The organism is Gracilibacillus suaedae (assembly GCF_017599345.1).
Classification (GTDB): domain Bacteria; phylum Bacillota; class Bacilli; order Bacillales; family Amphibacillaceae; genus Gracilibacillus; species Gracilibacillus suaedae.
In genome coordinates this window covers 1-93,505 of sequence record NZ_JAGFVL010000045.1, presented here as the reverse complement: position 1 = coordinate 93,505, position 93,505 = coordinate 1, and the positions used below count along the sequence as shown (strand labels likewise).

At 36.5% G+C, this 93,505-nt stretch carries 89 protein-coding genes, 1 tRNA gene, 1 pseudogene and 1 riboswitch; of the genes and pseudogenes, 37 read left to right on the top strand and 54 right to left on the bottom strand.

Going from position 1 to position 93,505, the window contains the following annotated elements:
* Together J5J03_RS13795 and J5J03_RS13790 are read left to right on the top strand one after the other, a co-directional pair.
* The coding region (locus J5J03_RS13795; protein WP_208586293.1) for a transposase at window positions 1-320 on the top strand (320 nt) is incomplete at its 5' end.
* Complete coding sequence (locus J5J03_RS13790; RefSeq protein WP_208585884.1) at window positions 317-1,192, top strand: IS3 family transposase; 876 nt, start codon at window positions 317-319, stop codon at window positions 1,190-1,192. The genes J5J03_RS13795 and J5J03_RS13790, both read left to right, overlap by 4 nt.
* A gap of 323 nt (window positions 1,193-1,515) precedes the next feature.
* Here the strand turns inward: J5J03_RS13790 and J5J03_RS13785 are convergent, their stop codons facing one another.
* From J5J03_RS13785 to J5J03_RS13775, 3 genes are read right to left on the bottom strand one after another with little or no spacing between them, the layout of a single operon-like run.
* Window positions 1,516-3,174, bottom strand: coding sequence for a response regulator transcription factor (locus tag J5J03_RS13785; RefSeq protein WP_208590283.1), 1,659 nt, complete (start codon window positions 3,172-3,174; stop codon window positions 1,516-1,518).
* A 1-nt stretch (window position 3,175) separates the two neighbouring features.
* On the bottom strand, window positions 3,176-4,963 hold the full coding sequence (locus J5J03_RS13780; RefSeq protein WP_208590281.1) for a cache domain-containing sensor histidine kinase: 1,788 nt from the start codon (window positions 4,961-4,963) through the stop codon (window positions 3,176-3,178).
* Window positions 4,953-5,999, bottom strand: a complete 1,047-nt coding sequence (locus J5J03_RS13775; protein ID WP_231710751.1) for an autoinducer 2 ABC transporter substrate-binding protein — start codon at window positions 5,997-5,999, stop codon at window positions 4,953-4,955. Before J5J03_RS13775 ends, J5J03_RS13780 begins: the two co-directional genes overlap by 11 nt.
* Before the next feature lie 198 nt (window positions 6,000-6,197).
* Here J5J03_RS13775 and guaC point away from each other — a divergent pair, with 198 nt between their 5' ends.
* Window positions 6,198-7,172 (top strand): GMP reductase, encoded by a 975-nt coding sequence (gene guaC, locus J5J03_RS13770; RefSeq protein ID WP_208590280.1) that lies wholly within the window; start codon window positions 6,198-6,200, stop codon window positions 7,170-7,172.
* An 80-nt stretch (window positions 7,173-7,252) separates the two neighbouring features.
* On the opposite strand, the gene J5J03_RS13765 is transcribed toward guaC, so the two are convergent.
* The 3 genes from J5J03_RS13765 to J5J03_RS13755 are packed head-to-tail and all read right to left on the bottom strand — an operon-like array spanning window position 7,253 to window position 9,492.
* Complete coding sequence (locus tag J5J03_RS13765; protein ID WP_208590279.1) at window positions 7,253-7,930, bottom strand: DUF2306 domain-containing protein; 678 nt, start codon at window positions 7,928-7,930, stop codon at window positions 7,253-7,255.
* 4 nt (window positions 7,931-7,934) lie between these two features.
* Complete coding sequence (locus J5J03_RS13760) at window positions 7,935-8,873, bottom strand: SDR family NAD(P)-dependent oxidoreductase (protein ID WP_208590278.1); 939 nt, start codon at window positions 8,871-8,873, stop codon at window positions 7,935-7,937.
* Window positions 8,874-8,916: 43 nt separating this feature from the next.
* Complete coding sequence (locus tag J5J03_RS13755) at window positions 8,917-9,492, bottom strand: TetR/AcrR family transcriptional regulator (RefSeq protein ID WP_208590277.1); 576 nt, start codon at window positions 9,490-9,492, stop codon at window positions 8,917-8,919.
* 268 nt (window positions 9,493-9,760) lie between these two features.
* On the opposite strand from J5J03_RS13755, the gene J5J03_RS13750 reads away from it, so the two are divergent.
* Entirely contained in the window at window positions 9,761-10,303 is a 543-nt protein-coding gene (locus J5J03_RS13750) for a PilZ domain-containing protein (protein WP_208590276.1), read from the top strand.
* Between the two features lie 95 nt (window positions 10,304-10,398).
* Here the strand turns inward: J5J03_RS13750 and copZ are convergent, their stop codons facing one another.
* From copZ to J5J03_RS13730, 4 genes are all read right to left on the bottom strand, one after another.
* Window positions 10,399-10,605 carry a copper chaperone CopZ gene (gene copZ, locus J5J03_RS13745; RefSeq protein WP_208590275.1) on the bottom strand — a complete coding sequence of 69 codons (207 nt, stop codon included), beginning with the start codon at window positions 10,603-10,605 and terminating at the stop codon, window positions 10,399-10,401.
* Between the two features lie 20 nt (window positions 10,606-10,625).
* Window positions 10,626-12,995, bottom strand: coding sequence for a heavy metal translocating P-type ATPase (locus tag J5J03_RS13740; RefSeq protein WP_208590273.1), 2,370 nt, complete (start codon window positions 12,993-12,995; stop codon window positions 10,626-10,628).
* Between the two features lie 18 nt (window positions 12,996-13,013).
* Window positions 13,014-13,316 (bottom strand): metal-sensing transcriptional repressor, encoded by a 303-nt coding sequence (locus J5J03_RS13735; protein ID WP_208590271.1) that lies wholly within the window; start codon window positions 13,314-13,316, stop codon window positions 13,014-13,016.
* 105 nt (window positions 13,317-13,421) lie between these two features.
* On the bottom strand, window positions 13,422-14,078 hold the full coding sequence (locus J5J03_RS13730) for an SOS response-associated peptidase (RefSeq protein ID WP_208590268.1): 657 nt from the start codon (window positions 14,076-14,078) through the stop codon (window positions 13,422-13,424).
* Window positions 14,079-14,304: 226 nt separating this feature from the next.
* On the opposite strand from J5J03_RS13730, the gene J5J03_RS13725 reads away from it, so the two are divergent.
* Window positions 14,305-15,111, top strand: a complete 807-nt coding sequence (locus tag J5J03_RS13725) for a VLRF1 family aeRF1-type release factor (protein WP_208590266.1) — start codon at window positions 14,305-14,307, stop codon at window positions 15,109-15,111.
* Window positions 15,112-15,259: 148 nt separating this feature from the next.
* Here the strand turns inward: J5J03_RS13725 and J5J03_RS13720 are convergent, their stop codons facing one another.
* Both J5J03_RS13720 and J5J03_RS13715 read right to left on the bottom strand, forming a co-directional pair.
* Window positions 15,260-16,444, bottom strand: a complete 1,185-nt coding sequence (locus J5J03_RS13720; protein ID WP_208590265.1) for a hypothetical protein — start codon at window positions 16,442-16,444, stop codon at window positions 15,260-15,262.
* A gap of 104 nt (window positions 16,445-16,548) precedes the next feature.
* The gene (locus tag J5J03_RS13715) at window positions 16,549-17,721 is read right to left on the bottom strand and encodes an HD-GYP domain-containing protein (protein ID WP_208590263.1); all 1,173 of its coding nucleotides are present in this window, start codon (window positions 17,719-17,721) and stop codon (window positions 16,549-16,551) included.
* Window positions 17,722-18,164: 443 nt separating this feature from the next.
* On the opposite strand from J5J03_RS13715, the gene J5J03_RS13710 reads away from it, so the two are divergent.
* Entirely contained in the window at window positions 18,165-18,632 is a 468-nt protein-coding gene (locus tag J5J03_RS13710) for a nucleoside deaminase (protein ID WP_208590262.1), read from the top strand.
* 224 nt (window positions 18,633-18,856) lie between these two features.
* Here J5J03_RS13710 and J5J03_RS13705 read toward each other — a convergent pair whose 3' ends face one another.
* The gene (locus J5J03_RS13705; protein WP_208590290.1) at window positions 18,857-20,077 is read right to left on the bottom strand and encodes a Bcr/CflA family efflux MFS transporter; all 1,221 of its coding nucleotides are present in this window, start codon (window positions 20,075-20,077) and stop codon (window positions 18,857-18,859) included.
* 220 nt (window positions 20,078-20,297) lie between these two features.
* On the opposite strand from J5J03_RS13705, the gene J5J03_RS13700 reads away from it, so the two are divergent.
* Window positions 20,298-20,579 (top strand): hypothetical protein, encoded by a 282-nt coding sequence (locus J5J03_RS13700; RefSeq protein WP_208590261.1) that lies wholly within the window; start codon window positions 20,298-20,300, stop codon window positions 20,577-20,579.
* A gap of 52 nt (window positions 20,580-20,631) precedes the next feature.
* Here the strand turns inward: J5J03_RS13700 and J5J03_RS13695 are convergent, their stop codons facing one another.
* Complete coding sequence (locus J5J03_RS13695) at window positions 20,632-21,546, bottom strand: phosphatidate cytidylyltransferase (protein WP_208590260.1); 915 nt, start codon at window positions 21,544-21,546, stop codon at window positions 20,632-20,634.
* Between the two features lie 91 nt (window positions 21,547-21,637).
* Here J5J03_RS13695 and J5J03_RS13690 point away from each other — a divergent pair, with 91 nt between their 5' ends.
* The gene (locus J5J03_RS13690; protein WP_208590259.1) at window positions 21,638-22,198 is read left to right on the top strand and encodes a hypothetical protein; all 561 of its coding nucleotides are present in this window, start codon (window positions 21,638-21,640) and stop codon (window positions 22,196-22,198) included.
* An 82-nt stretch (window positions 22,199-22,280) separates the two neighbouring features.
* On the top strand, window positions 22,281-23,183 hold the full coding sequence (locus tag J5J03_RS13685; protein ID WP_208590258.1) for a 3-hydroxyacyl-CoA dehydrogenase: 903 nt from the start codon (window positions 22,281-22,283) through the stop codon (window positions 23,181-23,183).
* A gap of 185 nt (window positions 23,184-23,368) precedes the next feature.
* Here the strand turns inward: J5J03_RS13685 and J5J03_RS13680 are convergent, their stop codons facing one another.
* From J5J03_RS13680 to J5J03_RS13670, 3 genes are all read right to left on the bottom strand, one after another.
* Window positions 23,369-24,361, bottom strand: a complete 993-nt coding sequence (locus J5J03_RS13680) for an LLM class flavin-dependent oxidoreductase (protein WP_208590256.1) — start codon at window positions 24,359-24,361, stop codon at window positions 23,369-23,371.
* A gap of 346 nt (window positions 24,362-24,707) precedes the next feature.
* The gene (locus J5J03_RS13675; RefSeq protein ID WP_208590255.1) at window positions 24,708-26,474 is read right to left on the bottom strand and encodes a YhgE/Pip domain-containing protein; all 1,767 of its coding nucleotides are present in this window, start codon (window positions 26,472-26,474) and stop codon (window positions 24,708-24,710) included.
* A 2-nt stretch (window positions 26,475-26,476) separates the two neighbouring features.
* A complete protein-coding gene (locus tag J5J03_RS13670) occupies window positions 26,477-28,423 on the bottom strand; it encodes an efflux RND transporter permease subunit (RefSeq protein WP_231710756.1) in 1,947 nt (648 codons plus the stop codon).
* A 275-nt stretch (window positions 28,424-28,698) separates the two neighbouring features.
* Between J5J03_RS13670 and J5J03_RS13665 the strand changes: the two genes are divergently transcribed.
* Entirely contained in the window at window positions 28,699-29,274 is a 576-nt protein-coding gene (locus J5J03_RS13665) for a TetR/AcrR family transcriptional regulator (protein ID WP_208590254.1), read from the top strand.
* 24 nt (window positions 29,275-29,298) lie between these two features.
* On the opposite strand, the gene J5J03_RS13660 is transcribed toward J5J03_RS13665, so the two are convergent.
* Both J5J03_RS13660 and J5J03_RS13655 read right to left on the bottom strand, forming a co-directional pair.
* Window positions 29,299-32,397: a rhamnogalacturonan lyase gene (locus J5J03_RS13660; RefSeq protein ID WP_208590253.1), complete on the bottom strand. Its 3,099-nt coding sequence runs from the start codon at window positions 32,395-32,397 to the stop codon at window positions 29,299-29,301.
* A gap of 390 nt (window positions 32,398-32,787) precedes the next feature.
* Entirely contained in the window at window positions 32,788-33,003 is a 216-nt protein-coding gene (locus J5J03_RS13655) for a DUF3949 domain-containing protein (protein ID WP_208590252.1), read from the bottom strand.
* A gap of 94 nt (window positions 33,004-33,097) precedes the next feature.
* Between J5J03_RS13655 and J5J03_RS13650 the strand changes: the two genes are divergently transcribed.
* Window positions 33,098-35,485 (top strand): transglycosylase domain-containing protein, encoded by a 2,388-nt coding sequence (locus J5J03_RS13650; RefSeq protein ID WP_208590251.1) that lies wholly within the window; start codon window positions 33,098-33,100, stop codon window positions 35,483-35,485.
* Between the two features lie 398 nt (window positions 35,486-35,883).
* Here the strand turns inward: J5J03_RS13650 and J5J03_RS13645 are convergent, their stop codons facing one another.
* Window positions 35,884-36,693 (bottom strand): hypothetical protein, encoded by an 810-nt coding sequence (locus J5J03_RS13645; RefSeq protein ID WP_208590250.1) that lies wholly within the window; start codon window positions 36,691-36,693, stop codon window positions 35,884-35,886.
* Between the two features lie 198 nt (window positions 36,694-36,891).
* Window positions 36,892-37,998 (bottom strand): annotated as a pseudogene (locus J5J03_RS13640) (PQQ-dependent sugar dehydrogenase).
* A gap of 153 nt (window positions 37,999-38,151) precedes the next feature.
* Between J5J03_RS13640 and J5J03_RS13635 the strand changes: the two are divergent.
* Window positions 38,152-38,964: an ATP-grasp domain-containing protein gene (locus J5J03_RS13635; RefSeq protein ID WP_208590249.1), complete on the top strand. Its 813-nt coding sequence runs from the start codon at window positions 38,152-38,154 to the stop codon at window positions 38,962-38,964.
* Between the two features lie 327 nt (window positions 38,965-39,291).
* Here J5J03_RS13635 and J5J03_RS13630 read toward each other — a convergent pair whose 3' ends face one another.
* From J5J03_RS13630 to J5J03_RS13590, 9 genes are all read right to left on the bottom strand, one after another.
* Entirely contained in the window at window positions 39,292-40,593 is a 1,302-nt protein-coding gene (locus J5J03_RS13630; protein ID WP_208590247.1) for a nucleobase:cation symporter-2 family protein, read from the bottom strand.
* Window positions 40,590-41,180, bottom strand: a complete 591-nt coding sequence (locus J5J03_RS13625) for a xanthine phosphoribosyltransferase (protein ID WP_208590245.1) — start codon at window positions 41,178-41,180, stop codon at window positions 40,590-40,592. The genes J5J03_RS13630 and J5J03_RS13625 overlap by 4 nt, the downstream gene beginning before the upstream one ends.
* A 118-nt stretch (window positions 41,181-41,298) precedes the next feature.
* Window positions 41,299-41,400, bottom strand: a riboswitch (purine riboswitch).
* Between the two features lie 105 nt (window positions 41,401-41,505).
* Window positions 41,506-42,060 carry a dihydrofolate reductase family protein gene (locus J5J03_RS13620; protein WP_208590243.1) on the bottom strand — a complete coding sequence of 185 codons (555 nt, stop codon included), beginning with the start codon at window positions 42,058-42,060 and terminating at the stop codon, window positions 41,506-41,508.
* A 1-nt stretch (window position 42,061) separates the two neighbouring features.
* Window positions 42,062-42,619, bottom strand: coding sequence for a dihydrofolate reductase family protein (locus tag J5J03_RS13615; protein WP_208590241.1), 558 nt, complete (start codon window positions 42,617-42,619; stop codon window positions 42,062-42,064).
* 108 nt (window positions 42,620-42,727) lie between these two features.
* Window positions 42,728-43,312, bottom strand: a complete 585-nt coding sequence (locus tag J5J03_RS13610) for a winged helix-turn-helix transcriptional regulator (protein ID WP_208590239.1) — start codon at window positions 43,310-43,312, stop codon at window positions 42,728-42,730.
* Window positions 43,313-43,672: a VOC family protein gene (locus J5J03_RS13605; protein ID WP_208590237.1), complete on the bottom strand. Its 360-nt coding sequence runs from the start codon at window positions 43,670-43,672 to the stop codon at window positions 43,313-43,315. It lies immediately after the preceding gene.
* 504 nt (window positions 43,673-44,176) lie between these two features.
* On the bottom strand, window positions 44,177-44,332 hold the full coding sequence (locus tag J5J03_RS13600; RefSeq protein ID WP_208590235.1) for a hypothetical protein: 156 nt from the start codon (window positions 44,330-44,332) through the stop codon (window positions 44,177-44,179).
* 30 nt (window positions 44,333-44,362) lie between these two features.
* Window positions 44,363-44,725 carry a permease gene (locus tag J5J03_RS13595; protein ID WP_331460496.1) on the bottom strand — a complete coding sequence of 121 codons (363 nt, stop codon included), beginning with the start codon at window positions 44,723-44,725 and terminating at the stop codon, window positions 44,363-44,365.
* 75 nt (window positions 44,726-44,800) lie between these two features.
* Entirely contained in the window at window positions 44,801-45,271 is a 471-nt protein-coding gene (locus J5J03_RS13590) for a MarR family winged helix-turn-helix transcriptional regulator (protein ID WP_208590234.1), read from the bottom strand.
* Between the two features lie 171 nt (window positions 45,272-45,442).
* Between J5J03_RS13590 and J5J03_RS13585 the strand changes: the two genes are divergently transcribed.
* The 7 genes from J5J03_RS13585 (at window position 45,443) to J5J03_RS13555 (ending at window position 52,651) form a co-directional block, all read left to right on the top strand.
* Window positions 45,443-45,949 carry a hypothetical protein gene (locus J5J03_RS13585; RefSeq protein ID WP_208590233.1) on the top strand — a complete coding sequence of 169 codons (507 nt, stop codon included), beginning with the start codon at window positions 45,443-45,445 and terminating at the stop codon, window positions 45,947-45,949.
* Window positions 45,942-46,163, top strand: coding sequence for a helix-turn-helix transcriptional regulator (locus J5J03_RS13580; protein WP_153834066.1), 222 nt, complete (start codon window positions 45,942-45,944; stop codon window positions 46,161-46,163). The genes J5J03_RS13585 and J5J03_RS13580 overlap by 8 nt, the downstream gene beginning before the upstream one ends.
* Window positions 46,164-46,191: 28 nt before the next feature.
* Complete coding sequence (locus J5J03_RS13575; protein WP_208590232.1) at window positions 46,192-46,881, top strand: DUF4386 domain-containing protein; 690 nt, start codon at window positions 46,192-46,194, stop codon at window positions 46,879-46,881.
* A gap of 60 nt (window positions 46,882-46,941) precedes the next feature.
* Window positions 46,942-47,661: a DUF4386 domain-containing protein gene (locus tag J5J03_RS13570; RefSeq protein WP_208590231.1), complete on the top strand. Its 720-nt coding sequence runs from the start codon at window positions 46,942-46,944 to the stop codon at window positions 47,659-47,661.
* Window positions 47,662-47,665: 4 nt separating this feature from the next.
* On the top strand, window positions 47,666-48,286 hold the full coding sequence (locus J5J03_RS13565; protein WP_208590230.1) for a class I SAM-dependent methyltransferase: 621 nt from the start codon (window positions 47,666-47,668) through the stop codon (window positions 48,284-48,286).
* Window positions 48,287-48,872: 586 nt separating this feature from the next.
* Window positions 48,873-50,612: an ABC transporter ATP-binding protein gene (locus tag J5J03_RS13560; RefSeq protein WP_208590228.1), complete on the top strand. Its 1,740-nt coding sequence runs from the start codon at window positions 48,873-48,875 to the stop codon at window positions 50,610-50,612.
* Between the two features lie 2 nt (window positions 50,613-50,614).
* The gene (locus tag J5J03_RS13555; RefSeq protein WP_208590226.1) at window positions 50,615-52,651 is read left to right on the top strand and encodes an ABC transporter ATP-binding protein; all 2,037 of its coding nucleotides are present in this window, start codon (window positions 50,615-50,617) and stop codon (window positions 52,649-52,651) included.
* A 59-nt stretch (window positions 52,652-52,710) separates the two neighbouring features.
* Here the strand turns inward: J5J03_RS13555 and thpD are convergent, their stop codons facing one another.
* On the bottom strand, window positions 52,711-53,643 hold the full coding sequence (gene thpD, locus J5J03_RS13550) for an ectoine hydroxylase (protein ID WP_208590224.1): 933 nt from the start codon (window positions 53,641-53,643) through the stop codon (window positions 52,711-52,713).
* Between the two features lie 238 nt (window positions 53,644-53,881).
* On the opposite strand from thpD, the gene J5J03_RS13545 reads away from it, so the two are divergent.
* The gene (locus J5J03_RS13545) at window positions 53,882-54,175 is read left to right on the top strand and encodes a hypothetical protein (protein WP_208590221.1); all 294 of its coding nucleotides are present in this window, start codon (window positions 53,882-53,884) and stop codon (window positions 54,173-54,175) included.
* A gap of 301 nt (window positions 54,176-54,476) precedes the next feature.
* Here J5J03_RS13545 and J5J03_RS13540 read toward each other — a convergent pair whose 3' ends face one another.
* Window positions 54,477-55,937 (bottom strand): aldehyde dehydrogenase family protein, encoded by a 1,461-nt coding sequence (locus J5J03_RS13540; protein WP_208590219.1) that lies wholly within the window; start codon window positions 55,935-55,937, stop codon window positions 54,477-54,479.
* 11 nt (window positions 55,938-55,948) lie between these two features.
* Window positions 55,949-56,806, bottom strand: a complete 858-nt coding sequence (locus J5J03_RS13535; protein ID WP_208590217.1) for a methyl-accepting chemotaxis protein — start codon at window positions 56,804-56,806, stop codon at window positions 55,949-55,951.
* Window positions 56,807-56,955: 149 nt separating this feature from the next.
* Between J5J03_RS13535 and J5J03_RS13530 the strand changes: the two genes are divergently transcribed.
* Both J5J03_RS13530 and J5J03_RS13525 read left to right on the top strand, forming a co-directional pair.
* On the top strand, window positions 56,956-57,645 hold the full coding sequence (locus tag J5J03_RS13530) for an NAD(P)H-dependent oxidoreductase (protein WP_208590215.1): 690 nt from the start codon (window positions 56,956-56,958) through the stop codon (window positions 57,643-57,645).
* Window positions 57,646-57,655: 10 nt separating this feature from the next.
* A complete protein-coding gene (locus J5J03_RS13525) occupies window positions 57,656-57,841 on the top strand; it encodes a hypothetical protein (protein ID WP_208590213.1) in 186 nt (61 codons plus the stop codon).
* Between the two features lie 117 nt (window positions 57,842-57,958).
* On the opposite strand, the gene J5J03_RS13520 is transcribed toward J5J03_RS13525, so the two are convergent.
* From J5J03_RS13520 to J5J03_RS13510, 3 genes are all read right to left on the bottom strand, one after another.
* Complete coding sequence (locus tag J5J03_RS13520; protein WP_208590288.1) at window positions 57,959-58,435, bottom strand: DinB family protein; 477 nt, start codon at window positions 58,433-58,435, stop codon at window positions 57,959-57,961.
* 168 nt (window positions 58,436-58,603) lie between these two features.
* Window positions 58,604-59,341, bottom strand: a complete 738-nt coding sequence (locus J5J03_RS13515) for a YqcI/YcgG family protein (RefSeq protein ID WP_407927834.1) — start codon at window positions 59,339-59,341, stop codon at window positions 58,604-58,606.
* A gap of 246 nt (window positions 59,342-59,587) precedes the next feature.
* Complete coding sequence (locus J5J03_RS13510; RefSeq protein WP_208590211.1) at window positions 59,588-59,827, bottom strand: Parvovirus coat protein VP1-like protein; 240 nt, start codon at window positions 59,825-59,827, stop codon at window positions 59,588-59,590.
* 669 nt (window positions 59,828-60,496) lie between these two features.
* Here J5J03_RS13510 and J5J03_RS13505 point away from each other — a divergent pair.
* Together J5J03_RS13505 and J5J03_RS13500 are read left to right on the top strand one after the other, a co-directional pair.
* On the top strand, window positions 60,497-61,912 hold the full coding sequence (locus J5J03_RS13505) for a glycosyltransferase family protein (RefSeq protein WP_208590210.1): 1,416 nt from the start codon (window positions 60,497-60,499) through the stop codon (window positions 61,910-61,912).
* 165 nt (window positions 61,913-62,077) lie between these two features.
* Window positions 62,078-63,142 carry an LCP family protein gene (locus J5J03_RS13500; protein WP_208590209.1) on the top strand — a complete coding sequence of 355 codons (1,065 nt, stop codon included), beginning with the start codon at window positions 62,078-62,080 and terminating at the stop codon, window positions 63,140-63,142.
* 207 nt (window positions 63,143-63,349) lie between these two features.
* Here J5J03_RS13500 and J5J03_RS13495 read toward each other — a convergent pair.
* Window positions 63,350-63,421: transfer RNA gene (locus J5J03_RS13495), tRNA-Val, on the bottom strand.
* Between the two features lie 354 nt (window positions 63,422-63,775).
* Here J5J03_RS13495 and J5J03_RS13490 point away from each other — a divergent pair.
* Window positions 63,776-64,330 carry a cell wall hydrolase gene (locus tag J5J03_RS13490; RefSeq protein ID WP_231710753.1) on the top strand — a complete coding sequence of 185 codons (555 nt, stop codon included), beginning with the start codon at window positions 63,776-63,778 and terminating at the stop codon, window positions 64,328-64,330.
* A 98-nt stretch (window positions 64,331-64,428) separates the two neighbouring features.
* On the opposite strand, the gene J5J03_RS13485 is transcribed toward J5J03_RS13490, so the two are convergent.
* Window positions 64,429-65,097 carry a DUF3298 and DUF4163 domain-containing protein gene (locus J5J03_RS13485; RefSeq protein WP_208590207.1) on the bottom strand — a complete coding sequence of 223 codons (669 nt, stop codon included), beginning with the start codon at window positions 65,095-65,097 and terminating at the stop codon, window positions 64,429-64,431.
* A gap of 107 nt (window positions 65,098-65,204) precedes the next feature.
* Here J5J03_RS13485 and J5J03_RS13480 point away from each other — a divergent pair, with 107 nt between their 5' ends.
* The 4 genes from J5J03_RS13480 to J5J03_RS13465 all read left to right on the top strand — a co-directional run bounded on the left by J5J03_RS13480 (window position 65,205) and on the right by J5J03_RS13465 (window position 68,380).
* Complete coding sequence (locus tag J5J03_RS13480; protein ID WP_208590205.1) at window positions 65,205-66,374, top strand: cation:proton antiporter; 1,170 nt, start codon at window positions 65,205-65,207, stop codon at window positions 66,372-66,374.
* A 52-nt stretch (window positions 66,375-66,426) separates the two neighbouring features.
* Complete coding sequence (locus J5J03_RS13475; RefSeq protein ID WP_208590204.1) at window positions 66,427-67,143, top strand: alpha/beta hydrolase; 717 nt, start codon at window positions 66,427-66,429, stop codon at window positions 67,141-67,143.
* 11 nt (window positions 67,144-67,154) lie between these two features.
* Window positions 67,155-67,577 (top strand): GNAT family N-acetyltransferase, encoded by a 423-nt coding sequence (locus J5J03_RS13470; RefSeq protein ID WP_208590203.1) that lies wholly within the window; start codon window positions 67,155-67,157, stop codon window positions 67,575-67,577.
* A 128-nt stretch (window positions 67,578-67,705) separates the two neighbouring features.
* The gene (locus J5J03_RS13465) at window positions 67,706-68,380 is read left to right on the top strand and encodes a DUF421 domain-containing protein (protein WP_208590202.1); all 675 of its coding nucleotides are present in this window, start codon (window positions 67,706-67,708) and stop codon (window positions 68,378-68,380) included.
* A gap of 82 nt (window positions 68,381-68,462) precedes the next feature.
* Here the strand turns inward: J5J03_RS13465 and J5J03_RS13460 are convergent, their stop codons facing one another.
* The 3 genes from J5J03_RS13460 to J5J03_RS13450 all read right to left on the bottom strand — a co-directional run bounded on the left by J5J03_RS13460 (window position 68,463) and on the right by J5J03_RS13450 (window position 69,670).
* The gene (locus tag J5J03_RS13460; RefSeq protein ID WP_208590201.1) at window positions 68,463-68,741 is read right to left on the bottom strand and encodes a hypothetical protein; all 279 of its coding nucleotides are present in this window, start codon (window positions 68,739-68,741) and stop codon (window positions 68,463-68,465) included.
* 205 nt (window positions 68,742-68,946) lie between these two features.
* Window positions 68,947-69,171, bottom strand: a complete 225-nt coding sequence (locus tag J5J03_RS13455) for a hypothetical protein (protein WP_208590292.1) — start codon at window positions 69,169-69,171, stop codon at window positions 68,947-68,949.
* Between the two features lie 100 nt (window positions 69,172-69,271).
* The gene (locus tag J5J03_RS13450) at window positions 69,272-69,670 is read right to left on the bottom strand and encodes a CotO family spore coat protein (protein ID WP_208590200.1); all 399 of its coding nucleotides are present in this window, start codon (window positions 69,668-69,670) and stop codon (window positions 69,272-69,274) included.
* Window positions 69,671-69,845: 175 nt separating this feature from the next.
* Between J5J03_RS13450 and J5J03_RS13445 the strand changes: the two genes are divergently transcribed.
* On the top strand, window positions 69,846-70,340 hold the full coding sequence (locus tag J5J03_RS13445; protein ID WP_208590198.1) for a CotY/CotZ family spore coat protein: 495 nt from the start codon (window positions 69,846-69,848) through the stop codon (window positions 70,338-70,340).
* A gap of 188 nt (window positions 70,341-70,528) precedes the next feature.
* Window positions 70,529-72,067 carry a glycine betaine uptake BCCT transporter gene (locus tag J5J03_RS13440; protein ID WP_208590196.1) on the top strand — a complete coding sequence of 513 codons (1,539 nt, stop codon included), beginning with the start codon at window positions 70,529-70,531 and terminating at the stop codon, window positions 72,065-72,067.
* A 254-nt stretch (window positions 72,068-72,321) separates the two neighbouring features.
* Here the strand turns inward: J5J03_RS13440 and J5J03_RS13435 are convergent, their stop codons facing one another.
* The 3 genes from J5J03_RS13435 to mgtE form a co-directional block, all read right to left on the bottom strand.
* Window positions 72,322-72,717, bottom strand: a complete 396-nt coding sequence (locus J5J03_RS13435; protein WP_208590194.1) for a thiol-disulfide oxidoreductase DCC family protein — start codon at window positions 72,715-72,717, stop codon at window positions 72,322-72,324.
* A 396-nt stretch (window positions 72,718-73,113) separates the two neighbouring features.
* Window positions 73,114-74,967: a monovalent cation:proton antiporter family protein gene (locus J5J03_RS13430; RefSeq protein WP_208590193.1), complete on the bottom strand. Its 1,854-nt coding sequence runs from the start codon at window positions 74,965-74,967 to the stop codon at window positions 73,114-73,116.
* Window positions 74,968-74,989: 22 nt separating this feature from the next.
* On the bottom strand, window positions 74,990-76,354 hold the full coding sequence (gene mgtE, locus J5J03_RS13425) for a magnesium transporter (RefSeq protein WP_208590192.1): 1,365 nt from the start codon (window positions 76,352-76,354) through the stop codon (window positions 74,990-74,992).
* 365 nt (window positions 76,355-76,719) lie between these two features.
* On the opposite strand from mgtE, the gene J5J03_RS13420 reads away from it, so the two are divergent.
* Entirely contained in the window at window positions 76,720-77,910 is a 1,191-nt protein-coding gene (locus J5J03_RS13420; protein WP_208590191.1) for an FtsW/RodA/SpoVE family cell cycle protein, read from the top strand.
* A 92-nt stretch (window positions 77,911-78,002) separates the two neighbouring features.
* Window positions 78,003-78,737 carry a bis(5'-nucleosyl)-tetraphosphatase PrpE gene (gene prpE, locus J5J03_RS13415; RefSeq protein ID WP_208590190.1) on the top strand — a complete coding sequence of 245 codons (735 nt, stop codon included), beginning with the start codon at window positions 78,003-78,005 and terminating at the stop codon, window positions 78,735-78,737.
* A 60-nt stretch (window positions 78,738-78,797) separates the two neighbouring features.
* Here the strand turns inward: prpE and rpiA are convergent, their stop codons facing one another.
* The 4 genes from rpiA to J5J03_RS13395 all read right to left on the bottom strand — a co-directional run bounded on the left by rpiA (window position 78,798) and on the right by J5J03_RS13395 (window position 82,083).
* Entirely contained in the window at window positions 78,798-79,466 is a 669-nt protein-coding gene (gene rpiA / locus J5J03_RS13410; RefSeq protein ID WP_208590189.1) for a ribose-5-phosphate isomerase RpiA, read from the bottom strand.
* 253 nt (window positions 79,467-79,719) lie between these two features.
* A complete protein-coding gene (locus J5J03_RS13405; RefSeq protein ID WP_331460495.1) occupies window positions 79,720-80,625 on the bottom strand; it encodes an RluA family pseudouridine synthase in 906 nt (301 codons plus the stop codon).
* A 10-nt stretch (window positions 80,626-80,635) separates the two neighbouring features.
* The gene (locus tag J5J03_RS13400; protein WP_208590187.1) at window positions 80,636-81,442 is read right to left on the bottom strand and encodes an NAD kinase; all 807 of its coding nucleotides are present in this window, start codon (window positions 81,440-81,442) and stop codon (window positions 80,636-80,638) included.
* A gap of 14 nt (window positions 81,443-81,456) precedes the next feature.
* Entirely contained in the window at window positions 81,457-82,083 is a 627-nt protein-coding gene (locus J5J03_RS13395; protein ID WP_208590186.1) for a GTP pyrophosphokinase, read from the bottom strand.
* 141 nt (window positions 82,084-82,224) lie between these two features.
* Between J5J03_RS13395 and J5J03_RS13390 the strand changes: the two genes are divergently transcribed.
* The 3 genes from J5J03_RS13390 (at window position 82,225) to J5J03_RS13380 (ending at window position 84,281) form a co-directional block, all read left to right on the top strand.
* A complete protein-coding gene (locus tag J5J03_RS13390; RefSeq protein WP_208590185.1) occupies window positions 82,225-82,806 on the top strand; it encodes a CYTH domain-containing protein in 582 nt (193 codons plus the stop codon).
* Between the two features lie 183 nt (window positions 82,807-82,989).
* Entirely contained in the window at window positions 82,990-83,391 is a 402-nt protein-coding gene (locus J5J03_RS13385; RefSeq protein ID WP_208590184.1) for a globin domain-containing protein, read from the top strand.
* Complete coding sequence (locus J5J03_RS13380; protein WP_331460494.1) at window positions 83,388-84,281, top strand: ClpXP adapter SpxH family protein; 894 nt, start codon at window positions 83,388-83,390, stop codon at window positions 84,279-84,281. Before J5J03_RS13385 ends, J5J03_RS13380 begins: the two co-directional genes overlap by 4 nt.
* Before the next feature lie 251 nt (window positions 84,282-84,532).
* Here J5J03_RS13380 and J5J03_RS13375 read toward each other — a convergent pair whose 3' ends face one another.
* The gene (locus tag J5J03_RS13375; protein WP_208590182.1) at window positions 84,533-85,516 is read right to left on the bottom strand and encodes a nuclease-related domain-containing protein; all 984 of its coding nucleotides are present in this window, start codon (window positions 85,514-85,516) and stop codon (window positions 84,533-84,535) included.
* A gap of 29 nt (window positions 85,517-85,545) precedes the next feature.
* Between J5J03_RS13375 and J5J03_RS13370 the strand changes: the two genes are divergently transcribed.
* Window positions 85,546-85,722, top strand: coding sequence for a hypothetical protein (locus tag J5J03_RS13370; protein ID WP_208590181.1), 177 nt, complete (start codon window positions 85,546-85,548; stop codon window positions 85,720-85,722).
* A 15-nt stretch (window positions 85,723-85,737) separates the two neighbouring features.
* Here the strand turns inward: J5J03_RS13370 and pepF are convergent, their stop codons facing one another.
* The 5 genes from pepF to ltrA form a co-directional block, all read right to left on the bottom strand.
* On the bottom strand, window positions 85,738-87,555 hold the full coding sequence (pepF, locus tag J5J03_RS13365) for an oligoendopeptidase F (RefSeq protein WP_208590180.1): 1,818 nt from the start codon (window positions 87,553-87,555) through the stop codon (window positions 85,738-85,740).
* 55 nt (window positions 87,556-87,610) lie between these two features.
* A complete protein-coding gene (locus J5J03_RS13360) occupies window positions 87,611-88,696 on the bottom strand; it encodes a competence protein CoiA (RefSeq protein WP_208590179.1) in 1,086 nt (361 codons plus the stop codon).
* Window positions 88,697-88,752: 56 nt separating this feature from the next.
* Entirely contained in the window at window positions 88,753-90,147 is a 1,395-nt protein-coding gene (locus tag J5J03_RS13355) for an MDR family MFS transporter (protein ID WP_208590178.1), read from the bottom strand.
* Between the two features lie 230 nt (window positions 90,148-90,377).
* A complete protein-coding gene (gene mecA / locus J5J03_RS13350) occupies window positions 90,378-91,061 on the bottom strand; it encodes an adaptor protein MecA (protein ID WP_153833966.1) in 684 nt (227 codons plus the stop codon).
* Window positions 91,062-91,695: 634 nt separating this feature from the next.
* Window positions 91,696-92,955 carry a group II intron reverse transcriptase/maturase gene (ltrA, locus tag J5J03_RS13345; protein ID WP_208585947.1) on the bottom strand — a complete coding sequence of 420 codons (1,260 nt, stop codon included), beginning with the start codon at window positions 92,953-92,955 and terminating at the stop codon, window positions 91,696-91,698.
* Window positions 92,956-93,505 lie beyond the last annotated feature (550 nt).

Sequence of the window (93,505 nt, the reverse complement as noted above, 5' to 3'; positions counted from 1 at the left end):
GAGAACATCGGCAAAGATACAGTGAAGAGTTTAAAAGAGAAACGGTAAAGTTTGCGCAAGAGCAAAAGCAAAAGAAAACCATGACAGAGATTGCGGAAGATATCAAGGTTCCACTAAGTTGTCTGCATGAATGGATGAGTAAATATCGCGAATTTGAAAACGAACCGGTGGTGGTGGAAGAACGTTTAAAGAAACTGGAGCGAGAACTAAAGGAAAAAGAACGGGAACTAAAGGCAAAAGACAAGAAAATAGCGGAGACCGAGGAAGAATTGGCTATCGTAAAAAAGGCGGTGCACATCTTCAGCAGACCAAAAAAATGAAGTTTCTATTCATTGAAGACAATCGCTCGGTGTTTTCAGTGGAGAAGATGTGTAAAGTATTAGAGGTGTCTACGAGCGGTTATTTCAAATGGAGAAAGCATAAGCCGAGTCCACAAGAAATACGTAGGGAAGCCATAAAGAAACGAATTAAATACCATTATTACGATGCTGACAGTATATATGGTAGTCCCAAAATCACAAAGCTATTAGTCCAAGAAGGATATCAAGTAACAGAAAGAACCGTTAGTGTGTACATGAAAGAACTAAACTTACGATCTTGTGTATCTAAGCCATATAAAGTATCTACAACGCATTCAAATCATGATGATCCTGTAGCACCTAATAGGTTAAATCAACACTTTACAGCACCAGAACCAAACAAGATATGGGTAGCTGATATCACCTATATCCCTTGTCGACAAGGGCGCTTATATTTAGCTGCGATTCTGGACTTATATACTCGTGAAATAGTTGGTTGGCGCTTAGATGGACATATGGAAACGTCATTAGTTCTTCAAGCACTAGAAGATGCTTATACGTTAAGAAACCCAGAAAAAGGCTTGCTTCACCACTCCGACCGTGGTACACAATACGCTTCTACGGAGTACCGGGACAAACTGAAAGAATTTGGTATGGAGGCAAGCATGAGTCGTACAGGAAATTGTTATGATAATGCTTGTGCAGAATCGTTCTTCAGCCTAATCAAAAAAGAATTAATGAGAGGTCAACGATTTCAAACGAAGGAGCAAGCTTACGCGGAGATTTATCGTTATATAGAGCTTTTCTATAATCGAAAAAGAATACATGGATCCATTGGTTTTATATCTCCGGTAGCGTTCAAGCAAAAATACGATAGGCAGCATGCGGCATAAAAGAAAGAGCACTTATCGAAGCAGTAAGTTGCCTTTTCATCACTTAGCGACTAGCCAGATGATTCCGTGGAGGGGTCAAGTGGTTTGGGCTTGATGCCTCCGCGGTATCATCTATCATTTGAAAAGTGAAGAAAAGGCTACGGTAATCTGACATGTATTCGTTATTTAGGTGTCCACTTTCTTGACAGAAGTCCAAAATGTCTGCTCCCATCCCTGGATTTTCCAGAGTATACTCTATGGCTACGTTATAATACAAAAAACTTTATTACTCTTTGCTTGCACCAAAAAACATGGAGTTTTAGCTCCATGTTTTTTGGTGGAACCTAACTTTTTGTTTCATCAGTGACCCCTACTGCTGAAAGTCTCACTTTATATTTTGACGGAGTTTCACCGTAGTGTTGTTTAAATAGCTTACTGAAATATTTGGTATCACTGTAACCGACCTTTCTAGCAATTTCTCCAATTTTATAAGCATCTTCGATTACTAGTTTTCTAGCTTGTTTCATTCTTTCTTTTGTTACAAAATCATGAACGGTCACTCCTGTTTCATTTTTGAACTGTTGACAAAAATAAGTTGGATTCATAAATACTTGTTGGGCAATTCGGTTGATTGTGATTTGTTTATCTAAATGATCTAAAATCCACTCTTTCGCAGTCGCGATTTGATCCTGCTCATCCTGTAATTCTATCATTGTTGTCTTTTCCAATAATTGATCAATCCAATTCCATACTTCAATCTTTAATTCCGTTATACTAGTAGTCCTTTCCGTAATGGTAAAGATATATTGAAATTGCTTACTGCTCAGACTAAACGTGTGACCACTTAACTCATTCCATATTTTAACACCTAAAAGTTGCAATACTTTTTCTAATTCTACCGGAGAATTTAAATTGCTCAACATATCTAAAAAAATGGTCAGTTCCTTCTTCAGGTGTACATCATCAGTATGGTGAATTGCCCATACTATTTTCTCGATTTGAAGAATAATAGCTTTATCCTCCACGGTGTTCTCTTTTAGATTAATACGACTTCGCTCATCTGTTGTAATAATTTGATTGGTTCCTTTTATTAAACGTAATTTAATAGCTGTTTTTAAATCCTTTTTTCTAGCAGTAAGCAGGCTTAATTGATCAAACGGGTCACTCATGGCAATGGAACAGCATAATGCAGTGTACTGCTTAATATTTTCTAATAAATCTTTAGCAAATTGTTTTGATTTTTCTGCGGTATGATCTGATGGGATGGATTGAAGCAGGATCCACCATTCGTTATGCTTTTCCGTCCATTTCCATGCAGCCGCTCGTTTTTCACTATTCCAATCAGTAATCATTTCCTCCATAATATTGCTTATTGCAAATAGCCAATTACTCCATTCCTCATCATCAAGCTTCTTTTTCTTACTTTTTAATTGATCTGCACTGATATATAGTACAACATATTCGCCACTTGGAAATTGCTTTGTCCACTCTAATAAAGAAACATCCATCTCTTCCTCACGCATCATTTCCTGTAGCAATTGAAGCTGTTGCAAATAGGCTGTTTTTTTTGCTTCTTTTGCTATTTCTCTATGTCTTCTTTCTTCTATTTCCTGTGATTGTATCTCTTTACTGATTCGCAATAACTGTAATCGGAATTCCTCTCGATCAATCGGTTTCACTAAATAATCACTTGCTCCCTCACGAATCGCTCTTTGTAAATATTGAAAATCATCAAATCCACTAATAACAATGGAATGAAAATTCTGCTGTTGCTTCAATTGCTGAATAAGCGTTAATCCGTCTATTTCCGGCATTTTCACATCTGTAATAACAAGATCAACCTTTATTTGTTCTCGGTGAATAGCTGTTAAACATTCTTCACCGTCGCAATAATTACCGATAATCTCAAATTGATCACCAGCTTGTAATACTTGTCGTTCTATTCCTCTGCGCAATCTCGGTTCATCATCTACAATTACTGTGTTTACCTTCCTGATAGACAAATTAAGACACCCCTTTTCTTTCTATATTATTCTCTAACGGTAACAATAAATAGACTACTGTTCCGCTTCCTGCTTTACTTTCAATGTCAAGACCATATCGTTCTCCATACATCATCTTTATTCGTGCATGTACATTTAATAATCCATATTGTGAATCCCGTAACATCGGGTTCTGATGTAATGATAGTTGAATTTTCTTTAAGATTGCTTCTTCCATTCCAGGTCCATCATCTGCTATTTCAATTAGTAGATTTTTATCGTTATTCACCTTCATACGGACTTCAATATTAATGTTCCTACATCGATCCAATCCATATTTGATCGCATTTTCAATGACAGGCTGCAAAATAAATTTCGGTATCACATAATTCTTTTGATCGACGTTTATCGATAGCGAAAAATGAATACGCTCTTCAAACCGAAACTGCTGAATCGTTAAGTAGTCTTCTGTATGACTTACTTCTAATGATATCGGGACGAGCTTTTCTTTGTTATTTAAGGAATAACGAAGCATTCTTCCTAATAACGTAACCATCTTAATAACTTCTTCTTTATCATCTTCCTCCACTGCATAGCAAATTGTTTCCAGCGTATTGTACATAAAATGTGGATTGATTTGAGATTGAAGAGCGTACAATTCTGCATCCTTTTGTTTTAATTCTATCTGATAATTTTCCCTGATAAGATATTCTATTTCTTGAATCATCGAATTAAAACTTTTGGCAAGCATTCCTACTTCATCTTTCTTTTCCATTGGTAGGTCTACTTTAAAATTTCCTTTCTCCACTCGTTTCATAAGAAAAGTTAACTTTTTGATTGGACTGGAAACATTCCATGCCAATAAAACGGATATGACACTGCTTAGGATAACGATAATAATAAAGGCAATAATCGTGCCGTTTCTTACCACATTCGTATCTTTCATTAACTCATTTAATGGAATTCTGTGAAATGAGTACCAATTCACGGAAGGGAACTTATACGAACTAACCAGATCATTATTGATCCAATCCGTCGTTCGAAAGCTGCCGTTAATTTTTGGATAGTGTGGAAACTGTGCATCTACTTTTCCGATCATACTTGGATCACTATGATAAATAAAACGACCATCTTGGTCAGTAAGCCATATGGTTGGATCACGGTCTTGTGTCAATCCTTGCATGGCTTGCTCGATAAAATTTAAACGGATGGCAATAAACATCGTCCCCAGATTCTCCTGATTTTCATAATCTCGTAATTCTCGCATCATAAAAAGATAAGGTGGATCACCCTCAAATGCCAAACCTACTTGATTAGGCAAAATAAACTCCGTCCCACCTTTTAAGTCAATCTCTTCCCCTAAAAAGGAAGGAAATTCTTCGATGTTAACATTAATCTCTGGGTGTTTTGTACTTTGAAACAAACGGTTCTTACTCAAAATAAAAACACCTAATATATCTGAATTACCGCTAGTCATATACATTCTAGATAAAATGCCATTGACCAAAAATTCATCTCGAAAAAGGGCAGAATTATTTTGATAGGCGTCTTTTCTTAATACTTCAATTATCTGCGAAGAATTATATAATGCGTCCGGTAGTGCTTTGTAATCATTTAACTGATTATTAATATTGGTATTTGCTTGCTCCAATAATTTTGGAATATATTGTCCTACTTGATTTTCAATGGACATAGTATACTGCTTATATGCAATGTATCCTAATACGGACACAGGGATAACCGTGACTAAAATATAAGTGATCATTAACTTTGTCATTAGTTTTCGATTACGAAAGTAGTTAAAAATCATATTGATCCACATTCTCCTTCGTAAAGTCAATCGGCTCCCCCATAATAACTGTGTCATTCATTACGCTTATTTTTCCAACTCCACTGATTTCCTGATTATCATAAGGAAGATCTCCTTGTGCTAATTGCTTACTCAACGCAACCGTTAGATAGCCTAGCTTTTTCGGACTCCATAATGTTACGACCTGCACAACATCTTTTTTTAAATATTCATTCATCGGATTAGGGGAAGATAAACCTACGATAGCTACTTCTCCAACCTTTTCCTCCTCCAAAACGGCTTGTGCGGCTGCTGGAGGTGCAACAGAGGAATTACCGATAATACCATCCAAATCAGGATATTTTGCTAATAATTCTTTCGCTTTTGTATAAGCCTGTTGTGGATCATCATTAGCCGCCACTGTCTCCACTAACTGCATGTCAGGGTAAAACTCCTGGTGTTGCTGGTTGATCCAATAAAGCCATTCATTTAAATTAGCTGCTGTATCTGCACCTGTCATAATGGCAAATTTTCCTTTTTCATCAATATTCCAAGCTAACGTATCCATCAAATGCCTGCCTAACGCTTCATCTTGAACCATATTAATGAAAAATGACCTTCCTTCAGGTGCAGTATCAGCATCCCATGTAATGACTTTGACCCCCATTTGCTCTGCTTTCTTCAAAGAAGGTAATAATTGCTCTGGGTCATTAGCTGATACTGCTAGAACATCAATATTCTCATTTTTGACTAATTGATTAATTACTTCTATTTGCTGCCGGGCATTTGCTACAGATGGACCTTGATAAATTACTTCTACTTGCAAATCATCGCCCGCTTCCATCACCCCTTGCTCAACCGCATTAAAATATGGAATGTTCATTACCTTTGGAACAATAGCAATTTTATATGTACTACGATTTTGATATTCTGTCTGTTCTGTTATTTCTTCCGATGAATAGACAACATGGTATGGCTCTTTACTTGTCCCTTTCATATTGCAACCGCTTACAATTAATGCTAATAAGACACCTATTAGTAGATACTTTCTCTGCAAAGCTATCCCCCCTAGTCCTTCAAGAATCAACGAGACCACTCTGTTCTTACCTACATAGATTTTATCACTACTTTTATTTGATTACTAGCAGGTAAAAACGCATTAGCATTGACAAAATTCTTTATCTATATTATATTACCTAAGGCGAATGATTATGAACAAACCGTTAAAAAATGTTCGTCTTTAGGAGTGAGATAAATGGAAAATGTATTTGATTATGAAGATATTCAATTAATTCCTGCAAAATGTATCGTGAAAAGCCGGAGTGAATGTGATACGTCGATTCAATTTGGAAAGCATAGATTCCGCCTGCCTGTTGTCCCTGCTAATATGCAGACAATTATTGATGAAAAAATTGCTACTTTTTTAGCAGAGCGTAACTATTTTTATGTGATGCACCGTTTTGAGCCTGAAACGAGAAAAGATTTTATTAAATCTATGAGGGTGAAGAACTTAATCGCTTCCATTAGTGTCGGAGTGAAAGGTGAAGAATATAGCTTTATTGAAGAACTTGCCGATCAAGCGCTTGTTCCGGATTACATTACTATAGACATTGCACACGGCCACTCTGATGCTGTAATTGAAATGATTCAACACATTAAAAAGCATTTACCTGACAGCTTTGTGATTGCAGGTAATGTTGGTACGCCAGAAGCTGTTCGTGAATTAGAAAACGCTGGTGCGGATGCAACTAAAGTAGGTATTGGCCCTGGTAAAGTGTGTATAACAAAGGTAAAAACAGGTTTTGGTACTGGTGGATGGCAGCTTGCTGCTTTAAGATGGTGTGCAAAAGCTGCAACGAAACCAATCATTGCTGATGGTGGTATACGTACACATGGAGATATCGCCAAGTCAATTCGTTTTGGAGCATCTATGGTAATGATCGGCTCTCTTTTTGCCGGCCATGAGGAATCACCAGGTACAACGGTAGAACATGATGGTAAACTGTACAAAGAATACTTCGGTTCTGCCTCTGAATACCAAAAAGGTGAGAAGAAAAATGTAGAAGGTAAAAAAATGTATGTGGAGCATAAAGGAGCTTTACAAGATACATTAACTGAAATGGAACAAGACCTGCAATCTTCTATCTCATACGCAGGCGGAAAAACATTAAATGCGATTCGCACAGTCGATTATGTCGTAGTGAAGAATTCTATTTTTAATGGAGATTAATACGAAAGCACACCTATTAACTTAGGTGTGCTTTTTTGTTGAAATTGTGTCAGCAATCAAACCAGTAGGTAACGATTCTTTTATATAACTTTTTGATTGAACTTCCTTCCGTAATATAAACTGAACCCTATGATCACTGGTGTAATGACAATGGTTGGTGCAAACCATAAGAAAATATTAACCGATTCAATATTCAATAATCTCGGTGCTCCGAAAACCATAAATGCAGTAATTGTCGAAATGGAACAGGCTAACATACCAATTAAATGTTCAATATACCAATGTCCCTTTTTGCTAGGCTTATGAAGCCAATAATACAGCTGGCTTCCACCTACAAACAAGCCAACAGCAGGGAAATAACTTAATAATGGCATATCAATATAAAACCCATAGACACTGATCAAAGCTGAACTTGTAAGCAAAGTGAAGGAAAATGCCAGATCTGCTACATGCCGATGAGGCGTTTTTCTTTTTTTAAATTGTAATACCCGTATACCGTACCAGGCTGTTGCGGCACTTAGTATCGCAATATAGACAAGAAACCAGGAAAAAGTTTGGTCCCCTGAAGGGTCATAAAAAATCCGGTAAAAACCCATATAACATGCTGAAATAGCCACAACCGCCATGGAATAGGTATACACCCAACCAATTTTACGATGGACCTTTCCACCTTTACGTACAACGATTGGAATCCAAAAAATAAATAATGCCAGAAAACCTGCAATAATATGAGAAATGCGAAACAATTCAAAAAGCATATTTTTATTCTTCCCCCTTATAATAGGATAACGTTTGTTTGATTCCTTCTCTGTATGGGGTACGCGGTAAAGTACCGATATGCTTTTCATATTTATCTCCACTCAAGACAACAGGGTCTTCTGTTAAATAAAGCATTTCCACCACTTCTTTCATATCTTTATCAAACAATCCCAAAAAGGAGATAAGTCCTTTTTTTACTGTAAACACCTTTTTCGTAAATCGTTCAACTTCCCTTACTAGTGCGATGATTTCTTTTCCTGATATAACGTCGGTAGCTGGGATATTCCAATGCTGCCCGTACGCATCAGGATGTTGTGCTAACGTAATAATTGCCTTGGCACCATCTGGTGTATAAATATACTCACGTTTCACTGTTTGATTTCCTATAAACATCGCTGTTTTATCCTGTCTCACCGACGCGAAAAAATAATGGAGCATCGATTTCTCAGCACCTGGACCATAGAAATCAGGAAAATGAGCAAATAGTGCAGAAACTCCAGAATTTTTGACTATTTTCTCGAGTCGTAGTCGTATCTTGCCTTTTTTGGTATGGGGCTGTTTTGGATAGTCTTCTCTAATTTCCTTTCCATTCCCTTCCCCATAAGCATAGACATTATCCACAATCGCTAGTTTGATATTCTTTTCTTTAGCCAATTCAACGACATTATTCATGATCTTTTCAAGCTTTTGCTCCCACTGAGAATATGGAACATTTAATGCATGAAAAATAACATCGATGTCAGGTAATCCTTTCTTCAATTCGTCTTTATTCTGAGCATCACCTGGGTAAATAGCTACTCGATCGTCATGGCCAAAAAGTGTTTGTAATTTTGCTTCATTACGCGCAAATGCTACTACTTCTATCTTTCTATTTACTAATTCCCTTACAATTGCTTGACCCATCCCACCACTTGCTCCTAAAACCATTGCTTTTTTCATCATATCCTCCTTTTATTAACCATCGTTCAATTAAATCATAAAAAAATTAATCCATGTATATCATCCCTAAAATCATATCAACATGTGACATTGCCAGTTCCTCTACCTCCTGAAAAGAATGACCGATTCTACAATAGTGAGCAACAAATCCATGTAACATTAAAAAGACAGACCAAATTTTTTTAATTTCTATTTGCTGGTTTGTTAAAGCCGCAACTGCCTGGGCAAATTGTTGATAACTTTGTTCAGGTGCATTGGTCGCATAATGCTGCAATTCCTTATCATTCATAATAAACATCACTTCATAATGATTAGGGTACGTCAGGCCAAAACGAATATAACCTAGTAGTAGTTCTTTTAACTTCTCTTCTTGTGAAAGCTCTAATTTGTCTAACCGTTTTAATTCTTTATTAATCATTGCAAAATCTTGCTCAATCATCGCATAAAATAAATCAGCTTTGTTTTTAAAATGATAGTAAATAGCTCCATGACTATAACCTAATTCCCTTGCAATCATCCTCATCGAAACGGCCTGAAATCCTTGATCCACAAAGAGCTGGTGCGCTACATCGATAATTGCTTCTCTTGAAAGTTCCTGATCCACTGCTTTTCGCGGTGCCATATATATAACCCCTTTTTTTAACCACTGTTCAATTAAATCATATAAAAAATGGAATTGGTTGTCAATCCCTTTTTAAAATATCCTGCATATGGGATTGCGACATTGAAACAATATTAAACCAAAAAAACATACATAGTTTTATTTTCCTATAAATTTTAGAAGGAAATCACTATATGCATGACGAAATATACATATGTAATATAGGTAATATGTAATAAAAAACTTCAATAATATATTTATCATAGTAACTAATGTTAATGGAAATGGGGTGTTTCATATTGAACTGATTGTCCTGACTCAAATCGTCATATCTGTAATTGCTCTTATCATCACTTTTACATTCTGTTATAAGCATAAAAAATCAAAAGACCATCAAAAAAAGTCTCGTACTCCAGCTAATCCTGAACTGACTGAAGCAAACATACGAAATAATTTTCGTATTACTTTACATCATCACCCATGTTTAATTACACTAATCCACTTAGAAAACGCTCAACTATCGCGATTAAAGGACAAACAATTTTATGGCTACGTAGATAATATCAGTACTAGTGGCTTAATGTTTTTATGCAATTTTAATTTTCCCGTTAAAGAACGCGTGATAGTCAAATTAAATATTTCGATTAAATCGTACCAATTTACTTTAAATGGGGAGGTTATCCGAAAAGAAGAGCATAAGAAAAAGAAACAAATAGCGTATGGTGTACAATTTCATAAAATGTCAGAAAAAGAAAGAATTCGTCTCACTAAAGTATTAAATGAAGTAATGGTCGAAAAGAAGAAAAAGTCAAATATGGTCGGCGTACGTTAAAGAGGGAATACCAATTTGATTTGGTATCCCCCCCTTTATCCAAACCAGCAACGAGATTCATCGCTTATCATTTGGTGACTTTTTGGAACAATCTTTTATAAGACATCGTAACCTTGTTCCTCTACTACTTCATGCATTGTTTCAATCTTCACTTCTGCTTCATCATAGGATACATTTACAGTACCCTCTTCTAGATTCACTTCTGCTTTGGATACACCTGCTATTTCTTGTAATGCTCCCTCTACAGAAGCTTTACAATGACCACATGTCATACCTTGTACTTTTAGTGTTGTTTGAACCATTTGAATCTCTCCTTTTATTTTTATATTTTTACTCTCTTCAATCGCAGAGAATTTGTTACTACACTTACAGAACTAAACGCCATTGCTGCACCGGCAATCCATGGTGCTAACAAACCAGCTGCCGCAATCGGTATCCCTGCACTATTATAGGCAAATGCCCAGAAGAGGTTTTGCCGAATATTTCGTATGGTTGCATGACTGTGTTTAATAGCTTTTGGAATTAGCAATAATTCGCCGCCTAATATCGTAACATCTGCAGCTTCAATTGCCACTTCTGTACCAGTTCCTATCGCAATTCCGATATCAGCAATAGCTAATGCAGGTGCATCATTTATACCATCACCTACCATTGCGACTGTTTTTCCTTGTAACTGGACTTCTTTTACTTTGTCTGCTTTTTGTTCTGGCAATACTTCTGCAAACACTTGATCAATGCCAACTTGTTTTGCGATAGCTTGTGCAGTAGTTTCATTATCGCCAGTTAGCATGATCACTTGCAGTTCTTGTGCTTGTAACTGCTGGATGGCTTCAACGGCAGAAGGTTTTATTGTATCTGCTACAGCAATCACACCGCTAAGCTTGCCGTCAACAGCAATTAGCATTGCCGTTTTCCCTTGTTGTTCATAACTTTTTAATACATCTTCTTTATCATTCGTTTGAATACCGTTATCTTGGAGTAACTTTCGATTACCTACTACAAGGCTTTTCGCATTTACTTTCGCTTTAATACCATGCCCGGGTATTGCTTCGAATGATTCTGTTTTATTTAATTGTAATTGTTTTTCTTCTGCATATGCTACAATAGCTTCTGCTAAAGGATGCTCGGATCCCTTTTCTGCACTGGCAAGCAATTGTAATGTTTCCTCATCACCATTGAAATCGGTCACTTCCGGCTTTCCTTTTGTCAGTGTACCGGTTTTATCAAAGATAATCGCATCTAACTTATGCGTTTTTTCCAGGTGTTCTCCACCTTTAAACAAGATACCTGATTCGGCTGCTTTTCCTGTTCCAACCATAATCGATGTTGGTGTAGCAAGTCCTAATGCACATGGACAGGCGATTACTAGTACCGCTATAGTCGCGACTAATGATGCTTCGATATTACCAGGCGATACCCATGTAATCCAGGTTAGAAAAGTGATAATCGCAATACCTACCACTATTTGGACGAAGTAACCTGAAATCACATCTGCGAGACGTTGAATTGGTGCTTTTGACCCTTGAGCATCTTCAACGACTTTAATAATCGAAGCCAATGCGGTATCTTTCCCCACCTTGGTTGCTTTCATTGTTATCGAACCATTTTTATTCATCGTTGAACCAATGATCTTATCATCGATCGTTTTCTCAATTGGAATAGACTCACCGGTTAGCATCGATTCATCTACTGCAGTCTGACCATCAATAACAATACCGTCTACAGGTATTTTTTCACCAGGTTTTACGATTAAATGATCACCCACTTCGACCTGTTCGATGGGAATCAGCACTTCTTTGTTGTCACGAATCACTCTTGCTTCCTTAGCTTGTAAATGAAGTAATTTCGAAATCGCCATCGTTGTTTTACTTTTCGCAGCAACTTCTAAATATTTACCAAAAAGAATGAGTGTTATAATGACAGCACTTGTCTCAAAATATAAATGAGGCATGCTGCTCGTCAACATTTCATATACACTGTAAAAGTAAGCAGCACTCGTACCTAGCGCAACTAGCACATCCATGTTCGCCGTTTTGTTCCTTAGGTTCTTATACGCACCTCGGTAGAACTGCCAACCTATAATGAATTGAACAGGTGAAGCCAAAGCAAATTGGAACCATGGATTCATGAATATATTAGGTATGCTTATATGAAATAAATGCACGAGCATTGTTGCAAAAAGTGGTAAAGTCAATATTACCGAAATAATTAGCTTTTGCTTCATTTTTTGAAGTTGTTTTTCTTTTTGAGAGTTTTGTTCTTGATTATCTGCCTTTCTTTTGGCATCATACCCTAGTTTCTGAATTCGACCGATCATGTCTGTTTCCTCAATGAGGGAAGGATTGTATTCAACAGACGCACTTTCCGTCGCCAGATTAACGGTTGCTTTTTGAATACCTGGTTGTTTGTTTAAAACTTTTTCTATACGATTGGAGCAAGCGGCACATGTCATACCGTATACTTCAAAATCGATCCGTTCTGTCTGAACTCCATAACCAAGCTTTTCAATTTTTGCTTGGATGTCCTCCACTTGAACATTCTCAGGATCATAAGAAACACTTGCTTTTTCTGTTGTTAAGTTTACCTGTGCGTCCACTCCGTTCATTTTGTTTAATACTTTTTCTATACGATTGGAACAGGCAGCACATGTCATGCCAGTAATCCCTAGTGTTACTTTTTTGTTGTCACTCATGTTTAAGCTCGCCCTCCTTTATTTGGAGAATTGTTTCATGACTTCCATCAGCTCTTCAATCGTTTCATCACCATTTCCTGATAAAATAGCGTCACTGACACAGTGTTTGATATGTCTTTCCGTAATGGAATAGCCTACTTTTTTTAGTGCAGCATTAATCGCACTTAATTGGACAAGAACATCTACACAATAACGATCTTCTTCAATCATTTTTTGTATGCCCCGAACCTGACCTTCTATTCGTTTTAAGCGATTAACGGTAGCTTGAATTTCATCTTTAGATCGCGGTTTACTTGGATGTTGGTGCAGGGATTCATTCACAATTTTCACATCCTTTCCATATCCTTATTTATACTATACCCCCCTATAGTATAAACGTCAATAGTTTTGTTTTTCAAAAAAAGAATGTACATTATTTTGTACATTCTAAACAGGTTCAATTAATGATTGATCATTATTTGCTGGATTATTTACTTTTTTGGAAACCGGATAGGCTTTCATCAAAGAAGCATCCAACGGCAATAGAAGACTTTTCAAGAAAGTTTTATCATCGATTGTTAGATCGACCCAATTATCTAGGTCTTTATCTTGTAAAATAACAGGCATTCGATCATGTATCGATTGCATGAACTTATTTGGCGTCGTAGTTAAAATCGTACATGAGACAATCTCTTGATCTCCACTGCTCCAACGATCCCATAATCCCGCAAATGTGAATAGTTGACCATCGTTAACAGTAATTCGATATGGTTGCTTATCTTTTTCTTTTCTTTTCCATTCATAAAAACTATCTGCCACAATTAAACACCGTCTTCGGGATAATAATCGTTTAAAAGAAGGCTTTTCATCAACTGTTTCACTTCTAGCGTTAATCATTTTACTTCCTATTTTAGGATCTTTTGCCCAGCCTGGAACTAATCCCCATTGAAGATACCCTGCTTTTCTCCCTTCATTGGTTCCTACAATGGACAGTACTTGTTGCGTAGGTGCTATATTATAACTTGGTTGAAATTCCGTAAGAAAGATACCTAGTTCACTTTCCAGAACTTCAATCGATGTGTCTAAGGTAAACCTTCCACACATTTTTACCACCTCTTTTTAATGTTATATGGGGTTCTCTCCACTAGACCTAAGGTATTTCCCAGGAAATACGATTAAAGCTAGTATGCTATTTGGGCTCGTTCTTTATTAGCTATTTACATTCTGTTAGGTATTAATACTTAAATAATATTATTGATGTTTAAACATATTCACAACGGTTAGAGAATAACTAGAAACGATCATACTAAAAAGGAGCGTGTAACACTTTATGGATATCAATAAAGAAATCAAAAAGTTGGAAAATGTTTATTTAGAAAAACCACAACGTGTATTTAGTATGTATTTAAATACTGATCCAGCCGATCCCGAACAACAAGGTGGCAAATGGAAGTTACATTTAAAAAATGGATTAAATAGCTTTGAAAACTACTTACAAATGGACGGAGATAGTGATGAAAAAAGGAATTATTGGGCCGTTAAAGAAATGGTTGAAAAGTATATCCATGAAAATGAACAAAGCTTAGCAAAAAGTGTGGTAATATTTGCAACAGGTGATCAATCGATTTGGTTTGCTGAGAAATTTCAAATGCCCGTTGAAACTGAGTTTAGTTGGGAAGAAACACCAAAATTAGATCAGATCAAAGAAATGCTTGACCAGTTCCCTAAAACTGGTATTATTCTGACACAGAAAGAATCGATCAAAATATTGGACACTGAACTCGGTAACTTAAAAGATACTAGATTGTATCAATTAGATCTTGATACCGAAGATTGGCGTGAACATACAGGACCACATCGAGCCCAGCCATCTATGGGATCTGGTGGAAAAAACACAAAACAAGAACAATTCGAAGCACGTTTTGAAGCTAATCGCTATCGATGGTATAAAAGTATCGCAACACACCTCGACAAACTAGCAAAAGATAAAGAATGGAAGAAGATTATACTAGTTGGAAACAAAGAGGAAGCGGAAGATTTGTCTAGTAATATGAATAAAGAGATAACTAAACTTATTCCTAAAAATATGCTAGAGCAAGAAAAAATGAAAGTAATCAATGAGGCTGTCTTCAGCTAAAGAAAACGTGGCAATTGATGAAGAACAGAACTGTAGTTGCCCTCCATATACGTAAAATGCGTCTATCCTGCTTCTTCGCTAACGATTAATGCCTTTCAAACAAGGTAAAAAATCGAGCTATTGCAGCTCGATTTTTTAATTACATAACTTAAGCTGAAGCTGATTTTCTCTTTTTTCTAATCGAATAAATCAATAAACTTATCATTAGAATGAATTGTGCAACGATTACCAGTGCATCCCAAAAGTAGGGGTTACCGATCGGATTCATTAAGTGTGGTAGTGTATTTACCATTAAGTAAATCGTTTGGGGAATGAAATATATAATGAATAAACTCATCGTTAATATGACTCCTATGAAGGAAAATAGACCATATAATTTTACTATTTTTTCTTCCCCTTCGAATGTAGTACTTGTTTTATCTACTTTAATAAATGGGATCCATTTTGCCATATAATTCTTACCGTTCTCCATTAAATTATAACAACCTGTCATGTTCTCTACTAAATAGTATAAGTCCGTCTTCATATAGAAACAGAACTGATAAATTGTTCTAATAAATATGTCAAGTACTACTACCGATAAGATTCCATTAATAAGATAATGATCAATAGCTACTGTCAATTTGACTAATAATACAGTAAACAGAATCAGTTGGTCAATGAACATTCCACCCAAAAACAGTATATTCCTTTTTTTCGATGGTAGTTTCCAACCAGCAGTTAAGTCAGTTTCGACAACGACCAAAAACAATCTGTGTCCTACATTAACACTAGCAGGCAAATCGAATGACCTAATGGCTAAAATATGCCCAAACTCATGAGATATGATTAGGATAAGGGATAGTAGCAAGTATATTAACAAATTTGCTACCATAGAATCGAATATAAATATGTCCATAAAAGTTGGAGTATAATGTGGAAATGAAATAAACATACAAACATTTATCGTTAAAATAATGAGAAATAGGGGTAAAGTCCACTTATTAAACATTGCCTTCGCAATCCTTGGAGATATCCATTTAAAACCTGTTGCTGAAGAATTGATACTATTGAAAGCTATTTCTTCGTTATCAATCGCTTTTATTAGTCCTAAATCAAGAAGTTGTTTAATAAACTCTATAATATCAATATCTTCTTCTGGATAGTTTTTTTCTAAATATAGTTCAATATCCTTTAGATTTTGACTTTTATTTATTTTGTCTATTGCTTCTATAGCAGGTTTTGGCATTTGATAAAATTCACCTGTAGAGCTGTTCTCAACTATGAAAAAGTTACTTTCTTTTTTAATAATTAGATCATGTAGCAAGATAGTTGAATTCAATGATAGATTCATAGAATCCCCTCCTAAAAAAAAAGATGCTAAAATAGCATCCAATTACCACCATACATGTGCACACCACCAACAAGTTGCTTTAACGCTTTTTAGTTTACGGATCTTCATTTGTTATCTCTCCCTTCTTCATAATATTGTTTATGATATTCAATCCATAGCGGAAAAATTTCTTTGAATTTTTCCACAAGGATTGGATCAAACTGGGAGCCACTAGCATTAATAACCTGTTCATACGCTTTTTCTAAAGTCATTGCTTCACGATATGAGCGAGAAGATGTCATTGCGTCAAAAGCATCAGCAATCGCTGTTATGCGAGCAAAAACATTTATTTCTTCGGCTTTTTTACCAGTAGGATAACCTTTCCCATCCCAACGTTCATGGTGATCTCTAATTACTGTTATGTATTCTTTAATTCCTTCAACATCTTGAACAGCTTCTGCCCCTACTACGGGATGAGATTTGATAAGTTCAAATTCTTCTGTTGTTAACTTTCCTGGTTTTGACAAGATTACATCTGAAATATGAATTTTACCTACATCATGTAATAAACAAGCATAATAAAATAGTTTTAGATCTTGTTTTTTGAATTCTTCTAAAGAGTTTGCAAGAATCATAGCATAATTAGCAACTCTTTCACTGTGCCCTCTAGTGTATGGGTCTTTTAACTCTAAGGTCGCAATAACACCTTTTACGATCCCTTCCAACTGATTATCATAAGAAGTTTTCAGAGAATTTACGTACCCTAGGAACCTGTATAAGACTATACATGCAACTATTGCAAATACTACTAATAATAATAGAGGAATCATTACCACGAACTGGTTTAAAACTATACCAATAAAAATATACTTAGAAATTTGTATTAGTGATACAAAGTAAAAGAATCTTTTATTAACAAAAATAGGGGAAAATAAAACAAATACCATTTCCACAATATTTCCAGCACTATAAGTTTCATTATTTGATGAAAAATATATTAATTCTATGATGACATTTGCTACGGTAAAAACAATAAAGTAAATGTATTTTACAGAAGATGGTCTATTTTGTTTTAATAAATATAATGCTATGGGTAGTAACGCCAAAATAATGACGTATAAATAGAGATCTAATATAGTTTTTACTCCACTAGCAACTATATTCCAAGGCATTTGAGGTAAGATATAATAGTATATTATTTCATATCCAAAATAAATAATATAAAACAACCACAAAAACCATACTGTAGTTCTTTTTTCTTCATTTAATAGATTGGTATATCTATGTACATTTTCCATATCCAATTCCCTTCTTAACAAGAATTATACTATATAAAGAACAAAATTTCTACATATTTCCTGAAATTAGTTTGAATTTTTCATGTTAAATATAAACCACTTGTCGAGACTTGTAAACAAAACTGGAATATTTATTGATTTAGACCTACCTGTGTTACTATTTACTTTTAACTACTTTCTTGTATCAACTAAAATAAAATTTATACCTATGTAGCAGACAATGCAATCCAAAGAGCAGATCCCTTTTTGTTTTTAAAAGTAAATTTGACCAACTTACTAAATTTGTAAATTAACCCTTCGTCCAATGAAGTCCTTTTTCATAATACTATAGTAACAAACGAAAACATTTTCAATTATTTCAATGTTAAAGAAGATTACAAACGATTCATATTTTTGAGGTTTCTACTATAAAATATTTTATAGATTGTAAGGAGGTAGCTAATATGAAGCTAGAATTTATGAATTATGCTTTAAAGATAGCATATGACAATGTAGAAAATAATAATGGTGGTCCATTTGGTGCTGTGGTTGTAAAGGACAATAAAATTGTAGGAAAAGGGGCAAATGTTGTCACAACGACTAATGATCCATCTGCACACGCTGAAATCAGTGCAATACGTGACGCATGTAAGCACCTTAATGATTACCAATTAACAGGTTGTGAAATTTATACAAGCTGTGAACCTTGTCCGATGTGCTTAGGCGCGATTTATTGGGCACGTCCTAAAGCTGTTTATTATTTTAATACAAGAGAAGAAGCAGCAAAGGTTGGATTCGATGATCAATATATTTATGACCAAATCGCTATGAATATCGAAGAAAGAAATTTATTAATGAAGAAACTAGATTTAAATAGTGATAAATTACCTTTTCAATTATGGGAGCAAGCTACGGATAAAGTAAAATACTGAAAAAAGAGGTTGAGACAAATGAGTAATTAGATAGGAAAAATCCGAACATGAAAGTCTGAGTACACATACCGCTTCGGCAAAATACTTCGCTTTCCATGGGCGGTCTTGAGCTAACTGTGTGAAGAAAAACACTTCACACAGTGGATCTTCGGCTCGGGCTCTTCCCACAGGGGTCTGCGTATTTTGCCTACGCTTAGTTCAGATTGTTCGGATTCTCGTTCTACTTATTTAGTTTTGCCCTGCCTTTTTTGTCTAGTAAATGTAAAAAATATAATAGCCCCGATAAGAGAATTCGTAAATAGTACTGCTCCCATTGGAACTGCCGTTGTTTCATCTAATCCTACAATAGGGGCAACTATTGCGCCCATTACTAAAGGCAACATACCAAGTAATGCACTTGCTGTCCCTGCCCGTTCTTTTTGATTCTCCATTGCAAGTGAAAAACTACTGGTTAAGATAATTCCAACTGAGTTTAAATGGATAAATAACGAGATAACAAGCATATACAACGGCCAATGAAACAGAGTCGCTATTAATAATATCGTGTTTGCTGTTAGTGACATGATAACACCGGTTCTCAATAAACTTCTTTCTGAAAAATGGCTGCTTAATCGACCGACGAGAAAACTACCAAAAATTATTGCTAATCCATTTATACCGAATAGGACACTAAATACTTGTGGTGATACATGATATAAGTCCTGATAAACGAACGGTGTCCCCGCAACATATGCAAATGTTCCACCTTGAACAAAACAAACTACAATCGCATAGCCGATAAAGGACGGGTCTTTTAATAAATACCCCATTGTTTTTAATGAACTGGCAATCGAAGTTGGTCGACGATTTTCTTCTGGTAAAGTTTCCGGCAATTTAAAGGCACTTATCATCACCATCACAATACCTAATAGAAATAAAAAGATAAAAATAGTATGCCATGTTGCAAAGGGTAGTAATAATACAGCCCCACCTGAGATCGGAGCAATCATTGGTGCTGTAGCATTGATTACCATTAACAAAGCAAAAAATTTGGTTAATGCTTTTCCATCAAATACATCTCGCACAACTGCTCGCGATAACACTACACCTGCTGAAGCAGTGAACCCTTGTAAAAACCTAGCTAAAATTAAAACAATAATATTTGGTGCCACGGCACAAACCAATGAAAAGATTGCAAATAACGAAATGAAAAATAGTATAGGTTTTCTTCTTCCTATTGCATCACTGATCGGTCCAATTACTAATTGGCCAAAAGCTAGACCTAATAAACAAGCAGTTAAGCTTAATTGAACAAGCGAAGCTCGTGCCCCCAAATCATCTGCTATTTGTGGGAAACTTGGTAAATACATATCAATATTGAACGGCCCTAACATTGCTAGCATTGCAAGCAAGAATGCTAAGCCGATTCGTTGTTTTCCTGTTGGATTATGTAATTTCTGTTCGATGTTAACCCCTCCCTTCCAATTATTATATAAGAATTAGCTGAGGAGTTATAGTAATTGGCCTTTAGACAAAGTAAGTCTACCATCAGTGGAGGGTTTCGATCTCCCATAGTGCTTAAGGTTACGCTTTTGTAATATTTGTCATTAATTTTTAATACAAGTGACCGTTTCGTCGATTGGTAAACGGGTTATAGATAAGTAGTTTGTATGAAGAGGGTGCAACATGAAGGAGTTTTTATCTAAAAATATGGAGTTGAATGAAAGATTATCCATTAACCAGCTCTTAGCATTACATACCTATCAGAAAAATTATAAAGGTCATATTTACCTTCTTTTCCATCATGATATGATCACACTTGAAAGTTTACCAAGTCTCGTGTCATTATCGTTAACTATGAACCCAAAATGTGAGATTCAATTAATTGTCGAAGGAGAAAATCCGCAACAAACATTACATGATCTAACAAAATGTATCCATTTAAAGGAATATCAGATAGCTCGATAAATGATACTTAAAAAATCCATGGTCGCCCCATGGATTTTTCTCGTTTGAATAGTTACATAAAATCAAAAAAGTAACGGATCACATGAAAGAAGACCGGTGCCGTATATGTTAAACTATCGATTCGATTAAGATAACGATCCTTTAACCGCTCCAGTGCTTCTTTGTTTCCTATTAGAAGGTCCCGCTTTAACACGGATATCGTCAAACTTCCAAAGTATCCCGAAACACTGATTAAAATGCCTGAAATAATACCAAATGTTAGATCTAACGGTGTTAATAACGGATATACACAATAGGATATGACAGTTGTAGCAATAAGCGCCCCAATAAACCCCTCCCACGTAATATAAGGGTTTGCCGTTGGTGCAACTTTTCTTTTGCCGAGATAAAGGGATACTAGATACTGAGTGACATCATTGACTTGTGTCAAAATAATTAAATACAAGACAAGGTTCGCACCGAATTCTGGAGTAGCAATCGGAAAATAAGCTAAATGACTTAAACCAAATACCATCAAAATTAACCCCCACTGGGTAAAACTAACCGATCGCAGAAAACCTACGGTACCTTTGCCAATAATTCGTGGAAGTGGTAAAAATAAAAAAACATAGACAGGAATAAACACGATGAACATGCCATACCAGCCAATATAGATCCAGTAAAATTGTAGTGGAATCATTAAATAAGACCATAAGAAAATTCGTCTATCTGACTTCCTTGTTTTCATCATAGAAAAATATTCTTTCAATGCAAAAAAACATAATATCATAATAGCGATCAAAGAAACTGTTGTATTGAATAATGTTGCGAAACAAAAAATGGTGAACATTCCCCACCATGTTTTGACACGGAGTTGAATCGTGGCAAAATCCTTCTCTGGTTGTAATCTAGATATAATCTTAAAAACTATCGATACGACCAACAAAATAAAAAAGATAATAGATAAAGTCCAAATCGTTTCCCTCAAGAATCTCACCCAATCTTTTTAAAAACTGCATTCATTTTACAGTAAATGCGTTATAATGAAAAGAGTAGAATGATAATAGTTGGTGATGTACATGAGTGAAGAAAAATATGTTTATATTATGTTATCTGATACAGGCACTTTATTTACAAATGTTATCAAAACATATACGAAAGCACCATATAACCATGCTTCTCTTGCTTTTGACCCTGAATTGAAAGAGATGTACAGCTTTGGCAGAAAGAATCCAAAGAACCCTCTAAATGGTGGATTTGTAAAAGAAGATATCTTGACTGGAACATTCAGTAAATATCGTAATACCCATTGTGTTATCTATCGTCTACAAGTATCCAAACGTGAAATGGATAAAATGAAACGAATATTGGAAGTGTTTATTAAAAATAATGATAAATTTCTCTACAATATATTGGGTGTGATTGGCGTCTCCTTAAAAGAGCCTGTTGAATTCAGTAATTCCTATTTTTGTTCGCAATTTGTCGCAGATATTCTTTATCGAGCAGGTATTAAATTTTCGGATAAACTTCCCGCCATGGTAACACCAGATGATTTCAGAAAGAATAATCGCATGGAATTAATTTACGAAGGAAAATTGTTCGACTATGCACCAATCAGGCATAACGAATCTAAGTCATAATACCTAATTATTGAATGATCATCTATCCTTATGTCATAATATAGTAGTGTTTTACTAGACAATAAAAGGGGATGGGATAGGTATGGCATCATATCAAAAAGTTACCGTTGCTGGTGGTGGGGTTTTAGGAAGCCAGATTGCTTACCAAACTGCCTTCAAGGGTTTTGAAGTGGTGGTTTATGATATTAATGATGATGCGTTAAACCAGGCAAAAGAACGTATTACCAAACTAAAAGATCGCTATAAAGTAGACCTAAATGCAACACAAGTACAAGTCGATGCGGCCATTGACCGTATGGACTTTCAGTCAGATTTAAAACAGGCAGTATCAAAAGCAGATCTGGTCATTGAAGCGATTCCAGAAGTAGTGGATATTAAGAATACATTTTACCAAAAGCTTGGACAAGTTGCTCCTGAAGACACTATATTTGCTACAAATACTTCGACACTGTTACCTAGTCAATTTGCAGAAGTAACAGGTAGACCTGAAAAATTTCTGGCACTTCATTTTGCCAACGAAATATGGCTAAATAATACAGCTGAAGTGATGAAACATGAACAAACCGATGAGCAAGTGTTTGAGGATGTTCTTGCATTTGCTAAACAAATTGGCATGATTGCTCTACCGCTACATAAAGAACAACCCGGGTATATCCTTAATTCCTTATTAGTCCCATTACTTGATGCCGCTCAAGGTTTATTTATTAAAGGAGTAGCAGATCCAGAGACAATTGATAAAACCTGGATGACTGCGACCGGGTCACCAAAGGGACCTTTTGCGATCCTAGATATAATAGGAATTAATACTGCCTACAATATTGTGAAACAAAAAGCAGCTAAAACCGGTGACCAAGGTGCTGCAAAATTAGCAGAACTATTAAAGACAGAATATATTGACCAGAACAAATTAGGAACGGCTACCGGTGAAGGATTTTATAAATATCCTAACCCAAGCTATCAAGATCCTGATTTTCTTAAAGCATAAAGAGGAGACAGTGGTTCTTTGTACCACTGTCTCTTTTGCTTTATTGGGTAAGAAAGTATAAACGAAGATGTCTACGAAAGCGCCCTACGATAAGTCATCATCGGTTCGCATGCTCACCGTGATTCCTTTATCTCAGTTGCTTCGGTCCAGTCACTATGTTTTTACGCAGGCGCTTTGCGCTTTTCTTATAGTATCGCTTCTGCTATCAGTTGATAGGATTTCTTTTTTGCTTCAAAGTCGTGAATATTCGTGATCAGCATAAATTCATCTGTTTGATAGACCTTTTGCAGGCGAGTAAGCTCTTGTTTGACTTTGGAAGGTGTTCCGATTATACAACGCTCTCTGTTTTTCTTCATGATATCCAGTTCTTCTTGCGTAAATGATTTCTTTCGGACTTCTTCTATCGAAGGTACTTTCGTATCTGCCCCTTTTCCTACACTAAGCAGCCATTTGTCTTGTGTTAATGCTAATTCTTCTGCCTCCTCTTCTGTCTCAGCACAGATAACAAAAATACAAACCATCATTTTAGGCTGATTCATGGAAACAGAAGGTTGAAATTTCTCACGATATGTCTGCATTACTTTTTCACCATTAGTCGGATTAATAAAATGACCGAACACAAACCCGACGCCAAGCTCTGCCGCGTTCGTTGCTCCACGCTCCGACAATCCTAATACCCATATAGGTGGGGACTTCTCCACACGAGGACCAGCTTTCACCATACGAAATTCATGCTCTCTTGGTAATGAATTATGTAAAAATCCCTGTAAATCCGTGAGTTGACGCGGAAATTCGCTTAATCTTTTGTTTTGATTATCCGTAAGTGCTGACCGAGTTAGTTGTGAACCACCAGGCGAACGGCCGACACCTAAATCAATCCGTTCAGGGAAAAATCCTTCTAACGTTTTAAAATCTTCAGCTATTTTGTAAGAACTGTACTGTGGTAATAAAACACCACCTGATCCAACGCGGATGGTATTGGTTACAGCAGCAATTCTTGTCATAATTATCTGCGGTGATGAGCTTGCCAATCCATTGGTATTATGATGCTCCGCCACCCAATAACGATGATAACCTAATTGCTCTGTCCACTGCGCAAGATCTAACGTATTTGCCAATGTTTGTTCAGGTGTATCTCCCCTGGAAATGGGTGCTTGATCTAATACACTTAATTTCATCATTCTTCGCTCCTTTTCTTAAGTGTAATTTTTTTGCGGGAATTTGAAAAACAATTAAGCTTATCTTTTTTCACGGACATCTATTCCGCTATTCATAACAAAAATGCCATTTGGGGGATGCCCGCGGACATCTATTCCGCTATTCAGCCATTTCATTAGAAAAATAGCATGATTTACAGTAAATAAAGGAACAGATGTCCGCGAATATCTAAAAATCACTACTTTTAGCTAAAATAACGGAATAGATGTCCGTCAAATCGACTCAACAGTGGTCTTCTCACAAAAAAGAAAGCATACCCAACTAACAGGTATGCCATCGACATCTATTCACAATCCCTACTGATCATCATCTAAATAAATCTAATAAGCGATCCCAGAAGCTCTTCTCTTCTTCTGTCTCTTCTTCCTCGTCCTCTTCTTCATCTTGGGTAATGCTCTCTGTTTTTATTACGAATTGAACGGATTGCACATTTTCATTTTTGTCGGAAACAAATGATTCTGCATCAAAATCTGACTTATCGTAATCATTGATCATCTCATCTATTTCATCTTGCATTTGGTCAGGTAAGTCGCTTGTTGAATCAGCCAATTCTGTTGTTCCATCATGTAACTCACTTGCACCATCTTCCAGTGCAGTAGTTCCGTCTTCTAATTCTACAATTCCGGTATGGAGGTCCTGATAGGCATTGGACAATTCATCAACACCATTTGTATATTCCTCAAGACCTGCATGAAATTCTCGATAATTACCGGATAGTGTCGCTAACCCTTCTTGTAATTCTTTTAAGCCTTCTTGAATATCCATTCCTTCACTTGCTGCTGCGATTTGATCAGCCATTGTTTCCAGTGAGGACGCCATTTTATTTTGCGAACTACTTACTTCGTCAAGAGTTGGGGTGACTGCTTCAAATGCTTTGCTGACTTTTTCATAGGTACCTTTTGCTGTACGAGCAGCCTCATATGTGCTAACTAATTTGTCTACTACTTTTTGATCTGCTTCACTTAAATCCAATTCTTGAATCTCTTCCTCTGAAACATTTGTCGGAATAGCATTTATCGATTTATCCAACTCTTGATAGGCTTTCGTATAATTTTGCTGCAATGTCTCTAATCCAGTGCTTGCTTCTCTTAAGCCATCCGCGATTTGTACGAGACCATCCTGTAATGCGCTGATATCTCCTGTTTCCACATTTTGATCGATGGAATTTTTCATCGTGCTTAATGCTTGATCGATAGACTTACTACCACTGATCAGATCAGCTGATCCATTACTAATTTTGGTAATACCATCTTGATAATCGCTGGAACCACTTTTCAAGCTTGACACACCACTATTCAATTCTGAAATACCACCCGCTAATTCGCCTACTCCGTCATCAATTTCTGCGGTGGCATCTGATAAAGTTTCAAAATCCTCTGTTACCTCATCAGTATCTGGGGAATCAATCGACATGGAGGAAGGTACTGCCGAGATCTCGATTCCTTCCAATTCAAAGTCTGTTACATCTGCTTCTAATAGAAAATTTTCCTCTTTCTCCGGCATTACCGTAAATGTCACTTGTTTATTCTTACCGGCATTTGCGATCGTTCCTTGTTCTGCCTCAATATTTTGATACAACTCACCATCTAGCGAAAGCGAAATCTGTAATAAGTAATTTTTAAAGAAGATCGGATTAACATCCTCGTTTGCAGAAGTCTCAATCTCCAACTGTAAATGACCATCCTGACCTAATATTTCCTCTGGATTCACCTCTTCCCCATCAAGCTGATAGTGGATAGCAAAATCCCAAGGTAACGGTTTATTTTCTAGATCACCTTGATAGTAAAAGGTATCCTCAGATGCAGTAAAGGAAATTTCATCCCCCTCTTTCGTTATTTCGGATAGGTCAGTCAAGTTTTTCACATTCGTATAATCACCATAATCGACTAACTCTTCCTGTTCTTCCACTTCAAAACTGTTTACGACATACATATTGAACTCTTCACCATTTGGTTGCAATGTGGCATATATCACCTCATCCTTAGGAGCTACAGTACTAGCTGTAACTCCATTAAAAGGAGAGAGTGCAACTATACACACGATCACTAACAATAAAAATCGTTTTATTCTCATCATCAACCCTTCTTCTTATAAAAGTTTGCTTTCCATGTTGTTTTTTCAATCACTTTGTCAAACACTAATAGCATGGCTGGCAAGAAAAACACAACTAAAATAAACGCAAGTAATGCCCCTCTACCAAGTAACAAGCCAATCGATCCGACAATTGGATTGGTGGACGTCATCCATAAGATAAATCCAACACTTGATAAAATCGAAGCGGAAATCAAAATCGAAAAGATTTTCTCATCGATTGTTTTCTTAATAGCCTGGAGAGCAGGCATTTCTTTTCTGTTTACATGGTACGCTTCTGATAACAATATCGCGTAATCGACTGTCGCGGCCAGTTGCACTGTACTTATGATCAGATACCCTACATATACAAGTGACGAATCCATAAAGTATGGTACAGATAAATTAATCCATACCGCCGCTTGTATGGTTAGTAATAACACAATTGGCATGGAAATGGAACGGAAAGTAAGCAGTAACACTACCGCAATCGCAATGATCGTTAGTACGTTAACTACGACATTATCCTTCTCCACCGTATTTTTAATATCATACAGTGTCACACTTTCCCCTAAGGCATGAATGTCATCTCCGTAATAATTTTCAGCCTTTTCTTCTACCTCATCAATTAAAGCAAAAGCAGCATCACCTTCTGCATCAGTATTGCTGTGCAAAATAATACGCGCATAATTTTCGGAGTAAAATTGCTCTGTGATGGATTCGTCCAAATACTCAGGCGGAATTGCTGCACTGACTGAATTGACATAAGACAAGACACTGGACACATGATCAAGTTGCTCTAAATCCTGTACCAGCTCTTCTTCTTTAGCAATATCCCCTTTTGGTATCAGCAAAACCATCGGTGTATATTTACCAAATGAATCTTCAATCGTTTGTTCATCCACACCGATTCGAGTAGAGTCTGGATGCTCTCCTACACCATAAATAAAGTTTGTATTACTTTGCGCCAAGAAAGCAGGCACAATGATGAACAAGACAAGAATTAAACTTGGAATTTTAAATTTCAGCACACGTCTGCCGAGATTTTTAAAATTCGGTACAATCTGTTTATGTTGAGTCTTATCAATCCACTTGTAAAAAGTGAGTGTTAATGCTGGTAAGAATACCATCACACTAATAAAGCTAAGTAATATACCTTTAACAAGATTAACACCTAAATCAGCACCAATTTCGAAGTTCATAAACGTAAGAGCCATAAATCCGAAAAAGGTTGTCGATGCACTCGCTGCGATAGCTGGAAATGATCGCTTCATCGCTAAACGCATAGCATTGACCGGTTCCTCTCCTTTGTTACGAAAATCGGAAAAGCTATGTAACAAAAAGATCGCATAATCGAGTGATACGGCTAACTGAAGGATTGGTGCAACCGACTGAGTGACAAATGATACTTCTCCCAAAAATATATTGGTTCCAAGGTTAATCAGCACCGATACTCCAATCGCCGTAAGGAAGAAAACTGGCTCCATCCAAGAATTCGTTGAGACGATCAAAATGATGATAATGATTGGAACTAATAATAACGCAGCGTATGCTGATTCTGACCCTGCCATTTTCTGTGATGTTGCTGTGTCTACTGCTTCACCTGATAGGGCATTATCTTCACCAATTAACTGATAGATTTGATCAGTAACTTCTACCTCATCCCCGTCACGAATGTGAAAGGAAAATAAGGCATTGTTATCTTTATAGTAAGATTCCACTGTTTCTTCGTCAGCAATTTCAATCGGTGTCTTGATGTCAATGGCATCATCTAACCAAGTTACATCACTAACACCATCAATAGCTGCAAGCTGTTCTTTATATTCTAATGCTTCCTGTACGGTTACATCATGCATTAATACCCGAGCATTTGCCACAGACACTTCAAACTCTTCTTCCATTGTATCCATCGCATTTGTTGACGGCGCATCGTCTGGCAAATAATCTACCATATTATAATTAACAGATACGGCAAATTGCGTAATCACACTAATCAGAGCTATCACGATAAAAGTAATAACAATTGTTTTTTTATGTTGAATTATTTTTGTTGAAAGGTCAATCGTTGTTCATCCTCTCTTGCAAATTCCCTCAATCCACTTTAATATTATATAGACACCGTGTTGGATATTCAACAAACAGTTTTGAATATTGCGTTTATTTTCCAACATATCATACTTTTTTGTTGGAAATTAACAAAAATTTCACAAAGTAAGGAGTGTTTTTATTGCCTGACAAATTAGATCGTCGCAAAAAATATACGCGAATGGTCTTGAAAGACAGCCTGATCCAATTAATGAATGAGAAAACTTTTTCATCGATAACTGTCAAAGAAGTATGTGCTCTTGCTGATATTAATCGCTCTACCTTTTACACACATTTCACCGATGTTCACGATTTACTTTATTCCATCGAAGAAGAAATTATTGAGGAAATGAATAAATACTTGCATGCATTTAATTTTGTTGTGGAAGAAGAGTCGATTCAGATGACGGAGAAGTTGTTAGTATATATCAAAGAACGAAAAGAAATCTTCGAAGCATTATTGGAGAATAATACAGGGACAAGCTTTGAAAAAAGAGTGATGGATATTGCAAGACTTTTCTTAATGAACAAAACAGATACAGCTAACATAGACACTGCTTCTTACTTAAGCACCTTTATCGTATCAGGGGCCATCCATGTTATTAAAGATTGGCTACTGAATGATCAAACACAATCACCGAAACAAATGGCTGAACTTATAAGTCAATTTTGCAATAAAGGACTAGGGACAATGGAAAATGACAAGCCCAGAGAATAGTTTTCCCTGGGCTTTGCTATGAAATTACCAGTTTTTCATCACTGTTTCAGTATCATTCACTAGTCTTGCTTTAACATCATCTCTTAAATCACTTCGATTTAAATGTTTCAAGAAATCATTAAGCTGTTTTTCGGCTTGTTTGGTTCGTCCTTTTTCCAAATGGTGGTCTACCTGCTTTAATTTATTGACTAACACTTTTTCATTTGCTTTTGTTACTGCCAGATTTACTTGGTGTTTTAGACTTGCTAAAGATGGTGTGTAATCAACTGATGGGAAATGTAATTCTCCTGCTAACACTTGATCACGAACATCTTCACCTAAATAATAACTTATATGTGGCGGTTGATTATAGGTAGTGTTTTGCCAGGCGATCCCCATCCGATACACAGAATCATGCATTAACGTTGGTAAGCGATATTCAGTAGGTATCGTTGTACTAAATATTCTTAATTCAGTGCTATCTTCGGTAGGGAAAATCACTTCTTCTCGCCAATCTCCTAGAATATCTGCTTGTAAACTTGGATTTGCTTTCGTTCCATTATTACTTACTACCTGTTCAAATTCTTCAATAACATTTGCTTCACCTGCGGATTCATCATATTTGGTAATCGAAGTATGATCAAGTAATTCATGTAACAGGTCACCATCCCAATAGGTGACGAAATTGACTGGCAGGCCAATATTGCGGAAACTATCCTCGATTACATCACCTTGGACATTATAAACGCCACCACCGGCTTCAACAGTTGCTCCGCCAGCTCCCCAATATTCATATCCTGGTTTAGATGTAATATTTGCAGCTACTCCACGTCCCGCATCTTTATAGGCATAGAACGCTTGTAATGTTTCACCTGTTGCTCCGTCATGATACTCTAATGAAGCTACTTCTGAATCTTCACGTACACCAAAAACATGAAGACCCTCGCGATCTGGATCAAAAGCGCCAACATGCAGGGCATCTCCATGGGAGCCTTTCACCCTTCCCATTTCGCCATCCATTGCGTATAAAATCGAACCATCATGATCCAAAGTTAAGGATCCAGCGATAATTTCATCAAAGCCATCATTGTCTAGATCACCAGTAGCTAAACTATGGTTACCTAAACCTTCACCACGACCTGCTTCATCTGTATCAAATGTCCAATCTTCTACAAGCGCACCATTTTGGAGACTATAGGATACAAATGTAGTTCTTTGATAATAGCCACGACCATAAATCGCACTCGGCGTTGTTCCATTTACATAAGCTAATCCAGACAAGAATCGGTCAGAACGGTTATAGAAAGTATCTCCCCATGAAGCCCCCTGATCTCCTTCTTCTTTTTCAACCGGAAACGCAAAATCGATCGTATCAATAGCTTCACCTGTTTCACCGTCAAAAACCGATACATACTCAGGACCTGTTACAACATGTCCTCCTTCGTTAATCCATCTACCATCATCCTCTGGGTTTCCGATTACACTAATTACTTTATCTTCATCAAACACACCGTCTGTTACACCATAGACCGTTGTAGCATCCGCAGTTTTAATCAAAAATTCTGACTTGCCGTTGCCATTCATGTCACCCACAACAAATTGATGATATTGTGGTCCTGATGTTAAATTCATTCCCATATTCATTCTCCATAATGGAGTACCATCAAGTTTGTAAGCATCGAAAATAGTAGGACCAGTAATCACATCTTCAAGTGCTGTCATGGCATTGGACGGACGCCATTTAAGTAAAATTTCATATTCTCCATCACCATCTAGATCACCAACACTAGCATCATTGGCAGAGTATGTGTAATCTCCTGTTGCAGTCGTTCCACCTTCAGGTTTTTGAAGTGGGATTGATAAATAATTTTCGTCTAAACTATCGACTTCATTTGTTTCCGTTACATTACCATGTACCATCGTTTCAACTTGATACGTATCTCCTTTTTCTCCATCTTCATCGATAAAGTTCGTCACTTCTAGTGGTTGGTCATTTATTTGTTCTCCATTACGTAATACATTAAAGGTAACATCTTGATCGTATTCATCAGCCAATAATCGCCATGATGCGAAAATGCCATCCTCTGATGGTAATGCAATAAGCCCTCGATCTAACCATTCCGTATCACGGTTTGTGTCAGGTGGTGTTAATCGATTATAAACATGAATGGTTGCTGTTCGCTCAAATGGATTTTCTACTGCTTCCGATTCTGCCAATATCCCTTCAAACGTATAGACAGCAGATTCATCCGGGTTCCAAGCTTGTCCCACCTCTCGCCAGCTTTCCACTCCAACTTCAACAGTAGAATTATCTGCTAATGTTACAGGAACTGTTTCCGGCAAACCAATTGAGTCAATATTGGATGTGGTCTCTCCAACATAAACTCTTTTATATGGAAGCCTTTCAACTGTTGTAATCACATTTTCTTCAATCGGAATGTGACTCAACTCAATATTATCCACATAAGTTGTCCAAGTATGATTATTTCCTGATGTACGTACACCGACTAATTTCAGCTTGTCAATGGAACCATCAAATTGAACATCATTCAAAGACACCGTATAACTTTCATTTCCTATAGAAAATAGAATTTCATTGTCAATAATGTTAAAGATGATTTCTACCTGATACCAAGCTTCAGGATTTGTAATGTCGGTTTCAATTGGCTCCTGATCACCAGCAAAAAAAGTTAAAGGTGCATTATTGGTATTATTAACGGTAAATACTGTATTCCCTGCTTCATCTTCAATGCGAAGCTCTCCACCATTTTCGTGAGGGTGAACACCTTTATCATTATTTTTACCAGGATACCAATCTAATTTCACTTTCATTTCAGCACCCTTAACCGCATTGTCAAAGTCCTTTGTGGCGACACGTCCACCTGACTGATCAACTACACTAAAATCTAGCTTTTTGGTATCGTTGCCTGCAATTTCTTCTTCATTAATGGACAATGTGGCGGCAAAGGTAGAGAATCCCCAATTTTCTACTTCTAACGGCTCAGCATCACCAAAATCCGTTACATAAACTGTTTGATAATCTTCGTTTGCAAAGGCTGTAGGTACAATAGAAAAAGAAGATAAAATCAAGATTCCAATCGTCAGCAATATCCATTGTTTTTTCATTCGACTTTTAACATGCACTATGCACTTCAGCTCCTTTTAAAAGTAATCGCAATAGGAGATTACTTGCACACCGCCCTTCTCTCCTCCTTTCCGCCCACAAAAAAGTAAGCGCATACATTATTGTAGTGTGAAATATAATCTCTCCATCAAGCCTAGCAACCTTTGATATTCCTGGCTATATCATTTTTTTGCAAAGCACGGAACCCATTGACTTTACTTACATTTCAAACAAACGTAATACTTTTTTGTCATTACTATTTAAAGAAAGGCAAAAAATTGCTAGTACTTCTTTTCTACTCTATAAAGAGAGTGTACGATCAAAAAGTACTAGACTTAACTTCTACATATATCAATGTCCTTTTTTATTCCATTATTTCCTTCAGTTCTTTATTTGGTATATTGCATAGGCTATGACGTTAGCAAGTCCGAACAATAATTTCCTTGCGTATTGGCATGTAGAATTTGCTCAGAAGCACTTTTGCTTTCATAATAGGCTGTTTGCTTTTGTACGTTTCTCTTCAGTTCTTCTTCTAATCCAGTTAAATAGCGATACTGAAAAGGGACAAGAATTAAACTAAGTTTCTCTTTAACATATGTACGAATTAACCTTGTTAATGGTTTCATTTTCCAATAATTATCATATACATGTATAGAAATTACATATAGTTTACAGATTGAAAAAACGATCAGAATTCAACCAGAAGGAAGGTCAGAGAGCTTGAGTAAAGTAACCATGAAAAGATCCACTCGAAGAAAACAAAAAAGATTCATCAAATTCATCGTCACAACATTTCTCATTTTCTTATCGCTTTTCATTATCGGAGGTATCTCTCTTTTCGCTCTTATTCAAGATGCCCCGGAATTATCGGAAGATCATTTGCAAAATCCAAGTACTTCCGTTATCTATGATAAAGATGGGAAGAAGGTTGCCAATATCGCAGGGATTGAACATCGCTTACCTATAAGTATTGATGATGTTCCAATAGAAGTCCAAAATGCTTTTATTGCAATAGAAGATGCCCGCTTCCAAAAGCACTCCGGAGTCGATTTAAAACGGATCGCTGGCGCATTGTTAGCCAATCTGGAAGAAGGCTGGGGAGCTGAGGGAGGGAGTACAATCACCCAACAGGTTGTAAAAAATACGCACCTTTCCCCGGAAAAAACATTTAGCAGAAAAGTACAGGAAGCATACCTTGCCGTGCAAATGGAGCAGAAATATTCAAAGGATCAAATTTTAGAAATGTATCTCAATACCATCTATTTCGGTCATGGTGCATATGGTCTCGGGGCAGCAGCAGAGGTGTACTTTAACAAAGATGTCAGTGATTTAACTGTTTCAGAAGCTGCATTACTTGCCGGGCTTCCACAACGACCAAGTGGTTATGATCCTATAAAGTATCCAGAAGTAGCGGTAGATAGGAGAGATATTGTATTATCAGCGATGGAGAAACACCATTTCATCTCCTCTGAAGAGGCAGAAGAAGCAAAGAATATTGAAATTGAAAGCATGCTCTCGCCAAAACAAGAAAACAATTCCTATCAAGAATTTATTGATTATGTCATAGAAGAATTGATTAGGAAAGGTTTTGAGGAAAATCAACTTTATAATGGAGGTTTGGAGATTTATACGACACTTGATACAGATGCACAATCCTTTACGAACGAAGTAATGACAGGGACGGATACGATTCCTTTTCCAGATGAAGCATTTAAGGCAGGAGTCGTATTAATGGATACGAAAACAGGAGCTATTCGCGCAATCGGTGGTAATCGTGATCCTGAAAGTAAAGAGATACAACGTGGATTCAATTTTGCTACAGATATAAAACGTCAACCCGGTTCAACGATAAAGCCGATTTTAGACTATGGCCCGGCTATTGAATACAACAAATGGTCCACGTATCAACAGATTAAAGATGAAAATCTGGAAATTGATGGTAAAGAATTCAAAAATTATGATGGCAGTTTCCATGGCATGGTATCAATGAGAGAGGCATTGGTAAAATCCTATAATATTCCGGCAATCAAAACATTTTTAGAATTAGAAGATGATCAAGCAAAACAATTTGCTGCCAATCTAGGCATCGACCTGGAACATGCTTATCCTTCCTATGCCATTGGCGGCTTCGGTGATGAAGATGGTATCTCACCACTAGATATGGCTGGTGCCTATGCTGCATTTGGAAATAATGGAAAATATCACGAACCATACGCGGTTACGAAAGTAGAACATCCAACAGGTGAAGTACAACCACTACAGTCAGAAGAAATAAAAGCGATGAATGACTATACTGCCTATATGGTTACGGATATGCTAAAAGATGTGGTCGAAGAAGGTACCGGAACACTTGCCAAAATTGACGGTTTGCCTATGGCTGGTAAAACAGGAACGACAAACCCTCCAGAAGGTATTACAAATGGTTCTACTGATTCTTGGTTTGTCGGATATACAAGAGAATATACTGCTGCTGTTTGGACCGGCTACGAGACTACTTCTACAGAACAATTCGTCAGCCAAGAAGATGCACGGATTTCCAGATTATTATTTAAGGAAATTATGTCCCATGCTTCCCAAGATATTGAAACAGCAGATTTCACAAAACCAGCAAGTGTTGAAGAAGTAAAGATTGATATGCGCAATGGCAAAGTTGCATCTAATTACACACCTTCCAGCAGCATCGTAACAGAGTTATTTGTGAAGGGAACAACAATGCCAACTGAATATATACCTGTACAAAAGAATACAACAAACGAGAAGGCGAAACAGCAGAAAGAAAAAGCGAAGGAGCAGAAACAGATAGAAAAGAAGAACGAGCAAGAGAAAAAGAAAGAAGAAGAGAAAAAAGAAAAGACTGAAAATGAAGCCAATCATAAAAAAGAAAAACAGCAATCTAATGACAAGAATGCTTCCAACCATGATAAAAAAGAAGAAAAACCAGATGAGGATACCAACAACAAATCAGAGCAAAAAGATAAGAAGGAAGAAAATAAGGAAGATTCCAAAGAAGAAAATGATTCTAATCAAACAGAGCAACCCGATTCTGATGAAGAGCCAAATAAGGAAGATGAAAGTAAGAAAACGGATGAAAATGAAGAAGGGGATTAAACAAGGGACTTCCGATGGTCATGAACTAGCAATTGGTTCATGACCATGTCCAATTGTTTTGCTTTCGATCGACTTGTACATTTCATTGTTAAAAGAGGAACTGTAGATAAGCAATTTATCATTTATTATTTTAATACTATATTGTTAAATAATGGTGTTTATATTATTTACACAATATAATATATAGCTTTTTGGGAGTCTTATTCTTCTTTAATTTAGTATCATTACTTCACCAATATCCAGCATTTATTCTATCATTTTGAAAAGGAAGATCCAAATAATGGACTATAGAACGTTATTGTCGAAAATACTTTAAAAATAAATGATCCCCTCCTTTTCCCGGTTGCAACTAAGCTTGGCATGGGAGTGTTTTGAATGGCATTCATAGATTGTCTTCACTATGTTTTGCTCCGATTCAAAAACATATATCCAATCATCGCCAGCAACAATATCTTTTGTTCACGAGAAATTCGGTTGGAAATTTCCACCATATCGTTACCTATTTCTTTAAAAACTTCTGTGTACTCATGCGGAAATCTGCCATTATAGAAATAAGCCCAACGTCGACCATCCGAATCACGAATATCAAAATCACCATTTCCCCCGCTCGCTTTTACCGGAAGAATCATTTGACCATCCTGATCCAATACTCTCCCTTTAATCTGGAATATACTTTTAAACTCTTCTTGTTCATATTGACCAATAAAGCAATTCTTTTCGTCATACACATCTAACATTGTCTTTTTAAATCCTTTTCTCTTAAAGGTAAACAATTTTTCATCTTGATTGGAAAAATAACTTACGCTATAAGGCAGAAAAGAAAAAAATGAACTCATCAATATAGCAATTGGATATTGCCACCATGACAAGGAAGTGAATTTGTATGTACCTAAAAAACTACCTGTTTGCTCAAATACAAGTAGTTGCGTAATGAATGTTGCATCTTTTTTTAACACTACATGATCAATATCTTCTATCGTTCGCGCAGATACAGGAATATCTACATCTTTAACTTTTTGATATTTAGATCTACTCATGAAAACAATAACAATTAAGAAGATAATAGGTATAAGCATTGAGCCTGCTTCCAACCACTCATCAGTATTTGATGGTGTGTCAACAATTAAAAATCCAGCAAAAATCAACGTTATGATACCCAAAAAAATTACCGCTAATCTTTCTCTCCGTTTATACATGTTAGCAATCACTTCTAAATCCTCCCCTAAAAATAAACCAGTTACTTAATTACCATTTTATACTAATTACCTATCTTCCCTCAAGCCAACTCTTCTTTGGATAACGGACTATTTCCACGGAAGCGGTGCACTTTTCCTTGGAAGAGACATCTCTCCTTTCGATGTAAGTGGGTAAATCTCATGGGAGGAAATGCTCGCTTTCCTCTTTTTTTAATTCAAGTTCTCAAGTGGAACTTTATATAATATATCATCCGCTCCTTCCGGGTTACCACGCCCATCAGTATTATTTGTAATCACATATAAATTTTCCACATCAATTAGTACATCTCTTACTCTACCAAGATCGGAAATTACTTCACTATATTCTTCTGTCTCAAGATCAAATTCAAGTAATGCTGTTCCGCGCAATGCAGCTACATATAATCTCTCATCGTAATAATCAATGCCAGACGGAGCCCATGTTATATCTGCACCTGAGGTAAATAATGGCGTGATCATCCCTTCTTGCTCTTGTTCACCTTCAATAGTCGGCCAACCATAGTTCTCTCCAGCCTCAATGTGATTGACTTCGTCATTTGCGCTGTTGCCATGTTCACTTGCATATAAGGTGCCATCTTCCGCCCACGTTAAGCCTTGAGGATTACGATGTCCATAGCTATATACATAAGAATCTTCAAACGGGTTATCTTCAGGTATCGAACCATCTAAGTTCATTCTTAAAATTTTTCCACCTAACGATTCGACTTCCTATGCGATTTCTGGGTCGGATGCATCTCCAGCAGTGGCATAAAGTTTATCATCAGGTCCAATCTTTAACCTTCCACCATGATGGTAGGCACCACTTGGAATTTGATCTAATAATACCTCTTCCTCCTTCCAGGTTTCACCATCTAAATGAAGAGTCACAATTCTATTAAATTGCCCTTGTTCATCCTCATACGTGTAATAAGCATATGCCACATGAGATTCGGAGAAATCCTCATCCAATACAAACCCTAAAAGCCCCGCTTCTGCAGCAGTTGCAAGCTCTCTTTCAAGCTCTACATTTTGTCTTTCTACTTGTCCATTTTCTATCTTCACAATATTTCCTGGTCTTTCTGTCAGATAAAAAATATCATCTGCTTTTTCGATGGCCCACGGAACATGGAGGTTCTCTGCAATGATTTCCTGTTCATTTGAACTGTCTAATTCGTTTTTGTTCTCTAATTCTGCGGAGCTTCCTGGCTGCTCTTCCATTGAATTTGGTTGTTCATCACCATTACAAGCCGTAACAAAAAATATAAAAAGCAACGAAAAACTGAGCACTTTTACTAGCATCATTTCACTCCTCCAAATAAGTAAAGTTCTTATCCATTATGATAACGATATTCGTCTTTCGATGCTAAAATTTTGAATCTACTAAAAAAGTCTAGCTTTTCTCAAAAACCATGCTAATATTATATTAAAAAACTAAATATGGAGAAATGAAAAATGAAACTAATTTCTTTTAACGCTTTCCGAACGATTGGTATACCGGGAATTCACTATATCAAGCCAGAGCATATGTTTAATGAGATCGATATTATTAAAGAAGCAGATTTGATTCTGTTCCCTCAAAATTGGCAAATACCTACTCTCGTTTATGGATTAAAAAAGCAAATTTTCCCTAGTATTGAAACGGTGCAAATTGGTGCTAATAAAATTGAAATGACGCGTGCCTTATGGGCAGTTGCAAAAGAACATGTGCCTTATACCGAAATTTTGACAAGTACAGATAGTAATATCGCAAATGTTTTAGAGACTTTTCCCTTCCCTTTTGTTGTCAAAGAAGCGAAAAACTCAATGGGTAAAGGTGTTTTTCTTGTTGAAAATGATACGCAATTTATCGATTATGCCCGTAACAATGACGTACTCTATGTTCAGGAATATTTACCAAACGCCGGGAAGGACTTGCGTGTTTGTATCGTTGGTGATCAAATTTATGATGCTTATTGGCGGATTGGACAAGAAGGAGAATTTCTCCACAATGTCGCAAAAGGTGGAGAAGTTAGCCATCAATTGATACCTGGGGATGCACTTGACTTAGTCTTACAGATTGCCAAGCTATTAAATATAAATCACGCTGGATTTGATATTCTAGTAAGTAAGGGGAGATATTATATCTTAGAATTTAATGTATTGTTTGGTAACCAAGGGCTTAAGACGCAAAGAAAGACGGTTGCCCAAACCATTCATCATTATATATCCGAAAATTTTGTACCACCGCAGCCGACTTCTCCTTCACCAGGAAAAGTTATTTCTTAGTGGATAGATTTAACAACAATCTGTTAATCTGAACGGGTTAGACCTTCTGAGAATTCTTCTTTATCTTGTTTTATCAACAAATCTAGAATCATCCTAGAAAGATTTGTTGTTTATCTCAGTTTATTCAACAAATCTGTAGTCATCCTTGAGTGGTTTGTTGTTTATCTTGGTTTATTCAACAGATCTGTAGTTATCCTTAAGTGGTTTGTTGTTTATCTTGGTTTATTCAACAAATCTTGCTCCTTTTGTTATCTTCAGAAAAAGTGAAGTTTTGGATAATGCCTTAAGAAAGCCAGTATACTCCATATTCAGTATACTGGCTTTTTACTATGCTGCTTTCTCTGAATCTGCCATATTTGATTGATCTTTCTTTCTAACATTAAAAATAACATTTAGACAAATTGCGGTTAAGCTTCCGATTACAATGCCACTTTCCGTTAGAATCTTAAGACTCTCTGGTAACCCAGCAAAAATCTCCGGCACAACCGTTACCCCAAGTCCCATACCAACTGAGCATGCTACAATCAATAAATTTTCTTGTGATGAGAAATCGACATTACTCAACATTTTAATTCCGTAAGCAATGACCATACCAAACATTGCCACCATTGCCCCACCTAATACCGCACTTGGAATAACCAACGTTAAGGCTCCAATTTTCGGTACAAGACCAAGTAAAATTAACATCACTCCGGCTGTATAAATCACATTATTAGTTCGGACCCCGGATAATTGAATCAAGCCAACATTTTGCGAGAAAGTTGTATACGGAAAAGAGTTGAATAAACCACCGAATATAATAGCTACACCTTCTGCACGATAACCTTTCTCCAAATCTTTATCTTCTAGCTTTTTATCGCAAATATCTCCTAAAGCAAAATATACTCCTGTTGATTCAACAAGACTGACAATTGCCACAAGTGTCATCGTCAAAATAGGTGTTAAATGAAATTCAGGTGTTCCAAAATGAAATGGAGTCGGCAAATGCAGCCATGTACTCTCTGCTACAGGACTTAAATCAACCATCCCCATAAAAAATGCTGTTACAGTTCCTAATAAAATACCAAGTAAAATTGCAATTGCTTGTACAAAGCCTTTCCCAAAACGAAAGATTAACAAAATGACAAGCAGTGTCCCAAAACCTAAGCCTAAATTGGTGAAGCTGCCAAAGTCAGCACTTCCTTCCCCTCCTGCTAAATCATTCATGGCTACCGGAATTAACGTAATCCCAATAATCGTAACAACTGATCCGGTAACGACTGGCGGGAAGAACTTAATCAGTTTACTAAAGAATTTCGCAATTAATACGACGATCAGACCGGATACGAGAATTGATCCGTAAACGGAAGTAATACCATAATTATTTCCAATCGCAATGATCGGACCAACTGCTGTGAAGGTACAGCCTAACACAACAGGTAAGCCAATACCTGTGAATCTATTCTTCCAAACCTGCAAGATACTTGCTACCCCACACATTAATATATCTATCGAAATCAAGTAAGTGAGCTGTTCATTTGTAAGACCAATACTTGCTCCGACAATCAAAGGAACAACTACTGCTCCCGCATACATCGCTAACACATGTTGTATTCCTAAAGATGCCATTTTTCCTTTTGTTAATTTCATTGTGCATACTCCTTCTCGCTGATAAATTCAATCGTTTCATTTTCTAAAGATTTAATCCGAGCTAACGATTCGATCTGATAACCTTTTCTGCGTAAAATATCGCCGCCATCTTGAAATGCCTTTTCAATAACTATGCCAATACCTGATACATGTGCATTCGTTTTTTCTACAATGTCAATCAGAGCTAATGCTGCTTGTCCATTGGCAAGAAAATCATCAATAATTAATACATGATCGTCTTCGCTAAGAAATTTTTCTGCAATCGAAATTTCGTTTGTTTCTTGTTTGGTATAGGAATACACAGTAGAAGTGAGTAACCCATCCTTTAATGTTAGAGATTTTTTCTTGCGAGCAAAAACAACAGGAACATCTAAGATTAAACCCGCCATGACAGCAGGGGCAATACCAGATGATTCTAGTGTAACGATTTTGGTAATCTTTTTATTTTCAAATCGTTTCACAAATTCTTTGCCAATCTCATGCATTAATTGTGGATCTATTTGATGATTAAGAAATTTATCCACTTTTAATACGGTATCTGAAAGTGCTATTCCTTCTTCAATTATTTTCTGTTGTAGTTTTTCCATGATCGCCACTCCTTTTTTAAAAATAAACCAATAAAAAACCCAAAGATCGATACTCACCATATGAGATGAGCAATGATCTTTGGGTATTGTTCGTTATTGGTAAAAATATAAATTGCCATAACGTCGATTGCTCACTCATAGTCAGATCATTTACGGTAATCTGGTAGAAACTTGTAGGCCGTATCCCTACGATTATATGAGTGAATATTATTAAATTATTGTTTCTACATTGTAACATGTTATCATTTGTTTTCAAGATGTTTTTCAATATTCATTCAATAAATAACGAATTATTTTCAATTAATTCACGAAAACATTCGTTATTTTACTTATGATAGCGTAACAACACATTACCTGACTGGAACACTTTACTATCTAGGAACTGTAAGGTTATGGCATGGCTTAACCCACTCCATAACCGCTTACCATCTGCTAATGCAACAGGATTAACGATCAAATGGTACTCATCAACAAGTCCATACTCGGTTAAAGCTGACACTAAATCTGAGCTACCCAACACCAACAAATTCTTTCCATTTTGCCGCTTTAGATGCCTCAGCTGTTTTTCTAATTCATCTCCATTGATCAAGGTGGTATTTTGCCAGGTAACCTGATTTAATGTATTAGAAAAAACGATTTTATCATACTGATTCATCCGTTCAGCTGTCTCTGGAAATTTCTCATAAGCAATGGGAGTTTGCCAAAAAGCTTCCATATGTTGATAGGTTACTCTGCCAAATACTAATGTATCCACTCTGCTGAAGAGCTCATCATTATATTGATCATATTCATCATCCACTACATGCCAATCTAACGCATGATCAGGTCCTTCGACCAATCCATTCACTGTTACCATCATCTGACTTATAACGTTCCTCAATCTACTCTCCTCCTTTTTGGTATTTCAGTAACACGATTCCAGAGGCAAAGGATTGAGCTTCTGCTAATTGTAATGTTAACTGCTTGTGAAACATCGGTTTACCTCTGCCAAGAGTGACAGGGTGAACATAAAGCCAATATTCATCAATGAGGTCTAACTCGATCATCGTATGAGCTATTGAAGCTCCTCCAAGAGATAAGTTTTTACCCGGCATAGCCTTTTCTGTCTCAATTTCTTCTTTTATGTTACTTTTTACTATTTTACTGTTCCATTCCACTTTAGCTAATGTTTTGGAGAAAACGATCTTTTTCCTGTCAACCCACATACGTGCCCATTCTTTATCTTGGGAACTGCTTTTAGGATCATTCAAAACAGCCGGCCAATGACCAGCCATATTTTCATATGTTTTTCTGCCATATAAATGTGTATCAACCATTTTTTCCTGGTCGATAATATGTTGAAACACTTCCTCGTCTGGCTTGCTCCAATCAATACTTCCGTTCTGGTCTTCGATATAACCGTCAACAGACACCATTTGGGAATAGATAACTTGTCTCATTAAAAGTCTCCTTCTCTATTTTTCTTCTATTTTAGCAATCTACAAAATGAAAATTTCTTAAGAATTGCTGGATTATGGTCAGACATACCAAAACACCAAAGATTTCGATTAATCTTTGGTGTTTGGTTTATTCCCTTCTATCTCTGATATTTCCTTCCAAATAACAGCCATTGAAGAACGATAAGTTTCGTTTATTTTATACGTATATACTAGCTTTGGTTCTTCCTTGATTTCTTTCTTTACAAGCTCCATTTCACACAATTCCTTCAATCTTGTAGAAAGTATTCTTGGCGATGGCTTGCCTAGCAGCTCTAATATAGATTGAAAGCGATCATATTGATGAAATAAAGCTAGCAGAATTGGCCAATTCCAGTTCTTTCGATGCAATGGTCCGTGATTAATAGCTTTTTCAGCCGATTGGATGACCATCGCGATTTCTAATAAGCTGTTTCCATACGGAGTCAATTTGTATTCAGGCAATAATGGATGTCGTCGATCATAAGGTGTTAAACGCTGCACTACTTCCGCAGAAACTAGCTTTGTCATATTATCACTTAGTCTGGATGGTGATATTTCCAGCTTTTTTTGCAGTGGTGTAAAACGCCCACCCGAAGAATGTAAATGAAGAAGTATAGGCATTACCCAGCGTCCGGATAGTTGATGTGTAAATTGAATTGCTTCTTTTACATGCATTTAGTCCGCTATGGTTTGAGATAATTCAAAGCTGTTGCCATCCGGATCCTGGAAAGTTACCAATTTTACAAGGTTAGGGATTGTTTCAATCTCGCCTGTAAAGTGAATGCCTCTTTCCTTCAATTCTACATAAGCCTTTTCAATATCTTCTACTTCAAATACAGCTGATGAAGTGACAGGCGCTACCGTTTCTGCTTCAGCAAAACCTATACAACAATCTTTTGTATTCGTTGTTACAATCGCAATCCGCTGCTTTTCATCCTTAAAATCCAATGAAAACCCCAATCCCTCTGTAAAATACTTAACCGACTCATCCATGTTCTTCACATTGTACCAAATGGTTAAACCTGACTTGTACATATCATTGACTCCTTCCATATATTTGATACCGTAATTATACCCACTATAAAAACGGTAGTCAATAAACAAAGGTGATTTTATCCAAGTTTTTTAATCTTAACCCCTTCACAAGATCATTTACTTATTTATAATAAATGATATATATGATATTAGTGTGGCAAGCTTGAAATTCGCCATTGATTACTAATTATTATTTCGGGATTTTGTCATGTATCAAAATGAGTATTTACAAGATTATCAAAAAGAAATGGAAGTTCACATTCCAGACCACATGAAGAAGGACTCAGCCTTGTAACTTTTGGTAGCCTTTTAATGTAGTGATTAAAAACTGTCGGTCATAACTGAAAACTTCATGAATTATAGTTACCCATTCTTGTATACTTTTATTTGCTATCTTGGACTGATAAAGCATTCTGCATATCTCAACTATGAACAGATTTGCTAATGAAAGAAACGCCTATCATTAATAAAGAGCATAATGATAGGCTTTACACTTCTTTAAAACTAGCAGCAGTTTTGATTTTCTGACTTTACATCGTCATGGTGCTGTTCTTTTTGTTCTTTATCCTGATTAGGTTGAACTTCTTCAAACTCAACACTGCAGCAAGAATCATCTTTAGATGAAGAAAATATATTTTTCAATCCTTTTTTAATAGCCATGATTTCACCCCCTTTAAAGAATTAATTCAATCATCCAGTTAGAACAGCGACTATTTTCCATCCTAAAAAGGTAACTAATAAAATAATCATGACTGGGTTTAATAAGGGAGATGCTACCAAAAACGACATCGATGGTCCAAATGGTGCCTTAGAAGATAACAATCCCGCTAATATCGGGATCGTTGAACAAGAACAAAAAGGTGTTAAAGCACCTAAACCCGTACCATACAGGTAGCCACTCCACTTATTTGGCCGATGAAGAATTTGCTTAATTTCTTCTTCTGTTACTTTTTGTTGAATCAAGCTGACAATAAAACTGATAACGATGAACAGTAATGTCAATTCAATAAACAAAATAGAAAATTGTTGAAAAAATGAAACTACATTAGACATGCGCTCCCCTCCTATTATTACGTAAATACAACTATTGTATTTTGCAACTATTGTCTATTTTATATCCTCCATCCTTTAAAATGGAGGATAACAACATATATCACTCTTTCGCATAATTTCCGTTAAATCTTTTATTTCTGTTCTCATGCTAATCATCTTGTCTTCGGGTAAATCTTTAAACATATTCATAATGCTTGTTGTCATCATTTCCGTAATTTCTGCTTCCAACTTCTTCCCTTTTTCCGATAATTCCAATGTAACATAACGTCTGTCTTCAGGGTGTGGCAAGCGTACTACATATTCTTTTTCCACCAATCCATGAACATGACGACTGGTTGTGCTATTGTCCAAACAAAGTCTTTGAGCAAGTTCATTTAATGTCATATGATGCCCTTGCTTTATTTCATATAGAATGTGACTTTGAATGGTTGTCACTCCACAACATTGGGAGCTTTCTTTTTGTAATAATCCAAACTGTCGTGAAAGAACCACAAACAAATGACGCATTTCCTGCATATCTTGTGTTTTGTTACTATTTTTATCCATTTTCATCACCTGATTGTAGTATATGTTAATTAGTTGTATTTAACAACTATTAAGGTTCACAATTATGAGCGAATATAAAATAACTGCCGTAACTATGTTAAATATTTTTGACATTGTGTATTAAATTACATACAATATGTATATAATCTATTACATTAAGGAGTGTTGGATATGTCTTATCACGAAAAAAGAGCTATTGCCTCCATGATTACATGGACACTTATTTTGTTGGCATATTGCACCTACACATTTCGCAAGTATCAGTTGGGTGTAATTGCTACAGATGATATGAAATCTTGGTCAAGTACCATACTCCTATTTATTGGTGTAGGTATTGTTGCTGCCATTATCATTCAAATTTTATTTCACATTCTGCTTTCGGTGGCAGTTACTGTACAAGAAAAAAAACGTAATGGTACATGTGACGATAAAGAAATACAAAAAACAATCGAGTCAGACATGGTGACGGATGAAATGAATCAGCTCATCGAACTCAAATCAATGAGAATTGCATTCATTGTTGTAGCAATTGGATTTGTTACAGCCCTCTTATCTCAGGTATTAAACTATTCAAGTACAGTTATGCTTAATATTATGTTTGTATCATTCTTGATCGGATCATTATCTGGAGAATTGACCCAGTTGTACTTTTATCGAAAGGGAGTAAACAATGGCTAAGAAAATTCAAATTACCAACAACATCCGCAGACTACGCTTCTTTGCCAATGAAATGACACAGCAACAACTGGCTGAAAAAGTAGGAGTCTCAAGACAAACTATTATTGCGATAGAAGCGGGAAAGTATTCTCCCTCACTGGAACTTGCTTTTAAAGTCGCTGCAACATTTGGTGTAAACATCGGGGAAGTATTTGATTATGAGATTATAGAGTAAAAAAATGAACAAGGAGGAAAACGAAAAAATGAATAACAGTAATAGGATTGCTAAATGGGTTGGAATGTTATATATCATCGGGACGATTTCTGGCATACTAAGTGTCGTATTTACTGGATCGATCCTTGGGAGTACTGATTTGTTTATGACAGTTTCAGCGAATGAAAACCATGTCATACTTGGAGTGTTTTTTATATTGATCATGGGTATTTCACTAGGAATGGTAGCTGTTATCATCTATCCAATTGCAAAAAAGTATAATGAAACTTTGGCTCTTGGATATGTTGTCTTCCGTGGAGCTCTTGAGAACTTTACTTATATTGCATATGCTATAAGCTTATTATTGCTTGTAGTATTTAGTAAGGAATATGTAAACACTTCTCTCGACGGCACCAGCTTTCAGAGTATGTGTAATATATTATTAGATTCAGGAGAACAGATTCAATCCCTTTCAACGATTATATTTAGCGTAGGTGCCCTTATGCTCTATTATCTGTTATATCAAGCTAAACTAATACCAAAATGGCTATCGAGCTGGGGTTTGATTGCAGCCATAATCTACTTAGTGACAGGTGTTTTTGCTCTTTTCGGACCAACACTTACGGTTTTAATGATGCCGCTTGCCATACAGGAAATGGTCATGGCAGTATGGCTAATCATAGTAGGATTCAATTCAACTGCAAAAGTAACCGACAAACAAACAATTTCTTCCTTGTAATCAAGAAAAAGTTATGTTCGATTGATTGTTTCCATTACATGCTAAAGGGAGAGTGGATATATGTTGATAAAAAGAACGAATTCGGTTAATAGAAGGGCTGCAATAATTACGGGAGTGTTATTAATAGCCGGGTTGGTTACAGGTATTTTTAGTGTTGTTCCTGTTATAGATGGACCAGAATATCTTATCAAGGCGTCTACAAATGCAAATCAGGTGCTAATAGGGGCTTTTTCGCAGTTGTTAATGGTTGTGGCATATGTTGGTATTCCTATTATGCTATATTCGATTTTAAGCAGACATAATAAAGGTTTAGCTCTTGGATCTGTTGCTTTCGGTATTATTGCTGGTGTGTTCATTGTTATAGGCGTCATCATACTTCTCTTGTTCTTAACATTAAGCGACGAATATACAATAGCTGGAGAACAGAATATATCGTATTTTCATGCCTTAGGTGAATTGTTGCAAGTAGGACGTGATTTGGTAAACCATGTGGCAACTACACTGGCATTTGTTTTCGCTATGTTCTTGTTTAACTGCATATTTTACCAAACAAAATTAGTTCCTCGTTGGATGGCTGTTTCGGGTCTTATTGGCTCCATTTTGTCGATATTAGCAAGCTTACTATTTATGAATCATTTCATTGGTCTCGATACAGCATACATGATCTTGAACATTCCTATAGCATTACAACAATTAGTTTTGGCTATATGGCTAATCATTCAAGGGTTCAATCCAATGGAACAACCAATAAAGAGTGAAATCTCAGAAAAGCAGGTGTAAGGAAATGAATTCATCAGAACATTTTTGGGATCAAATCGCTAGTAAATATGATCAAATAGAGAACAAGGATGAACAAATATACAATACTATAATAAAAAGAACGAAAACACATCTCAAAGCAAGTGACACTGTTCTGGATTACGGCTGCGGGACTGGATTGATATCAACTGAACTTGCAGAATATGTGAAAGAGATTCATGCAATTGATATATCCTCTAATATGATAGAAATAGCAGAAAAAAAAGCAAAAAAGCGAAACATTGCTAATATTCACTATTCTCATTCAACTATTTTTGATAAAAAATATAAGGAAGGCTCACTTGATGTCATTCTTGTTTTTCATGTACTGCATTTATTGGAAGAGGAACATATCGCTCTACAAAGAATGAACGATATGCTAAAATCAGACGAATTTTTGATTACTGCGACACCATGCATGGGAGAAAAGATTTTGCTAAAAAACTTGTTATTCTTTGCAGCAAAAGTTGGATTAGTACCTAATATAAGACCATTTAAAATACGCAATTTAGTCAACACAATGAAGCAAGAGAATTTTTCGATTGTCGAAATGGATTGCTTGAAGAATAGCTCTCAAGAATATTTCATTGTTGCTAGAAAGATATGAAAACACTTTAAGCCTATTCACCCCCACTAAGACTAGTGAAACTTATCAGAGAGTTAGCTCACCTGCCCCCCTATTTAGCTTCTAAAGTTTCAGCTTTTTCTTAAAATTGAAAAATTTTCCGTGATTTCTATTGACGTTATAATTTTTTGAATATATAATAATTGAGCATTGAAAAAATTTACAGTAAAAGGAGGTCCGGCAAAATGAATCGCACACATCATCATATGAACCTTGTTATCGTACAACAATTGAATATCGATATTGCCGTGTCTTCCTCTAATCGAAAAACAACTAGCATGTAACCGTTTATTATCAAAATTCCATAATAGCGGAAGAATCACGGATTCGTTCGTGATCTTTTTTTGTTGCCATTATTGTAGGATGGCCTCATTATTTGCTATAAGTGTAACTTTTTAGCGTATACGTCATGAACGTATACGCTTTTTTTATTCAATGCAAATAGAAAAAAGGAGGAAAAAAGATGTTACAAACGATGTCTCACCTATTCACAAACGAAAGAAAAAGGAAAGACGGCGGATAGCAACACCAGAGAAATGAGATGTTTCTGCAGAAAGGAGATAGATAAATGTTTTCCGTGTTTAACAAATTATCATGGTTCTTCAAAGAACATTGGATACGGTATTCGGTTGCGATTACTGCACTGATCATCGTCAGTTTTATTGATTTAATCCCCCCAAAACTAGTAGGGATGACAATTGATGCCATTCAATACAATGAACTAACCGCAGCAAGATTAACTGAAATAATCATGATCTTTATTGGATTGATTATTATCAGTTATGCAATTATGTTTCTTTGGGATTACAACCTATTTGGTGGATCCCTATTGTTGGAACGAAAAATGCGTTCCAATTTAATGAGCCATTTTCTTAAGATGAGTCCCAGATTTTATAGTAAAAATCGAACGGGCGACTTAATGGCTCGCTCTACCAATGATTTAAAAGCCATTATGATGACAGCAGGTTTCGGTATACTTACGTTAGTCGATTCTACCGTATTCATGTTATTCATCATCCTCATGATGGGATTTACAATTAGTTGGCCATTAACACTTGCAGCCTTGATTCCTATGCCGATTATGGCGTTTATTGTGCATAAGTATGGAAAGGTTATTCATACTCGCTTTACGGAAGCGCAATCTGCTTTTAGTGAATTGAACAACTATACGTTAGAATCCGCTAGAGGAGTTCGAGTAATTCGTGCTTTTGTTCAAGAAAAACAAGATTTCGAGCGATTTTCCAACATGACAGAAAAAGTGTTTCAAAAAAATAAAGCAGTTGCCAAAATGGAAGCATTTTTTGAACCTAGTATCAATATATTAGTCGGGATTTCTTATACGATTGGGTTAGGTTATGGAGCGTTAATGGTTTTTGAAAATCGGATTTCACTAGGAGACCTTGTTTCTTTTAACGTATATTTAGGAATGCTGATTTGGCCAATGTTTGCGATCGGAGAATTAATTAACGTCATGCAACGTGGTAATGCATCCATTGACCGAGTTGATAAAGTACTCACCCAACAATCAGATGTGCAGGACCCAGCAAACCCTGCGTACGTTAAAGTGCCTGAAGTGATTGATTTCAATAATGTATCCTTTTCTTATCCTGAAGCGGTCGGAAATCAATTAGATAATATTCATCTCACTATTCACCGTGGAGAAACAATCGGTATTGTCGGTAAAACTGGTTCAGGAAAAACGACGCTTTTTAAACAATTGTTAAGAGAATATGTACCACCCAATGGAAAGCTTACCATTAATGAGATTCCCATTGATCGTTTTACACTCGATACAACCCGAAGCTGGATTGGATATGTACCACAGGAACACGTCCTTTTCTCGAAAACGGTAAAAGAAAATCTCTTGTTTGGTTGCGGGGAAAAATCGATCGAAGCTATCCATCATATTTTGGAATCCGCTTCTTTAAAAGAAGATATTGAAGCTCTTCCTAAAGGGTTGGAAACACTAGTTGGCGAAAGTGGGGTAACCTTATCAGGTGGTCAAAAACAACGCGTTTCTTTAGCCAGAGCATTGCTAATGGATCCTGAAATTTTAATTTTAGATGATTCACTATCTGCTGTGGATGGCAATACAGAAGCAAATATCATCACGCATCTCAGAAAAGAACGCCACGGGAAAACAACTTTAATTGCTGCCCACAGACTTTCTGCAGTGAAACATGCAGACCAAATTATCGTCCTTGAGGATGGAAAGATCACTGAGCGTGGTACACATGAACAATTAATGAAGCTAAATGGCTGGTATAAAGAACAGTTTAATATTCAGCAAATGGAAAGTGAGGTGTAGAAATGAAACCTTCAACTGAAAAAAGACTGTTTCAATATGCACTGACTAGTAAGAAATATATTCTAATCGGTTTAGTTTGTTTAATCATTGCAGTTGGATTAGAGCTGACTGGACCTTTTATCGCCAAAAGAGTCATAGATAATCATATCGTCGGCATTCAAACTAACTGGACACAAGTGGAAGAACAACATGATGCAGACGTAGTCCACTTCAATGGTATGTTCCTGAAACGGACTGATCGTCTTACAGATCAAGATCACATGATCAATCAGTATACCCTTTTACAATCAGGGAAAAATTTTTATTTAGTTGATCAAGAAGTTCCACCGAACAGTTCAGTTCAAACTGCTAATGATGATTTGATCACAATTAGTTATAATAATACGACAGAACAGGTAAATGGTACCCAACTAACTGTTAGTGAACTGTACAAGTTTTTTCAGCCAGAAATTAAACCGATCGTCTTATTACTTGGATTGTATCTAGGGCTAATACTAATTGCTTCTATCTTTCAATACTTTAAAACTTATTTATTACAAGTATCAGCCAACAAAATTATTCAACGAATGCGAAATGATGTTTTTCAACGAGTCGAAGAATTGCCAATGAATTATTTCGTTAAAAGACCAGCAGGAAAGATTGTAGCGAGAGTTACCAATGATACAGAAGCGATCAAAGAATTATATGTCAAGGTGCTGGAAACCTTTGTTAATGGATTTGTATATATGACAGGAATATTCGTTGCCCTCTTCTTATTAAATGCGTCGTTAGCAACTATTTGTTTAATTGTGATACCGATTTTGTTTGTGTGGATGAAATTATTTAAAAAATACGCCGGAAAATATAATCGCGTTATCCGTTCTACCAATAGTGAGATTAATGCCTCGATTAACGAATCGATTCAAGGAATGCCGATTATTCAAGCATTTCGAAGAACAAATGAAACACAAGGTGAATTCGAGCAATTAAATTCACGTCATTACACTTATCAAAAGAAAATGATTGTTCTGTCCGCCTTAACCTCTTTCAATCTTGTTAATGCATTACGTGGAGTTGCTTTCGTCGCTTTTATTTGGTTCTTCGGTTCTAATGCTTTATCTGGAGAGAGTTTGATAACAGCCGGGATATTATATGCATTCGTTGATTATCTTACCCGCTTGTTTGAACCAATGACACAAATCGTCAACCAACTTCCACAGTTAGAACAAGCAAGAGTGGCTGGTGCGAGAGTGTTTGAATTGTTAGATGAAAAAGGTGAGAAGATAGGAAAGCTGGAAATGAACAGAATTAAAGGTGATGTGCTTTTTGACAATGTAAGCTTTGCTTATGAAAAAGACGACTATATCTTAAAAAATGTCAACTTCCGTGTAAAACCAGGTGAAACTGTAGCGTTTGTCGGACATACTGGTTCAGGTAAAAGTTCGATCATGAATTTATTATTTCGCTTCTATGATCCGCAAAAAGGTTCGATCAAAATCGATTCCATAGATACCTCAACCCTGACTCGCCAACAGGTACGCCATCATATCGGTATTGTACTGCAGGATCCGTTTATCTTCACAGGAACAGTATTGTCGAACATCACGTTAAATGATCCAGCGATAACAAGAGCAAAAGCAATTGCTGCACTAAAAGCAGTAGGTGCTGATCAATTTATTGAAAAGCTACCAAACCAATATGATGAACCTGTCGGGGAAAATGGTAGTGAATTCTCTACCGGACAGCGACAGTTGCTATCATTTGCTAGAGCACTAGCATTCGATCCTGCTATTTTAATTTTAGATGAAGCTACTGCGAATATTGACACAGAAACAGAAGGGTTGATTCAAGAGGCAATGAAAATTCTCGCCAAAGGCCGAACAATGCTAGTCATTGCACACCGTTTATCAACAATTCAACATGCTGATGAGATCATCGTACTACAACGTGGACAAATTATTGAAAAAGGAACACACCAAGAACTATTGCAACAACGAGGGAACTATCATCAGATGTATAAGATGCAACAAGGAACAAGTAACAAAATTCCAGCAGTTTAATTCGGCTAGACATTGAAAACCTATAGAATGCCCCGCTACCTATTAGCGGGGCTCTTGTTTTATTGATGTAATAACACTTTCTTCTTATTAATATCAAAAGGTTTTGGTTCAATCGGCTTAATATTTGTTCGGTTTGCAATAAACTCTGGTCTTGGTGATATATTTGCGAATGGTTCTACTAATTTATTTTCGATACTATTAAAGACAAAGAACACATTACTGCGAGGCATTGGCGAAATATTACTATTAGAACCGTGCATGGTATTAGATTCAAAGAATAATACAGATCCAGCAGGTCCTGTCGCACTATCAATTCTTCCGCCCTTTTCTAATAACCAGTTAATACTATCATGATCTGGCACACCTATATTTTGCATTTTTAAAGATTGCTCGAAATGATTTTCAGGTGTTTCGCCAACACATTGGACAAAGTAACGATGTGAACCAGGAATCAATAATAGTGGGCCATTGTAAGAATAATTATCCGTCAAAATAATACTACAACTAACCGCACGCATGTTAGGCATTCCATCTTCCATATGCCAGGTTTCGAAATCAGAATGCCAATAAAAGTCTTTTCCTTTAAAACCAGGTTTAAAATTAATTCGAGATTGGTTTATGTAAACCTGGCTTCCTAATAATTGTTGTGCAATTTCAACAATACGTTGATGTGACGATAAATTGTGGAAAAATTCATCATTGTTATGCACATCAAATACGGAGCGGATTTCATCGCCGCCAGTTTCTCTTACTACGTAAGGTTGATCAGAAGACTTATTGTCATTCATATTTCGCTTTAATTCTTGTTGTAATACTTTTACCTCTTCAAAAGAGAAAAAGTTTTCCATAAATAGATAACCATTCTCTTCGTAAAAATCTAATTCTTTTCGTTGTAAAGGACCATCCTCTTTTGTGGAGTTGTGAATTATCGGATCTTTTCTTTCCAAAATGGAAGGCATGCCTTTAATTCTAGAAGGATATAAATCTTTCATAATTCGATCACTCCTTGTCAGATATAGATTTTACGGTTACAGTATAATCTTTTAGCACTCACTAAACAACTTTGATAACAATCTCTGTAAAAGAATGTGTTTCACTGAAATCCAATCCATCTCAAATACATCTTTCTTACGATATTTTGCCATTTTTTACGGCTTTTATCGTAGTTAAATCTTAGTTTGTGAAACGAATGCCATGAATTTTACGTAATCCGAATAAGGAGGGAGATTTATGTTCTTTCATTTTGTTTTAGTTATCATTATGTTTATAGGAGCTTTCAGCTTATTTAATTGGTTAATGGGGTATAAAAAAGGAAACATTATTATTGATTTAGATGATCGTTACATCCAATACAGTGAATATGTCGCAGCTATTCAAAAAAAGCTAGAAAGTGAAGGTAGGGTTGTCGTATACCTAGGTGATAGAAGATTCTCCATCGACGGAAAAAACTATATGTTCATTGAAAGAAACATTAGTATGGGCGGAGTACCAATGCAAAGGACCATTCTTAAACCTGATAACTAGGAAAAAAACTGGGCAAACCGCACGGCCCTTATCACTAAATGCTATTTGGATCTGTGCTTGTTTTAGTCGCCATTGTGAAATCACCAACCACTCCGGCTGCCCACTTCTCTTTCCGTGGGGTTGCCCCCTTCAGCTAAAGGCACGACGAACATGTTATTCTAGTAGGGGGACTCATGGGCGATACTCAACACTACATAGTGAAATTTTTAATTTTCTCGACCATAAAAAAAGAAAGAAAACATCTAATTTATAGACATTTCCTTCCCGTGTATTATATACCTAGTTATTAGAATACTTATTGCTAGGAATACGGAAACTGTTTTCGATTATGCTGAATCGAAATCCATTTTGTCGTTGTAAAGGCATCTAAACTCCATTCCCCATTTAATCGCCCTACACCTGAATTTTTCATACCACCGAAAGCTACGTTAGGTTCATCATTAATCGTACCATCATTTATGTGGATCATACCTGTTTCCATTTGTTTAGCTAGCTGTGCGCCTCTTTCGATATTTTGCGTATGGACAGCACCACTCAATCCATATGTCGTATCATTAACAATTTCAATTATTTCTTGATCATTACTAGCTTTAATCAAACTTACAACTGGTGCAAAAATTTCTTCCTTCGCAATTTTCATGTCTTTTGTAACATTACCAAAAACAACTGGCTCTACAATATTGCCTCGAACCTCCCCTTTAATCAGCGGGTTTGCACCTTCCTTAATACCAGCTTCAATAAGTTTGGAAGTAACTTCTACTTGCTTTTTATTGATTAGTGGACCAATAATTGTCTTCTCATCACTAGGATCTCCACAAGTTAACTCAGAAACTTTTGCTAAGTATTTCTTTACGAAGTTGTCATACACTGCTTCATGAATAATAATACGATTGGCAGACATACAAATTTGCCCTTGATGTGTAAAGCGGCTAAACACAGCAGCACTAACCGCTAAATCTAGATCAGCATCATCAAGTACAATTAAGCCACTATTGCCTCCTAGTTCTAAATGTACTTCTTTTAAATGTTTACCGGCTACACTGCCAATATGGCGACCAACTTGAGTTGAACCAGTAAATGAAATTGATTTCGGAATAGGATGTTCCACAAACGCATCACCGATTTCAGATATTTCGGTTGTTATCACATTTAATAATCCTTTTGGCAATCCTGCTTCCTCGAATATTTTCGCAATCATAGTTCCACCAGTAATGACGGTATGCTCATGCGGCTTTAACACAACTCCATTGCCTGCTGCCAAAGCTGGAGCAACAGATTTCATCGATAAAAAGAAAGGGAAATTAAACGGACTGATCACACCGACAACACCTACTGGTACACGGTACACCCTATTTTCCTTCCCATCCGTTACAGAAGGGAGAATTTTTCCTTCCATCCGAAAAGGAAAGGTTGCAGCTTCCTTCAACATATTTTTCACAAGACCAATTTCAAATTCAGCCTTTAACCGTGTACCACCAATTTCTTTGGTAATGATTTGAGCAATTGATTCATGTTTTTCTTCGATTACAAGAACAGCTTTTTCAAAAATTTCACGTTTGACAGCTGGATTCACTGTTCCCCAATTTTTTTGGGCTTGTTTAGCTGATTGGTAAGCTCTATCAACATCTTCTTTACTTGCTGCTTGATAGCTTGCCAACACCTCATCATTATAAGGATTTTTATTTTCCATTTGCAAGCTGCTTTTGCCTTCTCTCCAACTACCATCGATATATTGACTATGTAAAGTTTGAAAATCTAACATCACAAAACCTCCTAGTTTTCTTTTACTGCTACGTTTTTCTTTGCAAGGTTTGCTAAAACTTGAACATTAGAGTTAACTTCCTCCATTGTTGCTGTTAGTTCTTGAATAGATGCTGCTTGTGAGTCAGATTGCTCGTTTACATTCTGAATACGTTCATTTAGGTTACTTATTGCATCCTTTATCTCATTCGTTATCGATTGAATTTCATTCACTTGTTCTTTCGAGTTATTTGCCATCTTTCTAATTTCATCTGCCACCACAGAAAAGCCTTTACCATGCTCGCCGGCACGAGCAGATTCAATCGCAGCATTAAGTCCTAACAAATTACTTTGCTCGGCAATTTCTTTCACCACATTGGACATTTTCTCAATGGTTTCCGCACTACTACTGACTGTGTTGGCCCTGTCAGAAACCTGATGAATATCATTGGACAGAGTGTTAATCGCATTTGCCATATCTTCCACTGTATTTGTTACCTCATCCATCACTGTTGAAAGGTTGCTCGATGTTTCATTTAATTTTTGTGCATCCGCAATACTTTGTCCAACTCCGACTCCACCAATTACATTACCTTCCTCATCATGTAAAGGAATTGCTCTTGCAATTAAATGAACACCGAATAATTCAGGCGGAACAGCGGCTGCTTGATTTTTATTTTCTTTAATTGCTTTGGTCACAATGTCCCCATCCATTAAGGGATCACCTGGTTGAACATTGAGAGAAAAATTTTGAGCTGGGTAATTAATGATTAGTTTCTCTGCATCATAAATGCCAATAGTGATATCGTCATTGATAAGCGTTTGTAAAAATGGACCTACTCTAACAAAAGCCTGTAATACCGGATGATACTGTTCAATGTTGACTTCCATCTTATTCCTCCTTTAGTTCCTACAGTATAATATCGGATAATATGGAAATTTATTTAGTTTAGGAGTTATTTTATGTGTAAAGGCGAATGTTTTCGGTTATAAAAAGAATACATAAGTAAAATATCTTCGCAACCGAAAGGAGACTAGACGTGAGAACCTTACTAATCATATCTCATCCAGAAATTATCGAATCTGGTAGTCAACAATACTTCTTAAACTCCATCAAAAATCAAACAGACATAACCATCCACCATTTAGAACATTTATACCCAGATGGCAGGATAGATGTAGTGAAAGAGCAGAATCTATTAAAAAAGCACGATCGGATTATTTTCCAATTTCCTTTTTATTGGTATAGTGGAACACCTCTTTTAAAGAAATGGCAAGATGAAGTGTTGGGAGAAGGTTTTGGTTATGGTACTAGAAGAAAGCCACTTGCCGGAAAGGAATTTGGATTAATTATGATGATCGGTGTAGCTGAGAGAGAATACCAGGCAGGCGGTGAAGAATTATTTACGATAAGCGAACTCACGAAACCATTTCAAGCGATGGCAAATAAACTAGGGATGGTTTATCTTAGACCATTTCCCGTATTTCAGTTTTTTTATATGGAAGAAGAAGAGAAAAAGAATACTTTAATCAAATATTGGCAGATGCTCACAATGGAAAAAGATATTAGTTTAGCAACCAGAGAGGAATGGCTGATTAAACAGTTGCAGAAAACGGCCGAATCTACAACTGAAACTAATACGATAACATTTGCGATAGAGCGAATTCAAGAGAACCGAGACAAAATAGACGAGCTAAAAATGGTACTCGATGAAATGTTTCTTGAATAGGAGGCAAAAAATGACGGAAGAAAATGAATGGATGATCCACCAATTACAACAAGTTCTTAACTCAACCGATGACTACTATCTTCGCACACTGATAAAGGCAGCTGTCGATATTATTGAAGAACAAGAAAGACGGATGGACCAAATGGAAGGAGAAATGGAAGGCACGATTTGGAGTCCAAGAAAATGGAGTAAATAGTAAAAGAGACTAACTATATAAAGTCAATAGGTGGTTACCCTCAAAAGTTAGTTTTTCTACTCTAACTTTCGGGGGGCGGTACCTAGTTAGCCTCTTTTATCTGTTTAGCCAGTTAGATTAAGCTGGAAAATCTTCATTCTGAAAATAGCGTTCTGTTAGTATTTTCAAATGATGAAGCTCATGCCCTGCAATAATAAATGGGAGTGCTTGGACGGTTACCGGGAAACCATTTGCATTGCCCCAATTTGTCCAGACATCATTTCGTAAGTTTTTGAGCAATTGTAAGGTAGCATTTCGAACAGATGTATAATCTTCTAGCAGTGTATGTAGAGAATATGTATCAAACATTGCTTCTTGTACAAAATCCTCTTCATTGTGACCAGGTAAATTGTTCTTTTCCCCTCGTGCTATGCAAAAAAGACGATAACCCATATAACGTTCTGTGTCCGTTAAATGTCCGATTACCTCTTTTATACTCCACTTTTCAGGTTCATAACGAAAACTAGCCTGTTCTTCTGTTAAATGGTTCAGTCGCCTCAACAAATCCTCGCTCTGCATTTCCAAAATATCCATGATAGCACCTTCTGGTACCATAGATACATAAGTTGCATAGTAGTCAGCATATTCATTTGATTCTGGCCTGTTCACTTTGGATCCCTCGCTTTCTGCTTTGTATTTTACTATCTTTCCACTATTTAATTATAAAAGTTTTGAAAGGATTTTACAGCAAAAAAAGTAAATGCAAAGATTTTCACCATGCATTTACTTTTTATAATGAAAGGGACATCTCGATAACGTTTGGTTGTCATCTCGTAAAAAATACTGTTTCCATTCAAAATTATCTTCTGCTCCATATGGTTTTAACTCCGGATGAACCGAGATGGAATCATAATTTTTTAATCTTTTTCTTACTTTTTTCATTATCTTCTCAGCGTGTTTCGATTCGTTAAATTGTTGAAACACCCACCTTGGAGTAATAGCTAACATCAATGTAGGAAAACCTCTACTGTTTCGTTTTTGATGTGCTGGTGTTGCACAATACATGAAAAATCTTTCACCATGAAAACTAAATTCCCACATATGGTGATGGGGATCAGTTGGAATTTCACCCGGCCATGCTTCTTTATCGTATCCGACAAGCTTATTCAACTGTTGCCAAAATAACTGTTCGTATTGTTCGATCGTATATGTTTTCTTAATCTCCTCAGGTAACCTATAAAATATGATCAGTGAAGTGTATTCTCCAAATTTCTTGCATTGCACTGCATATATACTCAATAATTCAGCAAGTGCTTGAACCGTTTCTTCCTCAGTTGGGTCCCCTACAAATCCATACCTTATTTGATTTAACACATAGCCAATCGTTGCCGGGATACAAGGAAACGGGTATTCTCTGTCTGTCATATTTTCTTCAAAATGGAAAACCATAGATTTTTCCCAAGGGTCAAGCTGTTTTCGCTTCGCTATTTCGTTGTTATACAATTTGTTCAAAATAATCACCTCACGCCCTACTACATCTTATTCACCAAAACCATAATTGGGTAAAAGTCTAGGTAAAATGGGCGGTGATAACTCCACAATTCTTCTGGTGAATGGATTCCGTGTAGCAAGTGATGTTTGTCTGCTTTATGAAGAACCTGTTTTCTACAAGTAAGATTTTACGGACGGTTAGCAACTTGGTAAAAATTGAAATCAATAAAATCACATTAGTAAAGTTCAATACACTAATGTGTTTTTCTATTTGAACTATAACCCTCTTTTAAATAAGATAGCTCGGTACATAAGAGCTGCATTTCTACCGATTTCATCTCTACGTTGGATATATGGTTGTAATTTCTTCAAGAATACATCATCACAATACTGATGAGATCGATGTCGTCGGTAACAATCATCATGTTCCATGCAAAAAACATCTAATCGATTCAATGGCACACCCGGCCCACTACAGCCTGGACCACAATATCGATAACCAGGTAAACACGGCATCGGAGATCTTCCCCCTTCTAATTTATAGACTTTGTCATATTATATGTTCCGTTTTCAAGTCATGAATAGGATAGATAGCATGGCGAAAAAGTGGATTTATCGTAGAGTGGAGATTGAAAGTCAGAAGGAAGGATGAACTTCCTCCCTTCTTCCAAATTAATGAGGTACTCATTCTACAACGGATTACCTCGAGAAGGAGATTTCCCTCTTCCTCTTTTTTGCTTATCAGGCATTTTTTCATCCGGATTTGTAGGAGCATAATTAGGTTTTTCTTTTTTACGTTGTTTCGACATTTCGTTCCCTCCATGACGATAATAGAATACTCTTATAGTAACCAGAACTTGCCTATTTATACTGAAACATCCTTCTATAGTAGGCCTTTACGCTCACTGATATTAATTTTTGGAATATAAATAAATATTATGCCAGCACTGTGAACTTTGATAACTATGCTTAACTTGTCGTTTTCTAGATTGCTTTTCGAATAAAAGTTAAGCTAACCTTTTATCACGTTGCTAAACGTCTGTAAGACCCCCACTTCAAATTTCAAGTAACACAAAAATTAAGGTTTTGGGATAACAGATGCTAACACCCTGATAAGCTTTGTTAATGCTCAATGGGGTCACCCCCACTGAGCATAGTCTTACTTCATAGAAAAGGAGATTAGGAATGAACACTTATGAAAAGAATTATTGGACGGTTTATCTCGATTTTTTGGATGACTTTACGGAATTAGAATACAAAGGCTACTCACTAGCTTATCTTTTCCATTACGGAAGTTTAATCAGAAACAACAAGGAATTAATCAAGTCATTAGATGATCCTTCATTCACTAGCTTACTTAATAATACATTAAACGATTTATCTGAAATTCAGCAAACATTTAGTAAAGAGAAAGAAGCGATACAAAAACCAATTATCAAAAAGGAGAATGGTAAAATACTCTTACACGATGTATATGACCTGTTACGATTTCCAAATGACACGTTCTATCAATATTTTGACAAAAGAAAGACATTGATTATGCAAGATACTATTCCACAAAGGAAAGAGAAAAACTATCTTGTTGGGTTGCAAGGTTATACAATACAAAATTTTGATAAGTATAACAGAAACGTGAGACAGACCATAAATGAACTGAAAAGGACAGCTAACACCATCTTATCAAAATTTCCAAATCATCTAGTCTATAATAATAAAATATTCAGAAGTAGATTGTTTATGCAATTAGATACAATCGTCAACCGGATTGAAGAAGCAGCAAATTTATTCAGAAAGGAGTCCATATCCACTGTCATTGTCCCTTCCACTCATTACCCGGAAAGCCGGACATTAGTTTTTGTTGCAGCTGGATATGGGATTCCGACTATTTGTATGCAACACGGAATTATCGGTAAAGAATTCGGTTATATACCAAAAATTGCAGATGTCGATGCTGTTTATGGACCTTATGAGATAGATTGGTATCAAAACAATGGAGTAAACAAAGAAGATTTAGAAATCATCGGCCACCCACGATTTGATATGATCAAACGAGTACCAAAATTACGACAGGAAGAAATAAAAAGAAATCTTGCAATTGATTCAACAAAGCAAACTATTTTACTGATTATTCGCGGGCAACTGCTCTTGGAAGATTGGACTGCTTTCCTTGATCAATTAAGTACTAACGATAGCGTAAATGTGATCATCAAAGATTTCAGATATAATAGGAACCACCCTCTTCAGGATACCTATTCATTTGTCTATTCTTCCAAAGGTTATCATCACTATGATCTTTTCAGCATAGCGGATGTGGTTGTTTCTTATGCTTCCACAGTAGCTTTGGAAGCCATGTTAGCTAAAAAACCAGTGTTCATATTAGATGAATCCTCGCCTGGTTACACCGGTTATTATGATGATATGGGGAAACTTATTCAATCTGACCCTAAGCAACTATCCGCATTAGTTTCAGATTTTTTTACTAATAAAGATTTACAGTCCTATACGGACAAAACAATTACTGAATTTTTATCACAAAGCTATATAAATAAAATTTCGTCTGGTCAGCGGTTAATGCGTTTAATTAATAAACTCTCGAACTAATATAATTTAGATAGAAGATACTCCAAATGCTTTGTTATTATTTGACTAAATCATTAAATACCTGTAACTTTTTATATGGTAATTCGTCAAATTAGGTGAAATAGTTATCAACACATCACAAAACTTTTTAGTAGAATAATAGACAATAAAGGTGAGGTATTTATTTTGAGTGAACGACGCACAGATAAACAAAACAGAAAAAAATCAAGTAAGTGGAAAAAACTAATACTAGGGATTATTTTATTTATAATCATCGCCATCATTGGCTATGGGATTTACTTATTTATAAACGTTTATGGTGCTACGAATGAATCCCATGAAGAAATAGATCGTCCGGATGGAAAGTCAGAACGAAGAGAAACAGAAGTTACGGTTGGAGACGATCCTTTTTCGATTTTATTAATTGGTGTGGAAGATTACGAAACAGATGGGGAGAATGGGCGTGCAGACACACAAATTGTTGTGACAATTAATCCAAATACAGATCAGATGACCATGACAACCGTCCCACGTGATACAAGAATAGAATTTTCGGCAGAAGAAGCTGGTCAATATCCTGGCTTCCATAAAATAAATGCTGCTTATACCTATGGCTCTATCTATGACTATGGTGCCAATAAACTGACTGTTGAAAAGGTAGAACAATTGCTTGATATCCCCATTGATGAGTATGTCACAGTAAATTTTGATGGGTTTAGAGATATTGTGGACGCACTTGGCGGTGTCACAGTTGATGTAAAGGAACCCTTCTGGGAAAAGAATTTCTATGTAGGCGGAGAGAAAATATACTTTGAAGAAGGATTAAGCAAATTAAACGGGGAAGAAGCCTTAGCATTCGTCCGCATGAGAAAACGGGATGTAAATAACATCTATTCTCGTGATGAAAGACAACGTCAATTTATCCAAGCAGCTATTGATGAAGCTATTTCAACAAAAACACTGTTTAAAGTAGGGGAAATCACCGATATCTTAGGAGAAAATGTGACAACAAGCTTGAGTGCAACCGAAATTTTTAGTTTACAGCAAGCATACTCCTCCATCAATACTTCTAATATCAAAACTTATGAAATAACAGGGGAAGATCAACGAATTGATGGTACTTACTATTTCATCCCGACAGAAGAGGGATTAAACACAGCATCACAGCAATTGCAGCAGGAATTAGAACTGGAAGAGGAAAATAATAGCAATTATTCTGCTGATGATGATCAAAATTTCAATACGGAGTAGCCTGCCAATGAGTTTTTTGAAATGGATTCGATCAATTCAAAAAGCCCTAAATGTTAACTTTTTAACATTTAGGGCTTCTTCTTTTATATGGTTAGCATTGTGATAAATTCAAGCGTATTATATTACGTCTTTTTTTTATCTTCCCAATTCCTAGCTTTAATGACAAAAAAAGACACACCCAAAATTATGGAATGTGCCTCTAAACAATGATCTGAGAGGGATTTGAACCCCCGACCTCTTGCCTGTCAAGCAAGCGTTCTCCCGCTGAACTATCAGATCTTACAAATTATTTTTCCAATCAAATTTATCGGAAAAGGTACGTAATAATAATATAATCAACCTCTCATAATATGTCAATGAATAACCTGATAGATACCCACTTGTAACATATCGTGTATTTCCTTGTTTCAATACCTTTACAATTGTCATAATCTTAGGCTTTATTGCTATTATCTCCTATTCTTACCAGATCATGAAACGTTGGTAAACTTTTCTGTCATCTATTATAGCAGGCTTTCTATGTATTGGAAAAATTATCATAGCGATTCTTTATGTTACATTTGCTAGTCTAGTTAATAGATTAATCACAGGAGGTAATGAATTTTGAAAATAAAAGTTTTATTAACTAGTTTAATGGTTATTACAGGTCTTACGATTATGCCTGGTTTCGTTGAAGGATATACAGTCAAACAAGGGGATACATTTTGGAAAGTAGCCCAAAAACATGGTGTATCTACAAATGAACTCATGAATGTTAATAATTACTCTTCTTCTCTTTTATACCCTGGAGCGAAACTGACAATACCAACGTCAATTTCAGAAGCTGACAAAGAATTAATAGCAAGATTAGTACATGCTGAAGCAAAAGGAGAACCGTACGCTGGAAAAGTGGCAGTAGCAACTGTTATCTTAAATCGTGTCGATCATTCGAACTTTCCAAACACTATAAAAGGTGTTGTGTATGAAACGTATGAGAATGGGGCAATTTATGCATTTAGTCCTGTTGAAAATGGAGAAATTAATAAACCCGCAGATAGTGAAGCCAAGCGTGCAGTAGAAGAAGCAATCGCTTTTCGTGGACAAGGGCAAGGATCGATTTATTTCTACAATCCAGAAACAGCTGCAAGTGCTTGGATTTTTGACCAACAAACTACAGTAAAAATTGGAAATCATGTATTTGCAAAATAAAATTGGAACAAAGCACATTTAACACAAATACGCATGAAACCTGACTTAAAAGCCTTGGTTTCATGCGTTATTTAATTGTTTTGAAATCAGCTATATTTCTAAATGTTCCTCATTTTTTTATCATTTTTCTCATATACCTCTGCCGGCACATGAATTTCCTGATTCCCTGCAACATACGGTGCAATCTCATATTGCTGGAATACGAGAGTAATTCCGTCATCTGTAAAATAAAAAGCCGTATCCTTCGTTAATTTAATGTCTTCCTTTTTCAAGTCTGGATAAAATATGTCTGGTCGTTCTGTGGCATACTCCCATACATAATCACTAACAGCTTCAATCTGCTCTTTTTCCGTAAGAATATTGGTTAAATAAACACGTTTTCCCTTATCGATATCAAAATTAAACGATTCAACAGTAGTGTTCCCATGTGCTCCTCCACTATATATATAGTTACTTGTCAGAATGCTCAATTTCGGCGATTGGTTATACTTTACTTCATAATCTGTTTGGTATTCTGCATGAAAATCGTATTTCTCAGCTTGCTGTTCATTTTCCTTTAATTCCTTATAAGACTCTTTTATATACTTTTGGAACGCCTTGTTTATTTTATCTTCCATCCCGGGTTTCTCAGTTTCAGACACTTGTGGATATTTTAGTGACTCGATATCCTTATATATTTCATCTGTTACCAGAGCTGTTTGACCATTTGCAAATACTGTTGAAGTTATCATCATGAAAAATAATAAGCATAAACAGAGCTTTTTCATCTCGAATACACACATCCTTTTTTGCTTAGCTTGCCTAGAATATGCTTAAACATACATGTGTTTTTGATGAAAAAATATGGGAATAATAAACAATAGGTGGTGAAAAAATGTCGATTGAACAAATTGTTATTTTACTTTTTATAGGCTATCTTATTTTTACAATTGATACAAAAAAAGAAAACTTTCCTGTTCCAACCGTGCTCATATTACTTGGCATCGGGCTATCTTTCATTCCATTTTTTGAGTCGATGGAACTGACGGAGAATACTATTTACCATATTTTTTTACCTGCCATGCTATTTGTATCTGCTTATCAATTTCCAATAAACGATTTCCGTCAGAATGCAAATATAATTATTTCCTTGGCAACAATCGGAATTATTTTGAATGTACTAATGTTAGGTTATTTTATTTTTATAATCGCTCCTATTAATTTAGGCGCTGCCTTTGTTGTGGCAGCTATCTTAACACCTACAGATCCCGTATCAGTTGTTTCCATTATCAAGAAAGCAACAGGAAATGAACAGATTGCCAGCATGGTCGAAGGGGAATCCATGTTAAACGATGGGACTAGTATTGTGCTTTTCACCACTTTATTTGCTATTGCAACCAGAGAAAAAGCATTTTCGTTCTCTACTTTTCTTGGCGATTTTCTGCTCGTTTCATTTGGAGGAATTGCGATAGGTCTTGTCTGTGGTTATTTAGTAAGTAAGATGGTCCACTATTCTCATTATCGCAATTATCAAATTATGCTAAGTATTATTTTGGCTTATGGTTCATTCTTAATTGCTGAAGCAGTTAATGTTTCTGGTGTTTTAGCAACTGTTTCAAGCGGAATGATGATTTCATTTGAATATGGACGAGCAATTAAAGAAGCTCATTTTCGTGAATCATTAGACGGATTTTGGGAGATTGTGGAGAACAGTTTACTTGCGATATTATTTTTAGTCATCGGTATTGAAATTACCGAATATTTAGCGATAGGTTATTGGTTGTATGCTATCGTCATCTTTGTCTTCATGATTTTCGCACGTTACATCATTAGTTATGCTGTAACAAAGATAATCCACCCGCTTTCCTGGCGTTACAACTTGTTAATATCGTGGGCTGGATTAAAAGGATCGATGTCTGTCTTTTTAATTCTCACCTTATACGCCAAAAACACTAGCAGCATGAACAGTGATTGGATTGTTGGTGTTAGCTTCACCATTGTACTATTATCTTTAACCATTCAAAGTCTCAGCATGGCGCCAATTTCAAGACAGTTGCTAAAATAATGCAGTAAAAAAGAAATCCTGTTAAAATACATAATGACAAGGGGGAGTTTATGTGGGACGCAATGGAACGATGGAAGATGCGACCATTCATAGTGAACATCTGAATGAAGAAATCCAGATAAAGTGGTACCTTCCAGAAGGATTTACAGCTTTTAAAGATTATCAATTATGTATCATGAATGATGGTGATGATTATTTCAGGATGGGGCGTGTTGCTACTTTAAGCGATCAATTACATGAAGATATAGAGATTGAAGCCACTATTTTTGTTGGTATTCATTATCAAGATAAAAATGATCGATGGGAAAAATATCATCCGAGTGGTCAACAGCAGGATGCTTATATTGCTTTTCTCGTAAAAGAGGCGATTCCTTATGTCGAGAATCATTTACATATTACACCGGTAAAGCGAATATTAATCGGAGATTCACTAGCCGGAACATTAGCATTTATGATCGCAACCCAATTTCCACATACATTTGATACGGTTATTATGCAGTCACCTTATGTCGATCAAGATGTGTTGAAAAGAGCAAGCAAGGCCGCGGAATTTTCACATATTGAAGTATTTCACTCGATCGGAAAAGAAGAAACAGGGGTACACATGACAAATGGAGAAACTGCGGATTTCTTAACACCTAATCGTACTTTAAATCAGACCTTAACTGGTAAACTGCAGGTCTATCATTATGATGAATTTAATGGTAATCATACATGGAAATATTGGCAACAAGATTTAAAAGAAATATTAATCAAGATGTTAGGATAAGGGGAGAAACAATGGAATTGAAAATAGTCAATACAGAAAAAGAATTACAAGATGCCTATAAAGTTCGATTCACTGTTTTTGTAGAAGAACAAGGCGTACCGAAAGATTTAGAAATTGATGAACTGGAACAAGAATCCCTTCATTTTATCGGATATGAGAAAGAAGAGCCAGTAGCGGCCAGTAGAATGCGCTTGGTTGATGGTTACGCCAAGATGGAGCGTATTTGTGTATTACAATCACAACGAGGCAGAGGATTTGGTCGAGATATCCTGCTATTTATGGAAGGAATTGCGAAAGGAAAAGGCAAAACCAAATCAAAGTTAAATGCCCAAACAAGAGCAGAAGCATTTTACCAATCACTTGGCTATGAAACGATTTCCGGTGAATTCATGGATGCTGGTATCCCCCATGTCACCATGACAAAATCATTATGAGACTTCCATCAGAAGCTAAAATGTTACATGCATTTTAGCTTATTAATTTGGAACCGTTTCAGCATGTATGCACTTTGTTGTTTTAGTATATCCTAATAGAAAATCTGTTACAGATAGGAGAAACAACTATGCATTACGGTTCAATTTTTGTAGAGACATTGTTTGGTTTTGTCATGTTGTTTATCTTAACTAAGGTACTTGGAAAAACACAAATCAGACAACTTACAGCATTTGATTTTATCTCTGCACTTATCCTTGGGGAATTAGTTGGGAATGCCCTCTATGATAATGAAGTAGGTATTAGTGATATCGCTTTTGCAATTCTGTTATGGGGGGTTTTATTATACTTGACAGAAATTATTACCCAACGTTTTAAGAATACAAGATCGATCCTGGAAGGTCGGCCGTCGCTTGTCATCCATAAAGGGAAATTACAGCGCGAGGAAATGAAGGAAGGAAAGCTCGATATGAATCAGTTATTACATTTATTACGCTCTAAAGATGTATTTTCCATTCGCGAAGTAGACTATGCCATCTTGGAAACAGATGGTACTGTTTCCGTTCTAAAGAAAACCGGCTATCAAACCCCCACGCGTAATGACTTTAACCATCCTCCTGAACAAGTCGTATTGCCCTTTATGCTTATAAATGATGGTGAAATAATAACCGATAGTCTTCGTGAAATTGGTAAAGATGAAAATTGGTTAAAAGAAGAATTAAAAAAGCAAGAAATTACTTCCGTACAAGAAGTTTTTTATGCTGAGTATGAAAAAGGCAAAAATTTATATGTTCAAGGATATTAAGTGAAGTAGATCTGTCTGATGATGTATTGTGGAAAAAGTATTAATAAGATCAGTGGTGGTTAAAAACCCCACTGATCATTTATTATACAGTTGCCTCAAACTTTCCACCTTTTCCAGTGACCTCTGCATATATCATATGATTCGGCTGACTTTTTTGTACCGTTACTTGATGGCGCCTTCTTTTCTTTTGCTGCGGGATGATTATTCTTTTAGGCTTTTCCTTTGTTCGTTCCTCTTTATAACGCATACCAAATTGGATCGGGTATAGCCTTTCAATTGGAAATGGGTCACGCTCTTCACGTGTGACACGATTATGATACTGTTGATATTGATAGTTCTCAACTGGCATAATATATCCCATTAACGTCCATCCCCTTTCATGCTTATATATTATTCTATACCCATATTTTCGGAAAATGAATCATACTTTTGTCCGTCTAATGAAAAATCAGCGATTACCAGCCGTAATTATCCTTATCGATTCGATGCAAACCATTTATACTTTCTTATACGTGAACCAAAAATAAAACAGATAGCTTCTCACGAAAAAGCTATCTGTTTTATTATTAGAGCCATGAAAATGGAGGACGTACGTCTTTATCTTTGTCGTCATTATCGTCTTGTTCGTCTTCAACTTCTTCGACAGTATCTTTTTCAAGTAGTTCTTCATCTTCGGCTTCCACAGCTCGTGGACCAAAGAAAGGATCATGACGTCGAGTTGGTTCAATGCGAACATTATCTGCTTTGATAACTAAGTCTTTCACATAAATCACTTTCTTCTTTTCTGACACGTTCTTCACTCCTTCTTTCTTTTATATTAAAATGTACTAGGTTTCAAATGGTCATTACATCTTATGCAATAGTAAAAGAATAGTGTCATTTGCCACGATATTAAAAACCGACCATGTTGATTTCTTTAATTTGATCCAGTGGAACAGATATCGGCCTCGGTTTACTTGCTACCTTTATAATCACCATTTCGTTTTGGTAGTCTTCAATTAGTCCTATATACTTTTTCCGTTCCGTTATTAATTCACATTTTACTTTTGGAACGTGAAAAGGCATAGAAGCAAAATAAATTACTTTCTCCTTTATAGTCATTTCATTAAATTTTTTATTTTTTAGTTGCTTCTTTGAAAAATGCTGATTAGGAATATCTTGAGATTGTTGTGTTTCATCGTAGGCACTCACCGAATGATATTGTGACTGCATGGTTCGTTTTGGTTCGGCCATATTGGGTTGCGTAATATATAACTTCGGTAATTCTTGCTTCTTACTAATGGAGTCCATCTTCTTTACCTCCTTATAACAATGCATACTTATATATATGACAAACGTCTACCGCTTGTGAGAAAAAAATCATGACCTAATTATGGAAAACAAGGCTTCTGTCTATACAGATAGACATTTTCTACATAGATTATTATTGTTAACGAAAACTTTTTAGAAGAGGAGTGTAGTTTTAATGGGAAGAAAAGTAGGATGCAATGATGATAACAATGTAGCTGGAATTGGCGGAAGTGATTGTGTATGCGATGTTGTTCGTGCGATTAATGATGCTCAGGATAACGTTGTAGAAATGGAATGTGATGTAAGCTGTGCACGATCTATTCAAGATTTAGTGTCTCCTGTTCGAGGTAACGGCTTAGATACTGTACCTTTTATTCTATATGATAAAAAAGGCAAACCTTTCAAAGGGTTCGGAGCAGAAGTTCGTGGTGGCAAATTCGAATGCTTTAGCAGCTTTATTTTCCGTGTAAATGAAGTAGATGATGAAGACTGCTGTGCAGTATTAGAACTACTAGTATTTGACAACGATGACAAGGCTTGCGGTGATCCATGTGAGCAACTTGATCACGAAGAAGTTGAAGATTTAGAACGTACTGGTATCTGTATTACTGTAGACTTAAATTGCTTCTGTGCAATTACTTGCCTACCTGCTGTTTCCTTGTTTAACTAAAGTTAATGCTCTTCCAGTGAAAAACTGGAAGAGTTTTTTTCGTATATTTCAACATATTACTTGAATTTTTGAGGTGAATTCTGATAAAATCCGACACGTTGTGTAAAAAAGGTGAATAGTTCACAGCAGAAAAGGGTAAAGTAAATTGTGCACTCATACACAAAACAATTTTTGGAAAGGATGTTAGGATGAAAAAGGTTACAAGAGTCTTTTATATTTCTCTAGCAATTTCACTGTTATTTATTATATGGGGGATTATTCCTAAAGATGTATTACCCGAATGGAACCTTGACCATGTCACTTCTCTTATTCAAGGTTTTCTGGTAACTCGGTTCGGGTGGTTCTACTTATTAGTAACTACTGCTTTTGTCATTTTTGCGATATTTTTAATTGTCTCTAAATATGGAAACATTGTGCTTGGAAAAGATGGAGACAAGCCCGAATACAATTACTTAACATGGTTCGGTATGCTATTTAGTGCTGGTATGGGTATTGGTCTTGTATTTTGGGGTGCAGCAGAACCAGTTTGGCATTTACATGATCCACCATACCCAACCGATACAGAAGCAGCGGCAGCACGTGTAGCTATGCAACATAGTTTCTTTCACTGGGGCTTTCACCCATGGGCAGTATATGCCACATTAGCACTTGCACTAGCCTATTTTCAATTCAGAAAGGACGAGCCTGGTTTGATCAGCAGCACCTTGAAGCCTCTTTACGGTGATAGAATGAATGGTGGCTATGGTACCTTAATTAATGTAATTGCTGTATTTGCGACTGTATTTGGTGTTGCAACCTCATTAGGTCTTGGTGCGCAACAAATTGGCAGTGGTTTAGAATTTGTTTCTAATAATATTTCGAATACTTTCTATACACAGCTAATTATAATTATAGCCGTTACAATACTATTCATGCTTTCGGCCTTAACCGGTTTAAATAAAGGAATTAAAATTCTAAGTACCACCAACATTGTCGTAGCTATACTATTAATGCTCTTTCTACTATTTACTGGTCCAACAAACTTCATTATGAATTTCTTTACTACGACATTAGGCTCTTATATTTCAAACTTACCTGAAATGAGCTTCCGTATGGCACCATTTAATGAAGAAAATGCGCATTGGTTAGAAAAATGGACGATTTTCTACTGGGCTTGGTGGATCGCGTGGGCCCCATTTGTTGGTATGTTTATTGCCCGTGTATCCCGTGGTCGTACGGTTAGGGAGTTCGTTGTTGGGGTCTTGCTAGTACCAACCATTTTTGGTGCACTATGGTTTAGTATATTTGGCGGATCAGCTATTCACCTAGAAATGAACGAAAATATCGATATACTTAGCATCATGAATGAATCCGGCTCAGAAGCGGCACTATTTACCGTTTTGGAAAACTTTCCATTAAGCTTAATAATGTCAGTACTAGCCGTGTTACTAATCAGTACTTTCTTTATTACATCAGCTGATTCGGCAACATTCGTCCTTGGTATGCAAACTACCAATGGAGATTTAAACCCAGATGTGCCTGTTAAAATTGCATGGGGAATTGTTCAATCAGGAACTGCAGCTGTATTATTATGGCAGGGTGGCTTAGGAGCGTTACAAACCGCCTCGATCATCGCAGCTTTCCCATTTGCCATTATCATGATTATGGTTATCTTCTCGATATTTAAAGCATTCAGAGAAGAAGCTCGGCTATATACATTAAAACGAAAAAAAAGAGAACAGAATTAAGATAAGCGCAGAGCGTCCTTAAGGAACATAGCGATTGGTGATAAAGAACCATGGAGAAAAGCGAACCGATGATGATTTTCACCTAAAGACATCAGGGCGACTATGCCTTTGGTTTCACCAATCGGCAAGTCTGCTTTATCGTTGAGCAATTTGTGAAGCAACCTGGTTTCTAGGCACTCGGAGCTAGACAGGAATCCAATTATTATACTCTCCTGTTAAGAAAAAAGGCTATCTCGTTTTTGTGAGATAGCCTTTTAAGTGTCTAAAAAGCGTTGTTTGTCTGCTGGTTTTGGTATCATACATTGATCTTTTTTACCAAACCAACGATAGCGATTTTTAGCTAGAATGGTATAGAAAATATCACGAACTGGTTTTGGTATAATTAGAAATATGGCAAACAGTTGATAAACTCCTTTAAGCTCGTTAGCTATCCGTAAAGCTGCCGTAGATTTTGTATAAACACGATCTTTTTCAATCAGAACCATACTATCTATATCTAGACAGACATGGTGTTTTGCTAATAATTGTTGGCCCTTTTCACTTTGTAATGATGCAAATTGGAACTTGAAATCGGGATCTCTCATAATAATAAACTGTACACTACTACTGCAAAAATTACATACACCATCAAATAAAATGATTCGTTGCATACATAGCACCTCTTTTGTTCAATATATCAGATTTTACTATGGCAATACAAAAGCAAATGCTTAAGTTAACAGTGACTTCCTCATCCTCTTCCATACGTATCTCTTGAGATATCTTGCTTGATTTATAGTTATCTTCGTATTCTATACAAATCTTTAGGATGTTCACTTAGATTTGTTGGTTATTCTGACTTTTTCTACAAACCTTCTTGTTCCTCTCTTAGATTTGTTGATTATCTTAATTTTTTCTACAAATCTTCTTGACCCTCTCTTAGATTTGTTGATTATCTTAATTTTTTCTACAAATCTTCTTGACCCTCTCTTAGATTTGTTGATTATACTAAAATTATCCCTTAGACGGAGTAAACACCCCACTTCGTTATACGAAGTGGGGTGTTGCTATACATATTCAAGTATTTGTTGCAGTTCTTCCACATATTCCGCTGAACCAGTCACTACTAAGCGGTCGTTCAATTTCAATTCTGTGTCTCCATGTGGAACAATGGAATCCTTACCACGGAAAATACGCACCATAATGACGTCACCTGTAAATGGAAACTCTCTAAGCAGTGTACCATCATAGTTAGCGTTATTCATGTTGATCTCATACAACGCACTGTCTTGCTGCGTAAAGATATTTACAACATTTGGTGATTCAATTAATGCTTTCAAAAGTGTTTTAGATGACATTAATACAGAGAAAACATCGATACCAATTTCCTGTAACCTTTTTTCGGTAACTGGATTTTCGATCCGAGCAATAACTCTTTCTACACCAAGTTCCTTAGCATACGCAGCAATTTCCTCATTCTTGTATTCATTTCCAGTAGAAACGACAACAATATCATGATCAAATACACCTGAATCTTCTAATGTGTCTAGATCATAGTTATCAAGCTCGTTAATATCAAAAATAGTACGGCCTTTTTTTACATCCAGTTTTTCTTGTTTTGTATGGAATAAATGCGTCTCAAATTCTTTTGGATCCAATTCACGAACAACCGGAATAGTTGCTTGATTTGTGCCAATGAAAGAAACTGTTTGCTGATAGTCTACTTCTTCTTGATTCACATAATATTTCTTAAAGAATGACGGTGTAATAATACAAGAGAGCACAGCAACTAACACAAGAGCCCCGTGCATTTCACTTGAAATAATCTCTAGTCGTTCACCAATGGTTGCAGCAGCGATGACCAACGATAATGTGGAAGTCAATAGCATACTTGCTGCAACGACTGTTTTGGTATCATACCATTTTTTTAAAACTGCAACTGGTATAACCTTTGAAATCAAGAGCGCGATGAATAATAAAGGAATCAAAGCTAATACTTTGGGTTCATCAAATAGTGCCCATAAATCTAAATCTACTCCTACCATCACAAAGAAAATAGGAATTAAAAAACCATAGCCAAAGCTGTCTAGTTTTTGTACTAACTCTTGATTTGGTGCTAATAACGAGACTAATGCTCCAGCTAAAAAAGCACCAAGAATATTTTCTGCTCCTACCGATTCAGATAAGGCCACAAGGAAGATGATTAAAGTAAACACTGCCCTTGTTCCAATTTGAATCGTCCCTTTAGACATTGTTTCAATAAACGACTGGTTGCGAAAATGCTTACCAACAAAATATAGTAACACACCGACACCAAATAGGATTAACAATAACCACATATTGCCGGATTCTTCACCATAGAACGACACGAATACTGCTAATAAGATCATCGTAACTAGATCGGCAATGACCGCAATTAATAAAATCGTTTGTCCTACAGTAGTTTGCATCGCTTGTGCTTCCTTCAGTGTAGGAACCACAACCCCTAATGAAATCGTAGAAATAATTAATGTCATTAAATAAACATTATCAATAAATCCGAACAGGACAAATAGATAAGAAAGTAAGAACGATAATATTAATATGCCAACAAAAACAAGACTTGCTAATAAGACTGGGTTGGGCATATCTTTAGTTATATTCTTTTGTTTTTTTGGTTGTTTTTTACTAGAAAAAATCGAAAAATCTATTTCCAAACCACTAAGAAACATTAAGAAAATAAAACCTAATGTCGATAATGTTTCCAGCCAGTTACTTTCTTCAACAAGGTTAAATCCACTATGTCCAATGATCAAACCTACGATAATCTCTGCCACCACAACAGGAATCATTTTTAAACGGAATCTGTGTAACAGTATTGGTGTTAAAAATGCTGCGATGATGACTATTACTAATGAACTAACAGACTCAGCATGCTCCATCTTACAGCACACTCCTTTCTCTTTAAACTAAGAAGCTCATAAACGCCGTTGCTAAACCAAAATAAATAAATATAGAAATTAAATCATTTAATGTTGTGATAAAGGGTCCTGATGCTACTGCCGGATCGATATTAAAGCGGTCCATAATCATTGGAACAAAAGCTCCAGATATAGTTGCTATTAATAGAGTTGCCATCAATGAAATTCCCACTATTATTCCTAAAAAGAATTGATTATACACTAAGCTAATAAGCAAGATAATGATAATCCCACAACAGAAACCTGTAATTAAGCCTGTCTTTGTTTCTCGCCAGATCACTTTCACTTTTCCCTTTTTTTCTAGCTCTCCTGTTGAAATACTTCTAACTGCAACTGCCAGTGCTTGCGTTCCTGTGTTTCCTGCCATACCGGCAATTAATGGAATAAAAGCTGCTAAAATGGCCACTTCTTCTAAAGCCGCTTCAAAGCGGGTTATAATGCTGGCAGTAAGCATTCCAAGGAACAATAGTGCTATTAACCATGGTAATCTTTTTTTAGCAGATGAAATAGCTGTGTCACCACTACTTTCAACATCAGATATACCAGCTAACTTGGAATAATCATCACTTGCTTCTTCATCCATAACGTCCATAATATCATCGACGGTAATAATACCTAATAGATGATCTTGAAAATCGACAACTGGAAGTGCTAAAAAGTCATAGTCCCGCATCATTTGTGCGATATCCTCTTGATCTTCTCCAACTGGTACGGAGACAACGCGTTCACTCATGACATCTTGAATAAGCCATTCACCTTCCGCGATAATTAAATCTCTTAATGATATAACACCAACAAGTTTTTTAAAGGAATCCACAACGTAAATATAATAAATTGTCTCGGCAGAAGGGGCTTCTTTTCTTAAATGCCGCATCGCCTCTTTGACAGTCATCTTTGTATGAATCACAACGAACTCTGTTGTCATAATACTACCGGCTGTTTTCTCTTCATAATGAAGCAATTCTTTAATTTCCTCTGATGACTTCTTGTCCATTATCGTTAAAAAACTTGCCACTTTATTTTTATCTAGCTCATTTAAAATGTCTACCGCATCATCCGTATACATATGTTCCAGTACTTTTGCTGCAAATGCTGGAATCATCTCCGTGATGAATGCTTCAACTAAATCTTCATCAACTTGCTCAATTACATCAGCCATTTCTTTTGGGGATAGATAGGAATAAATTAAAAAGCGGATGTCCTCATCTTGTTCTTCAAAAATCTTTGCCTGATCATACGGATGCAACTCTAAAAATTCCGCTCGAAATTTGTCGATTTGCTCATCAAATAATGCTTTCTGTATTTTTTCCCACATTTCCAATCGCTCATGTTGCTCTAGATGTTCCATTATGCTGTCCCCCTTACTTGCACTAACTTCATCTTTATCTTGGGATGTTAAAAGAATAACACATATTTCGAAAAAAAACGCTAATTTTACACATTCTTATCAAAAGAAGATGTTACAATAAAGTGAGACCTCTATCAGCGAGGCGGTTAAGCCCCACTGATGGTTAGCGCTACTTATCAGGGTATTAGCGTCCGTTTTCTCCCACTTTTGCTTCTTCGAATTACTTTTAAAGCTTGATGCGGGAGGTTTACGGTTAATTAGCACCGTGATACTGTCGGGAAATTATTGTTTTTATTCTCAAAAAACCATTTATACACTATACTAGGAATAGACTATATTTTTCAAGAAAGAAAGGTTCAATTATTATGTCGGAAAAAAACTCTAATTCAAAACTTGATTACTCATTGATTTTAATTATTATTTTGCTTGCGATTATAAGTGTTTTTACTTTATATACATTAGATCCATATTTAGCTCAGAATCCCTTATATCAAAACATGTACTTCAAACAAATGGTCTGGTATATCGCTGGATCAATGGCCGTCGCTGTAATTATGATGTTTGACTATGATCGATTTCGACAAGTTTCCTGGCTCCTTTATGGACTAGGTGTTCTTGCGTTGCTTATGCTTTATTTCCATTTTCCACCAGGAATTGCCAAACAAGTAAAAGGTGCTTGGGGATGGTTTGAATTCCCTGTGCTAGGAACCATTCAACCAGCTGAATTTATGAAAGTGTTTCTCATTATCTTCTTGGCTCATATCATGGTCGCACATAATGAGAAATATCCTGTGCATACCGTAAAAATGGATCTTTGGTTATTATGTAAAATGGGGATTTTTATGCTTATTCCTGTTTTTTTCCTGTTAAAGCAACCTGACCTTGGTGGTGTATTAGTACTGGTTGCCATTACCGCCTGCATGATTCTCGTATCTGGTATTAAATGGCGTATTATTTTGACTATTTTTGGTACATTTCTTGTTTGTTTTGTATCTGCCATCACTATGTACCTGACAAACCCGGAAGAAGTGAATCAATTCCTCTATGATCAAGATCTTGATCATGTAGTAGAACGATTTCAAGGCTGGCTATTCCCAGATGAATACAGTCAAGGGGGAGCTTATCAAACATTAAAAGCCATGTTAGCTATTGGTTCTGGTCAATTATCAGGCAAGGGGATAGGAGACTTGCAAGCTGCATATCAAGTCCCAGAGTATCATACTGATTATATTTTTACGTCTATCGCTGAACAATTTGGCTTTTTCGGTTCCAGTGCTGTGATCCTTATTTACTTTTTACTCATTTACAGGCTTATTTATATTGCACTAAGATGTAAAGATCCGTTTGCAAGTTATATGGTAACCGGAATTATCGGTATGTTTACCTATCAAGTATTTCAAAACATCGGAATGTCGATTCAATTACTCCCTGTTACTGGGTTACCATTGCCTTTTATCAGCTATGGTGGTAGTTCAACACTTACCTATATGATTGCAATCGGAATTGTTTTAAGTGTCTTTTATCGTATAAAAACCTATATGTTTGACGAATCATAAAGGGAGAGTTTTAGTTCTGATTGATCATTAGCGAAACTGATCAGATAGGCATTACTTAGTATACATTGAACAAACGGATAGGAGTTATTTCAATGAAATTAGATATTATCGGTGACATTCATGGGTGCTATCAAGAACTTCAAACACTGCTTAAGGAATTAGGGTATCAATGGGAAAACGATAAAATCCATCATCCTCAAAATAGAAAACTTGCTTTTGTAGGAGATTTAACTGACCGAGGGCTTCGTTCACTTGATGTGATTCGTATTGTCTATCAAATTGTTGTTGAACAGAAATTCGGCTTTTATGTGCCCGGCAATCACTGTGATAAACTGTATCGTTTTTTTCTCGGTAATAATGTGAAACAACAACACGGTTTAGAAACAACCGTAGCGGAATACAAACAACTGACTAAACAAGATCAAGACGAAGTAAAAGAGATGATGATGACACTTTACGAGGACGCTCCCTTATATCATGTGATCGATGAATTAGATACTATCATCGCACATGCTGGGATTCCCGAAAAATATATCGGGAGACATGATAAGAAGGTAAAAACCTTTGTGTTATACGGAGATATTACCGGTGAAAAGCATGAGGACGGCAGACCAGTTCGTAGAGATTGGGCACAAAATTATCATGGGGACAAATGGATTGTTTACGGGCACACACCCGTTTTAGAACCGAGATTTGTAAACCAAACAGTAAACATTGATACTGGATGCGTATTCGGAAATAAGCTGACAGCCTTTCGGTTACCAGAAAAAGAAATAGTGAGTGTCAAGTCCACCATGCCATTTGTAGAGGAGAAATTTAGATATTGAAAAGCATAATTAGCTAAAAAGTTCCGATCATTCGTTGATCGGAACTTTTGGGTTGGTATATTATTTCTTTAAGATTTCTACGTTGCCACTTCTGTTTCCTATCACAATTGTATCGGCCATATGAACAAATAGACCATTTTCAACTACCCCAGGAATCATATTTAAGGCACTATTCAGTGTGGAAGGATTTTGTATTTTTTCAAAATAGCAATCTAATATATAATTCCCGTTATCTGTAACGAATGGAGAGTTCTCTTTAGTACGTAATCTAGGATTACAACCTAATCTACTTATCTGTTTACTCGTCATTTCCCAACCAAATGGCACGATTTCAACTGGTAAGGAAAACTCACCTAAATGACTAACGTATTTTGATTCGTCAATAACGATAAGGAGCCTTTGCGAAATGGATGCCACCATTTTTTCACGCAACAATGCTCCCCCACCTCCCTTAATTAGATCAAAATTCGGATTGACTTCATCAGCACCATCTATGGTTAAATCCAAATGGTTGATGGCAGACAGACTCACCAATGGAATCCCTAAATTTTCTGCGATTTTTTCAGTGCTTTTAGAGGTAGGTACGCATCTAATATCAAGTCCTTTTTTTACTAACTCAGCTAACTTTAAAATAGTCCAATAAACAGTTGAACCAGTTCCAAGCCCCAATTGCATTCCGTCCTTTACATATTCAACAGCTTTTTCACCTGCGAGCTGTTTAGTATCCATTTCATCACCTCATCTCAGCATTGTTCAATTCTACTTTCTGGACAAAAACATTATTCTCCACTCTAAAAACGAAAGCTGTATACAAAGCAAAACTTAATCATTAACTTATGTGGTCATTTTGAAATGATGTTTAGTGCTTACTGTTTTTAGCAGTAAAGACATTTCAATATTGCCACTTGGATGAAACAAACGATATCGAATACTTTCGATTAATTGCTTTGGTTTTACATACAACACTTCAGTCCTAACCTCTTTATGACTTCGTTAATTTAAATCGGTGCCAGACTTCTTCTAAATCGTCAGCGAGTGGAATTTCGAATTCCATCTGTTCCTTGGTTAGCGGGTGCTGAAATGCTAGTTGATGACAGTGTAATGCTTGTCGTTTTAATTTAGTAGTATCTCCATCGTATAAACTATCGCCAATCAAAGGATGACCGATGGAAGAGAAATGAACGCGAATCTGATGAGTTCTTCCCGTTTCTAATTTGATCTCTACCAGAGAAATGTGTTCTAATTCCTCTTTTACTTGATAATGCGTGACAGCTCTTTTTCCGGTAGCAGCAACCACCCTCTTAATAATAGAATCCGGAGCTCGGCCAACTGGATAATCCAGTACCCCTTTTTTCTCATTAAGCTGTCCAGCAATAATCGCTTGATAACGCCTATTTACTTTTGCCTCGCTCTGATCTTGAAATAAAATAGAATGACTGTAGCGATGCTTGGCAATTAATAATAAACCTGATGTATCACGATCCAACCGTGTCACTACATGAACTGTGTAAGGTACTTGCTCTTGGTCATAATGATAAATAACCCCATTCGCAAGTGTATTGCTAGGATGGTGATAGGATGGGATGGTTGCCATATACGGCGCTTTATTCAAAACCAGAACATCATCATCTTCGTATATAATATCAATCGGAATTGGTTCTGGGATTAATAACTCGCTCCTTTTTTCTGGTGGGAACACAACCTCTACCACATCATTCTCTGACAATGGATGACGTACGGTGACGCTATTATTATTGACTAACAGTTTGCCACCATCAAATTTAATTGCTGTTAAAATTCTTTTTGATATTCCTCGAACTTGTATTAAATATTCTCTTAATAATAAGCCATCGTACTGCTTATTTACTTTCCACTTCAATTTATCCACCTACACTATATTATGATCTTTCATCAGAAATAAAGGAGTCGTGCACCCTTTTCCAAAAAGGAAAGGCTCTGAACCTAGCAAAACGAATTTTTTCATCTGAGACACGACACTCAATACGATCAATATTGGCGTACTCCTCCGTATTATGATCCACTGTAATTAACATACTTCTATCATGATATAGAGGTAACAGCTCACATACATGATGTTTCGGTAAAATTAACGGAGAACCAATTGTCCGATAGACACGATTATTGATCGACGCCATCTCCGTAATTTGTAATGCATTAAGGGACGGATGGAGGATAGCTCCACCTAACGCTTTATTGTATGCTGTACTACCAGATGGGGTTGATACACATAAACCATCACCACGAAATCGTTCGAAATGCGCTCCTTTAATATGAACATCCATTGCAACCGTACTATCTATAGATTTGACAGAAACCTCATTTAGCGCCACGAATTGTTGATAATGATCACTACCAACTGGATGAATTTTTATATCTAATAGTGGGTATTCCACTACTTCAAAGGGCTTTTTGGCAATTTCGATAATTAATTTTTCCACTTCCTCTGGCACCCAATCAGCATAAAAGCCTAAATGACCTGTGTGAACTCCAATAAACGCGGTGTCTTTTAATCGATGTTTGTACGTATGGAAAGCCTCCAGAAAAGTACCGTCCCCACCAACAGAAATAACAAGCTCTGGCTTCTCTTCATCATAAACAAGGGAAAAATCCGTTAAATATTGTTTCACTCTTGATTTAATCACTTCCGACTTATTATCACTTCTTGACAGAATTGCAAAGCGCATATTATCTCCCTCCATTACTTGTCATCGCTCTCTTTGTTGGTTTTGAAAATGCGTTGAGCTTCTTGTATTTCATCTTTTACCTTGGCCATTTCTTCATCTAATTTAAACGCAGCTTCAGCGGCACGTTTCAGCCTTGTCCTAACTTTTTCAGGAATTCTACCTTCGTATTTATAATTAAGCGAATGCTCATTGGTCGCCCAAAAATTCATTGCCAACGTACGAATCTGAATTTCAGCAATAATTTTCCGTTCGCCATGAATTGTTTCTACTGGGTAAGAAATAATTAAGTGATAAGAACGGTAGCCACTTTCTTTCTTATGATTAATATAATCTCGTTCTTCTATTACCTCAAAATCATTCCGTGACTTTAAACGTTCAACAATATCATAGATATCATCTACAAATTGACAAACAACTCGAACGCCTGCAATATCCTGTAACTCCTCGGATATATTATCAATATGTATATTTTTACGTTTCATTTTTTCTTTAATGCTTGATACTGGTTTAACTCTAGCCGTCACAAATTCAATTGGTGAGTGGCTTGACTCGTATTCAAATTGTGATCGCATTCCTTTTAGTTTTACCTTTAATTCTTCAACCACCTGTGCATAAGGTGCCAAGAAGTTTCGCCAATTCATGTCTTGCACCACCTATTGTTTCAATATCTGAGTTTATTTTATCATATATCCTGAAGAAGAAGTAATCTTTGCCATCTTCATTTTTTTTGCTTTTTTGTCAAAAATCCTTCAAAATATAAAAAGCATGAAAGGATGAGTGCAATGTCACAAGAAATTGAGATAGAATTTAAAAACCTTTTAACAAAAGAGGAATATCAGAAATTAGTTGAACATTTTTATTCCTACGATCTGACGGAAATTGAACAAAAGAATCACTATTTTGAAACAGCTGATTTTCAATTAAAAAAGCATCATGCTGCACTTCGAATAAGAGAAAAAAAGGGAACATTTCAGTTAACATTAAAGCAACCTAATCCGGATGGAGCAGGTTTGTTGGAAACTCATTGTCCTATAACACCGGATGAGACACAACAATGGATCATCGGGCATATTATTGCTAAGGATGAAATAACGAAAGCTCTACATGCCATGAATATAAATATTCACGATTTAAAATACGGTGGAATGCTGGAAACATATCGATTGGAATGTACGTATAATAACACCACGGTTGTCCTTGACCAAAGTCATTATAACGGTTATACAGACTATGAATTAGAAATAGAAGCGGAAGATGAGCAACATGGTATATCTGTCTTCCAACAACTTTTAACTGCTCATCATATTCCAAAAAGGAAAACCGAGAATAAAATTGAACGATTTTATCATACACTTAATATATAGGAAACGCTTTCAAAAGAAAACGCATGTAGACTGCCATACTGTTCAATAACAGCCAAACACCTACTGCTAAAAGGATTAAACTACCAAAACACATAAGTTGCTAGTTCTATGTAAACACTGTTACAATATAGTAACATAAAGAGACTACTAATTAGTAACATGAGATGAAAGGTTTGGAGGAATATGAGAGAAGAAGCAGGCTCCATCTATGAAGCAATTGGTGGACAGGAAAAAATTGATGAATTAGTTGAGGCTTTTTACGCACGCGTGTCTAAACATCCTGATCTAATTCCGATTTTTCCAGATGACTTTACTGAAGTCGCAAGGAAGCAAAAACAATTTTTGACTCAATTTTTTGGTGGTCCACCGTTATATATACAAGAACATGGGCATCCTATGATGAGAAAGCGCCATTTACGCTTTCCAATTACTCCGACAAGGAGAGATGCTTGGCTTTCCTGCATGGAGGGGGCACTGGAAGAAGCAAATATTGAAGAACCATTTCGAAGTGCAATGTTTGATCGGCTCACTCTTACGGCCAATCACATGATGAATACGCCTGAAGAGAAAGGAGAATCATTGTGAATTGGAATTCTGCCGGATCTTGGCAACCGCAAGATCGTAACCAAACTGCGCATTATCACTTTATCGATATCTTAAAGAAACCAATTGAAATATATGTGTTTATTGATCCACTTTGTCCTGAGTGCTGGTCTCTTGAGCCATATTTAAAGAAACTTACTATCGAATATGGACGTTTTTTTACCATAAGAACAGTACTGAGCGGACAACTAACAAACTTGCATAAAGATAAATTTGAAAAGCCGCGAAAATTAAAAGATATCTGGGAAAAAACTGCAAGTCGTACCGGCATGAGTTGTGACGGTGATCTCTGGATCGAAAACCCAATTCATTATCCATGGCTCGCTTCCATCGCCATAAAATCGGCGGAATTACAAGGAAAAAAAGCGGGCAGACGTTTTTTACGCAAATTACAGGAGCTTGCCTTTTTAGATAAACAAGATATTTCCCAGGAAGAAGTATTATTGGGATGTGCCAGAAAGGTCCATCTTGATATTGATGAATTCCGTGAAGACCTTTGTTCAAAATCTTCAAAAAAAGCGTTGCAATGTGATTTGAAACTAACCAAAGAAATGGACGTTGAATATATTCCAACTATGGTTTTCTTTAATGAGTCAGAAGACGATGCAGGTTTAAAAATTTCTGGTATTTACCCCTATGAAATTTATGTCAAAGTTCTCAAACAAATGCTTCAAAAAGAACCACTTCCAGCAAAGAAACCCAAATTATTGGATTTCATTTCGCACTATGATTTTGTTGGAACTAAAGAAATAGCAGTTGTCTATGATTGGTCCATGGAAAAAGCAGAAAAGGAAATGAAAAAGTTACAACTGAAGCAACTAGTTGAAAAAGTACCCGTGAAGTTTGGCTACTTTTGGAAATATGCTAAATAGCAAAGAGGACATGTTACGTAACATGTCCTCTTCTGCTTTACCTATTACTAGATAAGGGATGGGAGAAAGTTTCAGGTCAAACAAAGGGGTTGTTTGTTTTACCTTGTCTTTACTATACCAAGCGTGATGCCGGATGACAATAGGTTTGTGCACAAATTCACAAAAGTTTCACACTTCTAGATTACAATGTAATGTAACGGTATATTGTTGCGTTTATCAGTCACTTTTGGACCTTTATCAGTCACTTTCTTCTATTTATCAGTCACTTTTCTATCTTTATCAGTCACTTTTAATCGTTTATCAGTCATTTTACGAAAATCTAAAGAATAATATCCATTTTTATTAGCACCTCTCCGTTCGAACCCTGCTCGGACTAACATTTTTCTGATGGCATCAGCAGATTGGACTAATAAAAAATCTCTTGCAAGTCGATTGGTTACTTTATTTCCGCTTAACAAGGCAAGATGAAATAATGGTCGCAGATGAGCATCGTTACTACGTTTACCGCAATGAGGACATTGCCACCGATAACGTTCACGTTTCATCGCAAAAAGTCCACACGTTATACATGGTACACCTTTATCCAAGTCGTTCCACGAAAGTCCATGTTTTTCCATCAGATTGATCTGTTCCTCCATGTGACCACTCTTGAGATAATTAACAAGATCCTCCTGTTGCTTTGAACTTATACTATTAACATAATGTTGATCCATTTTCTGAATATAAAAAGGAAGTGCTTGACTAGTTAGAATTCGATCTTTATGGGGATAGTTAACTATTTCTAACTTTCCATTAGAATTTGTGAATACACAAACAGTATGAATCGGTGGAATAGGGTGAGGAAAATGTTGCAAATATTGCTTTAACTGTATTTTTTGTAATTGAACTTGTAAAATGGGATCCGGAAAAATATCGATCTGTTCCTCTTTGTAACGGTGAAGTTGGTGGGAATGAGAATCAAAACGAATAATTCCGGACATATTTTTTACTTCGATGATTAATATATATTTTAGAGAGACTAATATTCTATCCATCTGAAAATAGTCATGATGCTTTAGTCGTAAACCTTTTATTAGGTGTTTGCCATAGAGTCCACTCACACGAAAATAATAATCAAGTGAATCTTCTCCAAACAACCCTGATTGATATTTGCGGAATTGGCTATGTATGTCGGCATACTGAGGATGACGCGGATTAAGTCGTTCCAGTAATGCCTGATAACTGGATAGTTTCATCAATTCACTCCTTTAAAGGTGGTGTCGTAATGAAAGTATTACTTTTTGTTCTGCCGGTATTTGCGTTTATACTTAATATTTTTGGATTAATGCGGATGATTCCACTCTATTACACCGTGCCATTATTATTTGTTACGATTTACATGACTGTGTACTTTTGGAGAGATAGAAAACAATTCAAAGGATTTCAAAAGGCCACCAGATAAGGTGGCCTTTCTTCCTTAGTTAACTTGATCTAATAATTTTTCCATTTCATCAAGCTTCTCTTCAAATACCTTCAATGCATTAGTAACAGGAGTTTTTTCCGTCATGTCAACACCTGCTTTTTTCAGCACTTCGATTGGATAGTCGCTGCTTCCTGCTTTCAGATAACCGAGATAACGTTCTACTGCTGGTTCTTTTTCTTCTAATATTTGAGCTGCTAATGATTGGGCAGCGGCATAACCTGTTGCATATTGATAGACATAATAATTGTAGTAGAAATGTGGAATACGGGACCATTCTAAACCAATTTCTTCATCTACGACCAGGTCATCACCAAAGTATTTTTTGTTCAATTCATAGTACAGTTCAGTTAAGCGGTCAGCTGTTAATGCCTCCCCGTCCTGTGCTAACACATGAATATTATGCTCAAATTCGGCAAACATTGTCTGTCTGAACACAGTTCCGCGGAATCCTTCTAAAAAGTGATTTAGCAAGAATAATTTTTCTTTAGGATCATCCGTTTTTTCCACTAAGTAATTATTCAATAATGCTTCATTACAAGTAGAAGCTACTTCTGCAACAAAAATAGAGTAGTTTCCATAACGATATGGCTGGTGTTTATGTGTGTAATAGCTGTGCATCGAGTGCCCTAATTCATGTGCCAATGTAAATAAGTTATTTAAATTGTCCTGCCAGTTCATAAGAATGTATGGGTTGGTACTGTAGGAACCAGAAGAATACGCTCCACTGCGCTTCCCTTTGTTCTCCTCGACATCAATCCAGCGATCATTGAACGCTCTTTGCATGACTTGTAAATAATCTTCACCTAAAGGTTTTAGGGCTTCTGTAACTGTTTTCTGTGCTTGCTCATAGGAAAATGACATATCGACATCTTTCACTAATGGCGTATACAGGTCATACATGTGCAATTCCTCTATATCTAATACCTTTTTCCGTAAAGCTACATATCGTTGAAGTAATGGCAATCCTTCATGAATCGCTTCAATTAGGTTATCATATACTTTCTCCGGGATATTATTTTTGTTTAAAGCAGCTTGTCTTGCTGAATCATAGTTGCGGATCTTTGCATAAAAATTATCCTTTTTGACAACACCTTGTAAGGTCGAAGCGAACGTATTCTTTAAACTGCCATATGTCTCATACATAGCTTTGAAGGCATCACGGCGCACACGCTGCTCCTTTGACTCAAGGAAATTAATATAACGGCCATGTGTTAAATCTACTTCATTTCCTTGCTCATCTGTTACAGATGGAAAGGTTAAATCAGCATTGTTAAGCATACTGAATGTTTGCGATGGATTATCTGTTACTTCAGATGCTTCGGCTAACAGTGCTTCTTCCTGTTCTGATAAAACATGTGGACGCTGACGATTAATTTCATCTAATGTGTGCTTATATAAGCTTAGGTCTTCATGATTCTTGAGATATTGTTCTAATGTCTGCTCGTCCAACTTTAAAATTTCTGGTGTTATAAAACTCATCTTACTAGAAGCCTGTGTAATCAAATTCTCTGCTTTTCCGTTCATCGCTTGATAGAACGAGTTAGTCGTATCCTGATCATAACGCATATGCGCGTATGTATAGAGTTTGCTCAAACGATCTGATACTTCATCTTGCAATTGTAGCAATTGATATACTTTCTCTGCACCATCCTTTAATGTTCCTTGGAAGGCTTCAAATTTAGGTAACAATGCTTGTACTTCTTCCCATTCCTTGTCCCATTCATCATCTGTCGCAAAAATATCTTCTAATTTCCATGTTAATTCTTCAGCTATTTCCTCACGCTTCGGTAATGATTTCTGACCCTTTGCCATTTGAATTCCTCCTTCTTTTGCTCTTGTGTCTTATTATAACTTATTTAGGCATTGTTCATACAGTAGTACGATTTACTTGGTACTTGGTTTCAGAGAGCTTCTTTAAAATACCTATACGCACTAATAGCTTTAGATATTCACAAATTGGATGATTTCTAGGTTGAATTAAAGGAAAATAATCAGAAGAATGGTAATGACCACGGAGAAGTTGCTTCGCTAAATCGATTGTGAAATGGTCCTTTTTTAAGAAAAGGTCAATATAGAGTCTTGATTGCCATATCCACGGTGGACTTTTCATTTGATATTGGGTAGTAATGGGAAGATAAATGAAGGAAGGTAAGGTTTGAACATTTAATTGATGAAGATATAACCATTGTCGCCAATTCATCTCTTCACGCTGATAAGAAGGTACTGGGCGATTACGCCATTGGTGTTTCTGTTGTTGCCAATATTTGTGGAATAAATCTTTATCGCGATATCTTGGTTGAAACAGATCCGGCCAACTAAGGGAAGCTAACTTGGACACATGCATGGAACCAAATGTGTTAGTTTTTGATAAAAAGATCATGTCTTGATAGATGATTAAATGTTTTGTATCGGAACAGTAATAAAATAGAGTTAGAGGTAATGATTGACGGAATTGATGTAGGAAAGCTTGATCATTACATGGTATGCTAAGAGAGTGTGCGCCTTTTCTCTTTAATTTATTGGCTCCGAGGATCCAAATCGGGATAACACCAATTGAACGGTATCCTGCCGTTCTACGACAGATTTCCTGTATCGAAATAGAAGCACATTGATACTCAACCGCGATTTTTTTCTTCTCCATCTCCAAGAAAATATCAGCTCTTTGCTTAATACCAGGGAAATAATGCTCTAATTTTACTGGATAGCCTTGAGCATGTAACCACAAATAAATATCTTTTTTTCCATTTTCATGATAACTGCCTTCACCGGAAAGACTGCAATTACTTTTACTATGGTGCGCGAAATGCGGCGTATTTTTCATCCCTGCCCTAATTATTAATGGCTCATTACAAGCTGGACAGAAAAATTTTTCCTTTCTCTTTTGCTTAATTTCATCTCGATTCATCTTCCAAATTGGTACAAGCTCACCTGTTTGATTGACTGCTTGCAACATTAATAAATCACCTCCATGTATTTATACTTCTACAAAGAGGTGATTTTTCCTGCAAATTATTCGGCATTTCCTGGTATCGAATTTTTGATGAAGAAGGCTAAAACAAAGCCTGCAATCGAGATAACACCAGCAACCATAAATGAAACATTGACACCATGGACCATCCCTGCTAAACCATCAGCAGGGATGGCCTGATTCATCATAACGGAAACAAGCAGTGCTGTTCCAAGTGCACCTGCCATTTGGCGCATTGTATTATTCATAGCCGTACCATGGGGAATAACATTGTTTGGTAATTGATTCAATCCGGCAGTAGTAACTGGCATCATTACCATCGAAATACTAAACATTCTTACTGCATTAACTGTTGCAATATAAGTAAAACTTGTCTCTGTAGTTAAAATGGCCAGTAAAAAAGTAGTGGCTGTTAGCAATCCTAATCCGATCACGGCAAGCCATTTTCCTCCAAAGCGGTCAAAAAGACGTCCAGTGACTGGATTCATTAATCCCATTAAAATAGCACCCGGTAACAATGCTAGTCCTGACTCAAGGGCTGTGAATCCTAGGTAATCCTGCATCATAATCGGTAGAATAATGGCTCCACCAATCATCGCTAAAAAGGAGATCATTCCAATAACAGTTGTTAAACTGAACATACTATACTTAAATATTCGAAATTCCAGAATAGGTTTCGCCAATTTAAATTGGCGACGGATAAAGAAATACAACGTTATCGCTCCTACAACTAATGGAATAAGTACCATTCCACTTAACCAGCCATGATTAACATCTCCAGCCATACTAAATCCATACAAAATGCCACCGAAACCTAGAGTTGATAAAATGATTGAAGTTATATCTACTTTCGGGAATGTTTGCTTTGTTACGTTAACTAGAATTTTATTAGCAACGATCAAATCTATTATTGCGATCGGTAACACGACGTAGAACAAGCTTCTCCACGGGAAAGTTTCCACTAACCAGCCTGATAATGTTGGTCCAATTGCTGGTGCAAACGCTATAACCATCCCAAATAGACCCATTGCAGTTCCGCGCTTTTCAATTGGGAAAATCAAAAACATAATCGTCTGCATTAATGGCATCATAATACCTGCACCAGCTGCTTGTAATACTCTCCCAACCATCAAAACAGAAAAGCCAGGAGCTATTGCTGCAACTAAGGTACCTACAGCGAAACTTCCCATTGCTGTTAAGAATAATGCCCTTGTTGTAAAACGTTCAATTAAGAATGCTGTAACAGGAATCATAATCCCGTTTACAAGCATAAAAATCGATTGTAACCACTGAGCAGTAGCCGCATCGATTTCTAAATCTTTCATAATATGAGGTAATGCTGTTCCAAGTAATGTTTGGTTTAATATTGCAACAAATGCACCTGACATCAATACAATCATCAATGGTGTTCGTTTTATCTCTATATCGTTGTTCATACTCTTCCTTCTTTCTATTTTTAACATACAGCATATATCATAACACAAATTATTTCGATATACGAAATAATTTGCAACTTTTTTATATTTAATTATACTATGTACAGGATAGAGTTTTATTATTTTTATTTATATGTTGCTATTATAAAGTGGGACGCTAACTTCTTGCTAAGTTTCGCTAACAACGCCTTAATAAAAAGAAAAAACTAAGCATCTGATTGACACTTAGTTTAACGTGCAAAATGTTCACTAACTTGTTCAAGTGCATCTTCTTCAAAGATCACTTTACCGTATTCCTCTACAACAAATACTGTTAGCGTTGATTCTTGACCATATTCCAGGATTTGACTAATTAAATCCTCTTGCTCATCATCTGTTAAATAATCTTCATCAAATCGAGTAATCAACATGTATTGATTATCATAGTAATATAACTCATCTCTCATTCCAATGGACGATTCAAAAACATGGCTTAATTGAATAATATCTTCTAACTCTTTAAAGTTGACTACCACAACAAAATCCTGCCCATATTGATGTTCCATTTCTGGCATTTCTTTCTCAGTTGGACCAAATTTCTCTTCTAAAAGTGATTCAATCTTATCATCAACTGGCATATCAATGGTTTTTCCGGACTCTGTAGGCAATTGCAGGTTTTGACCATCTTTCGAAATTTGTGCTTTTGTTACTACAATTTCTAGACCTTTTTCAAGAGCTTGCACTTGGATCCATAATGGACCATCGATTTGGAAGTCTTCTTCGTTATAATTGACTTCATCCATTACTTGCCAAAAAAGTTGTTCACTCTTCTCACGATTATACCAAATTTCTTCTCGATCAAAGCCACGGTCTTCGATATCCATGTAAGAGATGTAAAATTTAATTGTATTTTCGTTAATTCTTTCTATTTCCATCCTGTAACTCTCCCTTCTTAATAAGTGATTGGGTTGGAAGGGATCACTGTTCATCTATCTAAACCCTTATTAATACATATACCCTTTTGGTCATCCTATTTTATTAAGAAAAGCGCAAAGTGCCCGGTTAGAAACGTAGCGGCTGGATCGAATCAACTGAGATAAAGGAATCACGGTGAGTTTACGAACCGATGATGACTTATCGTAGGGCGATTCGTGAAGTCGCCTAGTTTCTGGGCGTTCGGAGCTAGACAGCCTCCCAATTTTTATACTTTCCTTTTTAAAAGGATGTTACCTCTATTGTATGATAATTACTCCTTATTTGAAAACATAAAAACCTAAAAATTTAAAATTGGACCTGAAACATTGTATTAATTATAGATTGTAGCTTATTATACCCTATTTGTCACTAGTTAATTGCTTCAATTTCTGAAAAAGCACATTACAATTTATTAACACCCAATTCAAGACAGTTCGTTGACAGATAATTCCTTTTACCAATATCATAAAATTCAGTGCTATCTAGGCTTTTATGCGGGCGCACTAAGTCCTCTTAAATCGAGATAGGGGGAGGTGACTAACCTCCGACCCTCTCACATCACCAAACATACGGTTCCGTATTTGGCGATTTCATTCAAGTCATACGTGAAAATTGATAACGAATAAACAAACTTTCTAGTCCTTGGCTTCCCCAATATCGGTTGCCGAGGGTTCTGTGTAAAATGGGGCTGTTCGCAATCCGCCAATAGGCTTTCCTTGTGTTGGCCCATTCCCACGCTTTCTCCTTCTTCACACCGAACCTTTGTAATTCTCGATACCTTGTCTTGACCAACTTCCATTCTTTCCATCGAATCATGCGGAGTCTACGTTGGATCCAACTATCTATCTGTTTCAGAACACTTGGTGCCTCGGTCAATTGGTAATATCCTATCCAACCGATTAAGTACCGATTTAATCGTTCGATTCTGGTCTCCATACTGATGTTTTCTTTCCTTGATGTTAAGGAACGGATTCGATCTTTGAGCCTCTTAATACTCTCTTTTGGTATGCGAACCTTTGGTCTCTTCTTGTGACTGGTGAAGGAGAATCCTAGAAATTTTCGTCTCCATGGACGATCAATCGCACTCTTTTGTTGATTCACTTTCAGCTTTAGTTTTCCTTCCAGGAATTCCGTCATGTTTTGTCTGACTCTCTGTCCTGCTCTTTTGGAACGAACGTAGATTTGACAATCATCCGCATAACGGACGAAGTGCAGTCCTCTGCGCTCCAATTCTTTGTCCCATTCATCTAAGACAATATTAGAGAGTAAAGGACTTAACGGGCCACCTTGTGGTGTTCCTTCTGTGTTCGACTGAACAAGTCCTTGCTCCATGACTCCTGCTTGTAGATAGCGACGGATTAATGTCAGCACTCTTGGATCGTTAATCCGTTTGCTCAGGGTGCGCATTAAACGATCATGATGTACTTTATCAAAGAATTTCTCTAGATCCATATCTACTACCCAACGACAGCCTTCTTGTATATACCCTCTTGCTTTCCTCACCGCGTCATGACCTCGCCTTTGGGGACGAAATCCATAACTATGGTCCGAAAACTGCGGGTCATATACTTTGGTCAACACTTGTGCGATCGCTTGTTGTAGAAAGCGATCTGTCACGGTTGGAATCCCTAGCTTCCTCTTTCCACCGTCTGGTTTCGGGATTTCGACTCGACGGACCGGTTGAGGTTGATAGGTTCCTGTTTCCAATTGTTGCTTGAGGATTGTCCAGTTCTCTTTCAAATGCACTCGTAGGTTTTGTACGGGCATTTGGTCGATTCCGTGGCTTCCTTTATTCTTTTCTACACGCCATATAGCTTGTAGTAGATTCTCTCGTGACAGTATTTGTTTTAACATTCGTTCTCTCTCCTACGTACATGATCGTTCTCTTTATGTGGTATGTGTTCTCCACCCTTCTCATGTCCCCCACGGGATTCACCGTTTCCTCCATGAGGAAGGAACTTGTGTTTCTGCTTCATCAAACCATACGTATCCCAAGTGATCATGTTCCTTTCCTGATTCCGCCCTTCCCTGTTCCTCTAGAAGAAACAGGTACTATGGCTTCTGCTGACTTCTGATAGTTCAGTGAATGTTCACACATCCGGTTACGGTAAGTGTACCGCTTTGCTATCAGACCTCCCGGGGTAAGCATCTACACTTCCTCCCCATATCCTTGCTTCATTTACTACCTATACCCTTCGGCAGTATGGACTTTGATGTGTTTGGCAGTCTCATCCAAGTATAAATAGCCTTCTATGAAGTTCGTGTTCCTCAAGGCGGGAATTTGCCTCCGACTTCCTTCAGATTCTAGGTCGCCCTAGACACCCTTGTCCTTGGCTAACTGGTACTACTGCCTTCCCAGTTCGGGACTTGAACCCTAGAGTTTAGATGCATGCCCGGCACACCA

What these genes read in the sequence shown, in the direction of transcription:
- copZ (WP_208590275.1), bottom strand. Translation starts at nt 10,605, where the DNA reads ATGGTTCAAACAACACTAAAAGTACAAGGTATGACATGTGGTCATTGT.
- J5J03_RS13520 (WP_208590288.1), bottom strand. Translation starts at nt 58,435, where the DNA reads ATGGTACCAGAAGGTGCTATCATGGATATTTTGGAAATGCAGAGCGAG.
- J5J03_RS13610 (WP_208590239.1), bottom strand. Translation starts at nt 43,312, where the DNA reads ATGCATGTAAAAGAAGCAATTCAATTTACACATCAACTATCCGGACGC.
- J5J03_RS13685 (WP_208590258.1), top strand. Translation starts at nt 22,281, where the DNA reads ATGGCATCATATCAAAAAGTTACCGTTGCTGGTGGTGGGGTTTTAGGA.
- J5J03_RS13545 (WP_208590221.1), top strand. Translation starts at nt 53,882, where the DNA reads ATGTTCTTTCATTTTGTTTTAGTTATCATTATGTTTATAGGAGCTTTC.
- J5J03_RS13780 (WP_208590281.1), bottom strand. Translation starts at nt 4,963, where the DNA reads ATGATTTTTAACTACTTTCGTAATCGAAAACTAATGACAAAGTTAATG.
- J5J03_RS13615 (WP_208590241.1), bottom strand. Translation starts at nt 42,619, where the DNA reads ATGAGACAAGTTATCTATTCCCAAATGGTGTCTGTTGACGGTTATATC.
- J5J03_RS13655 (WP_208590252.1), bottom strand. Translation starts at nt 33,003, where the DNA reads ATGAAACCATTAACAAGGTTAATTCGTACATATGTTAAAGAGAAACTT.
- J5J03_RS13420 (WP_208590191.1), top strand. Translation starts at nt 76,720, where the DNA reads ATGTCGGAAAAAAACTCTAATTCAAAACTTGATTACTCATTGATTTTA.
- pepF (WP_208590180.1), bottom strand. Translation starts at nt 87,555, where the DNA reads ATGGCAAAGGGTCAGAAATCATTACCGAAGCGTGAGGAAATAGCTGAA.
- J5J03_RS13385 (WP_208590184.1), top strand. Translation starts at nt 82,990, where the DNA reads ATGAGAGAAGAAGCAGGCTCCATCTATGAAGCAATTGGTGGACAGGAA.
- J5J03_RS13725 (WP_208590266.1), top strand. Translation starts at nt 14,305, where the DNA reads ATGGATATCAATAAAGAAATCAAAAAGTTGGAAAATGTTTATTTAGAA.
- J5J03_RS13600 (WP_208590235.1), bottom strand. Translation starts at nt 44,332, where the DNA reads ATGGCTATTAAAAAAGGATTGAAAAATATATTTTCTTCATCTAAAGAT.
- J5J03_RS13575 (WP_208590232.1), top strand. Translation starts at nt 46,192, where the DNA reads ATGAATAACAGTAATAGGATTGCTAAATGGGTTGGAATGTTATATATC.
- J5J03_RS13445 (WP_208590198.1), top strand. Translation starts at nt 69,846, where the DNA reads ATGGGAAGAAAAGTAGGATGCAATGATGATAACAATGTAGCTGGAATT.
- J5J03_RS13635 (WP_208590249.1), top strand. Translation starts at nt 38,152, where the DNA reads ATGAAACTAATTTCTTTTAACGCTTTCCGAACGATTGGTATACCGGGA.
- J5J03_RS13760 (WP_208590278.1), bottom strand. Translation starts at nt 8,873, where the DNA reads ATGATGAAAAAAGCAATGGTTTTAGGAGCAAGTGGTGGGATGGGTCAA.
- J5J03_RS13605 (WP_208590237.1), bottom strand. Translation starts at nt 43,672, where the DNA reads ATGTACAAGTCAGGTTTAACCATTTGGTACAATGTGAAGAACATGGAT.
- J5J03_RS13740 (WP_208590273.1), bottom strand. Translation starts at nt 12,995, where the DNA reads ATGAGTGACAACAAAAAAGTAACACTAGGGATTACTGGCATGACATGT.
- guaC (WP_208590280.1), top strand. Translation starts at nt 6,198, where the DNA reads ATGGAAAATGTATTTGATTATGAAGATATTCAATTAATTCCTGCAAAA.
- ltrA (WP_208585947.1), bottom strand. Translation starts at nt 92,955, where the DNA reads ATGTTAAAACAAATACTGTCACGAGAGAATCTACTACAAGCTATATGG.
- J5J03_RS13375 (WP_208590182.1), bottom strand. Translation starts at nt 85,516, where the DNA reads ATGAAACTATCCAGTTATCAGGCATTACTGGAACGACTTAATCCGCGT.
- J5J03_RS13370 (WP_208590181.1), top strand. Translation starts at nt 85,546, where the DNA reads ATGAAAGTATTACTTTTTGTTCTGCCGGTATTTGCGTTTATACTTAAT.
- J5J03_RS13630 (WP_208590247.1), bottom strand. Translation starts at nt 40,593, where the DNA reads ATGAAATTAACAAAAGGAAAAATGGCATCTTTAGGAATACAACATGTG.
- J5J03_RS13585 (WP_208590233.1), top strand. Translation starts at nt 45,443, where the DNA reads ATGTCTTATCACGAAAAAAGAGCTATTGCCTCCATGATTACATGGACA.
- J5J03_RS13465 (WP_208590202.1), top strand. Translation starts at nt 67,706, where the DNA reads ATGCATTACGGTTCAATTTTTGTAGAGACATTGTTTGGTTTTGTCATG.
- J5J03_RS13435 (WP_208590194.1), bottom strand. Translation starts at nt 72,717, where the DNA reads ATGCAACGAATCATTTTATTTGATGGTGTATGTAATTTTTGCAGTAGT.
- J5J03_RS13590 (WP_208590234.1), bottom strand. Translation starts at nt 45,271, where the DNA reads ATGGATAAAAATAGTAACAAAACACAAGATATGCAGGAAATGCGTCAT.
- rpiA (WP_208590189.1), bottom strand. Translation starts at nt 79,466, where the DNA reads ATGGATACTAAACAGCTCGCAGGTGAAAAAGCTGTTGAATATGTAAAG.
- J5J03_RS13565 (WP_208590230.1), top strand. Translation starts at nt 47,666, where the DNA reads ATGAATTCATCAGAACATTTTTGGGATCAAATCGCTAGTAAATATGAT.
- J5J03_RS13700 (WP_208590261.1), top strand. Translation starts at nt 20,298, where the DNA reads ATGAAGGAGTTTTTATCTAAAAATATGGAGTTGAATGAAAGATTATCC.
- J5J03_RS13510 (WP_208590211.1), bottom strand. Translation starts at nt 59,827, where the DNA reads ATGCCGTGTTTACCTGGTTATCGATATTGTGGTCCAGGCTGTAGTGGG.
- J5J03_RS13570 (WP_208590231.1), top strand. Translation starts at nt 46,942, where the DNA reads ATGTTGATAAAAAGAACGAATTCGGTTAATAGAAGGGCTGCAATAATT.
- J5J03_RS13535 (WP_208590217.1), bottom strand. Translation starts at nt 56,806, where the DNA reads ATGGAAGTCAACATTGAACAGTATCATCCGGTATTACAGGCTTTTGTT.
- prpE (WP_208590190.1), top strand. Translation starts at nt 78,003, where the DNA reads ATGAAATTAGATATTATCGGTGACATTCATGGGTGCTATCAAGAACTT.
- J5J03_RS13390 (WP_208590185.1), top strand. Translation starts at nt 82,225, where the DNA reads ATGTCACAAGAAATTGAGATAGAATTTAAAAACCTTTTAACAAAAGAG.
- J5J03_RS13580 (WP_153834066.1), top strand. Translation starts at nt 45,942, where the DNA reads ATGGCTAAGAAAATTCAAATTACCAACAACATCCGCAGACTACGCTTC.
- J5J03_RS13680 (WP_208590256.1), bottom strand. Translation starts at nt 24,361, where the DNA reads ATGAAATTAAGTGTATTAGATCAAGCACCCATTTCCAGGGGAGATACA.
- J5J03_RS13395 (WP_208590186.1), bottom strand. Translation starts at nt 82,083, where the DNA reads ATGAATTGGCGAAACTTCTTGGCACCTTATGCACAGGTGGTTGAAGAA.
- J5J03_RS13730 (WP_208590268.1), bottom strand. Translation starts at nt 14,078, where the DNA reads ATGTGTGGAAGGTTTACCTTAGACACATCGATTGAAGTTCTGGAAAGT.
- J5J03_RS13755 (WP_208590277.1), bottom strand. Translation starts at nt 9,492, where the DNA reads ATGGCACCGCGAAAAGCAGTGGATCAGGAACTTTCAAGAGAAGCAATT.
- thpD (WP_208590224.1), bottom strand. Translation starts at nt 53,643, where the DNA reads ATGAAAGATTTATATCCTTCTAGAATTAAAGGCATGCCTTCCATTTTG.
- J5J03_RS13480 (WP_208590205.1), top strand. Translation starts at nt 65,205, where the DNA reads ATGTCGATTGAACAAATTGTTATTTTACTTTTTATAGGCTATCTTATT.
- J5J03_RS13355 (WP_208590178.1), bottom strand. Translation starts at nt 90,147, where the DNA reads ATGAACAACGATATAGAGATAAAACGAACACCATTGATGATTGTATTG.
- J5J03_RS13720 (WP_208590265.1), bottom strand. Translation starts at nt 16,444, where the DNA reads ATGAATCTATCATTGAATTCAACTATCTTGCTACATGATCTAATTATT.
- J5J03_RS13460 (WP_208590201.1), bottom strand. Translation starts at nt 68,741, where the DNA reads ATGGGATATATTATGCCAGTTGAGAACTATCAATATCAACAGTATCAT.
- J5J03_RS13670 (WP_231710756.1), bottom strand. Translation starts at nt 28,423, where the DNA reads ATGGTAGATTATTTGCCAGACGATGCGCCGTCAACAAATGCGATGGAT.
- J5J03_RS13675 (WP_208590255.1), bottom strand. Translation starts at nt 26,474, where the DNA reads ATGAGAATAAAACGATTTTTATTGTTAGTGATCGTGTGTATAGTTGCA.
- J5J03_RS13595 (WP_331460496.1), bottom strand. Translation starts at nt 44,725, where the DNA reads ATGTCTAATGTAGTTTCATTTTTTCAACAATTTTCTATTTTGTTTATT.
- J5J03_RS13440 (WP_208590196.1), top strand. Translation starts at nt 70,529, where the DNA reads ATGAAAAAGGTTACAAGAGTCTTTTATATTTCTCTAGCAATTTCACTG.
- J5J03_RS13485 (WP_208590207.1), bottom strand. Translation starts at nt 65,097, where the DNA reads ATGAAAAAGCTCTGTTTATGCTTATTATTTTTCATGATGATAACTTCA.
- J5J03_RS13710 (WP_208590262.1), top strand. Translation starts at nt 18,165, where the DNA reads ATGAAGCTAGAATTTATGAATTATGCTTTAAAGATAGCATATGACAAT.
- J5J03_RS13360 (WP_208590179.1), bottom strand. Translation starts at nt 88,696, where the DNA reads ATGTTGCAAGCAGTCAATCAAACAGGTGAGCTTGTACCAATTTGGAAG.
- J5J03_RS13430 (WP_208590193.1), bottom strand. Translation starts at nt 74,967, where the DNA reads ATGGAGCATGCTGAGTCTGTTAGTTCATTAGTAATAGTCATCATCGCA.
- J5J03_RS13625 (WP_208590245.1), bottom strand. Translation starts at nt 41,180, where the DNA reads ATGGAAAAACTACAACAGAAAATAATTGAAGAAGGAATAGCACTTTCA.
- J5J03_RS13490 (WP_231710753.1), top strand. Translation starts at nt 63,776, where the DNA reads ATGGTTATTACAGGTCTTACGATTATGCCTGGTTTCGTTGAAGGATAT.
- mecA (WP_153833966.1), bottom strand. Translation starts at nt 91,061, where the DNA reads ATGGAAATAGAAAGAATTAACGAAAATACAATTAAATTTTACATCTCT.
- J5J03_RS13450 (WP_208590200.1), bottom strand. Translation starts at nt 69,670, where the DNA reads ATGGACTCCATTAGTAAGAAGCAAGAATTACCGAAGTTATATATTACG.
- J5J03_RS13470 (WP_208590203.1), top strand. Translation starts at nt 67,155, where the DNA reads ATGGAATTGAAAATAGTCAATACAGAAAAAGAATTACAAGATGCCTAT.
- J5J03_RS13540 (WP_208590219.1), bottom strand. Translation starts at nt 55,937, where the DNA reads ATGTTAGATTTTCAAACTTTACATAGTCAATATATCGATGGTAGTTGG.
- mgtE (WP_208590192.1), bottom strand. Translation starts at nt 76,354, where the DNA reads ATGGAACATCTAGAGCAACATGAGCGATTGGAAATGTGGGAAAAAATA.
- J5J03_RS13790 (WP_208585884.1), top strand. Translation starts at nt 317, where the DNA reads ATGAAGTTTCTATTCATTGAAGACAATCGCTCGGTGTTTTCAGTGGAG.
- J5J03_RS13525 (WP_208590213.1), top strand. Translation starts at nt 57,656, where the DNA reads ATGACGGAAGAAAATGAATGGATGATCCACCAATTACAACAAGTTCTT.
- J5J03_RS13560 (WP_208590228.1), top strand. Translation starts at nt 48,873, where the DNA reads ATGTTTTCCGTGTTTAACAAATTATCATGGTTCTTCAAAGAACATTGG.
- J5J03_RS13765 (WP_208590279.1), bottom strand. Translation starts at nt 7,930, where the DNA reads ATGCTTTTTGAATTGTTTCGCATTTCTCATATTATTGCAGGTTTTCTG.
- J5J03_RS13690 (WP_208590259.1), top strand. Translation starts at nt 21,638, where the DNA reads ATGAGTGAAGAAAAATATGTTTATATTATGTTATCTGATACAGGCACT.
- J5J03_RS13555 (WP_208590226.1), top strand. Translation starts at nt 50,615, where the DNA reads ATGAAACCTTCAACTGAAAAAAGACTGTTTCAATATGCACTGACTAGT.
- J5J03_RS13400 (WP_208590187.1), bottom strand. Translation starts at nt 81,442, where the DNA reads ATGCGCTTTGCAATTCTGTCAAGAAGTGATAATAAGTCGGAAGTGATT.
- J5J03_RS13505 (WP_208590210.1), top strand. Translation starts at nt 60,497, where the DNA reads ATGAACACTTATGAAAAGAATTATTGGACGGTTTATCTCGATTTTTTG.
- J5J03_RS13715 (WP_208590263.1), bottom strand. Translation starts at nt 17,721, where the DNA reads ATGGAAAATGTACATAGATATACCAATCTATTAAATGAAGAAAAAAGA.